The sequence below is a fragment of the Methylobacterium aquaticum genome (genome assembly GCF_016804325.1).
Lineage (GTDB): Bacteria > Pseudomonadota > Alphaproteobacteria > Rhizobiales > Beijerinckiaceae > Methylobacterium > Methylobacterium aquaticum_C.
In genome coordinates this window covers 5,405,404-5,518,816 of the sequence record NZ_CP043627.1, presented here as the reverse complement: position 1 = coordinate 5,518,816, position 113,413 = coordinate 5,405,404, and the positions used below count along the sequence as shown (strand labels likewise).

The 113,413-nt window shown below is 71.5% G+C and carries 101 protein-coding genes, 3 tRNA genes and 4 pseudogenes (2 of these 108 running past the window's edge); 40 read left to right on the top strand and 68 right to left on the bottom strand.

Features of this window, described 5'->3' with window-relative positions:
• On the top strand, positions 1–3,241 hold the 3' portion of the coding sequence (locus F1D61_RS25185) for a Pls/PosA family non-ribosomal peptide synthetase (RefSeq protein ID WP_203154848.1). It extends 839 nt beyond the left edge of the window; the window shows 3,241 of its 4,080 coding nt (coding positions 840–4,080); its start codon lies beyond the left edge, outside the window; its stop codon occupies positions 3,239–3,241.
• A 303-nt stretch (positions 3,242–3,544) separates the two neighbouring features.
• Here F1D61_RS25185 and bchO read toward each other — a convergent pair whose 3' ends face one another.
• From bchO to bchF, 17 genes are all read right to left on the bottom strand, one after another.
• On the bottom strand, positions 3,545–4,444 hold the full coding sequence (bchO, locus tag F1D61_RS25180; RefSeq protein WP_246775529.1) for an alpha/beta fold hydrolase BchO: 900 nt from the start codon (positions 4,442–4,444) through the stop codon (positions 3,545–3,547).
• On the bottom strand, positions 4,438–6,396 hold the full coding sequence (locus F1D61_RS25175) for a VWA domain-containing protein (protein ID WP_246775528.1): 1,959 nt from the start codon (positions 6,394–6,396) through the stop codon (positions 4,438–4,440). The genes bchO and F1D61_RS25175 overlap by 7 nt, the downstream gene beginning before the upstream one ends.
• Positions 6,393–7,367: a magnesium chelatase ATPase subunit I gene (gene bchI / locus F1D61_RS25170; protein WP_246776004.1), complete on the bottom strand. Its 975-nt coding sequence runs from the start codon at positions 7,365–7,367 to the stop codon at positions 6,393–6,395. The genes F1D61_RS25175 and bchI overlap by 4 nt, the downstream gene beginning before the upstream one ends.
• 456 nt (positions 7,368–7,823) lie before the next feature.
• Positions 7,824–9,035, bottom strand: a complete 1,212-nt coding sequence (gene hemA, locus F1D61_RS25165) for a 5-aminolevulinate synthase (RefSeq protein ID WP_203154846.1) — start codon at positions 9,033–9,035, stop codon at positions 7,824–7,826.
• Between the two features lie 47 nt (positions 9,036–9,082).
• Positions 9,083–9,865: a putative photosynthetic complex assembly protein PuhE gene (puhE, locus tag F1D61_RS25160; RefSeq protein ID WP_203154844.1), complete on the bottom strand. Its 783-nt coding sequence runs from the start codon at positions 9,863–9,865 to the stop codon at positions 9,083–9,085.
• Positions 9,866–9,872: 7 nt separating this feature from the next.
• On the bottom strand, positions 9,873–10,934 hold the full coding sequence (gene acsF / locus F1D61_RS25155; RefSeq protein WP_203154842.1) for a magnesium-protoporphyrin IX monomethyl ester (oxidative) cyclase: 1,062 nt from the start codon (positions 10,932–10,934) through the stop codon (positions 9,873–9,875).
• Positions 10,931–11,230 carry a hypothetical protein gene (locus tag F1D61_RS25150; RefSeq protein ID WP_203159271.1) on the bottom strand — a complete coding sequence of 100 codons (300 nt, stop codon included), beginning with the start codon at positions 11,228–11,230 and terminating at the stop codon, positions 10,931–10,933. The genes acsF and F1D61_RS25150 overlap by 4 nt, the downstream gene beginning before the upstream one ends.
• Positions 11,230–11,679, bottom strand: a complete 450-nt coding sequence (gene puhC / locus F1D61_RS25145; RefSeq protein WP_203154840.1) for a photosynthetic complex assembly protein PuhC — start codon at positions 11,677–11,679, stop codon at positions 11,230–11,232. The genes F1D61_RS25150 and puhC overlap by 1 nt, the downstream gene beginning before the upstream one ends.
• Positions 11,680–11,689: 10 nt before the next feature.
• Positions 11,690–12,313: a photosynthetic complex putative assembly protein PuhB gene (gene puhB / locus F1D61_RS25140; RefSeq protein WP_246775527.1), complete on the bottom strand. Its 624-nt coding sequence runs from the start codon at positions 12,311–12,313 to the stop codon at positions 11,690–11,692.
• A 14-nt stretch (positions 12,314–12,327) separates the two neighbouring features.
• Positions 12,328–13,119: a photosynthetic reaction center subunit H gene (gene puhA, locus F1D61_RS25135; protein ID WP_203154836.1), complete on the bottom strand. Its 792-nt coding sequence runs from the start codon at positions 13,117–13,119 to the stop codon at positions 12,328–12,330.
• Between the two features lie 12 nt (positions 13,120–13,131).
• Positions 13,132–14,538, bottom strand: a complete 1,407-nt coding sequence (locus tag F1D61_RS25130; RefSeq protein WP_203154834.1) for a BCD family MFS transporter — start codon at positions 14,536–14,538, stop codon at positions 13,132–13,134.
• Positions 14,535–15,236 carry a magnesium protoporphyrin IX methyltransferase gene (gene bchM / locus F1D61_RS25125; RefSeq protein WP_203154832.1) on the bottom strand — a complete coding sequence of 234 codons (702 nt, stop codon included), beginning with the start codon at positions 15,234–15,236 and terminating at the stop codon, positions 14,535–14,537. Before bchM ends, F1D61_RS25130 begins: the two co-directional genes overlap by 4 nt.
• Positions 15,236–16,129, bottom strand: a complete 894-nt coding sequence (gene bchL / locus F1D61_RS25120; protein WP_048451562.1) for a ferredoxin:protochlorophyllide reductase (ATP-dependent) iron-sulfur ATP-binding protein — start codon at positions 16,127–16,129, stop codon at positions 15,236–15,238. Before bchL ends, bchM begins: the two co-directional genes overlap by 1 nt.
• On the bottom strand, positions 16,126–19,827 hold the full coding sequence (locus F1D61_RS25115) for a magnesium chelatase subunit H (protein WP_203154830.1): 3,702 nt from the start codon (positions 19,825–19,827) through the stop codon (positions 16,126–16,128). Before F1D61_RS25115 ends, bchL begins: the two co-directional genes overlap by 4 nt.
• On the bottom strand, positions 19,802–21,337 hold the full coding sequence (bchB, locus tag F1D61_RS25110; RefSeq protein ID WP_203154829.1) for a ferredoxin:protochlorophyllide reductase (ATP-dependent) subunit B: 1,536 nt from the start codon (positions 21,335–21,337) through the stop codon (positions 19,802–19,804). The genes F1D61_RS25115 and bchB overlap by 26 nt, the downstream gene beginning before the upstream one ends.
• 4 nt (positions 21,338–21,341) lie before the next feature.
• Positions 21,342–22,616, bottom strand: a complete 1,275-nt coding sequence (locus tag F1D61_RS25105; RefSeq protein WP_203154827.1) for a ferredoxin:protochlorophyllide reductase (ATP-dependent) subunit N — start codon at positions 22,614–22,616, stop codon at positions 21,342–21,344.
• Positions 22,613–23,104, bottom strand: a complete 492-nt coding sequence (bchF, locus tag F1D61_RS25100) for a 2-vinyl bacteriochlorophyllide hydratase (protein WP_203154825.1) — start codon at positions 23,102–23,104, stop codon at positions 22,613–22,615. Before bchF ends, F1D61_RS25105 begins: the two co-directional genes overlap by 4 nt.
• 440 nt (positions 23,105–23,544) lie before the next feature.
• Between bchF and F1D61_RS25095 the strand changes: the two genes are divergently transcribed.
• From F1D61_RS25095 to map, 9 genes are all read left to right on the top strand, one after another.
• On the top strand, positions 23,545–24,270 hold the full coding sequence (locus F1D61_RS25095; protein ID WP_203154823.1) for a cobalamin B12-binding domain-containing protein: 726 nt from the start codon (positions 23,545–23,547) through the stop codon (positions 24,268–24,270).
• Positions 24,271–24,348: 78 nt separating this feature from the next.
• Positions 24,349–25,761: a transcriptional regulator PpsR gene (ppsR, locus tag F1D61_RS25090; protein ID WP_246775526.1), complete on the top strand. Its 1,413-nt coding sequence runs from the start codon at positions 24,349–24,351 to the stop codon at positions 25,759–25,761.
• 177 nt (positions 25,762–25,938) lie between these two features.
• Positions 25,939–26,853, top strand: a complete 915-nt coding sequence (chlG, locus tag F1D61_RS25085; RefSeq protein WP_203154821.1) for a chlorophyll synthase ChlG — start codon at positions 25,939–25,941, stop codon at positions 26,851–26,853.
• Complete coding sequence (locus tag F1D61_RS25080) at positions 26,850–28,184, top strand: BCD family MFS transporter (RefSeq protein ID WP_203154819.1); 1,335 nt, start codon at positions 26,850–26,852, stop codon at positions 28,182–28,184. Before chlG ends, F1D61_RS25080 begins: the two co-directional genes overlap by 4 nt.
• 359 nt (positions 28,185–28,543) lie before the next feature.
• Positions 28,544–29,722, top strand: a complete 1,179-nt coding sequence (locus F1D61_RS25075; protein WP_203154817.1) for a geranylgeranyl diphosphate reductase — start codon at positions 28,544–28,546, stop codon at positions 29,720–29,722.
• A 34-nt stretch (positions 29,723–29,756) separates the two neighbouring features.
• On the top strand, positions 29,757–30,206 hold the full coding sequence (locus F1D61_RS25070; protein WP_246775525.1) for a TspO/MBR family protein: 450 nt from the start codon (positions 29,757–29,759) through the stop codon (positions 30,204–30,206).
• A gap of 247 nt (positions 30,207–30,453) precedes the next feature.
• The gene (locus F1D61_RS25065) at positions 30,454–30,723 is read left to right on the top strand and encodes a hypothetical protein (protein ID WP_203154813.1); all 270 of its coding nucleotides are present in this window, start codon (positions 30,454–30,456) and stop codon (positions 30,721–30,723) included.
• Between the two features lie 19 nt (positions 30,724–30,742).
• Positions 30,743–32,305 carry a cytochrome c gene (locus F1D61_RS25060; RefSeq protein WP_203154811.1) on the top strand — a complete coding sequence of 521 codons (1,563 nt, stop codon included), beginning with the start codon at positions 30,743–30,745 and terminating at the stop codon, positions 32,303–32,305.
• A 618-nt stretch (positions 32,306–32,923) separates the two neighbouring features.
• Positions 32,924–33,679: a type I methionyl aminopeptidase gene (gene map / locus F1D61_RS25055; RefSeq protein ID WP_203154809.1), complete on the top strand. Its 756-nt coding sequence runs from the start codon at positions 32,924–32,926 to the stop codon at positions 33,677–33,679.
• 65 nt (positions 33,680–33,744) lie between these two features.
• Here map and F1D61_RS25050 read toward each other — a convergent pair.
• The 4 genes and pseudogenes from F1D61_RS25050 to F1D61_RS25035 form a co-directional block, all read right to left on the bottom strand.
• A pseudogene (locus F1D61_RS25050) lies at positions 33,745–34,658 on the bottom strand (bestrophin family protein).
• 279 nt (positions 34,659–34,937) lie between these two features.
• Positions 34,938–35,510 (bottom strand): YceI family protein, encoded by a 573-nt coding sequence (locus F1D61_RS25045; protein WP_203154807.1) that lies wholly within the window; start codon positions 35,508–35,510, stop codon positions 34,938–34,940.
• A complete protein-coding gene (locus tag F1D61_RS25040; protein ID WP_203154806.1) occupies positions 35,507–36,112 on the bottom strand; it encodes a cytochrome b in 606 nt (201 codons plus the stop codon). Before F1D61_RS25040 ends, F1D61_RS25045 begins: the two co-directional genes overlap by 4 nt.
• A 28-nt stretch (positions 36,113–36,140) precedes the next feature.
• Positions 36,141–36,749, bottom strand: coding sequence for a YceI family protein (locus tag F1D61_RS25035; RefSeq protein ID WP_246775524.1), 609 nt, complete (start codon positions 36,747–36,749; stop codon positions 36,141–36,143).
• Positions 36,750–36,864: 115 nt separating this feature from the next.
• Here F1D61_RS25035 and F1D61_RS35450 point away from each other — a divergent pair.
• A pseudogene (locus tag F1D61_RS35450) lies at positions 36,865–37,805 on the top strand (LysR substrate-binding domain-containing protein).
• Positions 37,806–37,918: 113 nt separating this feature from the next.
• Positions 37,919–38,722, top strand: a complete 804-nt coding sequence (locus F1D61_RS25025) for a trypsin-like peptidase domain-containing protein (RefSeq protein WP_203154802.1) — start codon at positions 37,919–37,921, stop codon at positions 38,720–38,722.
• 18 nt (positions 38,723–38,740) lie between these two features.
• Here the strand turns inward: F1D61_RS25025 and F1D61_RS25020 are convergent, their stop codons facing one another.
• From F1D61_RS25020 to F1D61_RS24950, 15 genes and pseudogenes are all read right to left on the bottom strand, one after another.
• Positions 38,741–39,124: a hypothetical protein gene (locus F1D61_RS25020; protein ID WP_246775521.1), complete on the bottom strand. Its 384-nt coding sequence runs from the start codon at positions 39,122–39,124 to the stop codon at positions 38,741–38,743.
• 53 nt (positions 39,125–39,177) lie between these two features.
• Complete coding sequence (locus F1D61_RS25015) at positions 39,178–39,687, bottom strand: hypothetical protein (protein WP_203154800.1); 510 nt, start codon at positions 39,685–39,687, stop codon at positions 39,178–39,180.
• Complete coding sequence (locus F1D61_RS25010; RefSeq protein WP_203154798.1) at positions 39,684–40,622, bottom strand: Vgb family protein; 939 nt, start codon at positions 40,620–40,622, stop codon at positions 39,684–39,686. The genes F1D61_RS25015 and F1D61_RS25010 overlap by 4 nt, the downstream gene beginning before the upstream one ends.
• Complete coding sequence (locus tag F1D61_RS25005) at positions 40,619–41,170, bottom strand: SRPBCC family protein (RefSeq protein ID WP_203154796.1); 552 nt, start codon at positions 41,168–41,170, stop codon at positions 40,619–40,621. The genes F1D61_RS25010 and F1D61_RS25005 overlap by 4 nt, the downstream gene beginning before the upstream one ends.
• 3 nt (positions 41,171–41,173) lie before the next feature.
• Complete coding sequence (locus F1D61_RS25000) at positions 41,174–42,169, bottom strand: vWA domain-containing protein (RefSeq protein ID WP_203154795.1); 996 nt, start codon at positions 42,167–42,169, stop codon at positions 41,174–41,176.
• The gene (locus F1D61_RS24995) at positions 42,166–42,765 is read right to left on the bottom strand and encodes an MxaK protein (protein ID WP_203154793.1); all 600 of its coding nucleotides are present in this window, start codon (positions 42,763–42,765) and stop codon (positions 42,166–42,168) included. The genes F1D61_RS25000 and F1D61_RS24995 overlap by 4 nt, the downstream gene beginning before the upstream one ends.
• Entirely contained in the window at positions 42,762–43,820 is a 1,059-nt protein-coding gene (locus F1D61_RS24990; RefSeq protein ID WP_203159268.1) for a vWA domain-containing protein, read from the bottom strand. The genes F1D61_RS24995 and F1D61_RS24990 overlap by 4 nt, the downstream gene beginning before the upstream one ends.
• A gap of 8 nt (positions 43,821–43,828) precedes the next feature.
• Positions 43,829–44,815, bottom strand: a complete 987-nt coding sequence (locus tag F1D61_RS24985; protein ID WP_246775520.1) for a nonribosomal peptide synthetase MxaA — start codon at positions 44,813–44,815, stop codon at positions 43,829–43,831.
• A pseudogene (locus F1D61_RS24980) lies at positions 44,812–45,686 on the bottom strand (DUF58 domain-containing protein). The gene F1D61_RS24985 and the pseudogene F1D61_RS24980 overlap by 4 nt, the downstream one beginning before the upstream one ends.
• On the bottom strand, positions 45,650–46,681 hold the full coding sequence (locus tag F1D61_RS24975; RefSeq protein ID WP_203154791.1) for an AAA family ATPase: 1,032 nt from the start codon (positions 46,679–46,681) through the stop codon (positions 45,650–45,652). The pseudogene F1D61_RS24980 and the gene F1D61_RS24975 overlap by 37 nt, the downstream one beginning before the upstream one ends.
• A 75-nt stretch (positions 46,682–46,756) precedes the next feature.
• Positions 46,757–47,047: a methanol dehydrogenase [cytochrome c] subunit gene (locus tag F1D61_RS24970; RefSeq protein WP_203154789.1), complete on the bottom strand. Its 291-nt coding sequence runs from the start codon at positions 47,045–47,047 to the stop codon at positions 46,757–46,759.
• A 110-nt stretch (positions 47,048–47,157) separates the two neighbouring features.
• A complete protein-coding gene (moxG, locus tag F1D61_RS24965; protein WP_203154788.1) occupies positions 47,158–47,754 on the bottom strand; it encodes a cytochrome c(L), periplasmic in 597 nt (198 codons plus the stop codon).
• Positions 47,755–47,843: 89 nt separating this feature from the next.
• The gene (gene moxJ, locus F1D61_RS24960) at positions 47,844–48,743 is read right to left on the bottom strand and encodes a methanol oxidation system protein MoxJ (RefSeq protein WP_246775519.1); all 900 of its coding nucleotides are present in this window, start codon (positions 48,741–48,743) and stop codon (positions 47,844–47,846) included.
• A gap of 71 nt (positions 48,744–48,814) precedes the next feature.
• On the bottom strand, positions 48,815–50,689 hold the full coding sequence (locus F1D61_RS24955; protein WP_203154784.1) for a methanol/ethanol family PQQ-dependent dehydrogenase: 1,875 nt from the start codon (positions 50,687–50,689) through the stop codon (positions 48,815–48,817).
• Positions 50,690–51,786: 1,097 nt separating this feature from the next.
• Positions 51,787–53,067: an alpha/beta hydrolase gene (locus F1D61_RS24950; protein WP_348649388.1), complete on the bottom strand. Its 1,281-nt coding sequence runs from the start codon at positions 53,065–53,067 to the stop codon at positions 51,787–51,789.
• Positions 53,068–53,464: 397 nt separating this feature from the next.
• On the opposite strand from F1D61_RS24950, the gene F1D61_RS24945 reads away from it, so the two are divergent.
• From F1D61_RS24945 to F1D61_RS24930, 4 genes are all read left to right on the top strand, one after another.
• Complete coding sequence (locus F1D61_RS24945) at positions 53,465–54,256, top strand: glycosyltransferase family 2 protein (protein ID WP_203154782.1); 792 nt, start codon at positions 53,465–53,467, stop codon at positions 54,254–54,256.
• A 147-nt stretch (positions 54,257–54,403) separates the two neighbouring features.
• The gene (locus tag F1D61_RS24940; RefSeq protein ID WP_246775518.1) at positions 54,404–58,045 is read left to right on the top strand and encodes a CheR family methyltransferase; all 3,642 of its coding nucleotides are present in this window, start codon (positions 54,404–54,406) and stop codon (positions 58,043–58,045) included.
• Between the two features lie 42 nt (positions 58,046–58,087).
• Positions 58,088–58,780 (top strand): Crp/Fnr family transcriptional regulator, encoded by a 693-nt coding sequence (locus F1D61_RS24935; protein ID WP_203154781.1) that lies wholly within the window; start codon positions 58,088–58,090, stop codon positions 58,778–58,780.
• Positions 58,781–59,141: 361 nt separating this feature from the next.
• Positions 59,142–59,399, top strand: coding sequence for a hypothetical protein (locus F1D61_RS24930; protein WP_203154779.1), 258 nt, complete (start codon positions 59,142–59,144; stop codon positions 59,397–59,399).
• A 48-nt stretch (positions 59,400–59,447) separates the two neighbouring features.
• On the opposite strand, the gene argE is transcribed toward F1D61_RS24930, so the two are convergent.
• From argE to F1D61_RS24915, 3 genes are all read right to left on the bottom strand, one after another.
• The gene (gene argE, locus F1D61_RS24925) at positions 59,448–60,638 is read right to left on the bottom strand and encodes an acetylornithine deacetylase (RefSeq protein ID WP_203154777.1); all 1,191 of its coding nucleotides are present in this window, start codon (positions 60,636–60,638) and stop codon (positions 59,448–59,450) included.
• Between the two features lie 128 nt (positions 60,639–60,766).
• A complete protein-coding gene (locus tag F1D61_RS24920; RefSeq protein ID WP_203154775.1) occupies positions 60,767–61,108 on the bottom strand; it encodes a DUF1491 family protein in 342 nt (113 codons plus the stop codon).
• A 116-nt stretch (positions 61,109–61,224) separates the two neighbouring features.
• A complete protein-coding gene (locus F1D61_RS24915; RefSeq protein WP_203154774.1) occupies positions 61,225–61,425 on the bottom strand; it encodes a hypothetical protein in 201 nt (66 codons plus the stop codon).
• 423 nt (positions 61,426–61,848) lie between these two features.
• On the opposite strand from F1D61_RS24915, the gene F1D61_RS24910 reads away from it, so the two are divergent.
• Together F1D61_RS24910 and F1D61_RS24905 are read left to right on the top strand one after the other, a co-directional pair.
• A complete protein-coding gene (locus tag F1D61_RS24910) occupies positions 61,849–63,015 on the top strand; it encodes an MFS transporter (RefSeq protein WP_203154772.1) in 1,167 nt (388 codons plus the stop codon).
• A gap of 30 nt (positions 63,016–63,045) precedes the next feature.
• Positions 63,046–64,104: a spore photoproduct lyase family protein gene (locus tag F1D61_RS24905; RefSeq protein WP_203159265.1), complete on the top strand. Its 1,059-nt coding sequence runs from the start codon at positions 63,046–63,048 to the stop codon at positions 64,102–64,104.
• Between the two features lie 12 nt (positions 64,105–64,116).
• On the opposite strand, the gene F1D61_RS24900 is transcribed toward F1D61_RS24905, so the two are convergent.
• The 4 genes from F1D61_RS24900 to F1D61_RS24885 form a co-directional block, all read right to left on the bottom strand.
• Positions 64,117–64,425 carry an ETC complex I subunit gene (locus tag F1D61_RS24900; protein WP_203154770.1) on the bottom strand — a complete coding sequence of 103 codons (309 nt, stop codon included), beginning with the start codon at positions 64,423–64,425 and terminating at the stop codon, positions 64,117–64,119.
• 26 nt (positions 64,426–64,451) lie between these two features.
• Positions 64,452–64,528: transfer RNA gene (locus tag F1D61_RS24895), tRNA-Pro, on the bottom strand.
• A gap of 268 nt (positions 64,529–64,796) precedes the next feature.
• Positions 64,797–65,774: a Brp/Blh family beta-carotene 15,15'-dioxygenase gene (locus F1D61_RS24890; RefSeq protein WP_246775517.1), complete on the bottom strand. Its 978-nt coding sequence runs from the start codon at positions 65,772–65,774 to the stop codon at positions 64,797–64,799.
• Positions 65,775–65,779: 5 nt separating this feature from the next.
• Positions 65,780–66,535 (bottom strand): bacteriorhodopsin, encoded by a 756-nt coding sequence (locus F1D61_RS24885; RefSeq protein ID WP_203154768.1) that lies wholly within the window; start codon positions 66,533–66,535, stop codon positions 65,780–65,782.
• 538 nt (positions 66,536–67,073) lie between these two features.
• On the opposite strand from F1D61_RS24885, the gene F1D61_RS24880 reads away from it, so the two are divergent.
• Positions 67,074–67,670 (top strand): PAS domain-containing protein, encoded by a 597-nt coding sequence (locus F1D61_RS24880; protein WP_203154765.1) that lies wholly within the window; start codon positions 67,074–67,076, stop codon positions 67,668–67,670.
• A gap of 122 nt (positions 67,671–67,792) precedes the next feature.
• A complete protein-coding gene (gene ruvA / locus F1D61_RS24875; RefSeq protein WP_203154763.1) occupies positions 67,793–68,419 on the top strand; it encodes a Holliday junction branch migration protein RuvA in 627 nt (208 codons plus the stop codon).
• Positions 68,420–68,480: 61 nt separating this feature from the next.
• Here the strand turns inward: ruvA and F1D61_RS24870 are convergent, their stop codons facing one another.
• Both F1D61_RS24870 and F1D61_RS24865 read right to left on the bottom strand, forming a co-directional pair.
• Positions 68,481–69,857, bottom strand: coding sequence for an ATP-binding protein (locus tag F1D61_RS24870; RefSeq protein WP_203154762.1), 1,377 nt, complete (start codon positions 69,855–69,857; stop codon positions 68,481–68,483).
• Positions 69,854–70,570, bottom strand: a complete 717-nt coding sequence (locus tag F1D61_RS24865; RefSeq protein ID WP_203154760.1) for a response regulator — start codon at positions 70,568–70,570, stop codon at positions 69,854–69,856. The genes F1D61_RS24870 and F1D61_RS24865 overlap by 4 nt, the downstream gene beginning before the upstream one ends.
• A gap of 223 nt (positions 70,571–70,793) precedes the next feature.
• Here F1D61_RS24865 and F1D61_RS24860 point away from each other — a divergent pair, with 223 nt between their 5' ends.
• From F1D61_RS24860 to F1D61_RS24840, 5 genes are all read left to right on the top strand, one after another.
• Positions 70,794–71,069: an accessory factor UbiK family protein gene (locus F1D61_RS24860; protein WP_203154758.1), complete on the top strand. Its 276-nt coding sequence runs from the start codon at positions 70,794–70,796 to the stop codon at positions 71,067–71,069.
• Between the two features lie 279 nt (positions 71,070–71,348).
• Positions 71,349–71,852 (top strand): YbjN domain-containing protein, encoded by a 504-nt coding sequence (locus F1D61_RS24855; RefSeq protein WP_203154757.1) that lies wholly within the window; start codon positions 71,349–71,351, stop codon positions 71,850–71,852.
• Entirely contained in the window at positions 71,849–72,685 is an 837-nt protein-coding gene (proC, locus tag F1D61_RS24850; protein ID WP_281437022.1) for a pyrroline-5-carboxylate reductase, read from the top strand. Before F1D61_RS24855 ends, proC begins: the two co-directional genes overlap by 4 nt.
• Before the next feature lie 148 nt (positions 72,686–72,833).
• Positions 72,834–73,595, top strand: coding sequence for a TetR/AcrR family transcriptional regulator (locus F1D61_RS24845; RefSeq protein ID WP_246775516.1), 762 nt, complete (start codon positions 72,834–72,836; stop codon positions 73,593–73,595).
• A 119-nt stretch (positions 73,596–73,714) separates the two neighbouring features.
• The gene (locus F1D61_RS24840) at positions 73,715–74,293 is read left to right on the top strand and encodes a cytochrome b (protein WP_203154755.1); all 579 of its coding nucleotides are present in this window, start codon (positions 73,715–73,717) and stop codon (positions 74,291–74,293) included.
• A 417-nt stretch (positions 74,294–74,710) separates the two neighbouring features.
• Here F1D61_RS24840 and F1D61_RS24835 read toward each other — a convergent pair whose 3' ends face one another.
• The 11 genes from F1D61_RS24835 to flgB form a co-directional block, all read right to left on the bottom strand.
• Positions 74,711–75,064 (bottom strand): transposase, encoded by a 354-nt coding sequence (locus tag F1D61_RS24835; protein ID WP_203154753.1) that lies wholly within the window; start codon positions 75,062–75,064, stop codon positions 74,711–74,713.
• Positions 75,065–75,228: 164 nt separating this feature from the next.
• Positions 75,229–76,320 carry a recombinase RecA gene (recA, locus tag F1D61_RS24830; RefSeq protein ID WP_048449888.1) on the bottom strand — a complete coding sequence of 364 codons (1,092 nt, stop codon included), beginning with the start codon at positions 76,318–76,320 and terminating at the stop codon, positions 75,229–75,231.
• Between the two features lie 123 nt (positions 76,321–76,443).
• Positions 76,444–76,863, bottom strand: a complete 420-nt coding sequence (locus F1D61_RS24825) for a PIN domain-containing protein (RefSeq protein WP_203154752.1) — start codon at positions 76,861–76,863, stop codon at positions 76,444–76,446.
• Positions 76,864–76,910: 47 nt separating this feature from the next.
• Entirely contained in the window at positions 76,911–77,153 is a 243-nt protein-coding gene (locus tag F1D61_RS24820; protein ID WP_203154750.1) for a hypothetical protein, read from the bottom strand.
• Positions 77,154–77,226: 73 nt separating this feature from the next.
• Positions 77,227–79,833 (bottom strand): cell cycle histidine kinase CckA, encoded by a 2,607-nt coding sequence (gene cckA / locus F1D61_RS24815; RefSeq protein ID WP_203154748.1) that lies wholly within the window; start codon positions 79,831–79,833, stop codon positions 77,227–77,229.
• A gap of 127 nt (positions 79,834–79,960) precedes the next feature.
• Positions 79,961–81,025, bottom strand: coding sequence for a flagellar biosynthesis protein FlhB (gene flhB, locus F1D61_RS24810; RefSeq protein WP_203154746.1), 1,065 nt, complete (start codon positions 81,023–81,025; stop codon positions 79,961–79,963).
• 4 nt (positions 81,026–81,029) lie between these two features.
• The gene (fliR, locus tag F1D61_RS24805) at positions 81,030–81,803 is read right to left on the bottom strand and encodes a flagellar biosynthetic protein FliR (RefSeq protein WP_203154744.1); all 774 of its coding nucleotides are present in this window, start codon (positions 81,801–81,803) and stop codon (positions 81,030–81,032) included.
• 277 nt (positions 81,804–82,080) lie between these two features.
• Entirely contained in the window at positions 82,081–82,347 is a 267-nt protein-coding gene (gene fliQ / locus F1D61_RS24800) for a flagellar biosynthesis protein FliQ (RefSeq protein WP_048465850.1), read from the bottom strand.
• A gap of 17 nt (positions 82,348–82,364) precedes the next feature.
• Positions 82,365–82,676: a flagellar hook-basal body complex protein FliE gene (gene fliE, locus F1D61_RS24795; RefSeq protein ID WP_203154742.1), complete on the bottom strand. Its 312-nt coding sequence runs from the start codon at positions 82,674–82,676 to the stop codon at positions 82,365–82,367.
• A gap of 2 nt (positions 82,677–82,678) precedes the next feature.
• The gene (gene flgC / locus F1D61_RS24790; protein WP_203154740.1) at positions 82,679–83,089 is read right to left on the bottom strand and encodes a flagellar basal body rod protein FlgC; all 411 of its coding nucleotides are present in this window, start codon (positions 83,087–83,089) and stop codon (positions 82,679–82,681) included.
• A gap of 123 nt (positions 83,090–83,212) precedes the next feature.
• Positions 83,213–83,617, bottom strand: a complete 405-nt coding sequence (gene flgB, locus F1D61_RS24785) for a flagellar basal body rod protein FlgB (RefSeq protein WP_203154738.1) — start codon at positions 83,615–83,617, stop codon at positions 83,213–83,215.
• A gap of 256 nt (positions 83,618–83,873) precedes the next feature.
• Here flgB and F1D61_RS24780 point away from each other — a divergent pair, with 256 nt between their 5' ends.
• Complete coding sequence (locus F1D61_RS24780; protein WP_246775515.1) at positions 83,874–85,055, top strand: hypothetical protein; 1,182 nt, start codon at positions 83,874–83,876, stop codon at positions 85,053–85,055.
• 110 nt (positions 85,056–85,165) lie between these two features.
• Positions 85,166–85,951 carry a flagellar type III secretion system pore protein FliP gene (gene fliP / locus F1D61_RS24775; protein ID WP_203154735.1) on the top strand — a complete coding sequence of 262 codons (786 nt, stop codon included), beginning with the start codon at positions 85,166–85,168 and terminating at the stop codon, positions 85,949–85,951.
• A gap of 100 nt (positions 85,952–86,051) precedes the next feature.
• On the opposite strand, the gene F1D61_RS24770 is transcribed toward fliP, so the two are convergent.
• Complete coding sequence (locus F1D61_RS24770; protein ID WP_203154733.1) at positions 86,052–86,447, bottom strand: hypothetical protein; 396 nt, start codon at positions 86,445–86,447, stop codon at positions 86,052–86,054.
• Between the two features lie 506 nt (positions 86,448–86,953).
• The gene (locus tag F1D61_RS24760) at positions 86,954–87,844 is read right to left on the bottom strand and encodes a DMT family transporter (protein ID WP_203154732.1); all 891 of its coding nucleotides are present in this window, start codon (positions 87,842–87,844) and stop codon (positions 86,954–86,956) included.
• 213 nt (positions 87,845–88,057) lie between these two features.
• On the opposite strand from F1D61_RS24760, the gene F1D61_RS24755 reads away from it, so the two are divergent.
• The gene (locus tag F1D61_RS24755) at positions 88,058–88,939 is read left to right on the top strand and encodes a YihY/virulence factor BrkB family protein (RefSeq protein ID WP_203159261.1); all 882 of its coding nucleotides are present in this window, start codon (positions 88,058–88,060) and stop codon (positions 88,937–88,939) included.
• A 35-nt stretch (positions 88,940–88,974) separates the two neighbouring features.
• Here the strand turns inward: F1D61_RS24755 and F1D61_RS24750 are convergent, their stop codons facing one another.
• Positions 88,975–90,231 (bottom strand): SfnB family sulfur acquisition oxidoreductase, encoded by a 1,257-nt coding sequence (locus F1D61_RS24750; protein WP_203154731.1) that lies wholly within the window; start codon positions 90,229–90,231, stop codon positions 88,975–88,977.
• On the opposite strand from F1D61_RS24750, the gene F1D61_RS24745 reads away from it, so the two are divergent.
• Complete coding sequence (locus F1D61_RS24745; protein ID WP_203154730.1) at positions 90,224–90,598, top strand: hypothetical protein; 375 nt, start codon at positions 90,224–90,226, stop codon at positions 90,596–90,598. The two genes, F1D61_RS24750 and F1D61_RS24745, sit on opposite strands and share 8 nt — an antisense overlap.
• 38 nt (positions 90,599–90,636) lie before the next feature.
• On the opposite strand, the gene rsgA is transcribed toward F1D61_RS24745, so the two are convergent.
• Complete coding sequence (rsgA, locus tag F1D61_RS24740) at positions 90,637–91,656, bottom strand: ribosome small subunit-dependent GTPase A (RefSeq protein WP_203154729.1); 1,020 nt, start codon at positions 91,654–91,656, stop codon at positions 90,637–90,639.
• Positions 91,657–91,758: 102 nt separating this feature from the next.
• On the bottom strand, positions 91,759–93,534 hold the full coding sequence (locus F1D61_RS24735) for a glucan ABC transporter ATP-binding protein/ permease (protein WP_203154728.1): 1,776 nt from the start codon (positions 93,532–93,534) through the stop codon (positions 91,759–91,761).
• 277 nt (positions 93,535–93,811) lie between these two features.
• On the opposite strand from F1D61_RS24735, the gene F1D61_RS24730 reads away from it, so the two are divergent.
• Both F1D61_RS24730 and F1D61_RS24725 read left to right on the top strand, forming a co-directional pair.
• Positions 93,812–94,585, top strand: a complete 774-nt coding sequence (locus F1D61_RS24730) for a motility protein A (protein WP_203154727.1) — start codon at positions 93,812–93,814, stop codon at positions 94,583–94,585.
• Positions 94,586–94,655: 70 nt separating this feature from the next.
• The gene (locus F1D61_RS24725; protein WP_203154725.1) at positions 94,656–95,486 is read left to right on the top strand and encodes an OmpA/MotB family protein; all 831 of its coding nucleotides are present in this window, start codon (positions 94,656–94,658) and stop codon (positions 95,484–95,486) included.
• 33 nt (positions 95,487–95,519) lie between these two features.
• Here the strand turns inward: F1D61_RS24725 and F1D61_RS24720 are convergent, their stop codons facing one another.
• Positions 95,520–96,029 (bottom strand): CAP domain-containing protein, encoded by a 510-nt coding sequence (locus F1D61_RS24720; protein WP_432443322.1) that lies wholly within the window; start codon positions 96,027–96,029, stop codon positions 95,520–95,522.
• 2 nt (positions 96,030–96,031) lie between these two features.
• Complete coding sequence (locus F1D61_RS24715; protein ID WP_203154723.1) at positions 96,032–98,710, bottom strand: DUF3772 domain-containing protein; 2,679 nt, start codon at positions 98,708–98,710, stop codon at positions 96,032–96,034.
• Between the two features lie 633 nt (positions 98,711–99,343).
• On the opposite strand from F1D61_RS24715, the gene F1D61_RS24710 reads away from it, so the two are divergent.
• The 4 genes and pseudogenes from F1D61_RS24710 to F1D61_RS24695 all read left to right on the top strand — a co-directional run bounded on the left by F1D61_RS24710 (position 99,344) and on the right by F1D61_RS24695 (position 101,894).
• Positions 99,344–99,892 (top strand): HNH endonuclease, encoded by a 549-nt coding sequence (locus tag F1D61_RS24710; RefSeq protein WP_048431169.1) that lies wholly within the window; start codon positions 99,344–99,346, stop codon positions 99,890–99,892.
• Positions 99,893–99,917: 25 nt separating this feature from the next.
• Positions 99,918–100,589 (top strand): Uma2 family endonuclease, encoded by a 672-nt coding sequence (locus F1D61_RS24705; RefSeq protein WP_203154721.1) that lies wholly within the window; start codon positions 99,918–99,920, stop codon positions 100,587–100,589.
• A 76-nt stretch (positions 100,590–100,665) separates the two neighbouring features.
• On the top strand, positions 100,666–101,055 hold the full coding sequence (locus F1D61_RS24700) for a hypothetical protein (RefSeq protein WP_203154719.1): 390 nt from the start codon (positions 100,666–100,668) through the stop codon (positions 101,053–101,055).
• Between the two features lie 147 nt (positions 101,056–101,202).
• Positions 101,203–101,894, top strand: a pseudogene (locus F1D61_RS24695) (DUF4142 domain-containing protein).
• Positions 101,895–102,007: 113 nt separating this feature from the next.
• Here F1D61_RS24695 and F1D61_RS24690 read toward each other — a convergent pair.
• From F1D61_RS24690 to lipB, 3 genes are all read right to left on the bottom strand, one after another.
• Positions 102,008–102,991 (bottom strand): Tim44 domain-containing protein, encoded by a 984-nt coding sequence (locus tag F1D61_RS24690; protein ID WP_203154717.1) that lies wholly within the window; start codon positions 102,989–102,991, stop codon positions 102,008–102,010.
• A gap of 188 nt (positions 102,992–103,179) precedes the next feature.
• Positions 103,180–104,310: an ATP-binding protein gene (locus F1D61_RS24685; RefSeq protein ID WP_203154715.1), complete on the bottom strand. Its 1,131-nt coding sequence runs from the start codon at positions 104,308–104,310 to the stop codon at positions 103,180–103,182.
• Between the two features lie 149 nt (positions 104,311–104,459).
• Positions 104,460–105,185 carry a lipoyl(octanoyl) transferase LipB gene (lipB, locus tag F1D61_RS24680; protein WP_203154713.1) on the bottom strand — a complete coding sequence of 242 codons (726 nt, stop codon included), beginning with the start codon at positions 105,183–105,185 and terminating at the stop codon, positions 104,460–104,462.
• 60 nt (positions 105,186–105,245) lie between these two features.
• Here lipB and F1D61_RS24675 point away from each other — a divergent pair, with 60 nt between their 5' ends.
• The 3 genes from F1D61_RS24675 (at position 105,246) to F1D61_RS24665 (ending at position 106,030) form a co-directional block, all read left to right on the top strand.
• Entirely contained in the window at positions 105,246–105,551 is a 306-nt protein-coding gene (locus tag F1D61_RS24675; RefSeq protein WP_203154711.1) for a FliM/FliN family flagellar motor switch protein, read from the top strand.
• Between the two features lie 123 nt (positions 105,552–105,674).
• Positions 105,675–105,759: transfer RNA gene (locus F1D61_RS24670), tRNA-Leu, on the top strand.
• A 186-nt stretch (positions 105,760–105,945) separates the two neighbouring features.
• Positions 105,946–106,030: transfer RNA gene (locus F1D61_RS24665), tRNA-Leu, on the top strand.
• A gap of 442 nt (positions 106,031–106,472) precedes the next feature.
• Here the strand turns inward: F1D61_RS24665 and F1D61_RS24660 are convergent.
• Both F1D61_RS24660 and F1D61_RS24655 read right to left on the bottom strand, forming a co-directional pair.
• Positions 106,473–107,252, bottom strand: coding sequence for an ABC transporter permease (locus tag F1D61_RS24660; protein WP_203154709.1), 780 nt, complete (start codon positions 107,250–107,252; stop codon positions 106,473–106,475).
• A 104-nt stretch (positions 107,253–107,356) separates the two neighbouring features.
• Entirely contained in the window at positions 107,357–108,007 is a 651-nt protein-coding gene (locus F1D61_RS24655) for a peroxidase-related enzyme (protein WP_203154708.1), read from the bottom strand.
• 142 nt (positions 108,008–108,149) lie between these two features.
• Here F1D61_RS24655 and F1D61_RS24650 point away from each other — a divergent pair, with 142 nt between their 5' ends.
• Both F1D61_RS24650 and bluB read left to right on the top strand, forming a co-directional pair.
• The gene (locus F1D61_RS24650; RefSeq protein WP_246775513.1) at positions 108,150–113,027 is read left to right on the top strand and encodes an NAD-glutamate dehydrogenase; all 4,878 of its coding nucleotides are present in this window, start codon (positions 108,150–108,152) and stop codon (positions 113,025–113,027) included.
• Positions 113,024–113,413: the 5' portion of a 5,6-dimethylbenzimidazole synthase gene (gene bluB, locus F1D61_RS24645; RefSeq protein ID WP_203154704.1), read on the top strand. Its footprint extends 246 nt past the window's final position; the window shows 390 of its 636 coding nt (coding positions 1–390); it begins with the start codon at positions 113,024–113,026; its stop codon lies beyond the right edge, outside the window. The genes F1D61_RS24650 and bluB overlap by 4 nt, the downstream gene beginning before the upstream one ends.

The window sequence follows — 113,413 nt, the reverse complement described above, 5'->3', positions numbered from 1 at the left end:
CGGCATCACCGTGCTCGACACGGTGCCGACGCTCCTCGGGCTGATGACCAAGGACGTGCCCGCCTTGCGGCTGATCCTGCTCGGCGGCGAGGCGCTGCCCGAGCCGCTCATCGCCCGCTGGGCGACGCCGAACCGCAAGCTCTTCAACACCTACGGGCCGACCGAGGCGACGGTGGTGGCGACCGCCGCCGAGATGAAGCCGGGCGACCCCGTCACCATCGGCGGGCCGATCGCCAACTACACCGCCTACATCGCCGACGAGGCCTTGAACCTCGTCGGGCCCGGCGTGCAGGGCGAGCTGCTGATCGGCGGGCCCGGCATCGCCAGGGGCTACCTCGCCCGGCCGGAGCTGACGGCGGAGAAGTTCGTCGCCAACCCCTATGGCGGCGACGGTTCGGACCCGGTGCTCTACCGTTCCGGCGACGCGGTCTCGCTGGACCATGCCGGCCGCATCGTCTTCCACGGCCGCATCGACGACCAGGTGAAGGTCCGCGGCTTCCGGGTCGAGCTCGGCGAGATCGAATCGCGGATCCGGGTCCAGCCCGGCATCGCCTCCGCCGCGGTGGTTTTGCGCCAGGATGACGGGGTCGACCGGCTCGTCGCCTTCGTGGTGCCCGAGCGGGGGGTGGAGTTCGATCGCGGCCGGCTGCGTTCGGCGCTCGCCGAGACGATGCCGCCCTACATGATCCCGGCGCATTTCGAGGTGGTAGACGGCCTGCCCGTGCTCGCCGCCTCCGGTAAGGTCGACCGCAAGGCCCTGCGGGCGGCTCCCCTCGCCGTGGTCGAGACCTCCGGCGAGCAGGAGGAGCCCCGCGACGAGACGGAAGCCGCGCTGCTCGCCGCCGCCCACACGGTGTTCGGCAACCAGCCGATCCCGTTCGAGGCCGATTTCTTCGGCGATCTCGGCGGGCACTCGCTGCTCGCCGCCCGCTTCGTCTCGGCGGTGCGCACGGTGCCGGCGCTCGCCGCCATCACCCTCCAGGACGTCTATAACGGCCGCACGCTGCGTGCCATGTCCGAGACCCTGATCGCGCGGACCGGCGGCGCCGGCGCAGCGATCGCGACCCACGACCTCTCCTTCGAGCCGCCGCCGCTGATGCGGCGCTTCCTGTGCGGCCTCGCGCAGGCCGCGGTGCTGCCCTTCGTCATCGCGCTCGCCACCGCGCAGTGGCTCGGCATCTTCGTCACCTACCTGCTCATCACCGGCGGCGAGCTCGGCTTCTTCGCCGAGATGGCGGTGCTGCTGCTGGTCTATATCGGCCTCAACGCGGCCACCGCCCTCATCGCCATCGCGGTGAAGTGGCTGGTGCTCGGGCGCACGAAACCGGGGCGCTACCCGCTCTGGGGCACCTATTACTTCCGCTGGTGGCTGACCCAGCGCCTGACGCCGCTGGTCCACGTCAAGTGGCTCCAGGGCTCGCCGATGATCCGCATCTACCTGCGGCTGCTCGGGGCCAAGGTCGGCGAGGACGCGCTGATCTCCGACATCGAGATCGGGGCGCCGGACCTCGTCAGCATCGGGCGCGGCGCCTCGCTCGGCGGCCGGCTGACGCTGGCCAATGCCGAGGTGGTCGGCAACGAACTCGTCATTGGCCGCGTCTCGATCGGCGACGACGTCGCCATCGGAACGTCCTGCGTCGTCGGCTACGACACCCGGATCGAGGACCACGCGGAACTCGCCGACCTCACCACCGTGCCGTCGGGCACCGTGGTCGGCCGCGCCGAGGCCTGGGACGGCTCGCCGGGCCGCAAGGTCGGCATGGTCGATCTCTCGGACGTGCAGCCGGAGCTCGAGGTCTCGCGCGAGCGCCGCGCCGTGTTCTTCGCGATCTACGCCGTGCTGCTGGCGGCGATCCCGGCGGTGGGCCTGCTGCCGATCTTCCCGGCCTTCTACATCTTCGACCAGATCAGCGACACGCTGGCGACGATGACCGACGTGGACTACCACTGGTACCTGCCGTTCCTGACCTGGCCGACGGCGATGCTGATGACCGCCGGCACGGTCGGGCTGATCGCCGGCATCCGCTGGCTCGTGCTGCCGCGGCTCAAGGCCGGCAGCTACTCGATCCACAGCGGCGTCTACCTGCGCAAATGGGCGGTGGCGCTCGCCGCCGAGGTGACGCTGGAAACCCTCTCGTCGCTCTTCGCCACGGTCTACATGCGGGCCTGGTACCGGCTGATGGGCGCCGGGATGGGCCAGGGCGCCGAGATCTCCACCAACCTCGCCGGCCGCTACGACCTCGCGGAAGTGGGCCCGCGCAACTTCATCGCCGACGAGGTCGTCTACGGCGAGGAGGAGGTGCGCCGCGGCGTGATGGAGCTGCATCCGGTGCGCACCGGCGCCCGGGTCTTCGTCGGCAACGACGCGGTGGTGCCGCCCGGAGCCATCATCCCGGACGACGTGCTCATCGGCATCAAGTCGAAGCCGCCGGCCAACGACCGCATGGCGCCCGGCGAGACCTGGTTCGGCTCGCCGCCGATCAAGCTGCCGGTCCGCCAGAAGGTCGATCTCGGCCAGGCCCAGACCTTCGAGCCCGGGATCTGGCCGCGGGTCCGCCGCGGCGTGTTCGAGGCCTTCACCTCCTCGTTCTCGCCGATGCTGTTCATCACCTTCGCCATCCTGGCGATCGATTTCGTGTTCTACCCGGCGATCCTCGCCGGCGACTGGTCGGGCCTCGCCCTCAGCTTCGTCGCCACCAGCGTGGTCATCGCGGTGCTGCAGACGCTCGTGGTCATCGCGGTCAAGTGGCTGCTGATGGGCCGCTACGTGCCCGGCATGCACCCGATGTGGTCGTGGTGGGCGATGCGGACCGAGGCGGTGGCAGTCATGTACTGGGGCTTGGCCGGAAAGGTGCTGCTCGAGCACCTGATGGGCACGCCGTTCCTGCCCTGGGTGCTGCGGCTGTTCGGCACCCGCACTGGCGAGGGCATCTGCATGCTCGCCACCGACATCACCGAGTTCGACTGCGTCACCATCGGCGACTTCGCCTCGATCAACCGGATGTCGGCCCTCCAGACCCACCTCTACGAGGACCGGGTGATGAAGGTCGGCCGGGTCGAGGTCGGCCGCGGCGTCAGCGTCGGCGCCTTCGCGACGGTGCTCTACGACACCAAGGTCGGCGACTACGCCCAGCTGCGCCCCCTCACCATCGTGATGAAGGGCGAGAGCATCCCGGCCAATTCCCGCTGGGAAGGCGCGCCGGCGGTGCCGGTGGTGCATCAGGCGATCGCGGCGGAGTAGGGGGTTTGCAGTCGGCGGTTCGGATGAACCGCCGACTTCGCACTAAAATCCTGATATTATAGAGGCTTGTTGAGTCCGATTTTTGTTTTAAATACTATAAAATAACTGTCAATTCCATTCGACCACCTCATCCTGAGGTGTCAGTCCATCATCGATGGACTGACCTCGAAGGAGGTCTCCAGAAGTCTCGGCGATCCCTGGAGCCCTCCTTCGAGGCTCGCTTCGCTCACACCTCAGGATGAGGTGGGTGGATAGGATACGCTTCCTCGAATTTTCGATGGGGCAACCCGCTCGAACAGCCCCTCAGCCCAAAACCCCTTCCCGCTCCGCCCCGGCCCGGATCAGCTCCGCCGCCACCTCCGGCTTCTCCTCGTGGGCCAGGTGCCCGAGGCCGCGCAGCAATTCGACCCGGGCTCGGACGCCGAGGCGGTCGGCAAGGCCGAACGACACGTCGGGGGCGATGGTGCGGTCCTGGCCGCCGACGATCAGCAGGAGCGGACCCGCGAGGCGGGGCAGGTCGCGGTCGAGGGGAACGAGGTCCCAATGCGCCATCATGCCGAGCGCGCCCGCGACGTGGCCGGGGGTCTGGAACAGGCGCCGGTAGAGGTCGAGGCCGGTCCGGTCGAGGGTCGAGCCGGTGCCGTGGATCAGCCGTTCCACCGCCGCCCGGTCGGCCGACCAGGCGAAGACCCGCGGCGTCACCGGATTGATGAACAGCGCGCGGGCCATCGCCGGGAAGATGAAGCCGGCCATGCCCGGGAAGGGCTTGAGCGCCGCGTTGAGCCCGACCAGGAGGCGCGGCGCCAGCCCGCCGTCGAGGCAGAGCCGCGCCAGGATCGCCGCTCCCGCGGAATGGCCGACCGCGACCTGAGGCTGAACGTCGAGAACGCGCAGCAACTCGGCGAGTGCCCGGGCCATGCGCGGCAGCGAGGGCGTGGGCAGCGGATCGGTGAAGCCGTGGCCCGGCAGGTCGGGGGCGATCACCCGGAAGTCGCGGGCGAGCAGCGGCAGCAGCCCGCGCCAGGAATGGGTCGCTGCCCCCGTGCCGTGGACGAGAAGCAGCACAGGCCCCTCGCCCGCCTCCTGCACGTGCCAGGTCAGGCCGCCGGCGGTGACGAAGCGGCTCGCCTCGCGATTGGGCCAGTCGCGGCCCGTCCGCGCGAAGGCGGGCCTTTGGTCGGTGGACGCCATCGCCGTCAGCATGCGGGGGCGGCCTCGCGCACGGCCCTCGTCAGGCGCGCGGCGTCGGCCTGCGGCATCGCCAGGTAGCGCGCCGCCATCGCGGCGGCGAGCGCCCGGGCGGAATCCTGCGGGCGCGCCGCGGTGTCGATCACGAGCGCCCGCGTGCCCTCGGCCGCGAGGACCCGAGCCGCCGCAAGGGCATCGGCCGCGGCCTGCGCCCGCCCCGGGGCGCCAGAGCGGTCGACATTGGCCCGGCCGTCGGTGAGGAGCAGCACGACCGGGCTTCGGCCGCCGCGGCGCTCGGCGGCGGCGAGCCGGCCCGCCGCCTCGATCCCGGCCGCGAGCGGGGTGCCGCCGCCGCCCGGCAGGGACGCCAGCGCGCGCTTGGCCCGCACCAGCGAGCGGGTCGGGACCAGCAGCAGGTCGGCGCCGCGGCCCCGGAAGGCCACCAGGGCGACCCGGTCGCGCCGGACGTAGCACTCGGCGAGCAGCGATTCGACCGCGCCCTTGGCCTCGGCCAGGCGTTCGAGGGCGGCGGAGCCGGAGGCATCGACCGCAAAGATCGTGGTGGTCTCGCGCTTCTGCACCAGCCGGCGGATGCGCAGGTCGTCGGCCGTGATGCGCAGGCGCGCCTCGCCCGCGCCCCGGCGCAGGCGCTGCCAGGGGGCGGCGGCGCGCAGGGTCTCGATCAGGGCGAGGCGCCCGCGGCGCGGATCGCCGGGACGCGCGCCGACCGGGCGACCCCTCTGCGCCGTGGCGGCGGCGCCCGCCCGGCCGGCGCCCGGGCTGCGGGTGCGGGGATCGGCGCCAGCAAGCAGCCGGGCGAGGAGGCCGGGCGGCAGGCTCGCCGCCGCGGCGGCGAGGATGCGATCCTCGCCGCTTTCCTCGCCGCAGGAGACGGAGGATTCGCCGGCCTCGTCGCTTGTCTCCGGCGGTGGCTCGGCTGGCTGGTCCGGCGTCTCTTGCACCTCCTGCGGCCAGCAACGCGCCCGGGGCGCGAGCACTAGGGCGGCGGCAAGCGCCAGATCGGGATCCTCGACCGCATCCCGTCCGGCCAGGGCCGCGTGCAGCCGCGCCACCCGCAAGGCCAGGAGCGGCGCCCGCAAGGACGCGATCCCAAGGCGCAATGCGAGAGTGCAGAGCGTGTCGGCGGCGTCGGGCTCGGGCGGGACCTCGGTCCGGCCCGCATCAGGGGAGACGCCGCTGACGTCAAGCCAGCGGCGATCTCCACTCCCACCCGGAACCTCATCCTGAGGTGCGAGCGCATGCGAGCCTCGAAGGAGGCCTCCAGACGTCTCTGAGATATCTGGAGCCCTCCTTCGAGGCCGCTGGCGCGGCACCTCAGGATGAGGTTCCGGGTGGGAGAGTCCGGCGGCGCGGATGGACCGCTCCGTCATGTTGCCTGGGTGCGCCCGAGGCGCGGCCGGGTCCGACACCGGCGGCGCAGCCGCGAGGGCGCTCACCGGCACCCCATCGAGGTCGAGGTGAAACGCCACGCGATCGGCAAGGCAGGCCGGCACGGCCTCGTCCTCGCCCTCTCCCTCGTCGAGGAGCACGAGGCCGACCTGCGCCGCGTGCCGGGTCGCGATCCCGTCCCGGGCGACCTCGACGAGGCCGGTATCGAGACTTTGCGCGATCCGCGCCGCGGTGCCGGGGGCCAGCCGCTCGGCCATCGGCACCACGATCACGCCGCCATGGCTGCGGGCAAGCAGGCCCGCTTGCGCCACCGGCCGCCCCTGGGCCAGGGTCGCCGGCAGGTCGAGCCCGCCGAGCAGCGCGTCGTCGGCGATTCCCACCGGCAGGCGCGTCGCGGGAGTCCCTTCGGGGAGGAGGCGGCGCAGGCGGTCGAGCCAGGCCTCGCGCACCGGGCCGGGCCGGGCGCGCAGCACGATGCCCGTTCCGGCCGGATCGCGTGCGACGAGGGACGCCGCCAGGCAGGCCTGGATCCAGATCGCGTCCGGCGCGGCGCTCACCCGAGAACCTCGCCGAGCGCCCGGTCGATCCGGGCCTCGGAGCCCGCCTCGTCGAGGGGGTTGCGGCGCAGGCGGTGGCTCAGGCAGCTCGGGGCGACCGCGCGCAGGTGGTCGAGGGTCACGGTCTCGGCCCCGTCGAGGCTCGCCTGGGCCCGGGCGGTGCGCATCAGGGTGAGCTCGCCGCGCAAACCGTCGGTGCCGAGCGCGAGGCAGAGGCGGGCCGCCGCCTCCAGCACTGCGTCCGGCACGGTCACCTCGGGCAGGCCCGCCCGCGCCGACAGGATCGCCTGTCCCAGCCGCGCCTCTTCCGCCGCCCACTCGGCCGCGAAGCCGGCGGGGTCGCGTTCGTAGGCGTCGCGGCGGCGCACGATCGCGACCCGGGTCGCGAGATCGGTCGGCGTCGTCACCGTGACGGCGAGGCCGAACCGGTCGAGGAGTTGCGGGCGCAATTCACCCTCCTCCGGGTTGCCGCTGCCGACGAGGACGAAGCGGGCCGGGTGGCGCAGGCTCAGGCCCTCGCGCTCGACGGTGTTGACGCCCGAGGCGGCCACGTCGAGGAGCAGGTCGACGAGGTGGTCCTCGAGCAGGTTGACCTCGTCGATGTAGAGAAACCCCCGATTGGCGCGGGCGAGCAGCCCCGGCTCGAACGCCTTCTCGCCGGCCCCGAGCGCCCGGCCGATATCGAGCGCCCCGACGACCCGGTCCTCGGTGGCGCCGAGCGGCAGGTCGACCACCGGCACCGGCACGGTCTTGACCGTCAGCCCCTGGCCCCGCCGCGCCGCGCAGGCCGGGCAGAGGGAGGCGGCATCGACCGGATCGCAGGCATAGGCGCAGCCGGCCACGGCCCGCATCGGCGGCAGCAGGGCGGCGAGCGCCCGGACGGCGGTGGACTTGCCGGTGCCGCGATCGCCGAAGACCAGCACCCCGCCGATCGCCGGATCGACCGCGGCGATCAGCAGCGCGCGCCGCATCGCGTCCTGCCCGACGATGGCTGCGAACGGATAGGGCGGGCGGGGCATCGCCTCGGGGAGCGGGGCGGGATCGACGACGATCGGCTTCGCGAAACCCGGCTTGGGAGCCCGCCGGGACAGGGCCGAGTGGGTGGGGGCCACGGTGGATGTCCTCGCGGGTGAATGAGATGGGCAGGATCGGACGGGGCGGCGGGATTGTCTAATGAAATTGACGGTTGGTTTGGATGACAGTGCCGATCCGATATCCTTCGAAGATCAGGCCGGTCGAGCGCATAGAACCCTCCCCCCTCTGCGGGGGAGGGTGGCCCCCTGCGTCAGCAGGGGCCGGGAGAGGGGCAGCGCGACGCTGATCCAGCTCGCGCCCTTCAGAACGGCTCCGCCATATCCTGAAGCGTCGTCCCCTCTCCCGCCCCACTCCGTGGGGCACCCTCCCCCGCAGAGGGGGAGGGTTTGGAGCTACGCCGCCCGGGCCAGCCCGATCCGGCCCCAGATCGCCCCGAGCGCCGCGGCCAAGTGATCGATATCCGCATCGCTGTGCAGCGGCGACGGGGTGATCCGCAGGCGCTCGGTGCCGCGGTGCACGGTGGGATAGTTGATCGGCTGGACGTAGATCCCGAACTCGTCGAGCAGCGTGTCGCTGATCTGCTTGCACTGCACCGGATCGCCCACCATCACCGGGACGATGTGGCTCGGATTGTCGAGGAGCGGGATGCCGATGGCCGAGAGCCGCCGGCGCACCGCCGCGACGCGGTCCTGATGCCGGGCGCGCTCAACCCCGCTCGCCTTGAGGTGGCGGATGCTCGCCGCCGCACCCGCCGCGATGGCCGGCGGCAGCGAGGTGGTGAAGATGAAGCCCGAGGCGAAGCTGCGCACGAAATCGCACAGCGCAGAAGAGGCCGCGATGTAGCCCCCCGAGACCGCGAAGGCCTTGCCGAGCGTGCCCTCGATCACCGTGAGCCGGTGCATCAGCCCCTCGCGCTCGGCGATGCCGCCGCCGCGGGGTCCGTAGAGGCCGACCGCGTGGACCTCGTCGAGATAGGTCATGGCGCCGTGCGCCTCGGCCACGTCGCAGAGCTCGGCGATCGGCGCGATGTCGCCGTCCATCGAGTAGACGGATTCGAAGGCGACGAGCTTCGGCAGCTTCGGATCGATGAGGCGGAGCTTGCGGTCGAGGTCGTCGGGGTCGTTGTGGCGGAAGATGTGGCGCTCGGCCCGGCTGGAGCGGATGCCCTCGATCATCGAGGCGTGGTTGCCCTCGTCGGAGAAGACCACGCAGCCCGGCAGCTTCGAGGCGAGCGTCCCGAGCCCGGCCCAGTTCGAGACGTAGCCCGAGGTGAAGAGGAGTGCGGCTTCCTTGGCATGCAGGTCGGCGAGTTCCTGCTCCAGGAGCACGTGGTAGTGGTTGGTGCCCGAGATGTTGCGGGTGCCGCCGGCGCCGGCGCCGCAGCGGTCGATCGCCTCGTGCATCGCGCCCGTCACCGCCGGGTGCTGGCCCATGCCGAGATAGTCGTTCGAGCACCACACCGTCACCTCGCGGGTGCCGTGGGCGCCGTGCTGCGTGGCGTAGGGGAACCGGCCGGCCTGGCGCTCGAGGTCGGTGAAGACCCGGTAGCGGCCTTCGCGGTGCAGACCCTGGAGAGCGGCGGAGAAGTGCGCTTCGTAGTCCATCGAACGTCCCCTTGTACGGCGTTTTTCCGGTTGTTTTCTTCTGGGTGTCAGGGTGCGGCGTCGGCTCCCGGGCGGCGGGCGGGCAGCCCCCAGCCCCAGAGCGCGGCCGAGGGCAGCGGCAGCATCAGGAAGCCGTGCTCGAGGATGGCGAGTGCCATCAGGGTCGCCATCATGGTGTGGCCGGAGCGCTTGAAGGCCGACGCGCTCTCGGTGACGGCGGGGTGCAGCAGCACCAGGAGGAAGCCGGTGGCGAGGATCATCGCCACCGGGAACAGAGCGTTCATCGGCGCGCGGCGAAAGAAGCTGCCGAGATAGCGCAGGTGTTCGGGCAGGAACTCGGCGTGGAGGTTGCGCACGCCGAGGAACAGGTTGAGCCGGGCACTGAGGTTCATTCCCCACAGCACCAGGTAGGTCCAGAGCGCCATCCGGTTCGGGCCGCCCGCGGTCAGCCAGGCGATGGCGGCAAAGCCCAGGATGATTGCAGCCTCGTGCCAGAGGTTGGTCGCCGCCGCCGCACCGAACCGGGCGAGGCCCCGGTCGGTGGGTATGCCCGGGGTGCGCCGGGGGCCAGCGACATAGCCCATGTAGAAGGCCATCTCCTGCCAACCCCAGACGATCAGGGCCGCCGTGAAGGCCGCGTAGGCCCCCGCCTCGCTCTCTTGGGTTGCACTCCAGGCGATCACCCAGAGCGCACCGAAGAGCGCCACGGTCGTCGCACCGAAGCTCCAGGCATGGGTGCGGCGCGGCCGGTGGTTCAGCCAGAGGATCGCCCCGGTCAGGAACCACCAGATCACGACGGCATAGAGGATCGGCGCGGCGTAGTCGGACATGCGGGCGCTACCAGGCGGGGCTGAGGCGGATCTGCGCGGGCATCGGGTTGGCTTTCGCCGGCATCACCATCAGCCGCCCGAAGGCGAAAGCGGCCTTCGCCGCGTAGCCGGCATGCTTGAGCTTGCCGACGAGCCCACCCCGCGCCTTCGCCTCCTCGATGCCGCGGGCGCAGGCGAGCAGCCGCTCCAGCCCGGCCCGGAAGCCTGGATGGTCGATGTCGAGGGTGAGCGGGAAGACCTGGCGCGAGATCTCCGAGGTGATGGCGAAGACCTGGAAATCGTATTCCTTCGGATCGACCCCGAGTGCCTTGTGGAAGGCCGGCCGGCACTGGTCGCGCACGTACATCGTGCAGAACACAGCGAGCAGGAAGAACTTGATCCAGTAGTAGTTGATGCCGGTGAGCAGCTTCGGGTTGGCGCGCATCAGGAGCGCGAAGGCCTCGCCGTGGCGGAACTCGTCGTTGCACCACTTCTCGAACCACTTGAAGATCGGGTGGAAGCGCTTGTCCGGATGGCGCTCGAGGTGGCGGAAGATCGTGATGTAGCGGGCGTAACCGATCTTCTCCGACAGGTAGGTGGCGTAGAAGATGAATTTCGGCCGGAAATGGGTGTACTTCTTGGCCTTGGTCAGGAAGCCGAGATCGATGCCGACCCCGAAATCCTTCAGCGTGTCGTTGATGAAGCCGGCGTGACGGGCCTCGTCGCGGCTCATATAGGCGAACAGTTCGCGGATGTCCTTGTTCTTGGCGCGCTTGCGCATCTCGGCATAGAGCACGCAGCCCGAGAACTCGGCGGTGATCGACGAGACCAGGAAGTCGAGGAATTCCTTGCGCAGCTCCGGATCGAGGCCGGACAGGTCGAGGTCGAAGTCGGAATTGCGCACGAAGTGACGCTTGTTCGGGTCGCTGCGCATCTCGGCGAGGAGCACGTCCCACTCGGCCCGCACCGGCTCGACGTTGGTGCGGTCGAGTTCCTCGAAGTTGGTGGTGTAGAAGCGCGGGCTCAGGAACGTGGTTTCCTGGGCCGACTTCGTGCTCTCGTTCGGGGTCTTCAGGGTCGTCGCGCTCATAGCCGCGTCCTTTCCGAGAAGCTGACTTCATAGAGTTCGGTGAGTTCGAAATGGCCCGCGATGCGGGTCCACAGGCGCTCGATGGCGCCGGCGCGCAAAACGGTGGCGGTGCGGCGCACCACGATCCGGTCGCCGTAGGGCACGGAGGTCGGTGCGTCGTGCACCGTCACCTCGTCGCCCGGGGCGATGAGGAGCCCGCCATCCAGCGTGACATGGGCGTGCAGGCTTTCCGCCGTCTGCTCAATCTCGACCGTGCACGGCACCTCGATGCGGCGCTTGCCGCCGAACCACTGCATCACGATGCGCCCCTCCCCTGTTCGAGCAGCCGCGCGAAGGCGACCGCGTTGTCGAGCCCGAAGGCTTCGAGGTTGATCCGCCGGCCCGACGCGACGTCGTCGAGGGTCAGCGTGCCGTTGTCCCAGCGGGTGAGCCGGAACGGCGGGTTGCGGGATGAGCCCTCGCGCAGGCGGGCCTGGGCCATCACCCGCAAGGTCGCCCGCAGGAACCCGTCCTCGCCGGGCTGCACCTCGGCGACGAGGCGGCCGTTCCCGGCATCGCGCAGATCCACGCGGCCGTCCGGCCGGTCCTCGACCGCGAGGTCGAGCACCTGGACAGCATGGGCCGGCGGCATCTGGGTGGTGCCGACATCGCCGAACCGGCCGATCGCCACGGCGGCGAGCGAGAAGGCGACGAGGAGGCCGGCATTGCGCAGGAGCGCGCGGGGGACCGGGATGTCGTGTGCCATCGCCCCCTCCCTAATGGCCCGCCGCCGCGAGGCGGCCGGGCAGGACGGGGCTGGCGACGGGGGCCGACGGCATCGCCTGGACCGGCTGGCCGTTCGCTTCGGCGAGCGCCGCGGCGATGCGCTTGGCGACCCCTTCCGCGTCCGGCACGCAGCGCAACATCGGCTCGGGCCGGGTCAGGCGCCAGGGCCGGGCATGCGGCCAGAGATGCAGGTAGGCGAGCCGCACGCCGGGCTTGAGGAGCAACGGCAAGTCGCCGGTGCCGTCGCTGAGCCGGCGGAAGGCGGCGCCCTCGATCTCGCGCAGCGGGAGATTGATGTCCATCTGCAGCGCGATGCCGATGCGCAGCATCAGCCGCCGGTCGGTCAAGGTGTAGACCGTGGTGCGGCAGGCACCCCAGGCCAGCGCGAACAGGATCACCAGCGCCAGGGCACCGGCGAGCAGGATCGGCCAGGCGGCGGAGACACGCCCCGAGGAATAGGCCTGGAAGGCGGCGAGCCCGCCGAAATACAGCGCGACGAGATCGACGTGGAAGGCGCGGCGCGCGAGGCTGAGGAGAGCCGGGCGGCCCTGCCACAGCAGGCGCTCGCCCTGGGGCAGCGGGCCGGGCAGCCCGTGAGGAAGCAGGTCCGTCACAGCAGCGGCTCCCCTCACAGCAGCGGTTCTTGGCGGCGATCGGTGGCGTAGAGCGTGCCGGCGCCGAAATAGGCGATGACCCGCTCCTCCTCCCGCAGGGTGATGCTGTCGGGGTCGCGCTGCTGCGGCACGCCGGCGAACTGGCGGGCGAGCAGGGCCTCGACGACGATCTTCTTGTGCTGGCTGAAGCGGTTCAGGTCGGCGAAGGTCACCGGGATCAGCACGGTGCGGTCGCGGGCGCCGTCCAGCTCCATCTCGTAGTAGCGCGGCAGCGACTCGCCGCGATCGACCCAGATCTCCGTGACGGTGCCGGCGAGCACGCCGTCGGCGCCGTAGACCGGCATGCCGCGCGGGTCGGGATCGTTCGCCGCCACCGTGAACTCCTCGGCGACGCGCATCGGCACGATGCGGGTCTTGCCCTCCCAGGTCAGGTCCGGCCGCTCGGCGCGGAGCGCATAGGCGCCCGGGCCGACGCCGTCGGCGAGCCGCGAATCGTCGGTCGAGGTCGGGACGATCGGGGCGCCGGGCCAGGGTTCGAGCTTGACCGCCTTGAGCTCGCCGACCGGGCCCTCGTGCGGGCGCGGCGCCAGCACCGCCGAGCCGTCGGCGAGCAGGAAGGTTTTGGGAGCGGGCACGAACAGCCAGTCCCAGCCCTTCAGGCCGCCATGGACCTCGGATTCGAGCGGATAGCCTTCGCGGCGGTCCTCGCGGCGCAGGTAGAAGACCAGGCCGGCAAAGAAGATCCAGAACGCGTAGAGTACCACTTGCGCGACGTCGAGATAACCTGTGAGGGCACCCTTGGGCATGATGGCCTCCTTCTAGGATAGGGCCGGACGGGCGGAGAGCGGGGGATGAGCGGGCCGGCGCACCAGCGGCCCGATCGCCACCAGGGTGGCGAAGAGGAGCCCGATCTCGATGTGGTAGACGACGAGGTAGCCGGTCGAGGCCTCGGACAAGGCCTCGCCGAGGCGGCCCGAGACCGCGAGCGCCGAGCCGGCATCGCGCAGGATGCCGCTCGCCGCGATGGCCAAGCCCGCGGCGCAGGCCTGGACGGCGCCCCAGGCGCCGAGCGCGAGCCCGGTCTGCTCGGGGGCCGCACCGGCCATCGAGGCGGTCAGCGTCCCGTGGGCGAACAGCCCGCCGCCGAGGCCGATCAGCGCGACGCCGCAGGCGAACAGCCCGCCGGAGCCCAACGGAGCGGCGAAGACCACCGCCGAGAAGGCTGCGATGCCCACGACCGCGCCGGCCGCCGCGACCCGGAACGGATCGCCGCCGCGGTTGAGCCAGCGCGCCGCGGTGAGAAGCCCGATCCCGCCCCCGATTGCGAGCACGGCCGTCAGCGCGGTCGTCGCCGCGACCGGCAGGTGCAGGATCTGGCCGCCATAGGGTTCGAGCAGGATGTCCTGCATGCTGAACCCCGCCGTGCCGAGGCCGGTGGCGATGAGGCGGCGGCGCGCCTGCGGCTGGGCCGTATAGGCCTCCCAGGCCTCGCCGAAGCGGCGGGCCGGCGCGGGTTTGCGCGAGGTGTCGCGCGGCTCCTGCTTCCACAGGGCGATGCCGTTGAGGATCAGGGTCGCGAGCGCCGCGCCCTGGATCACCTGGATCAGCCGGATCGCCGAGAAGTTGTGAAGTGCCAATCCGAACACCACGGCGCTCGCCATCATGCCGGCGAGCAGCATGGCGCAGAGGAGGGCCACCACCTTCGGGCGGGCATGCGCCGGCGCGAGATCGGTGGCGAGCGCGAGGCCGACGGTCTGGGTGGTGTGGAGCCCCGCGCCGACGAGCACGAAGGCGAGGGCCGCCGCGGCCTGGCCGATCACGATCGGCCCGGTCGTGTCACCCGACAGGATCAGGAGCGCGAAGGGCATGATGGCAAAGCCGCCGAATTGCAGCAGCGTGCCGAACCACAGGTAGGGGACGCGCTTCCAGCCGAGCACCGAGCGGTGGCTGTCGGAGCGGAAGCCCACCAGGGCGCGAAACGGGGCGGCGAGCAGCGGCAGCGACAGCATCACGGCGACGATCCAGGCCGGCACGTCGAGCTCGACGATCATCACCCGGTTGAGGGTGCCGATCAGCAGCACCGCCGCCATCCCGACCGTGACCTGGAACAGGGACAGGCGCAGGAGGCGACCGAGCGGCAGTTCCTTCGTCGCGGCATCCGCGAAGGGCAGGTAGCGGGGCCCGAGTTCGGCGAGCGCCCGGGCGATGCGGCTGGCCGTGCTCATCGGCGTGCCAGTTCGAGGGCGTTGGAGAGGTAGAAGCCGGAATTGATCCGCCGGCTGCGGGCGACGGCGAAGGGTGCCAGGCCCGGATCGGCGGCGACGCGGCGGCGCAAGGCCCCCTCGCCGACCGGCTCGATCGCTGGCGCCCGGTCGCCGCGGGGGAAGAGGCGGCCGGCGGCGTGCATCACGGTCAGCAGCGGGGTGCGCGGGGCGACCGTGAACAGCACCGAGGCGTCGGTGCGGCGGGCGAGCGCCGAGAGGGCGCGGACGATGTCGGGGGTGCGGTAATGGATCAGCGAATCCATCGCCACGACGTGGTCGAAGCGCCCCAATTCCTCGTCCAGCATGTCGCCGACCCGGAAATCGAGGGAGCCTTCGAGCCGGAGGCTCGCGGTGCGCTCGCGGGCGAGGCCGATGAGCGTGGGCGACACGTCGATCGCCACGACCTCGGCGCCGCGCCGCGCCGCCTCGAGCGCGAGCGCGCCGGTGCCGCAGCCGGCATCGAGCAGACGGCGCCCTGAGAGGTCGGCGGGGAGCCAGGACAGGAGTTCGGCCCGCATCGCGTCGCGGCCGGCCCGCACGGTGGCGCGGATGCGGCTCACCGGCGCGTCCGAGGTCAGCCGCGCCCAGGCCTCGACGGCGGTGCGGTCGAAATAGGTTTCGAGCTGGGCCCGGCGGGTGGCGTAGGTGGAGCTGGTCATCAGTCGAATCCCAGGAATTCGAAGAGGTCCCGATCCTTCATCGGCACCGCCGGAAGCGGGTCGACGCCGGCCCAGAGTTGCTCGGCCAGTTGCAGGTACTCGGCCTGCACCGCGAGCAGTTCGGGCGAGGGATCCATCTCGAACAAGGTCGCCTTCTTCAGGCGCGAGCGGCGCACCACGTCGAGGTCCTGGAAATGTGCCAGGCGCTTCAAGCCCACTGCGTCGTTGAAGCGATCGATCTCGTCGGTCTTGGCCGAGCGGTTGGCGATGACGCCGCCGAGGCGCACGCCGTAATTCTTGGATTTCGCGTGGATCGCCGCGACGATCCGGTTCATCGCGAAGATCGAATCGAAGTCGTTCGCCGTGACGATCAGCGCCCGGTCGGCATGCTGGAGCGGCGACGCGAAGCCGCCGCAGACCACGTCGCCGAGCACGTCGAAGATCACCACGTCGGTGTCTTCGAGCAGGTGATGCTCCTTCAGGAGCTTCACCGTCTGGCCCACGACGTAGCCGCCGCAGCCGGTGCCGGCCGGCGGGCCGCCGGCCTCGACGCAGCGCACGCCGTTATAGCCCTCGACCACGAAATCCTCGACGCGCAGCTCCTCCGAGTGGAACTGCACCGCCTCCAGGGCATCGATGACGGTCGGCGCCAGGCGCTTCGTCAGGGTGAAGGTCGAATCGTGCTTGGGGTCGCAGCCGATCTGCAACACCCGCTTGCCGAGCTTCGAGAAGGCGACGGAGAGATTGGACGAGGTCGTGCTCTTGCCGATGCCGCCCTTGCCGTAGACGGCGAAGACCTTGGCGGTCTCGATGCGGATGTCCGGATCGAGGGCGACCTGGAGGCTCCCCTCTTCCCGCCTTGCGGGAACGGGGTTTCGGATCGCGATGTTCATGCGGCAGCCTCCGCGGTGATGCCTTCGAGCCGGTCCTCCAGGGCCTCCTCGGCCCGGTCGAGGGCGGCCCGGGTCTCGGGGTCGGGGGTCCAGAAGCCGCGCCGATGCGCCTCGATCAGGCGATGGGCGACCTTGGCCGAGGCGGCGGGGTTGAGCGCCGCCATGCGCTCGCGCATCGCCTCGTCGAGGACATAAGTTTCGGTGATGCGCTGGTAGATCCAGGGCGCGACCTGATCGGTCGTGGCCGACCAGCCCACGGTATTGGTGAGGTGCTGGTCGATCTGGCGCACGCCCTCGTAGCCGTGGCCCAGCATCCCCTCGACCCATTTCGGGTTGAGCATGCGGGTGCGGGTCTCGAGCGCCACCTGCTCGGAGAGCGAGCGCACCCGGCCCTCGCCGCGGGTCTGGTCGCTGATATAGACCGGGACCGAGGTGCCCCGGGCCTTCGCCACGGCGCGGGCCATACCGCCGAGCCCGTCGAAGTAATGATCGACGCTGGTCACCCCGACCTCGACCGAATCGAGGTTCTGGTAGGCGAGATCGACGCCGGCCAGCACCGCCTGCATTAGGGCGCGGCGCGGTTCCGGCTTCCCCGTGCGGCCATACGCGAAGCTCTTGCGGCGCGAGAAGGTCTCGCACAGCTCGGTCTCGTCCTCCCAGCGCCCGGAATCGACGAGGTGGTTGAGGTTGGCGCCGTAGGCCCCTTCCGCGTTGCTGAAGACCCGGAGCGCCGCGGTCTCGAGATCGATGCCCTGCGCCGCCTGGTGGGCGAGCGCGTGCTTGCGCACGAAGTTCATCGCTTCCGGCTCGTCGGCGCTCGCCGCGAGGAAGGCGGCCTCGGCCAGCAGCTTGGTCTGGAGCGGCAGGAGATCGCGGAAGATGCCCGACAGGGTCGCGACGACGTCGATGCGGGGGCGGCGCAAGTCTTCGAGCGGGATCAGGGTTGCGCCGCAGAGCCGGCCGTAGCCGTCGAAGCGGGGGACTGCGCCCATCAGCGCCAGGGCTTGTGCCACCGGGGCGCCCTCGCTCTTCAGGTTGTCGCTGCCCCACAGCACCAGCGCGATGCTCTCAGGGTACGCGCCGCCGTCACATGCGTGCCGGGCGAGCAGTTTCTCGACCTGAGCCCGGCCGTCGGCCAGCGCGAAGGCGCTCGGGATCCGGTAGGGGTCGAAGCCGTGCAGGTTGCGCCCGGTCGGGAGGATCGCGGGCGAGCGCAGTACGTCGCCGCCGGCCACCGGGGCGATGAAGCGGCCGTCGAGGGCGCGAAGCAAAGCCGGGATCTCGTGATCCTCGGCGAGCAGCCGGTCGGTCTCGGCCAGCGCCCGGAACGCGGCGAGTGCCGCATCGTCGGCGCCGGCCACTTCCTCCGCCGAGGCGCCGGCCACCAGCCGCGCGATGCCGGCACGGTCCGGCGCGAGGCCGTGGACGGATTCGGCGAGCGCCACGAGCAGGTCGATGCGCTCCTCCGGCGGCGTGCCCTGCCCGACCACGTGCAGCCCGTGCGGGATCAAGGTGTGTTCGAGCTCGATCAGCCGGATCGCGAGATCGGCGATGCGCGCCTCCGCGTCCTCGCCCCATCCGTCGCCCGCGGCGAGGTCGAGGCCGCAGGCCTGGCCGTGGATGAGGATCGCGAGCTTCGCCCGCTCGGCGGCATCCTCCGGCGGCAGGGCGCGGCGGCGCTCCAGGGAGGCCTTGAGGTCGATGAGCCCGCGATAGAGCCCCGCCTGGGCGAGGCTCGGCGTCAGGTAGCTCACCAGCGTCGCGGCGACCCGGCGCTTGGCGAGCGTGCCTTCCGAAGGATTGTTGGCGGCATAGAGGTAGACGTTGGGCAACGCGCCGATCAGCCGCTCGGGCCAGCAGGCGGAAGACAGCCCGGTCTGCTTGCCGGGCATGAATTCGAGCGCCCCGTGGGTGCCGAAATGCAGGACCGCGTCGGCGCAAAAATCCTCGCGCAGGTAGCGATAGAAGGCCGAGAAGGCGTGGGTCGGCGCAAAGCCCTGCTCGAACAGCAGGCGCATCGGGTCGCCCTCGTAGCCGAAGGCCGGCTGCACCCCGACGAAGACGTTTCCCAGGTGGGCACCGAGCACCAGGATCGACGACCCGTCGCTCTGGTGGCGGCCCGGCGCCGGACCCCATTGCGCCTCGATCTCGGCGAGATGGGCCTCGCGCCGCACATGGTCGTCGGCGGAGATGCGGTGGGCGACGTTGGCGGGCGCGCCGTAGCGGGCGGCGTTGCCCTCCAGCACCCGGGCGCGAAGGGCCTCGACGGTTTCAGGGATGTCGACGGAATAGCCGTCGGCCTTCAGGCCCTGGAGCACGCGGTGGAGCGAATCCCACACCGCCAGGAAGGCTGCGGTACCGGTGGCGCCGGCATTGGGCGGGAAGTTGAACAGGACGACGGCGACCTTGCGCTCCGAGCGCGCGCGGGACCGGAGCGAAACGAGGCGGGCGACCCGGTCGGCGAGGCGCGCGGCGCGCTCCGGATGCACCGCCATGTCGCGGGAATCGCCCAGGCCGGCCGCGCGGCCGCCATACACCATCGGGGCGGTGGCGCCGTCGAGTTCGGGGATCGCCACCATCATGGTCGCCTCGACCGGCGACAGGCCGCGGGCGGAGGCCTCCCACTGCTCCAGGCTCTGGAACTCGACGGCTTGGGCGGCGAGGTAGGGCACGTCGAGCCGCGCCAGCATGGCGCTCGCGGCGGCGGCATCGTTGTAGGCTGGCCCGCCCACGAGGGAGAAGCCGGTGAGCGAGACCAGGGCGTCGATCGCCGGCCGGCCGTCGCGCACGAAGAATTTTTCGACCGCCGGACGGTTGTCGAGCCCGCTGGCGAAGGCCGGCACCACGGCGAGCCCGCGGGCCTCCAACGCCGCGATCACCCCGTCGTAATGCGCCGTGTTGCCGGCGAGCACGTAGGAGCGCATCAGCAGGAGCCCGACCCGCCCCGCCTTGCCGGAGGCCGGCAGCCGGTCGAGGCGCTCGGTGACCCGCTCGGTCAGGCGCGGGTGATAGAGGCCGGTCTCGGGGTAGTTCAGGGGCTCGGCGGCGGAGAGGTGCCGGCGCCAGGCGGCGCGCGGGCCGGCGGCGTAGCGTCCGGCGAGGAAGCGCACGAGGTTGACGACGTTCTCGTCCGAACCGGCGAGCCAGTATTGCAGGGTGAGGAAATAGGCCCGCACGTCCTGGGCCGAACCGGGGATGAAGCGCAGGATCCGGGGGATCTGGCGGACCAGCGCCATCTGGCGCGCGCCGCTCCCCTGTGCCCCTCCCGGCCCCGACTTGCCGCGCAGGCGCTTGAGGAAGTCGAGCGCGCCGCGCTGCGACCCGTCCATGGCGAAGCGGTTCATCCGGGTGGTGCGGACGACCTCGGCCGCCGAGAGGCAGCCGACCATCGCATCGCACTCAGTGCGACGGGCCAGCAAAGCGGGGAGCACCGCCCGGACATGCTCGTCCATGAACAGCATCGCCGAGAGCACGATGTCGGCTCGCGCAATATCGGCCCGGCAAGCGTCGAGGGCGGCGGGGTCGGTCTCCCACTCGGCGGCGGCGTGGAAGCCGAGGATCAGACCCGGCGCGGTCGTCGCCAGCACCCGGCGCGCCCGCTCCACCGCCCCGGCGAGGTGGTTGTCGAGGGTGACGATGACGACGCGCAGCTCCGGCAGCGCGCCCGGTCCGTCACCGGCTGAAATGCGCTTTGGCATCGTACAGGGTCTCGACGGTGATGAGCGGGAGCGCCCGCTCGCGGGCGAAGCGTTCGGTGTTGTGGCGGGCCTTGCCCCGGATGAAGAACGGGACCTTCTTCAGCTCGCGCTCGGCCTCGATCGACCAGACCACCGGCGTCGCGGCGGTGGCGGCGGCGGCAACGACGACCGTCTCGGCCTCCTCGCGCGGCCGGCCGCCGAGATGGGATGGGGCGACACCATCGTGGAATTCCGGATCGTCCCGGAACATCGCCAGCAGGTGTTCTTCCAGCCCCATCATCAGCGGGTGGACGAAGGTGTCGAAGAGCACATTGGCGCCCTCGAAGCCCATCTGCGGGGCATGGCGGGCCGGCACGTCCTGCACGTGCATCGGTGCCGAGATCACCGCGCAGGGGATGCCGAGCTTCTTGGCGACGTGGCGCTCCATCTGGGTGCCGAGCACCAGTTCCGGCTGCGCCGCGGCGATCGCCGCCTCGACCGCCAGGTAATCGTCGGTGATCAGCGCCTCGATGCCGTGGCTCGTGGCTTCCGCCCGGACCTCGCGGGCGAATTCGCGCGAATAGGTGCCGAGCCCGACGAGGGCGAAGCCGATCTCGTGGGTCGCCACGCGGGCCGCCGCGACCGCATGGGTGGCATCGCCGAAGACGAAGACCCGCTTGCCCGTGAGATAGGTCGAATCGACCGAGCGCGCGTACCAGGGCAGGCGCGAACCCTCGCCTTCGAGGACCGGCGCGGGATCGACCCCGGCGAGCGCCGCCACCGCCTCGATGAAGGCGGTGGTGCCCTTCACGCCGATCGGCGCGATCTCGACGAAGGGCTGGCCGTGGGCCTTTTCGAGCCATTGCGCCGCGCTGCGGGCGACTTCCGGATAGAGCACGACGTTGAAACCGGCCTGCCCCAGCCGCCCGAGATCGGCCGGCGTCGCGCCGAGCGGCGCCACGACGTTGACGGCGATGCCGAGTTCGCCGAGGAGGCCCCGCACCTCGCGCAGGTCGTCGCGGTGGCGGAATCCGAGCGAGGTCGGCCCGAGGATGTTGCAGCTGGCTCTCAGTCGCTCCGGGGCGGGTGCTGCGGGGGCGAGGGTGCGCACCAGCCGATAGAAGGTCTCCGACGCCCCCCAGTTCTCCTTCTTCTGGTAGGCGGGCAATTCGAGCGGGATCACCGGGATCGGCAGGCCGAGCGCCTTCGACAGCCCGCCCGGATCGTCCTGCAGCAATTCCGCGGTGCAGGAGGCCCCGACGATCATCGCCTGGGGCCGGAAGCGGCCATAGGCGGCGGCGACCGCCTGCTTGAAGATCTCGGCGGTGTCGGCGCCGAGGTCGCGGGCCTGGAACGTCGTGTAGGTCACCGGCGGGCGGGCGCCGTGCCGCTCGATCATGGTGAAGAGCAGGTCGGCGTAGGTATCGCCCTGCGGCGCGTGCAGCACGTAGTGCAGGCCGCGCATCGCGGTGGCGACCCGCATCGCGCCGATATGGGGAGGGCCCTCGTAGGTCCAGAGCGTGAGCTGCATGGCTCTAGCCCTCCAGCCGCGCGCGGCGCGCGAGCGGGCGGGTGAACAGCCCGGCGAGGTCGCCGGCCTGCTCGTAGCCCTGGATCGGGGTGAACAGGAGTTCGATCGACCACTTGGTGGCCAGGTCTTCCGCCTCCAGCGGATTGGCGAGGCCGAGGCCGCAGACTGTCAGGTCGGGCCGGGCCGCCCGGCAGCGGTCGAGCTGGTCGTCGAGGCTCTGGCCTTCCGTCACCAGGGTGCCGTCGGGCAGCAGCGCCAGGTCCTCGGCGAGATGGCCCCGGTGGAGGTAGGGCGTGCCGACCTCGATCAGCGCGGCGCCCATCTCCCGCGACAGGAAGCGGGCGAGCGGCACTTCGAGCTGCGAATCGGGAAAGAAGAACACCCGCCGGCCGGACAGGGCGGCGCGATGGGCCTGGAGTGCCCGCGCGGCCCGGGCCCGTCCGGCCTCGGTCACCGCGACGACGCGGGCGGGCGAGATCCCGAAGGCGCGGGCGGCCGCCGCGAGCCACAGGGTCGTGCCCTCGGCGCCGAGCGGAAACGGGGCCGGGATGCGGGTCGCGCCGCGATCCTCCAGCGCCCGGGCGGTATCGGTGAGGAAGGGTTGCGCCAGGAGATAGCGGGTGTTCGATCCGATCGGTGCCCGGTCCGCCGCCCGACGGCCCGGCAGGAAGCGGACGTTCGCGATGCCGAGATCGGCGAACAGCCGCGAGAACTGGTCCTCGACCACGTCGGCGAGCGCGCCGACGACGAGGAGGGATTCGTCCGCATTCCGGGGCAGGTCCGGCACCAGGGCGGCGAGGCAGGCATCCTCGCCTTGCGTGAAGGTCGTCTCGATGCCGCTGCCGGAATAGCTCAGCACCCGCACGTCCGGCATGAAGCTCTCGGAGAGCCGGGTCGCGGCGCGGCCGAGATCGAGCTTGATCACCTCCGACGGGCAGGAGCCGACGAGGAACAGGAGCTTGATGTCGGGCCGGCGCTCGAGCAGGCGGCGCACCACCCGGTCGAGCTCCTCGTGCGCGTCGGCGAGGCCGGCGAGGTCGCGCTCCTCGATGATCGCGGTAGCGAAGCGCGGCTCGGCGAAGATCATCACGCCGGCGGCCGACTGGATCAGGTGGGCGCAGGTGCGCGAGCCGACCACCAGGAAGAAGGCGTCCTGGATCTTGCGGTGCAGCCAGACGATGCCGGTGAGCCCGCAGAACACCGCCCGCTGGCCGCGCTCGTGACGGATCTCGGGACCGCACGGGACCGCGGACGGGAGGGGAGAGGCCAGCGCACTCATCGCGCCGCCTCCATGGCGTAGGCGGGAGCCTGCAACCGGGCGGCGCGTAGCTTGAGCAGGAACTGGCCGGCATTGACGAGGTAGGTGGCGTAAGCCGAGAGCGCGAGCCACATCAGCCCGGCGGTGCCGAGCGCGCCTGTGGCCAGCGCCGCTAGGTAGGCGGTGTGGAGGGCCAGCACGAGCATGCTGACCATGTCCTCCCAGTAGAAGGCCGGGGCGAACAGGTAGCGCCCGAACACCGCCTTCTCCCACAGGGAGCCGGTGACCATGATGGCGTAGAGGGCGACGGTCTTGGCGACCACCGAGGCGCTGGCGAGGCCCGCGCCCTCTCCCGTCGCCAGGGTGCGCAGCACGAGGGCGAGGCTCACCAGGAAGACCGCGAACTGGAGCGGGGCGAGCACCCCCTGGACCAGGGTCCAGGGCGAGGCATCGCGGCGGCGGCGCTCGGCCTCGCTGTAGAGAAACGGCCGGTCCATGGACGTCGCCATCGCGCCTGCCCTCACCTGCTCCGACCCGCGTTGACCGCGGATGCCGATGGAGGAAGCCTAGGACCGGCGACGGCGAAGTGTCAACCTAAGTTGACAGTCGATCGCGATGACATTCCGGGGAGGCTCTCGCGAAAGCGCCTTGCGGTGGGGCGCCGAGCCTGTATCCTGGAATGAATCCGGATGACGCCGCCCTAGATCGGCGCCCCAAGGTAGAAAACCCGAAACAAGGTCGAGACAACTCGATTTTCCTGAGCATCGGGGAGGTGCCGGTGGGAGATCAAGCGCAGTCCGGTCCATTGCCCGCCGACAGGTCGCCCCCGCGGGACCGCGCGTTTCACGATCGTTCTTCCCTCGACAGGAACTCCGGGGGAGTACAAAGGCGCGTCCTGTGGCGGGACGATCTGGCCCAGGTCGTCGAAGCCGAGATCATCCCGCGGCTGATGCTCGCCCATCGCAACGAACGGCAGCCGCGCCGTCTACCCACCCGCGCAGCCCGCATCAGCGGGACCGACGATATCGGCCGCCTCGGCGCCCTGCTGCTGCTGCCCGAGGACCGGGACGTGCTCACGGACATCCGCGGCCTTCTTGCCGACGGCATGAGCCTCGAGGAGGTGCTGACCGGCCTCCTGGCGCCCACGGCCCGGCATATCGGCCGGCTCTGGGAGGAGGACAGTTGCGACTTCGTCCAGGTGACGACCGCGATGGCGCGGCTGCGCCGCCTCGTCCACGACCTCGAGACCCTCTGCCTCGACCCGCAGCCGGTCGATCCGGCGAGCCGGCGCGTCCTGCTGATGCCGGCGCCGACCGAGACCCATACCTTCGGGCTGACGCTCGTGGCGCATTTCCTGTCCGAGGCCGGCTGGGAGGTGTCGACGAGCGTCGATCCCGATCCGGCGGACGCGCTGGAGCGCCTGCGGGCCGAGTGGTTCGACGTCGTCGGCCTGTCCCTCTCCTGCGACGTCTGCCTCGACCGGCTGGTCGCGGTGATCCCGGTGCTGCGGCGCGCCTCGCGCAACCGCGACCTGCGGGTCATGGTCGGCGGCCCGGCTTTCCAGGACCGGCCCGACCGGATCCGGCTCGTCGGCGCCGATGCGGCTGTCGACGATGCGCGCGATGCGCCCGGAATCGTGCAAAGCTTGCTTGATCTGCGGATTAGAGCCTGCTGAAAGACCTGTTCGATGCGGTCGGTGTGTTGGTGACCCTTGAACAGACCCGTGAGCCCTGCTGCGAAGGAATCGTTCGCGGTGCTGCGAGACGCCGTCTCCCGCCTCGATCCCCGGATGACCGGCAGCCTCGTTGCTGCCGCCAGCGACGTGTCGCTCGTCGTCGACGGTGACGGGATCATCCGTGATGCCGCCTTCGCGGCCGACGGGCTGTCGCAGGAGGCGGGCGAGACGTGGCTCGGGCGGCGCTGGATCGACACCGTCACGGTCGAGAGCCGGCCGAAGGTCCTGAGCCTGATCGAGGATGCCGCACCCGGCACCGTCACCCGCTGGCGCCAGGTCAACCACCCCTCCGCCCAGGGCGGCGCCGACGTGCCGATCCGCTATGCGGCGTTGCGCATTCCCGACGACGACCGCATCATCGTGATCGGCCGGGATCTCCGGGCGCTCTCGGCCCTGCAGCAGCGCCTGGCCGAATCGCAGCAGGCGCTGGAGCGCGACTATGCCCGCCTGCGCAGCGCCGAGACGCGCTACCGGGTGCTGTTCCAGCTCGCCGGCGAGCCGGTCCTGATCGTCGACGCCGCCACCCGCCGCGTCACGGAGATCAACCCGGCCGCCGCACGGCTGCTGGGCCGGGCGGTCAAGCGCATCGTCGGGCGCGACCTCGTCGACCTGTTCGAGCCCGAGGGGGCCCGCGCCGTCCAGGCGCTGCTGGTGGGCCTGCGCCTCACCGGCCAGGCGGAGGACCTCACCGCGCGCCTGGCCCAACGCCGCGGCGAGGCGCGGGTCTCCGCCACCCTGTTTCGCGAGGAGGCCGGGATGAACATCCTGGTGCGCCTCTCCGCCCTCGATCCGGCCCCGGCCCCGGCGGTGGCGCGCTCCGGCGTGCTCGACGTGATCGAGGCGATGCCCGAGGGCTTCGTCGTCACCGACCGCGACCGGCGCATCGTCGGCGCCAATGCCGCCTTCCTCGACCTCGCCCAGCTCGCCACCGAGCACCAGGCCAAGGGCGAATCGCTCGAGCGCTGGCTCGGCCGCGAGGGCACCGAGGTCGCCGCCCTGTTCACCACGCTCTCGGATCACGGCTCGGTGCGCCACTTCGCCACCGTGGTGCGGGGCGAGTTCGGCGCCGTCGACGAGGTCGAGGTCGCGGCGGTCTCGGTGCCGGGCGGCGACCGGCCCTGCTTCGGCTTCACCCTGCGCACCCTGCCCCGCCGGGTCGTCGCGGCGGCGCCGGGCGGGCGCGAGCTGCCGCGCTCGGTCGAGCACATGACCGAGCTCGTCGGCCGGGTCTCGATGAAGGCGCTGGTGCGCGAGACCACCGACATGATCGAGCGCCTGTGCATCGAGGCAGCGTTGCGCATCACGAACGACAACCGCGCCTCGGCGGCCGAGATGCTCGGCCTCAGCCGGCAGGGCTTCTACGCCAAGATGCGCCGCTATGGCCTCGGCGACCTCGACGGGACGGAAGAGGCGGACGACGGCGGGGAATGATGCGCAATCCGGATTGCGTCTCGTTCCCGGCTTTCGCGGGTCGCCTCGGCCGGGCCGGTCTCCGCATCGTGCGTGCAACCTGTCGGTGAGGGAATGAGACTGCACGTCTTCGCGACGGAGCGCTCAGGGGTGTAAAGCACGCTTGACACTTGGTCGGGGCCGTCCCACCCTCGCGGTATGACGACCGAGCCTCTGATCAAGCCCCTGATCACGCCGCCCGCGGTGCCAGAGCCCCGTGCGCTCCTGGAACTGCTGAAGCCGATCACGTGGTTCGCGCCGATGTGGGCCTTCGCCTGCGGGGTGATCTCCTCCGGCGCCGCGCTCCAGGGGCGCTGGCCGGTGGCGATCGCCGGCATCCTGCTCGCCGGCCCCCTCGTCTGCGCCACCAGCCAGGCGGCGAACGACTGGTTCGACCGGCACGTCGACGCCATCAACGAGCCGGACCGGCCGATTCCCTCCGGCCGCATCCCGGGCCGCTGGGGCCTCTACGTCGCGATCGCCTGGACGCTCGTCTCGCTCGCGGTCGCCGCCCTGCTCGGACCCTGGGTGCTGGGCGCGGGCGTGTTCGGGCTCGTGCTCGCCTGGCTCTACAGCGCGCCGCCGGTGCGGCTGAAGCGCGACGGCTGGTGGGGCAACGCGGCTTGCGGCCTCTGCTACGAGGGCCTGCCCTGGTTCACCGGTGCCGCCGTGATGGGAAGCGCCCTGCCGGACGGGCGGATCATCGGGCTCGCCGCCCTCTACAGCCTGGGCGCCCACGGCATCATGACCCTCAACGACTTCAAGTCGATGGAGGGCGACCGGCGCACCGGCATCCGCTCGCTGCCGGTCCGGCTCGGCGCCGACCGCGCCGCCCGCCTCGCCTGCTGGGTGATGGCGGCGCCGCAAGCCGCGGTGGTGGCCCTGCTGCTGGCCTGGAACGCGCCCTGGCACGCCGCCCTCGTCGCCGCCTTGCTCGTCGGCCAGGGGGTGCTGATGCGCCGCTTCCTCGCCGATCCGCACGGTCGAGCGGCCTGGTACAACGGCACCGGCACGCTCCTCTACGTGCTCGGCATGCTGACCGCGGCGCTCGCCTTGCGGGGGGGCCTCGCATGAGCGGCCCGGCGACCTTCGGCTGGGGCACGATCCTGCGCCTCGGCCTCGTCCAGACCGCGCTCGGCGCCATCGTGGTGCTGATCACCTCGACCCTCAACCGGGTGATGGTGGTGGAACTGGCCCTGCCGGCGGCCCTTCCCGGCGGGCTGGTGGCCCTGCACTACGCCGTGCAGGTGCTGCGGCCGCGCTGGGGCTACGGCTCGGATCTGGGACGCCGCCGCACGCCCTGGATCGTCGGCGGCATGGCGCTGCTGGCGCTCGGCGGGGCCGGCGCCGCGCTGGGCACCGCGCTCGTTCCCACCCATCCAGCCTTTGCCTACGGGCTCCTCGTCCTGTCCTTCCTCGGGGTCGGCATCGGGGTCGGGGCGGCCGGCACCTCGCTCCTCGTGCTGCTCTCCACCGGCGTGGCGCCCCACCGCCGGGGCGCGGCCGCGACGATCGTCTGGATCATGATGATCGCCGGCTTCGTCGTCACGGCGCCGACCGCCGGGCACCTCATCGATCCGTTCTCGCCGTCCCGCCTCGTCGCGGTGTCGAGCGGGGTGTCGGCGATCGCCTTCCTGGTCGCGGTGATCGCCCTGTGGCGCGTCGAGCCGGCGCGGGCCCCCGCTCCCGTCGAGGCCCGGCCGGCGCGGCCCTTCGCCCAGGTGCTCGCCGAGGTCTGGGCCGAGCCGGAGGCGCGCCGCTTCACGGTCTTCGTGTTCCTGGCGATGCTGGCCTACAGCGCGCAGGAGCTGATCCTCGAGCCCTTCGCCGGCCTCGTCTTCGCCCTGTCGCCGGGCGCCACCACCAAGCTCTCCGGCCTCCAGAACGGCGGCGTGCTCGCCGGCATGGTGTTCGTGGCGCTGGTCACCGCCAACGGGCGCGGGGCCTTCGCCTCCTTGCGTCTCTGGACCGTCACCGGCTGCCTCGGCTCGGCCGCCGCGCTCGCGGCCATCGCGGCCTGCGGCTTCGCCGGGCCCGGCGCGCCGTTGCGGGCGTGCGTCGTCGGGCTCGGCCTGTTCAACGGCATCTTCGCGGTCGCGGCGATCGGCCAGATGATGGCGCTCGCCGGCACCGGCAACGCCCCCGACGGCGAGAGCCGCCACGGCACCCGGATGGGGGTGTGGGGCGCGGCGCAAGGGATCGCCTTCGGGCTCGGAGGCTTCCTCGGCGCGGCCGGGGTCGATCTCGCCCGCCTCGCCTTCGGCACCGTGGTGCCGGCCTATGCGGCGGTGTTCGTCACGGAGGCCGCGCTGTTTCTCGTCGCCGCCGGACTGGCCGTGCGGATCGGGCAGCCGGGCGTGAGCCGGCGGGCGATCGAGAGCCTGTCGGTGCGGCACGCGGTGTGAGGATCGGCATGGCTTGGAAGCACGATGTCATGATGGGCTCGAATCTCCCACCCACGACCTCATCCTGAGGTGCGACTGAAAGGAGCCTCGAAGGAGGGCTCCAGTCGCCTCGGAGACTTCTGGAGCCCTCCTTCGAGGCGAGCAATGCTCGCACCTCAGGATGAGGTCTTGGGTGGGATGAACTCACGACGGACGCGAACGCATCCTTAAGCAGACTTGCGTTGGCCGACCAACGCTTCGTCCGCTCAAGTTCTTGTTTCGTCGCAGATTTTTCGCGCCGAACCGGTCACCGCTTCGGCGAAGTCCGCTTAGAGGAATCCGGCCGCCGAACCCGGCCCGGACAACCCGGAGGCACGGCCATGGACGAGCCAATCGTCGACGCGGTGGTGGTGGGAGGGGGACCGGCCGGGGCGACGGCGGCGACCGATCTGGCGCGGCTCGGGCGCCGGGTCGTGCTGCTCGACCGGGCCGGGCGGATCAAGCCCTGCGGCGGCGCCATCCCGCCCCGCCTGATCCGCGACTTCGCCATCCCCGACGAGCTCTTGGTGGCCAAGATCCGCTCCGCCCGGATGGTCTCGCCGCGGGATCGCGCGGTGGACATGCCGGTCGGCGAGGGCTTCGTCGGCATGGTCGATCGCGGGCCCTTCGACGAGTGGCTGCGGGTGCGCGCCGCCCTCGCCGGCGCCGAGCGGGTGACCGGCACCTACCTGCGCCTGACCCGCGCGGGCGACGGCCCGGTCACGCTGCATTACCGGGACGCGGCAGGCGACGAGGCGCGGATCCGCACCCGCCTCGTCATCGGGGCCGACGGCGCCAACTCGGCGGTGGGGCGCCAGGAGGTCCCGGCCCATGCCCGGATGCGGCAGGTCTTCGCCTACCACGAGATCGTGCGCGCCCACCCCTCGGCGGCGGTCGAGGCGACGCGCTGCGACGTCTATTACCAGGGCGTGCTATCGCCCGACTTCTACGCCTGGATCTTCCCGCACGGCGACACGCTGAGCATCGGCACCGGCAGCGCCCGAAAGGGGTTCTCGCTGCGCGGCGCGGTGGGGCGGCTTCGCGCCGCGACCGGGCTCGCTCGCGGCGAGACGGTGCGGCGCGAGGGCGCGCCGCTGCCGCTCAAACCCCTCTCGCGCTTCGACAACGGCCGCGACGTGCTGCTCACCGGCGACGCCGCCGGCCTCGTCGCCCCGGCCTCGGGCGAGGGCATCTACTACGCCATGTTCGGCGGACGGCTCGCGGCCGAGGCTGGGCACGCTTTCCTGACCACCGGCAACCCCCGCGCCTTGGGCCAGGCGCGGCGCCGCTTCCTCAAGGCGCATGGTCGGGTGTTCTGGATCCTGCGGCTGATGCAGGGCGTCTGGTACCGCAACGATGCGTTGCGCGAGCGCTTCGTCAGCATCTGCCGCGACCCCGACGTCCAATCGCTCACCTGGGACGCCTACATGAACAAGGAACTGGTGCGGGCCAAGCCCGCGGCGCATGCGCGGATCTTCTTCAAGGACCTCGCCCACCTGTTCCGCTGGGTCTCGCCGTGATCGACGCGCTCGGGGGCGCTGGAGCCCGATCCTGGTGGCGGCGGCCTCGGCCATCGTGGTGGCGGCGGCGGGCGCGTGGCTGACCACGCTCGGGCCGTGGTACCGGAGCCTGGCGGTTCCGTCCTGGAAGCCGCCCGACTGGGCGTTCGGCCCGGTCTGGACCACCATCTTCACGCTCACGGCGATCGCCGGGGTGCTGGCCTGGAACGCGGCGCCGGAGGGGCCGGAGCGGACCTGGCTCCTCGCCGCCTTCGCGGTGAACGGCATCCTCAACATCGCCTGGAGCGGCGTGTTCTTCCGGCTGCAGCGGCCGGACTGGGCGCTGATCGAGGTGGCGGCGCTCTGGCTCTCGGTGGTCGTGCTGATCGTGGTGGTCGGGCGGCATTCCGGCCTCGGGGCCTTGCTCCTGGTGCCGTACCTGGTCTGGGTCGGCACCGCCGCGACGCTCAACTGGTCGATCGTGCGGCTCAACGGGCCGTTCTGATCGATCCGGCGAAGCATCGGCCGGGCGGAGGCAGGTCCGGTCGTTTCCACGACCACGCCAACATCTCGCATCGTGAAAGATCGGATTGCCCGATACGGATCGATGCGGATGCGACATCGTGAACCGCGGCGCGATTTCGGCGAACGACGCCCTATGTCCCGCCTTTATAAGTCTTCGACCCCGATGTTTCCCAAGGTGATACTCCCGGTCGACTGCGCCTCGTCGAGGCCGTCAGGAGGATTGACGCGTGCCGGATCTCCTCGCCAGCGGCCATATCGTCGATGCCGCATTGCTGATCGTGGCGGCGGAGGCCGCCCTGCTCGTCCTGTGGCGTCGCCGGGACGGGCCCGGGCGGGGTGCGCTCCTCGTCAACCTCGCCTCGGGCACCTGCCTGATGCTGGCCCTGCGCGCCGTGCTCGCCGGGGCGCCCGGATACTGGCTCGCCGCGGCGCTTGCCGGGGCGGGTGCCGCCCATGTCGCCGATCTCTGGCTGCGGCTGCGCTCCGCCGCCCCATAACCTCCGGAGGAAGCCCCTTATGCGACGCCCGTCCGTCACCCGCCGCACGCTCGCCACCCTGGTCCTCGGCGCCGGCACGCTCGCCCTCGCGGCGGGCGCCGCGCAGGCGCAACCGGCCTCCTCCGATCTCGTGGAAAAGGGCCGCTACCTGGCGACGGCCGGCGATTGCGTCGCCTGCCACACCGCGCCGGGCGGCAAGCCCTATGCGGGCGGGCTCACCATCAATTTCCCGGGCGGCATCGGCAAGCTCGCGACGCCGAACATCACGCCCGACAAGGAGACCGGCATCGGCAGCTGGAGCGACGACGACTTCAAGCGCGCCATGCACCAGGGCATCACCAAGAACGGCAGCTACCTCTACCCCGCCTTCCCGTTCCCCTGGTACACCCGCCTCACCGACGAGGACGTGACGGCGATCAAGGCCTACCTGTTCTCCCTCGAGCCGGTGAACGCCCCGCGCAAACCCGCCGACATCGCGTTCCCGTTCAGCATCCGCGACGGGCTGCTCGCCTGGCGCCTCGCCTTCTTCACGGAAGGACGCTTCAAGCCCGATCCGAAGGCGAGCGACGCGGTCAATCGCGGCGCCTACCTGGTCGAGGGCCCGGGCCATTGCGGCGCCTGCCACAACGGCAGCAAGCTCGTCGGCGCCTCGCAATGGAGCGGCTACCTCGAGGGCGGCACGATCGACGGCTGGTACGCCCCGAACCTGTCGGGCGACGACAAGGAGGGCTTGGGGCTCTGGAGCGAGGACCAGCTCTTCACCTACCTCAAGACCGGCGCCGCCCCGGGCCGCGCCGGCGTGGTCGCCGGGCCGATGCGGCAGGTGATCGAGGAGAGCCTGAGCAAGATGAGCGACGGCGACGTGCGCGCCATCGCCGCCTATCTCAAGACGCTGGCGCCGAAGCCCACCTACACGCCCGACGTGAAGTCCGACTTCCGCCAAGCCTCCGCGGCGCCGGGCGCCGACACCTACCTCAACCGCTGCGTCGCCTGCCACCGGCCGGACGGCCAGGGCATGCCGGGGGCCATCCCCGCCCTCGCCGGCAACGGCGCCGTGCTGGCCAAGGGGCCCGAGACGATGATCCGGGTGATCCTCGGCGGCCTCGACGCCAAGGGCGAGTACGCGTCGATGCCGGCGGTGGGCGTCGGGATGACCGATGCGGAGATCGCCAACGTCACGAACTACGTCCGCCAGACCTTCGGCAACCAGGCCCCGCCGACCGCCGAGCCCGGCCAGGTGGCGACCCTGCGCGCCGACACCAAGACGATGCTCGCCGGCAACGCCCCCTGCGAGACCGTCTCGAACCCGACGCTGGCCGAGGCGCTGAAGACTGCGGATGCGGCGGGCCAGCTCAAAGACGTGAAGGCCGAGCAGATGCTGCCTCGGATCGCCACCCTGCTGCCGGCCGTGCGCCAGGCCGCCCCGCAGGTGAGCACCGCCGACCTGGTGAACGGGCTGACCGCCACCTACTGCCAGGCGGCCGACCGCAACGCCACCGGCCTCGACTGGCCGACGACGCTGGGCGCCTTCGCGGGCGTGGTCTACGGACAGATCAAGACGCCGAACCGGGCGGAGAAGTAGAGTCGATCACCCGCTCGATTGGTCCATACCCCAAGCCTCACCCGCAACCTCATCCTGAGAGCCTGTTTGAGCGGGATTTCTACCCAATATTTGAGGCAGAAGGGATCATCCTACCCGCTAACCTCATCCTGAGGTGCGAACGAAGTGAGCCTCGAAGGAGGGCTCCAGGGATCGCAGAGACTTCTGGAGCCCTCCTTCGAGGTCAGTCGATCTGCGGTCGACTAACACCTCAGGATGAGGTGGAATGGTAGGATATCTCCTGATTTTTCTCGATTTTTGTCAAATCATGCTGCTCAAACAGGCTCTGAGGTGTCGGTCGATCGACGATCGACCAACCTCGAAGGAGGGCTCCAGGATTCGCGGTGAATTCTGGAGCCCTCCTTCGAGGCTCCCTTCGATCGCCAGCATCTCAGGACGAGGTCGCGATTGGGATGGAAGAATTCACTGCGATGCGTCCCTCGCACGTGAAACAGATCCCGACATCGTCCGCCTGACATCGAAGGCGGCCCATCCCCGGAATCCCGCTCCCGCACCAGAGCGGGGCTTTGCCGGCCTCCGCCGCGGCGGCTACAAGCGGGCCCGTCCGGGTCCGTTCTCCGGCCGCGCGGGGGATGACGCATGACGGTGTCGAGCGACGACGACCTGGAGAGCCTGCGGCGGATCGGCCGCATCGTCGCCGACGCGCTGGAGATCATGGGCCGGGCGATCGAGCCCGGCATCACCACCCGCGAGCTCGATGCGATCGGGCGGGACTTCCTGGAGCGGGAGGGCGCCCGGTCGGCGCCCGAAACGGTCTACGGCTTTCCCGGCGCGACCTGCATCAGCGTCAACGAGGAGATCGCCCACGGCATCCCGGGCGAGCGCCCCATCGCGGCCGGCGACCTCGTCAACATCGACGTCTCGGCCGAGAAGGACGGCTGGTTCTCCGATACCGGTGCCTCCTTCGCGGTACCGCCGGTGACGCGGGCGGTCGAGCGGCTGTGCCGGGACGGGCGCCGGGCGATGTGGACCGGCCTGCGCCAGGTCGGGGCCGGCAAGCCGCTCGCCGGCATCGGCCAGGCGGTCGGCGCCTTCGCGAAGAAGAACGGTTACACGCTCGTGCGCAACCTCGCGAGCCACGGCATCGGCGCCTCCCTGCACGAGGAACCGACCGAGATCGCGACCTGGCCCGACGCCTCCGAACGCCGGATCATGACCGAGGGGCTGGTCTTCACCGTCGAGCCGTTCCTGTCCCTCGGCGCCGATTTCGCCGAGAACCGGGACGACGATCCCTGGACGCTCTACAGCCGCCCGAAGGCCCTCACGGTCCAGTACGAGCACACGGTGGTGGCGACCCGCAACGGACCGCTCGTCCTCACCATGCCGAGCCAGTAGGCGGATGGCGCAGACGTGGTCGCCGGCTTTGCGAAAAAATCCGCGAAAAACGAAAGCGTCGGCGCTCAGCGGAGCCAGTAGCGGTCGGGCTTGAGCGGCGGCGGCACCGGCTCGCCCAGCGCGTCCTGCACCACGCCGTCGACGACCTGCAGCAGCGCGTCGAGGGGCAGGTCGTTGGCGGCGGTGCCGAACGGCTCCTCCAGTTCGTCGCCCAGCGTGTCGAGGCCGAAGAAGGTGTAGGCGACGAGCGCGGTGGCCACCGGCGTGCCCCAGCCCAGGGATTCGGACAGCCCGAAGGGCAGCAGCAGGCAGTAGAGCCAGGCGGTGCGGTAGAGGAGCAGCGTGTAGGCGAAGGGGAGCGGCGTGCCCTGGATCCGCTCGCAGGCCGCCTGCACCCCGACAGCCCGGCGAGCTTCTGCTCGATCAGCCCGAACGACACGTCGCTCAACCGACCCTGACGCAGCGCATCACCGAGATCGGCGGCGAGGTTCGTCAAGGCCGCGTCGGCCGGGCTGGCGCAGGACGGGAGGCGCGTGCGCTCGGCCTCCGGCAGGTGGGGCGCGGCCGCCGCGGCGGCGTCCTGTCCGCGCAGGCGGGCATGGAGCGCGTGGGTGAAGCCGGCCAGCCGCATGAGGCAGCGTCTGCGCCGTGCCTCGTCCTCCGGCAACAGGGCCGCGAGCAGGCGGGCGAGGCCGCGCACCTCGACGATCAGGCTGCCCCAGACCTTCCGGGCCTCCCACCAGCGGTCGTAGCAGGCGTTGTTGCGGAAGCTGAGGAAGATCGACAGGGCGAGCCCGATCAGGGTGAACGGCCCGATCCCGGCATGGAGCGGGAGCGTCCGCGCCCAGCCCTGCTCCGTCGCCACCACCAGGCAGGCGATCGCCGTGATGGCGATCACCCGCGGGGCGATCTGCGGCAGGATCGACCCGCGCAGCGCGAACAGGATCGCGAGGGCGCCGGGGCGGGGACGGACGATCATCGAGGGTGCAATCCGGCAGCGGACGGGTGCGCGGTCATCCGCTCGCGGGCGGCCGGGGTCAAGCGGATCGACGCATGATCAATCCGATCCCCGCGGCCCCTGGACACCTTGGACGCTATCCCAATCCGCGACCTCATCCTGAGGTGCCCACGAAGTGGGCCTCGAAGGAGGGCTCCAGATAGACCTGAGACGTCTGGAGGCCTCCTTCGAGGCTCGCTTCGCTCACACCTCAGGATGAGGTCGCGAATGGGATGGACGTTCGAAGGCTCGAAACGTCGCTCAGCCGCCGGACTTGGCCGTCGCCGTCACGTCGATATCCACCCCCACCTTCAGGGCGACCATCGAGTCGTTGGACCAGGGGCCCTGGCCGACGCCGTAATCGGTGCGCACGAGGTCGAGATGCCCGACCGCGTGGGCGGTGCCGCCCGAAACGGTGAGGGTGAACGGCAGGGTCACGTCCTTGCGCAGGCCGCGGATCGTCAGGGTGCCGACCGCGTCGTAGGCGTCGCCGCCCTTGGCGACGAAGCGGGTCGCCTCGAAGCGGGCCTGCTTGTCCTTGCTGGCGTTGAACCAGTCGGCCTGGGGCAGGGCCTCGTCGCGCTGCTTGTCGCCGGTCTCGGCGCTGGTGAGATCGATGAGCACCACGGCCTTGCCGGCCTCGGGCTTCTGCGGATCGAAGCTGATCTGCGCGTCGTAGCGGGTGAAGCGGCCCTTGAACGGGGCGCCGACCTGGGTGCCCGAGAAGCCGATGCGGCTCTTCGCCGGATCGACGGTCCAGTCGGCGGCAAGGGCGGCCTGAGTACCGGCGGCGAGAGCGGCGGTCAGGCCGAGGGCGAGGCGGAGGGACTTCATCGCGAGGGAACCTCGGGTTTCGCGCTTCGCCGCGGCACCAGCGGGAGCATCCGCCACAGGGTGTCGTCGCGCAGCGTGAGGTGGTGGCGCAGGGCCGCGCCGACATGCAGGAGGAGGAGGGCCATCAGCAGCCAGGCGCCGTAGCTGTGGACGAGCTTCAGCACGCCCTCGACCGCCGCCTTGTTCGGCAATTCGGGCAGGACCGGCAGGTGCGGCCACGGGATCACGCCGTAGAGCACCGTCGGGATGTTGTAGGGCGAGGCCGAGACCATCGCCCAGCCGACGAGCGGCATGGCCAGCAGCAGGCCGTAGAGCGCGAGATGCGCCGCTCCGGCGGCCCGACGCTCGGCCTTCGGCATCGCCGCGGGCAGCGGCGGGGGGCTGTGGAACAGGCGCCAGACGACGCGAACGACCATCAGCACCAGCACGGTGAGGCCGATGGACTTGTGCCACTGATAGAACGCGAAGCGATCCATCGGCGGCAGGGAGCCCCGCGTCATCGCGAGGCCGAGGCCCAGGAGGGCCAGGATACCGAGGGCGATCAGCCAGTGCAGCACGATCGCGACGAGGGTGTAGCGACGGGGCGTCGCGACCGTGTGCATGGTGATCCGCCCTTCGGCTCCGACGCGATCAGTCCTTGCGCTCGAAGGCGCCGTTGAGGACGAGGTGGACCTCGTCGCTGATCGCCGGCACGAAGGTCTTCACGCCGAAATCCGAGCGCTTGATCGTGCCCTTGGCCTCGAAGCCGACGGTGACCTTCTTGTTCATCGGGTTGGCGCCGGCGCCGACCAGGGTCACCTCGAGGGTCACGGGCTTGGTCACGCCGTGCAGGGTCAGGTCGCCGGCGACCTTGGCCTTGTCCTTGCCCTCGGGCGTCACCTTGGTCGAGGTGAAGGTCATCTCCGGGAACTGGGCGGCGTCGAGCCACTTGTCGCTCTTCAGCGAGTCGACGAGGTGCTGGCTCGGCGCGTAGAGCGACTTCACCGGGATGGAGACCTTCAGCTTGCTCTCGGCGGGCTTGGCCGGCTGCAGGTCGAGGGTGCCCGACACGTCCGAGAAGATGCCCGTATAGGGCGAGAAGCCGAAATGGTTGACCGTGAACAGCGCCTGGGTGTGGTTGGGGTCGACCACGTAGGTGCCCGCCTGGATCTGGGCGGGGTCGCGGGTCGCCTGGGCGCTGGCCGGAGCGGCGAAGGCGAGGCCGGCGGCGAGGCCGAGGGCGAGAACGGACAGCTTCACGAGAACACTCCGTGTGTCGGGGGCGGCGGGCAGGTCTCCCGCATGGGCCCCCGTCTTTGCGGCGCCCGGCTTAAGCCGGTTCCGTCGCGGGCGTAAGACAGCTAAACCGGGACACATGGTTGCTGGTTCGGAAACCTTCCGCGGTGCGCTCTCCGACGTGAGGGCCTTTTGTGCCGTCGTCGATCACGGAACCGTGACCCAGGCGGCGGAAATTCTCGGCGAGACCAAGGGCAGCATCAGCCGCCGCATCTCGCGGCTGGAGCAGGAACTCGGCGTCACCTTGCTCGCCCGCACGCCGCGGGCGGTCTCGCCGACGGTGGAGGGTCTGGCCTTCCACGCCAAGGCGCAGGAGAGCCTCGCCCTCCTCGACGAGGCGCGGGAGACGGCGCGGGACGCCCGCACCCTGCCCCGCGGCCACCTGCGGGTCACCACCTCGATCGATTTCGGCATCGAGGTGATGCCCGACCTCGTCGCCGGGTTCCGGGCGCTCTACCCGCAGATCTCGATCGACCTCCTCATCACCGACACCCGGCTCGACCTGGCCGCCAACCGCATCGACCTGGCCCTGCGGCTGGGCAGCGGCGAGGGCCAGGACGGCGGCTACCGCGCGCCGGTGCTGGCGAGCCTGGTGATCGGCCTCTACGCCGCGCCGTCCTACCTCGCCGCCCGCGGCGCCCCGGCCACCTCGACGACCTCGCCCGGCACGACCTGATCCTGTCGCGCGAGCGCTTGGGCTCGGCCCCGGTGCGGCTCTCCGACGCCCAGGGCCGCGAGGGCCACATCACCGCCCAGCCGGCGATCCGCGCCACCGACTACGCCACGGTGCTGCGCCTGACCCGGACCGGCGCTGGCATCGGCCACATCCCGAGCCTGGTGGCGGCCCGGGCGCTCCAGGACGGGGCGCTCGTGCCGGTGCTGCCGGACTGGGCAAGCCGGGGCGGCGTGCTGCGCGCCGTCAGCCTCGCCGGCCGCGAGCTGCCGGCCCGGGTGCGGCTGTTTCGCGACCACGTCCGCCTCGGGCTCGCGGCGATGCGGGAGGAGGCGGGGCCGGGGTGAGGCGTGCGGCCCGCGTCGCCGGGCCAGGTTGACGCGCCGGCAGCTTGCGGTCTTCATCGGGGATCACCGTCCCGGGACCGAGATGTCCCGGAGCAAGCTGTCGAGGCGGTCGCATGACCCATTCGGGACGACGCATCCTGGCGGCAGCGGCCGTCCTGGCCCTGTCGGGCGCCGCGGCGGCCGGCGAGGGACGGCTCGCCGCACTCTATCCGCAGGATGGCCGCCGGGCGATGACCGGCGGGGATTTCGCCCGGTTTCCCGGTGCGGGGATCCTGTTCTGCCGCGATGCCGCGGGGGTGCCGAAGCGGGCCGCTGCCGCCTGGCTGATCGCCGGGCCGCGGATCGTGATGCTCAACGCCCACAATTTCCGCAACAAGCGGCTGGAGGTCACCCGCGCGGTGGCGGATTGCTTCTTCCAGATCGCCGGGCGCAACTACGATTTCGAGCCGGAGAGCCTGCATCTCGGCACCAGGCCCGGCGCGGAGGCCCTCCACATCACCGACGACTGGGCCCTGCTCCAGCTCAGGGAGCCGGTCACGGCGGCGACCGCGCAGCCGGTCCCGGACGACTCGGCCGGCCCGCCGACCGGGAGCGAGCCCCTGCCGGTGACGATGGTCTCGCCGGCCGGGCACGAGAATTTCGGCAGCGCGACCAGCCTCGAATCCTGCACCGTCCGGCAGATCGATCCGCCGGGCGAGGACGGCATCCGGCAGGTCCGGCACGATTGCAACAACGGCTATGGCGGGTCCGGCTCCGGGCTGTTCGACGCCGAGGGCCGCCTGATCGCGATGCACAGCGCGTCGCTGTCGATGAATTCCCGCCGCTCCTACGACGGCGAGTTCCATTACGGCGCGGCCCTGCTGCTCGAAGGCACCCTGGTCGAGGCCCTGCGCGAGGCGGTCCGCCGCACCCGGTGACCGGTCGGCCGGGGGCGATCAACCGGGCCCGATCAGGCCCGGCACCACCGTGCCGTTCGGGCCGAAACTCTCCTGCGCCCGGCGGCAGCTCGCCTCCGGGTCCTTCTGGTAGGCCTGGGTGTAGGTGGCCGAGCGGATCAGCGGCTCGCCGTGGGAGAGCGCCGCGAGATCGGTGCCGAGCCGTTCCACCACCTCGCGGAACCGGGCGTAGTCCGGTTTCGTGCCGGGGCAGGACTCGGCCACGAACCGGACGAGGCCGGCGAGCTTGACCGCGTCGTTGCTGACCACGGCCTTGTCGGCGGGAGCCGGGCCCTCGGCGGCCGCGGCCGTCCCGAGCCCGAGGGTCAGGAGCGCAGGGACCAAGAGCGGAAGGGCGAAGGACGGAAGAGCGTGGAGGATCAAGGCCGTCTCCTGACGAGGCTGTGGCGGTCGATGGTGCACGGGGGAGCGGCCGGTCACCGCGGCGGCCCGCCCGGCCCTTGGGTCCCGTAGCTGTCGCGCAGGCGGGCGAGGGCCGCGTCGTGACCGGCCCCGCCGGCGCGCAGGGTCACGTAGTGCTGGCACAGGCTGCCATAGAGCTGCCGGCGCCCGGTCGGGACCGCGACGGCGGTCAGCCCGGCGATCAGCGCCCCGGGGGCGGGAGGATCCGGCATCATGCCGGCCACCTGCGCCGTGCGGTTGGCGATCATGCGCGGATCCTCGATGAAATGCGGCCGGGCCCGCGCCAGGGCCGCCTGCAAGGCCTTCACCGCCGCATCGTCCGCCGGCAGCGCCCACCCGGCGGCGCGGGCGGCGAGCCAGCGGGCGGGATCGGTGCGGTCGTCCGGCGCCAGCCAGCCGGACCGGGCGCCGTCGTCGCGGCGGGCGACGACGGCGGCGTCCTGGTTCGCGTCCTCCCCGCCGGAGGGCGCGTCGCCGCAGGCGGCGAGCAGCGCGAGGACGGGGAAGGCGGCGGCCGGCCTCACCGGAGGGCGACCGCGAGGCCGCGGGGGCCGTCCGCGAGCGGCAGCCGCGCCAGTTCCCGGGCCGCCCGGGGATCGACGAGGGAGAGATCGCCCGAGAACCAGTTGGCGACGGCGACGCGGCCATCCTCCAGCGCCACGACGCCTTCCGGATAGCGGCCGACCGCGACCTCGCCGGCGAGCGCAAGGCGATCGGCCGGGACCAGGGCGACGCTGCCGGCATGCTGGCGGCTCACCACGACGGTGCGCCCGTCCGCCGTGACCGCGACGCCGTAGGGCATCGCCCCGACCGGCACGGTGGCGAGCGGGGCGAGCGTCCCCGTGTCGATCACCGTGAGGTCGTTGCTGCGCACGTTCGCGACGTAGAGCCGGGCCCCGTCCGGAGCGAGCGCCAGCGCGAACGGGCCCTCGCCGGCGGGCGCCGTGCCCCTCACCCGCATCCCGTCGGTGTCGATCGCGACGACCCGGCGGTGCTCGCGGTCGGCGACGTAGAGGCGGGCGCCGGCGCGGTCGAGGACGAGGCCGGCGGGGTCGGGGACCGGCACGGCCGGGCCCATCGCCTCGCCGGTGCGGGGATCGCGCCGCACCACCTCGCCCCGGCGCCAGTCGCCGACATAGAGCGCCGAGCCGTCGGGGGCGGCGGCGATGCCGAAGGGCGAACCGGGATGGTCCAGGCGGGCGACCACCCGGCCGGCGGGCCCGTCGATCACCGAGATCGCCCGGTGGTCGGGATGGGTGACGTAGAGGCGCCCTCCCGGCCCGGTCGCGAGGCCCGCCGGTCCGGGCCCGACCGGGATCGTGGCGGTCACCCGGGCCGAATCGGGATCGACGCGCGACACCACCCCGCCATCCTGGCTCGCGACGTAGATCTCGGCCGCGCGGGCGGCCGGCGCCAAGACCGAAGCAGAGAGCAGGATGGCAAGGAGGCGCGCCTTCACCGCCCGCCCTCGACCCTGGCCTTCAGGCCGGCGAGGCCGGTCTCGAAATACGTCTTCATGGCCGCCCGGCCGGCCGCGTCGCTCAGCTCCTCCGGCGGCTCGTTGCCGGTATCGCCGCGGTAGAAGCGGCCGAACCAGGCCACCTTGCTGCCGGTCCCCTCCGGCGTCACCGTGAGGGTCGCCGAGTAGGACGAGACCGGCAGGGCCTTCAGGTCGGGATCGTCGAGGCGGTAGGAGTAGCTGCGCTGGGCGCCGTCGTACTCGTCGAGGCTCTCGTGCAGGACGCCGCCGTTCTTGAGCGTCAGCGTCCGGGTGTCGCCGTTCTTCGTGCCGTCGCCCTTGCTCGTGCCGCTCGCAATCAGCGGGTTCCAGCCGGCGATTCCCGCGAACGGGCCCGCCACCGCCCACACCTTGTCGGGCGCCGCCGCGATGGTGACCGTGGCCTCGATCTTCTGCGGGGTCGGCCCGTGGGCGAGCGCCGCCGTCGCGACGCCGAGGGCCCCCGCGAGGACGAGGCCGCCGAACCGGAAATCGTGGAACCGACGCATGCTTTACGCTCCGTGACGAAGGCGGGAGACGGTCTCGCGCAGGCGCGCGCGCCAGGGCAGGAGACCGAACAGGACGAGGAGGGCGGCGAGGGCCGCGGCGCCGAGGACCGGGCGCAGGTCGAGCCGGACCGGCCGGGCCCGCGGCGTCGCCGCCGCCGTCAGGGCCGCCGCGAGGCCCCCCTGCGCGTCGAGGGGCGCGTAGGCGAGGCCGGTCTCGGCCGCGAGCCCGCGCAGGTAGGATTCGCGGACCGCGGACAGGTGCTCCTGGCCGGGGGCACTGGTGGCGCCGAAGGGGGCGTTGCGCGGGTTGTAGCCCTCGCGCTTGTCGGCATCCGGCGGCGGCGGGCCGAAGCGGTTCTCGTGCGGCACGTCCTCCGCCCCGTAGAAGCCGATCTCGCGGCCGCGATCGTCGTAGCGGGGGATCGGCGACGGGGTATGGCCGCCCGCCCCGACGATCAGCCCGCGCACGGCCCCGGGCTTGCCCTCGAAGGCCGGACCGCCGCGGGCCGGAAGCGGGGGCGCCTCGTGGCCGTCGGTGACGAAGACGAGGTCGCCGCCGAGATCGCCGGCCAGCCCGATCGCCCGGAACAGGCCGGCGGCGACCCGGCTGTCGCCCTCCCAGCCCATGCGCCAGTCGAGGCCGGCAATGGCGCCGTCGAGGGCGGCGAAATCGGCGCAGGTGTCGATCGGCTCGAACAGCAGGAAGGCGCGGCGCTCGGCGAACAGCCCGAGGCCGAGGCGCGAGCCGCAGGGGAGCGACGCCGCGAGGTCGCGCAAGCTCGCCTTGGCCTTGTCGAGCCGGCTCACCGGCTTGCCGTTCAGGCGCTCGTCGCGGGTGTTCATGCTGCCGGTGATGTCGATCACCACCACCGCCTCGACGCGCCGCCCGGTGACGGTGAGGTGCGGCGCGAGCGCCGTGAGCGCCGTCAGGGCGAGCGCCCCGGCGAGCCACCGGCCGCGGGTGTCGGCGACGAGCCGCGCGAGGGGCGCCGGGATCACGGCAGCCCCCGCGGCTGGCCCGGGATGTCGGTCCAGATCTTCTTCGGGTCGGCTTGCATCTCCTCGCCCTGCTCGCGGCCCCGCTCGGGGAAGTCGCGCACGAGGCGCGAGGCGACGTCGAGGTTGAACTTGGCGTCCCAGGCCTCGGGGCGCAGCGTCAGCCCGCGGCGATAGGCCTGCCGGGCGAGCCCGACGAGCGGCGTCGCCGGCTCCAGCTCGCCCGCCTCCAGCTTGGCGAAGGCCTGCCGCAGCCGCGCATTGCCGAGCGCGATCTGCGCCAGGGCACGCAAGGACGGCGCACCGTCGCGATCGAGGGCGGCGACCAGCGGCTCGGCCTCGTCGAGGCGCTCGCGGGCGGCCAAGAAACGGATGCGAGCCAGCAGCACTTCCGGGACCGCATCGGCGCCGACGGGGCGGTCCTGGCCCGCCTCAAGCGCCGCGATGGTCTGGTTGGCGCGCGTGTCGCGCCAGACGAGGCCGGTGCAGGCGAGCGCCCCGGCGAGGCCGGCGAGCGGCAGGGCGGCGATGACGACCGGGCGAAAAAGCCCCCAGGCCCGCCGCAGGAGGTGCGGGAGCGACGAACGGAGCGGGGTCATGCGGCGCGCCTGGTCTCGGGGGAGGCCGTCGGCCGGGAGACCGACCCGGTCGCGGCCTTGCCGGCCGCGAGATCGGTCTCGGCGAGCTTGGCCGCGAGAAGCAGGCCCAGGGCCAGGGCGGCGAGGCCGTAGGCGAGCCCGGCGAGATCGCGCTGCGGGCGCCTCTCCAGGTAGGAGATCGGCTTGCGCTCCTGGCGGTCGATCTCGCGGATCGCCTCCTCCACGGCCTGGGCGTTCTCGGCCTCGAAGGCGCGGTAGGGCACGCCGAGGCTCTTGAAGAACAGGTCGAGATGGCGCTCGGGCGCGGCTTGCGGCGAATCCTCGCCCGCCGGCCGGTCGCCGAGTCCCGGGGAGCCGGCGGTGCGCAGGAAGAGCCAGTACAGGGTCGGGCGGATCTTCGTGAATTCCTCGCGCAACAGGGGCTGGATGCGCCGGTCGATGACCGCAGCGCCATCCGAGACGAGGAGCAGCACGCGCGAGGCCTGCGGCGCGCCCGCGCCGAACTGCGCCAGCGCCAGGCCGAGGCCGCGGGCGACGTTGGTCGCCTCCAGGCCGGGCCGGTCGATCGCCCGGATCGCCGCCCGCACCGCGTCGTGGCGGTCGGTCATCGGCAGCACCGCCATCGGCGAGGTCGAGAAGGCCGAGACCGCGACGAGGTCGTGGGCCCGGCGCCCGACGAACCCTTCGAGGATCCGCCGCGAGGCGGCGGCCTTCGATTCCTCCGCACCCGAGGGCTGCCGGCCGGCGAAGGTCTCGTTCATGCTGCCGCTGCGGTCGATGAGGAGCGAGACCTGCGCCCCCTCCCCCGTCCGCACCAGGCTCTCGCCGGACAGGTGCGGTCCGGCCAGCGCCAGGATCAGGAACCCGATCCCCGCCATGCCGGCCAGCGTCAGCACCGCATCGACGAGGCGCGACAGCCCGTCGGCCGGGACGGGGGCGAGGGAGGGCACCGGGATGCGCCTCTGGGCCGACGCGGCGAGCGGCAGGAGCGCCAGCGGCAGCAGCCATAGCCAGCCCGGCGCCGTCACCCCGAAGCGGGCGATGAGAGGGGTCAGGAAGGCGATCACGGCCGTCCCTCCGCCCGTCCGGTTCCGCTCGCCGTCCGCTCCAGGGCGGCGAGGCGGCGGGCGGTCGCCACGAGGTCGGGGAAGGGGTAGCCGCGCGCCGCCGCCGAGGGGTCGCGCCCGAAGAAGGCGTCGCCCGAGGCCCGGAAGAAGAGTTCCAGGGGCTGGGCGAGGGCGCCGTAGGCGGGATGCCGGGCCAGGAAGTCGCCCAAATCCTCGCCCATCACCCGGCGTCCGTGCGTGCGGTCGAGGCCGCGATGGAGCGCCAGCAGCGCCTCGCGATAGGCGGACTCGGCGTCGCGGCGGGCGGCGAGGCGGCGGACCTGCCGGAACGCCGCCGCGAAGGCCCGGGCCGGCCGGCGCCGGAACGGCCACCACGCCCGGTCGCGGGCGAGAGCGACGAGACCCGTGAGGCCGAGAGCCGCGAAGCCCCAGGCGAGGGTGCGGGACAGGGCCGGATCGCGGCGCGGCGCCGGGCTCTCGGGCCGCAGGTACTCGACCGGATCGGCGACCGGCGGCGGCTGGACCTCGCGCAGGGGCGATACGCCGATCGGCCAGGCCGGGACCTCGGCGGTCGCGCTGGTCGTCGCGCGGGGCCCCTCGCTGGCGAAGGTCACGGCGAAGGCCGGAACGTCGAGGCGACGCACGTCGAGGGCGGCGTAGAAGGTCTGGTAGGTGAGCGACAGGCGCCAGAGCCGGTATCCGTCCCGCACCGGCCCAGGCGCGACCGCGACGCGGGTGAGGTCGAGCCAGTAGGTCAGCGGCCCCGGCTTCGGCAGCGAGGCGGCTTGCGGCGCGAAGCCCTCCGCGGCCTCGATCTCGACCGTGGCGTCGAACCGGTCGCCGATGAACAGCCCGAACGGCCGCGGGCTGCGCACCGTCACCGCCCCGATCTGGGCCTCGGCCGGGGACGGCAGACAAGCGGCCAGGAGCCCGGCCACCATCCAGGCCCGGATCGTCCGCGCCGCGTTCGCAAGCCCCCTCATGCGGCGGTCCCGAGCAGGTGGCGGGAGAGATCGTCCCGGTCGAGGCGGCCGGCGAGGCGATAGGGCGGCCGGCCGTGGCGGAGCGCGAGGCGGCGCAAGGACTCCCGCCGCTCGGCCTCGCGGGCGAGCCAGCGCGCCCGCAAGGACGGCCGCATCAGCACCCGCCGCCGCCCGCCGCCCTCCAGGTCCTCCAGCTCGATCAGGCCGAAGGCCGGCAGGCCCGCGTCGAGGGCGCCGTCCTCGATCGCGACCGGCACCACGTCGTGGCCCTGGAGCCGCTCGAACAGGGCGGTCACCAGCGCCTCGGGCAGGCGGAAATCCGAGACCACCAGCACGAGCTTGCGCCGGCCCGCCAGGGACGAGGCCGCCGCCAGGAGCCCGTCGGCACTGCCCCCCGGGGCCGGATCGCGGATAGCGTCCGTGCCACCGCATCGGCGGTGCCGCGGCGGCGCGAGGCCGGCAGCACCCGGTCGGGCCCGGCGCCGCAGCCGATCAGCCCGAAGGCGTCGCCGATCCGGGTGGCGGAGGCCGCGAGCGCGATGCACAGCTCGGTCGCCAGAGCCCAGGCATCGCCCTCGCCCCGGAAACGCATCGAGGCCGAGAGATCGAGCAGCGCCCAGACCTCCAGCGCCCGGCGCTCCTCGAACCGGCGCACCACGACGCCCTCGAACGGGTCGCGCAGGGTCGCCCTGAGATCGATGCGGCGGGCATCGGGGTGGCGCCAGAACGGCACCTGATCGCGGAAGACGCCGAGGCCGCCGGTGTCGCGCGAGCGGTGGGCGCCGGGGCCCGGACCGGCGGCGGGCCCGCGCAGACGGTAGAGGATATCCCCGGTCACGGTGCCGGCACCGTGTCCAGAACCGCCCGGCACAGGGCCGGCACGATGCTCTCGCGGCGCATCTCGTAGACCGGCTCCAGGAAGATCCGGTGCGCCATCGTCTCGGGGAAGACGGCGCGCAGATCCTCGGGCAGCAGCCGGTCGCGGCCTTCGAGCCAGGCCCGGACCCGGGCGGCGCGGATCAGGAAGGCGATGCCGCGCGGGCTCGCCCCGCCCTGGACGAGGGCATCCATGGCGACGTCCGGCAGGGCGATCCCGGCCCGGTCCGGCTCGCGGATCGCCGACCACAGCCGGACGACGTACTCCTCGAGCGCCGGGCTCGCATGGATGCCGTGCTGGAGCGCCGCCGCGATGCCGGCGACCGAGGCCTGGTCGATCACGTCCGGGGCGATCCCGGCGACCAGCGCGTCGGTGTCGTGGAACAGCGGATCGAAGGCGAGGCGCCGGCGCAAGGCCGGGTCGGCCGGCGCCTCCATGCCGATCTCCATCAGGAACCGGTCGCGGGCCGCCGCCGGCAATTCGAAGGTCTCCTCGCGCTCGACCCGGTTGCGGTCGGCGAAGACCTGGAGATGCGGGAACCGGTACTCGCGGTTGAAGGCCTGGACGCTGCGCTCGGCCATCAGGCGCAGGAGCAGGGAATGGACCTGGGGCCGCGCCCGGTTGATCTCGTTGAAGAAGAACACCGAGAGGTCGTCGGATCGGCGCAGCACCGGGCCGGGCTCGATCCGCGGCCGGCCGTCCTCGGCGAGGTAGGTGTGGGTGATGAGGTCGGCCGGCATCATGTCGACCGTGCCCTCGACGCGCTCGTAGGCGCCGCCCAGCGCCCGCGCCACCGCCCGCAAGAGGGTGGTCTTGCCCACCCCGACATCGCCTTCGAGCAGCACGTGGCCGCGGGCGAAGATCGCGATGGTGACGAGCCGGATCGCCCTGTCCTGGCCGATCACCGCCTTGGCGATCTCCGCCTCGAAACGCAGGGCGGCCCGGCGCCAGTCGGTCAGGGCCGTATCGGACGGACGGATGGAATTCATACGGATCTGCGATCCCGGGACGTGTCGCGAGGCGTGGGGGAGCGCGGCGCCCGACGACGCCGCGCAAGAAACGATCTACTGCGCCGCGATCTTGGCGACGTCGTATTCCCACTTGCCCGTCTTCTTGAAATTCTCGACGCGCTTCTTGTTGCGCTCCTCCATCGCCTGGATCGAGGCGGACTGCTTGTTCAGCTCCTTGGGATCGTGCTTGGGATCGTACTTCGTCCCGGCGATCTTGGCGGGGAAGCCGGGCTTGGGCTCCCAGCAATCGCCCGGCGCCTTGCACTTGGTGCCGTCATAGGCGAGCGCGGGCGCGGCGGCGCCGGCCAAGAGCGCGACGGTCGCGGCGGCGAGAATCAGGCGCATCGTGTTCCTCCTGTCGGATTATGGTTGGTGGCGGGCGGATCGGAACCGGAGCGGCGAGCATCTCCGGCCATGGCATCCCGGGCCGGCTGGCAGCCCGGGATCGGGGACCGTCAGGACTTGCCGCTCTTGGCGCACAGTCCGGGCGGATTGTCGGGGAAGGTCTCGCCGAGCTTGTAGGGGGTGTACGTCTTCTTCTGCTCGTCGTTCAGCCACTCGGCGTCGCCGACCGGCCCCGTATAGAGGTGGCGGACCCAGGCGGTGACCTGGAGCATCTCGTCGAGGGTCAGGCTCTCGTTGTGCGGCCCCATCTGGCCGTTGGCGCCGCCGAACACCGTCGAGAACAGGCCGACATCTGTCGTGTTCTGCGGGTAGGTCCAGTAATTGTCGGCGAGACCGGGACCGATCTTGCCCTCGCCGACATGGCCGTGGCAGCCGGAACAGGCGGCGAGGAAGGTCTGCTCGCCCTTCTTCAGGCAGCTCGCATCGGTGATGTAGGGGTTGTGGCCGGTGGACAGGAACTGCTTGACGCCGGGCGTGTCCTTCCCCTCCGGCAGCACGTCGCTCAGGTCGAGCTTCTCGCCGGTGACGACGTTGCGCAGGTCGGCGGCGCTGCTCTGCGCCGTGGTGGCGCGCGGCAGGGCGCCGAGGCCGGCGATGAGGATGACGAGCCCGAGGCTGGCGCCGAGGGCGGTCCTACGCTGGATCATGAACGCTCGCTCTAGAGTCGCAGAACCGCGTCCGGCGGTCCGCGGAAGGCAGGGGTCGGGGGAAGGATCGGTGAGGAATCGGAAAGGGATCAGGAACCGGTCGGCACCGTCGGCACGCCCTCGTCCTTCAGGATCGCCTCGATCGCCGGGCGGGCCTTGACGAGGGCCTCGTCGAGGGCGGCGAGCAGCGCGTCGTCGCCGCGGCGCACCCCCATCGACTGGTCGAAGCGCATGGCGACCTTCTGGCCGTCGCCGCGGGTCGCGTCGTCCGCCACCAGGGTCATGCGCAGGGGCACGCTGGATTCCTTGACGAAGCGGGCGACGTCCGGGGCGAAGGGGGCCGCGACCTCGGCCTTGCCGCTCGCGACCTCGCCGACGAGGCGGGCCGGGTCGATCTGGGTGTACTGGTTGCGCGGCGAGCGGAAGTTCACCAGCGAATAGAGGTAGGCCATGTCCTCCTCGTAGCGGCCGATGGTCTTCAGCATCGCCTCGCTCGGCGAGCCGAACGGCACCGCGACGTGGTTGACCTGTTTGAGGCGCGGGTCGGACCAGGAGGAGAGGTCGAGCCCCTCCTGGGCCCGGGTCACGAAGACGTAGCCGCTGCGGTAATAGGGCTTCGTCGTCAGCACCCGCGGGTCGCCGGTATCGAGCCCGGCGACGACGTCGCAGAGCTTCTTGTCGAGGAAGTCGCGCACCAGGTAGATCGCGGGCTTGTCCGACCACACGAACTGCACCTTGCGCCCCATCGCCTCGGCGACGGCACCGGCGATGCGGTTCTCGAGGCCGGTCCCGTCCTTGAGCGAGAGCGGCGGCTGCGCGGCCGAGGCGCAGACCCGCAAGGCGCCCTCGTCGGGCTGTGCCTGTGCGGCAGGCGCTTGGGCCGGCGGCGTTTGCGTGATCGTCTGGGCGAGGGCCGGGGCGGTCAGGCCGGCGGCGGCGAGCGTCGCGCCCAGGCAATACCGGCGCAGATGTCCGAGCGATCTCAACATGATCGGATCCGTTGTCATGGGAGGCAGCGGGTCGCTCCTCCCCCGCGGGGGAGGAGCGCGGTGTCGGCGGATCAGTTCGCCGCGTACTCGCCGACGTTCGGGTCGTCGTAGGGACCCTTGCCGTCGAGGGAGAACACCGTCACGCCGCCGCCCATCTGGGTGTAGTTGGCGAGCTTCTTGAAGGCGCCGACGGCGCCGAGGCCGGCGGTCGGGTCCTGGAGGTCGAAGACGAGGCCGACGCCCGGCCAGCCGCCGACGCCGTAGTAGATCGCCACGTATTGCGTGCCCTTGTGGGTGTAGGTGATCGGGTAGCCGATCGCGCCCGACGGCAGCTTCGACTTCCAGAGCAGCTCACCCGTGTCGGCGTGGCGCGCCTTGATGTAGCCATCGAGCGTTCCGTAGAAGACCAGGTTGCCGGCCGTCGCCGTGGTGCCGCCCCAGACCGCGAAGCGCTCCATCTTCTCCCATTTGAACTTGCCGGTGATGGCGTCGTAGGCCTTGATCTGGCCCAGGCCCTCGGCATTCTGACGGTCGCCCTTCGGACCCGGATACATGTTCAGCGTCGCACCGACGAAGAACTGGCCGGCCCGGTAGGGCAGCATGAAGGGCTCCCAATCCATGCAGATGTGGTTGATGCCCATGAAGAAGAGCTTGCGCTCCGGATCGTAGGAATCGTGGCCCTGGTTGTGGTAGCCCATCGCCGAGGGACAGATGTCCTTGGCGAGGTGGTCCATCCGGGTGCCGTATTCCGGATCGCGCACCGGCAGGCCGGACTTCAGGTCGACGGTCTTGAAGACGTTGACGGTGTCGTCGATCTTGTGCGCCGAGACGAGGTCGCCGTTGGTGCGGTCGAGGGTGTAGACGATGCCGTTGCGGTCCGGGTGGGTCAGGAGCTTGCGCTCCTTGCCGGCCAGGTCCTTCTGGGTCGACAGCATCATCACGTTGACGCCGGCGTAATCCCACTCGTCGTGCGGGGTCTTCTGGTAGCCGAACTTGGCCTCACCGGTATCGGCGTCGCGGCCGAAGATCGTCATCGTCCACTTGTTGTCGCCCGGCCGCATCGTCTCGTTCCACGGCGCCGGGTTGCCGGTGCCGAAGTAGATCAGGTTGGTGCCGGGATCGTAGGCGTACCAGCCCCAGTTGGTGCCGCCGCCGATCTTCCAGGCGTCGCCCTCCCAGGTCGAGGTGCCCAGGCCCTTCTGGCCGTAATGGGCGTTGTGGATGTTGAAGTCCTTGGCCAGCAGCAGGTCCGCATCCGGGCCGGTGGCGTAGGCGCGCCACTTCTGCTCGCCGGTCTTCACGTCGTAGGCGGTGAGATAGCCGCGCACGCCGAGCTCGGCGCCCGACGAGCCGATGATCACCTTGTCCTTGACGACGTAGGGGGCGATCGTGAGCGTCGACCCCATCTTGATGTCGGAATTCTCGATCTTCCACACCGTCTCGCCGGTCTGGGCATTGAGCGCCGCGACGTGGCCGTCGAGCAGGGTCTTGAGGATCAAGGCCGGGGTCTTGCCGTCGCCCGGCCAGTAGGCGAGGCCGCGATTGACGAGGTCGCAGCAGGCCACCGAGCGCGCGGCCGGGTTCTGCTTCGGCTTGTCCTGCCACAGGATCTTGCCCGGATCGTCGAGACCGAGCGCGAAGGTGTTGTTCGGGAACGAGGTGTGGACGTACATCTTGCCGTCGACGACCAGCGGCGCGCCCTCGTGGCCGTTGAGCAGACCGGTCGAGAACTGCCAGGACACCTTCAGGTTCTTGACGTTCTTGTCGTTGATCTGCGTCAGCTTGCTGTAATTGTCGGAGTCGTAGTTCTTCCCCGGCATCACCCAGTTTTCGTCGCTCTTCGACAGCTCGTCGAGCTTGTCGTTCGCGAATGCGGCATGCGGGACCGCGAGCGGCGCCAGCGCCAGCAGCGCGGCCACCGAGACGGAGTTCACGAACTTGCCCATGCCTAGCTTATCCATGCCAAAGTTGCCCATGCTCTGCGTCTCCGGTCAGCGTTTCACGTCTCCGCGGCGATTGCGCCGCGAGGCCGAACGTGTTCGCGCGATGAGAAAGGCCAAGCCGGCGAGGCGACGATCGAACTCTCTTATTTCGATCTTAGATCTTCCCGCCATACTTTCTTATAATGAACTTATTACCTTCGCTCATCACAGTGACAATAGCATTCGACAGCCTTGGTGTCTTCTGCCGATATTTTCGTAAACTCGGGATGATGCGGCAAATTCGTTGACTGATTGTCTCGCGGGATTGCACAATAAGTTTTCTTATTAAAATGATAATGTATATTTATTATTTTGACAAGTTGTTGTTGTCTTGCGGCATACGCGCCGGCGGCCGCCATCGCTGCATCGCAGCAATGGCAGCCACGGAAACGTCTCGTCGGCGATGCTTCACGAGCCCGTGACGGAGCAGACTTGATGGCTATTGACTTACGCAGCGGATGCCGTTCGCATCGTCCGCTTGGATGCCCCTCGAGGTGCGATGCCTGGACGGCTCTGGCCGGGCCCTGCGCGGGCGGGGAATCCTGAAGCCCTGCCCGCCCGCGACGTCAGGAAGACGTTCGGGAGGGCTCGGCGGGCGGGGAAAATCGCACCGAGCTTCTCTCCCGGTCGCGACCGTAGCTTGAGAGCCTGCCTGATGTGGTCGACCGACGTGGCACCCTCGATGGCATCGAGGGGCCGCGCACGGAACCCGAGATCCACGACCGCCGACAATGCAGGACGACGATGCAGGACGACGGCGAGGATCGTCCGCCTCGCTCAGCGCTGGCGGCGGTCCTGGGTCCTCGTCCTCGACGAGCCATGGGATGACGTCGAGAGATGTCGGCGCATCGGCCGCTCGAACAGGCTCTCGTCCGTTGTCCGGCTGATCCGCTTCGCGATGCGGAGATCGGCTCCGCTCAGGCGCCGCACGGGCTTCCGGCATGAAATCCGGATGTGATCTTCCGGATTTCCTATCGTCTCGAAGCTCGTCGGCGACGACCTCCGGTATCGCCGGGACTGCGTCCGGTCCGGCGCGCGGATCCGCGGCGGGAGCCGGACCGTCAGCGCCCGCCCAGCGCCCGGGCCGGCGCGGTGGCGAGATCGACCGCGCCCTCGGCGGTGTCGCCGATGCCCTGGCCGAGGTTGCGCAGGTGCTCGCCGTAGGTCTCGCGGCTCTGGGGATCGATCACCGCGACCGGGGCCGAGACCGCGAGGCCGGCGGCGGTGCCGACCGTGGCGGCGGCGCCCGCGGTCATCTGGACGATGCGGTCGCTCAAGCCGACGCGGGAATCGGTGATGGTCTGCCCCTGCGCCAGGCGGTTGCCGAGAAGCGCCACGAGCTGCGGGCTGCCGGCGAACTTGCCGTGGTTGAGGGCATCGCTCCCCTTCAAGGCGGTCAGGTTGAGGACCGCGATGTTCTCGCGGGCGAGCTCGGTCCGGTAGGGCTCGGTCGAGGGGTCGATGGCGCCCAACCGCGCGCCGGCACCGCCCCAGACCAGGCGCGAGACCGCGAGCGCGTTGTCGTCCTGCGACACGAACAGGCTGAGCCGGGGCCTGCCCGGGCCCATGTCGCGGAACGCCTCGCGGGCGAGGTCGACATCGACGTCGGGGGCGGCCAGCACCACGTCGCGGATCTTCGGCGCGACGCGCCCGTCGCGGATCGCCATCTGGCGCAAGGATTCGAGCACCAGCCAGTTGCCCATCGAGTGGGCGAGCACCGTGATCTCGGCCACCTCCGGGTTCTGCGCGAGGCGGCGCAGCACGCCCTCGAGCGCGTTGCGCGAGTAGTTGGTGCTCTCGCGGTCGTAGCCGTAGGCGAGCACGCTGCCCCGCGACGGCCAGGTGAACAGCACCGGCACCACCTCGGCCCGGGTGTCGTGGACGATCTGGGCGAAGCGGTAGACCGCGTCCTCGAATCGGTTGTTGAAGCCGTGGACGAAGACCAGCACGTGGCGCTTGCCCGCACGCACGGTGTGGCGCAGGCGGGCGGCCGCCTCCGGCCGGTCCAGGGTCTCGGCCTTGAGGGTGACGAAGTCGGTGGCGGGGTTGCCGGGCAGTTCCTTGGGCCACTGCACCGTGCCGGGCTGGCGCACGGAATCCGGCGGGATCGACACCGTGATGTCGGCGTAGGACAGGGCCGGGCCGCGATCGCCCGAATACATCTCGCCCGGATTGGCGGCGGTCTTGCGGGTGGTCGCCACCAGCATGTCGACGCGCGAGGCTCCCGGAACCGTGGCGGCCACCGGCGCCAGCACGCCCTTCGGCGCGCCCGCGCAGGCGCCGAGCATGGTCGCCGCGAGCAGGAGCCCCAGCCACCGTTTCCGCACGAGAGCCCCGTTCACCACAACCCGCTCCCCACCCGCGCCCCGGCCGGCGAACCCTGCGGCAGCCGGCGATGATTCCTCGTGCCCGATTCTCCCGGGCACTCGTTAAGGATGAGCCAAATCGGTGCGGCGCCAATGGGGCGGCGGGGCCGGATCGCGTTTCTCCCGGCGGCCGTTGCCGCGGGGGCACGCTCGCGCCCTGCCACGGGCATCCCGGCCGGAGCCGGTTCCCCGGACCCCGAACAATGCCCTAAGCAGATTTCGCCGAAGTGGTGACCGGTTCGGCGCGAAAAATCTGCGACAAAACGAAAACCTAAGCGGGCGAAGCGTTGGCCTGCCAACGCAAGTCTGCTTAGAGGCTGGAGCATGACGGTCCGGCGCCCGGTCGAGCCGACCCTCTTTGTCGCCTGCATCCATGGTCGCCCCCCTCCCCCTCTCGATCTTCCTCATCGCCCACAACGAGGCCGACCGGATCGGCGCCACGCTCGCCGCCGTGCGCGACCTCACCGACGACCTGATCGTGGTCGATTCCGGCTCCACCGACGGCACACAGGCGCTCGCCGCCTCCCTCGGCGCGCGGGTGATCGCGCGGGGCTGGCCCGGCTACGGGCCGCAGAAGCGCTTCGCCGAGGAGCAGTGTCGGCACGTCTGGATGCTGAACCTCGATGCCGACGAGGTGGTGCCACCGGAGCTCTCCGCCGAGATCCGCCGGCTGTTCGCGGCCGGCGAGCCGCCGCACCCGGCCTACGAACTGGGCATCGCGGAGGTGTTCCCCGGCGAGGCGCGGCCGCACCGCCTCGCCTACACCTTGTGGCCGGTGCGGCTCTACCGGCGCGACCGCGGCCGCTACTCGCCCTCGCCGGTCCACGACCGGGTCGACCTCGAGGCGGGCGTCACGGTCGGGCGGCTCAAGGGCGTGATCCACCATTTCTCGGTCCGCTCGCTCGGCGACCAGCTCGACAAGCTCAACCGCTATTCCGACCAGCAGGCCGCCGACCTCGAGGCGCGCGGCGTCACGATCCCGACCTGGCGCCTGTTCGTCGAATTGCCGGGCAACTTCCTCAAGGCCTATCTCGGCCGGCGCCATTGCGTGCGCGGCGCCTACGGCTTCCTCACGGCGATGAACTACGCGATCTCGCGCCACCTGCGGGTCGCCAAGCACTACGAGCGCCGGACCGGCGGGCGGCAAGGGACGCGCGGACGATAAGAGGGCAAGAGGCCGGACGAGGCCCTCCGTCCAGGATTGAAGCCGTCGGTTTGCCACCGCTCGGCCTGACAGCGCGCCGCCGGGCGCGTATGGTGGGGGACAGTAGACGGCCACCTCAGATACGACACGCACCGGAGGCGACGACCCTTGGCGAGACAGACCCGTGGGGAACCGGGCACCGCCGGCGGGGACGAGCGGCCGGTGGTGGTCGGCGTCGGCGCCTCGGGAACGGCGATCGACTCCCTGGAACGCCTCCTCGCGCACGCGCCGGAGATGCCGGGCGTCGCCGTCGTGGTCTCGCTCCAGCAGCGCGAGGCGATCGACGCGGCGCGCTGGCGCACGGTGCTGGCGCGGGCGCTCGCCCTGCCGCAATCACCGGTCGAGGAGGGCGCCGCGATCGAGGCCGGGCGCCTCTACCTTCTCCCCGAGGGTGCCACCGTCGCCCTGGCCGAGGGGCGGTTCCGCCTCGATGCGGCGGGTGATCCGGGCGGGCGGGGCAACCTCGACACCTTCCTGGTCGCCCTGGGCGAGGACCAGGGCGCGAACGCCGTCGCGGTGGTGCTCGCCGGCACCGGCAGCGACGGGACGCTCGGCGTCACCGCCGTCAAGGCGGCGGGCGGGCTGACCCTGGCCGAGCCGCACGGCGAGGACGGGCTGTCGGGCAGCACCGCCGCGTCGCTCGCCGACCACGTCGTGGCCCCCGAGCAGATGGCGGACCGGATCCTCGCCTATGTCCGCCACCTGCGCCGCGGCATCGAGACCCGGCCGGCGGAGGCCGCGAGCGATTCCCTGATCCGCATCGCCACCATCCTGCGCAACAAGACCGGGCACGATTTCCACGGCTACAAGCAGAACACCTTCCTGCGCCGCGTCCACCGCCGGATGCAGGTGGTGCAGCTCGAGACGATCGAGGCCTACGTCGATCACCTGCGCGGCGATCCGGACGAGGTCCAGAACCTGTTCAACGACCTCCTGATCGGTGTGACGCAGTTCTTCCGCGATCACCGCGAGTTCGAACTGCTGGAAAACGAGGTCATCCCGCGGCTGTTCTCGGCCAAGGGCTCGGGCGACCAGGTCCGGGTCTGGGTGCTCGGCTGCGCCACCGGCGAGGAGGCCTACTCGATCGGCATCCTGCTGCGCGAGCACATGGCCAAGCTCGACACGGTGCCGCAGATCCAGATCTTCGCCACCGACATCGACGGGCGGGCGCTCGCGACCGCCCGGGTCGGCCGCTACACCGAGGCGGTCGCCCGCCAGATCCGGCCCGACCGGCTCGCGCGCTGGTTCGTCAAGGAGGGCTCGACCTACTGCATCGTCAAGGAACTGCGGGAGATGTGCATCTTCTCGCAGCACAACGTGATCAAGGACGCCCCGTTCTCGCGCCTCGACCTCATCTCCTGCCGCAACCTCCTGATCTACCTCAACGGCGATCTGCAGAACCGGGTGATCCCGCTGTTCCACTCCGCCCTGCGGCCGGGCGGGTTCCTGTTCCTGGGCAATTCCGAGAACGTCACCCGGCACGCCAAGCTGTTCTCAGCCATCGACCGGCGCTACCGCATCTTCCGCCGCCTCGAGAGCGCCACCCGGGTCCTGCCCGAATTCCCCCTCACGGTCACGGCCGACCGGCGCCAAGCGGAGGGCGGCGGGGCCTTCCGGCCGCGGACGATCGAGGGCGGCCTCGCCCGCCGGGCCGAGCGGGTGGCGGAGCGCTACGCCCCGGCCTACGTGGTGGTCGACGAGGCCTACGACGTGCTGCACTTCTCCGGCCGCACCGGGCGCTACATCGACCCGGCGACGGGGGCGGCGAGCCTCAACCTGCTCAACCTCGTCCACCGCGACCTGCGCCTCGACCTGCGCGCCGCGCTCCTGAAGGCGGGGGCCGAGCACCGCACCATCAAGGCCGAGCGCACCGCCATGGGCTCGGACGGGGAGCGGCGCCTCGTGACGCTCGTGGTCGAGCCGGTGCCGGGCACCGACGGTCCGCCGAGCTTCGTCATCCTGTTCCAGGAGGGCGAGGCCCTGGAGGGCGACGGCACCGAGGAGCCGACCCCGTCCTTCCTGCGCGACGAGCACGTCCAGCGCCTCGAGAGCGAGCTGCGGCTGACCCGCGAGCGGCTCCAGGCGACGATCGAGGAGCTGGAGAGCACCAACGAGGAGCTGAAATCCTCCAACGAGGAATACCAGTCGATCAACGAGGAGCTGCAATCCGCCAACGAGGAGCTCGAGACCTCGAAGGAGGAGCTGCAATCGGTCAACGAGGAATTGCAGACCGTCAACGGCGAGCTGGCGCATCGGGTCAACGACCTGGGCAGGGCCAACAGCGACCTGAAGAACCTGCTTGAGAGCACCCAGATCGCCACGGTGTTCCTCGACAACGAGTTCCGGGTGAAGAACTTCACCCCGGCGGTGACCGACATCTTCCACCTGATCGAGTCCGATCTCGGCCGGCCGATCACCCATATCGCCGCGCGGATCCAGTATCCGGAGCTGCCCGAGGACGTGCGCAAGGTGCTGCGCACGCTCGGCACCATCGAGCGCGAGGTCGGCAGCCCGGAGAGCGGGGCGCGCTACCTCGCCCGGGTGCTGCCCTACCGGTCGATCGACAACTTCATCGCCGGCGTGGTCATCACCTTCCTGGACGTCACCGCCACCGCCCGGGCCGAGCGGGCCCTGCGCGCGAGCCAGGAGCGGTTCCGCCGGATGGAGCGCATCGTCCCGGCCTTCCTGTTCACCGCCGATGCCGGGCTGAACTGGATCTACGTCAACCCGCGCTTCTACGAGCATACCGGCCTGGAGGACGGCAAGGCGCTCGGCCTCGGCTGGCTCACCGTGATGCATCCCGACGACGTCGAGGAGAACCAGCGCCGCTGGCAGCGGGCGGTGGCCAACAGCGAGGCCTTCGAGCACGAATTCCGCATCCGCGCCGCCTCCGGCACCTATCGCTGGTTCACCGTGCGGGCCGAGCCGATGGCCGATCCCGACGGCGGCGCCGTCACCTGGTTCGGCTCCTGCACCGACAGCCACGAGCGGCGGATGGCCGAGGACCGCCAGCGGCTGCTCCTCACCGAGTTGCAGCACCGGGTGAAGAACATCCTGGCGGTGGTGCGCTCGGTGGCCAACCGCACCGCGGAGGGCCAGACCTCGCTCGACGACTTCGTGATGCATTTCGACGGGCGGCTCGGGGCGCTCGCCCGCACCCAGAACATCCTGACCCGCAGCCCCGACGCCGCCACCGACCTCGCCGAGCTGATCGGCGAGGAGGTCCTGTCGCATGCGGTGCGGGACGGCGGCCAGGTCGCCCTCACCGGCCCGGAGGTGCGCCTGCCGCAGAAGACCGCCGAGACCCTGGGCCTGGTGCTGCACGAACTCGCCACCAACGCGATCAAGTACGGGGCGCTCGCCCGGCCGGAGGGACGGATCGCCATCACCTGGCGGGTCTACGGCGAGGGGCCGGAGGGGCGCCTGCGCCTCGAATGGCAGGAGAGCGGCGTCACCCTGGTGCCGACCGCGCCGACCCGGCGCGGCTTCGGGCGCGAGCTGATCGAGCAGGGGCTGGTCTACGAGTTCGGCGCCACGACGGCCCTGGAATACCGCCCGGGCGGCGTGCGCTGCATCATCGAGCTGCCGGTCCAGGCGCCGCAGGCATCGAAGCAAGCGCCGCAGGCATCGAAGCAAGCGCCGCAGGCATCGAAGCAAGTGCCGCAGGCATCGAAGCGAGCGCCGCAGGCGGAAGCCGGCGGGCCGCAGGCGCCCGGCGCCGCGCCCGCGGAGGCCGACGATGCCGGCTGAGGTCCTCGCCCGCTCCGTCCCCCGGACGCGGTCCTGCGCCAGATGTCCGGCTACGCCCGCCTGACGCCCGACGAGGAGGCGCTGCTGCGCCAGGTCACCGCCCGTCCGGTGGCGGTGCCGGCCCGCGCCGAGCTGGTGCGCGACGGCGAGGCCGCGCCGCGGCCGCAGGTGCTGGTGGAGGGCTGGGCCTGCCGCCAGCGGCTCCTCGCCGACGGGCGGCGCCAGATCGTCGTCGTCCTCCTGCCCGGCGACCCGATCGGCTTCGACCTGCGCCGTCGCTCCCTGTCCTTCGGCTCCGTCACCACCCTGACCCCGGCCCTCGTCTGCGAGGCGGGCGCCCTGCGCGAGCGCGCCGCCTCGCGCGGCACCCCGCCGGACCGCGAGACCGGGCTCGCGGCGGCCCTGCGGCAGGCGCGGGAGATGGAGGAGATCTGGCTCGTCAACCAGGTGGTGCGCCTCGGGCGCCAGACCGCCTACGAGCGCGTCGCCCATTTCCTCCTGGAGCTGCGCGAGCGGCTGGCGGCGGTGGACCGGGTGCAGGAGAACCGCTTCTCGTTCCCGATCACCCAGGAAGTCCTGGCCGACGCGCTGGGCTTGAGCGTGGTGCACATGAACCGCACGATGCAGCAGCTGCGCCGGGACGGGCTGGTCGAGCAGCGTGCCACCGCCATCACGCTGCGCGACGTGCCGGCCCTCGCCTCGATCGCGGATTATGCCGGCGCCCACGGCCCCTGACGGATGAGCGGCCCTGCACAGGCCCACCGAATCTTCACATAGGTGATGGAACGGCCCGACAAAGACCAGCAACATCGCGAGTGTTGCGGCAACTCTTGCCGGACCGTCCCTGCTGGCCCGGTCTCGACCGGGTGGACGACCATCGGGGATGTTGCTGAGGCCCCCAAGTCGACTTCACCGCCCTGCTCGCTCCCGCCGGCAGGGCTTCTTTTTGGGCCGTCCTCTACGCCTTTTGCAGGCGGGCGACGATGCCGCGTTGCCACCGCCGGCGAACCTTCCCATCCTGTCGAGGCCGGCACCGAGCACGGCGTCTCCCTCGGACGGATGAGCGAGGGGGGCGGATGAGCGAGGGGGAACACGCGTGGAGGATTACCGGGCCGAATTGCAGCGCCAGGTCCGCCTCGGCGACATCGCCACCGGCGAGGCGGCGGGCGCCTGCCTGCCGGGCCTGCTGCGGCGCCTCACCCACCACGAGGCCCGGTCCGGCACCGCCCCCTACCCTTTGCGCCTGTACCATCTCTGGCGCCGCAACAGCCTGCGCCGGCAGGTGGCCGATGCCCGCTGGCACGTCGAGCAGGGCCGCGCCGCCCGGATGGGCGAGCTGGCCCCGCGGCGCTGAGCCGTCGTCGAAGCCTGTTCAATCCGGTCGGCTCACTCGGACACGCTCTCAGGCGCAGCTCTCGGCAATCAGCCGACGCACGAACCCCGCGCATTCGGCGAGCTCCGCCGTCTCGACGTATTCGTCGGCCTTGTGGGCGCGGGCGATGTCGCCGGGGCCGATCACCACCGAGGGGATGTCGCCGAGGCTCTGGAACAGGCCGGCCTCGGTGCCGTACGACACCTTGGCGTGGGCGTTGCGGCCGGCGAGGCGCTTGGCCAGGGTGACGAGGGGGGCATCGGGGGCGATGTCGAGGCCCGGATAATCGATCACCGGCTCGACCGTGAGGCCGGATGCCGGATCGCGCGCCTGCATCTCCGGCACCAGCACGTCGCGGGCGTAGGCCAGCACCGTCTCGGCCAGGCTACGCGGATCGTCGGCGGCGATGGCCCGGAACTCGAACCCGACGGTGCAGCGGTCCGGCACGATGTTCGACGCCGTGCCGCCCTGGACGAGGGCGGTGAGGCCGGTCGTGTGGGGCACGTCGTAGAGGTCGTCGCGGGCACCGTCCCGGGCCAGGCCCTCGGCGGTGAGCCGCACCTTGTCGATGAAGCGCGCGGCGTATTCGATGGCGTTGACCCCCGTCGGCGCCAGGGCCGAGTGGCAGGCCCGGCCGCGGAAGGTCACCTTCGCGCCGTACTTGCCCTTGTGGCCGGTCACCACCGCCATGCCGGTCGGCTCGCCGACGAAGCAGCCCAGCGGCGCGATCCCGCGCGCACGGATATGGGCGATGAGCGGCCGTACGCCGAGGCAGCCGATCTCCTCGTCGTAGGAGATCGCGAGGTGCAGCGGCCGGGTGAGCGGGGCCGCCGCCATCTCGGGCAGGAGCGCCAGGCAGACGGCGAGGAAGCCCTTCATGTCCGAGGTGCCGCGGCCGTAGAGCCGGCCGTCGATCTCGGTCAGCCGGAACGGATCGGAGGTCCAGTCCTGGCCCTCCACCGGCACCACGTCGCTGTGGCCCGACAGCACGTAGCCCGGCCGGTCCGCCGGTCCGACCGTGACCCACAGAGCCGCCTTCCGGCCGGTCTCGTCCGTCACCCGCTCGACCGCGGCGCCGTGGCGGCGGCAATAATCCTCGACGTGATCGACGAGAGGGAGGTTCGTCGCCGAGCTGACCGTCTCGAACGCCACCAGGGTGGCGAGGAGGTCCGTGATGGCGGAAACGGTGGTGTCGGAGACCTTGAAGTCGGAGGTCGTCATGGGGAGCGTGCGGGCCTGACGGGGTGACGGACGAATGCGACCCCGCTTGCAGGGCCGATGCCACCGCGTGGCGGGCAGCGCCCCCTTATGCCGCGTTCCGCGGCGTGCGGACAGCGGGCCGCCCGACCCTACTCGGCAAGCTCCAGGAAATGCCGCCCCTCCCGGTCGTCGATCTCGACGATCCAGAGGTCGGAATCGAACCGGATTTCCCGTGCGAGCCGCGCCTCGACGTCGGGCGGCAGGGCCTCGTGCATCAGGGTCTCGAAGCGGCGGCCGGCGGTCTCGTCGCCCTCGAACAGGGCCTGGGGCGCCGGGCCGTAGAGGTCGGCGCGGCCGTCGAGGCGGTCGACCTTGACGAAGATCGCGCCGGCCTCCGGCGCGCCGCGGCGCCGCTGCACCGCGCTCACCCCCTCGACCGCGCAGCGGCGCAGATGGGCGGCGACCCAGAAATCGGAGCGCAGGCGGGCCATCGGGCGGGCATCCTCGGAGTCTGGGTGTCGCCGGCCCCTCATAGGACAGCGCCCGATCGCGGGGCAATCGGGCGCTGCATCGAACCGTGGCCGTCGGATGGGTCAGGGCACAGGGATCAGGGGCTCGCGGCGGCGCCGTCGACCTCCGCCACGTCGGCGCGCTCGCGCCAATCCTCGACGCCGTGCTGGCGGGCAAACCGCAGGGCGGCGGCACGGACGGCCCGTTCCGGATCGCGCGCGCGGGTGATCTCCACGGTCCCGACGGTGAACGGGACCCCGAGGATCTGCTTGGCGAACAGTACGCGGTACGGCGACATCATCCGTCTCCTCCAGCGATGGGACCGCGTCGATGGCGGATTGGGTTACCGCCCCTGGCTCCCGGGGGGACCGCGCCGCGACCATCGGTCGGGATCCGGGACGAAGCGCGGCTGCGCCTCGTCCGGGTGTCGCGTCTCGCCCGTCGGGGAACCGATCGACCACGATCGGGAAAAAGTATCGGCGCATTCGGCGCCAGAGCAAGGCGGTCTTTCGGGCCCGCTCGATCCATCATGTGGCGACGATCTCCGCTAACGGAAGGTGCCTCACGGGCGTGTGATCGACGGTTCGACCGTGTTCGACTGCGCGGACACGCGACATGCCCGCAGGGCGGACCTCCCGTGCGGGCGGGCCCCGTGCCGCACCGCGAAAACCCGCTATGTCGGGCGCATCCCCGACAAGACGTGCTTACGCAGGACGCGACCATGCCGCCCCTCTCCGCCGCGACCCGCCTGAGCCTCAGCCTGATCGCCGGCGGGGCGGTCGCGAACATCTACTACAACCAGCCGCTGCTCGGGCTCCTGGTCCAGGTCTTCGGCCACGATGCCTCGGTGCTGGTGCCGACCGCGACGCTCGCCGGCTACGGCCTCGGCATCCTCGGCCTGGTGCCGCTCGGCGACGCCCTGCCCCGGCGCAGCCTGATCGTCGGCCAGTTGCTGCTGCTCGCCGCCGTGCTGGTCCTGGCCGCCGCCAGCACTTCCTTGAGCCTCCTGGTGCTGGCGAGCTTCCTGATCGGCGTGCTGTCGACGGCCGCCCAGCAGGCGGTGCCCTTCGCGGCGGAACTCGCACCGGACGCGACGCGGGGCCGGATGGTCGGCCAGGTGATGACCGGCCTGCTGCTCGGTATCCTGCTCGCCCGGACGCTCAGCGGCTTCGTCGGGGCTTGGGCGGGCTGGCGGGCGGTGTTCGTCGGGGCGGCCGGGCTCGCGGTGGCCTTCGCCGGCCTCGCCTGGTTCGGCCTGCCGAGGACGCCGCCCGCCGCGCGGATCGGCTACGGCGCCCTGATGGGCTCGATCCTCGATTTGGTGCGCGAGCAGCCGGTGCTCCGCCGGGCGGCCCTGGCCCAGGCGCTGCTGTTTGCCGCCTTCAACGCGTTCTGGACCACGCTGGCGCTCCTCGTCGAGGCGCCGCCCTTCGGGCTCGACCCGGCCGGGGCCGGCCTGTTCGGGCTGATCGGCGCCGCGGGCGCGCTCTGCGCTCCGGTCGCCGGGCGCTTCGCCGATACGCGCAGCCCCCGGCCGGTGCTGGTCGGCGGCGCCGTGCTGACGCTCGCCGCCTTCGTGGTGTTCGGCCTCTTCGGCGGCCACTCGCTGGTGGCGCTCGCGGTCGGGGTCCTGCTCGTCGATATCGGCATCAACACCGCGCTGATCGCCAACCAGACCCGGGTCTACGCGCTCGCCCCCGGGGCGCGGGGGCGGATCAACACGGTGTTCTTCACCGCGATCTTCGCCGGCGGGGCGCTCGGCGCCTCGGCCGGCACCCGGGCCTTCGCGGCCGGCGGCTGGCCGGCGCTCTGCGCCGTCGGCGGCGCCTTCGCGGCGGCCTCCCTGCTGGTGCCCCTGCTGGAGCCGCGCGACCGCCCTAGATCGTAGGGCTCGTATCCTCGGCCCGAGCCCGCTCCCCTGTCCCGCCTGCTGACCATCGACACGATCTACCACGAGCCCACGGTCGGCACCTTCGCCCGCGGCCGGGAGATCCTGGACCGTTTCCCCGAGGCACGGCGGATCGAAGTGCCGTCGCACTGGAACATCCCGGAGTTGCACGGCAATGCCGGCTCGGTCGAGGATTGGGTGCGGATCAAGCGCTCGACTCTGGTCCTCGGGGTCAAGAAGGGCCTGACCTCGCGGCCGAACGGGCGCAGCGCGCATTTCATCGCGCCGTCGAGCTCCAACGGCTGCGCCATGGCCTGTGCCTATTGCTACGTGCCGCGCCGCAAGGGCTACGCCAACCCGATCACGCTGTTCGTCAACACGGAGGCCGTCGGCCGGGCGATCCAGCGCCACGCCGCCGCGCAAGGTCCCCTCCCCGCCCCCGACCAGATCGACGATCGCGTCTGGGTCTACGACATCGGCGAGAACGGCGATCTGTCGGTCGATGCGCTGGCCTGCGACAGCGTGCGCGACCTCGTCGGGCTGTTCCGGGCGATCCCGAACGCCAAGGCCTCGTTCGCCACCAAGTTCGTCAACCGCGACCTGCTGGCCTACGCCCCGGAGGGCAAGACCCGGATCCGCTTCTCGCTGATGCCAGAGCGCATCGCCCGGGTGGTGGACGTCCGCACCTCACCCATGCCGGAACGGATCGCCGCGATCGACGCGTTCGTGGCCGCCGGCTACGAGGTCCACGTCAATTTCTCGCCGGTGATCCTGTACGAGGGCTGGGAGGAGGATTGGCGGGCCCTGTTCCGGGCGCTCGATGCCGGGATCGGCCCGGCTGCCAGGGCGCAGCTCAAGGCCGAGATCATCTTCCTCACCCACAACGCCGCCCTGCACGCGGTGAACCTGCGCTGGCATCCGAAGGCCGAGGCGCTGCTCTGGCGCCCCGACATCCAGGAAACCAAGCGCTCCGAGGGCGGGATGGAGAACCTGCGCTACCGCACCGGCTGGAAGGGCCGGTGGCTCACCCGCTTCAAGGCGCTCCTCGCCGAGGAGCTGCCTGACTGCACCGTGCGCTACGCGTTCTGAGACGCCGCCCGGTCAGTGGGTCCAGGGCGCGGTACGGTTGTACTTGAAGTTGTCGGAATAGGAGAGGCCGCGGCGCAGGGCCTCCTGCGGCTCCTCAACCCGGTAGGCGATGCCCTCGCGGGTGGCGTAGGCGATCGCCTCGTCCTTGGTGTCGAATTCGAGCCGCACCTGCTGCAGCATGTCCGACGACGAAGTCCAGCCCATCAGCGGCTCGGTCTCCCGCGGGCTCGTCTGCTCGAACTCCAGCGTCCACAGCTTGGTCCGGGCGAGGCCGGACTGGGTCGGGTCCTTGGCAGGGCGGAAGATGCGGGCGGTCGACATCGCGGGCTCTGAATCCCTGGGGTGAATGGTCGGGGCGGCCGGATTCGAACCAGCGACCCTCTGGTCCCAAACCAGATGCGCTACCAGACTGCGCTACGCCCCGATGCCCCGTTTCCTAGTGAAATTCCCTCTGGGGTGCAAGCTGCGTGGTGGGTTGGACGGGGCGCGGAAAGACCGCTTCGGCGGGCAGAGTCCCGAAGCAGTCCCGACCATCGTCCCCTGCTTGTTCTGAGCGAAATCAGGAAGATTTCCCCCGCCATGGCTGCGGCCAGGCAATCGCGACGCTGCGCCCGCGGAAACCGAGGCGCTGTGCGCGCAGGCGCCCGCCCGACGGATGCGAGGCACGACGGCCCTGCGGACGGTGTGGCCGATCATCGCGACGGGGCAGGCGCCGTCCCTCGATCGTCTCCAGCCCGCAGCCTTCCCTCCACCCACCGGTCCAGCAGCCAATGCGGCACGGTCAGCGCGGCGAGGCCCTGAAGCGTCAGGGCGAGCAGGCGCTCGACGCCGTTCGCCTGCGGGTAGGTCGGCCACAGGAGCAGGCCGATCAGCAGCGTCAGCCCGAAGATCGGAAGCGCGAGCACGACCGCCCGTCCCATGCCGTCGACCGCCGGCGCCCGGGCCGGGTCGTCGGCGAGCGACCGCATGTGCCGCGGCGCATGCAGGCAGACGAAGTAGAGCCCGAAGGCGCTGAGCGGCGGCAGGACCAGGAAGGCCAGGCTCAAGCCCGCGAGTTCGGCGAGGGTTTCGAACGGGGGACGGCGCAGGCAGAGCCAGGCCGAGGCGAGGACGAGCCAGGCCCAGGCCGGCAGGGTCCACCAGTCCGGCAGGACCGGCATCGCGGTATGCGTCACCACCGCGAAGATCCGCGCGGTCTCGTCCGGTCGCACCAGGGCCGGCAGGGCGATCGGAAGGCCGCCGCGCACCAGGGCCTCGGCCGGCCGGCCGGGCCCGGCATCCTCGCTGCCGAAATGCAGCACCGAGAGGGCGAGGAAGCCCGCCAGGGTGAGGTCCGGCGCCCACCGCCAGGCCATCAGGACCGCCGCCGTCAGCGCGAGATAGGGAGCGGCGAAGACCGGAAACCAGGCCCGGCCGAAGCGCGGCGCCAGGAAAGGCTTCGCCACCTCGCCGTCGAGGGCGCCATGCGGCACCCCGAGGCCGATCACCAGGGCGAGAACCGCCGCCCATCCGGCCTCCCGCGGCAGCAGGGCCGTCGCGGCGACGAGAAGGGCGGCGGCGGGAATCAGGCAGGAGCCAAGGTGCCGGCCCAGGCCCGGCAGCACGGCCTCCGGACCGGGCGGCAGCGGCGCGCCAGCCGGCGCCGCGATCGGGGCGGGCCGGCGCGCCACGGCGCCTACTCCGCCGCCGCGAGGTGGGGGCGCACCGCCACCTTGCCCTCGGCGAGGTCGCGGTCGACGCGCCTGGCGGTCTGCACCGTCGCCATCAGGCCGTAGGCGACCTTCGCGGTGAGATCGAGCACCGCGATGATGCCGAGGCCGAGCGCCGGCCCGAGCAGGCCGAGGCCGTCGTCTCCGAGGAGGAGCACGACCGGGTAGGCGAGCCAGACCACCGACAGGAACAGGGCGTTGCGCAGGAAGGTGGCGCGGACGTCATCGCGCTCGCGGGCGTTCTCCTCGCGCAGCTGCACGAAGATCCCGTAATAGACCGCCAGGAAGGCGCCGCAGGAGATCGCGAACCAGGTCCATTTCAGCCATGCCACCTGGGTCAGGCCGAACACGAAGGCGGTGACGATCATGATCAGGTCGGAGCCGATCATGCCCCAGACGATCGCGGGGCGGCGCATGCCGCTATGCATCGCGGTGTTCGCGAGCCCGAGCAGCAGCAGCGGGGTGGTGAACGACCAGTCGATGTAGCGGGCGAAGTAGAAGGCCCGGGTCGCCGTTCCGGCATCCGGCCCGGCCGGCAGCATCACGCTGCCCTGGCCCGAGGCCATCGCCAGGTACGAGCAGGCGGCGATGATCGGCACGAGGCCGTGGATGATGGTGTCGGCCTCCTCGGCATGGGTGCGGCGCTTGCCGATGAACAGGATGAGGGCGGCGCCCACGCTCATGCCGGCAAAGCCGAGCCAGAGCCAGAACTGAGGGGTCATCGGAGGATCCGTTGTCGCAGCGGGATTATCGCGACGGCCCGAACGTGCAGCCGCGAGGCGCCGGACAACCGGATACTCGGCGGGAGGTTCCGCAGGGGTAGTCGCCTTGCTGCCGCTCGCCTTCCGGTGCACCGCCGATGGACGGCGCGCCCTGCGTGAACCGGGAGCCGTCGAAGGCCGGGTTTCACGGTTCGCGGCCGGGGCGGAGGTCCGTGCCGCCCGGAGAGCGCCCGGGTCGACCCGATGACCGGGGACGGCATCCCGGCGCGGACCGCGTCCGCCCTCGAGCCGGCCTCGACCGTCCCGTTGCCGCAGGCACCGGGCTCGGGCCTCTCGGCTCAGATGCCGACCTCGTTGAGCCGCATCTCCACCCTCGCCCGCCCCCGCGCCCGGCTACCGAACCTCGCGCTCACCCCGCCGCAACCGCCCCGACCACCGCAAAATACCTGCATTGACCGGCCTCTCCGGGAGAGCGCACAAGGCCGGACACGCATCCGATCCCCGGGGCGTCGGGCGAGGCTGAGGACCGCGGAGATTCATGATCAGGGACGCCGAGAGAACGCGCATCGCCGGTGCGGCGCTGCCGGCGATGGCGGACATGGTCGGCACCTGGTCGTGGGACATCGCCGCCGACCGGATGCATGCCGACGACGTCGCCGGCAGCCTGTTCGGGGCCGATCTCGACCGGCTGGCGAAGGGCGCGCCGTTGCGGGTCTTCGCCGCCTGCATCCACCCCGACGACCGCGACGCGGTCATCGCCCGGATGCAGCAGGGCGCGGCGCAGGGCGGCTCCTTCGTGGCCGAGTTCCGGGTGCGGGACGCCGACGGCCGGACGCTGTGGGTGCTCTCCCGCGCCCGCTACGAGCGCGACCGCCACGGCCGCCCGGCGCGGGCGCACGGCATCCTGGTCGACATGACCGGCAGCGCGCTCAGCGACACCGCCTACGGCCACTGCGTCGACGCGCAGCCGGATTGCCCGCTGGAACAGGCGGCCGAGGCCTGCATCGCCGCCCGCGAGGCCCTGGCGGCGGCCGACCGGCCGTTCCTGCTGCGGATCGTCGACATGCTGCTCCTCGAGCTCGGCCGCGAGATCGGCAAGGGCCTGCGCCGGGCCTATTTGCGCCGCCTGAGCTGAACCGACACGGTCCGGGGGCGCCGGCGGGGCGACGCGCCGCATCGATGCGCCTTGTGGGCGGGGCCTGCGCTGGATAAGGCCGGGACCCGGGCGCTTCTCGCCCGCCAGAGATCCGGCAGGCGATGATCGGCAAGCTGAAGGGCGTGGTGGATTCCTACGGCGAGGATTTCGTGATTCTCGACGTCCACGGCGTCGGCTACGTGGTGCATTGCTCGGCCCGCACGCTCCAGCGCCTGCCCTCCACCGGCGAGGCGGCGGAGCTGGCGATCGAGACCCATGTGCGCGAGGATATGATCCGCCTCTACGGCTTCCGGGCCGATGCGGAGCGCGAGTGGTTCCGCCTGCTCCAGACCGTGCAGGGCGTCGGCACCCGGGTGGCGCTCGGCGTGCTCTCGGTGATGGAGCCGGGCGACCTCGCCACCGCGATCGCCACCGGCGACAAGGGCGCTGTCGCCCGCGCCCCCGGCGTCGGTCCGCGGCTCGCCGCCCGTCTCGTGGCCGAGCTGAAGGATAAGGCGCCCGCCTTCTCGCCCGTCGATCCGGCCCTGATCCAGCTCAGCGGGGCGGTGGAGGACAACACCGCGCCCCAGCCGGTCGCCGACGCGATCTCGGCCCTGGTCAATCTCGGCTACGCGCAGGTCCAGGCCTCGGCGGCGGTGGCCGCGGCGCTCAAGGGCGCCGGCGAGGGCGCGGCGGCGATGGAGGCCAAGACCCTGATCCGCCTAGGCTTGCGCGAACTGGCGCGGTGACGCGCCGTCGCCCGGGCCGGCGCAGCCTTGCGCGGCTCGGGCGCCAACGGCCTTCCGGGTTCTACGCGGCCTGCGCCGCGTTCTGGCGCGGCACCGTGCCGACGGCCCGCGGCAGTTCGAGGCGCACGCACAGGCCGCGCGGCTCGCGGTTCGTCAGGGTGAACGTCCCGCCATGCGACTGGGCGATGGCGGTCGCGATCGACAGGCCGAGGCCGAAGCCGCCGGCCTCGTTGAGGGTGCGGGCGCGGTCGCCGCGCACGAAGGGCTGGAGCATCAGGGCGCGCTCCTCCTCCGGGATGCCCGGCCCCTCGTCCAGGATCTCGACCGCGACGCGGCCTGGCTCGGCCTCGACGAGGCGAACGGTGGCGCCGCCGGCATATTTCACCGCGTTGTCGATCAGGTTGGTCAGCGCCCGCTGCAACTCGCCGGACGAGCCGCGCACCAGGGCCGGCCGACGGTCCTGATCCCGCACTTCCTCCTCCCGCACCGCCTCGCCGATATCGGCGAATCCGTCGCAGACCGTCTGCACCACCGAGGCGAGATCGACGAGATTCTGGCCCGCGCGCGACTGGCCGTCGCGGACGAAGGACAGGGCCGCCTCCACCAGCGCGTTCATCTGGTCGAGGTCGCGCAGGAACTGCCGGCGCAGGGTCTCGTCCTCCAGGAACTCCGCCCGGAGGCGCAGGCGGGTGATCGGGGTGCGCAGGTCGTGGCTGATCGCCGCCAGCATGTGGGTGCGGTCGTCGATCAGGCGCAGGACCCGGTCGCGCATCCGGCCGAGCGCGCGAGACACCGCCAGCACCTCCTCGGGGCCGCGCTCCGGCAGCGGCCGCGCCTCGGTGGCGGTGCCGAAGGCCTCCGCGGCTTCCGCGAGCCGCGCCAGCGGCGCGGTGAGCGCCCGCGTCGCCCAGATCGACAGCAGGGTGAGCGAGAGCGCGAGGAAGACCAGGGTGATCAGCACCGCGCTGGTCAGCGGCGGGTGCGGCAGCGGCAGGGGCGGCAGGTCGGCGGTGAGCTGGAGCCCGCCCGGCCCGGCGATGCGCAGGTGCAGGGCGCCCGCCGGCAGATGATCCGCCGCAAGGCCGTAGCCGGGTCCGAGGGCCGCCCGCAGGCCGGTGATCTCCGGCACGTCGGCGCCCGACGGGGGCGGGGCATTCGGCGCGTTGGCGGGCAGCAGGGTCAGGTGCAGCGCCGACGCGCTGTGGCGGGCCGCCGCCACCACGTCGGCCCGGTCCTCGGGCGGGGCCGCCGCCACCATGTGGACGACGGTGACGAGGCGGTTGGCCAGCGCGCTCGGCCGTTCCTCGGAACGGCGCAGCTCCGGGCGCAGGAGCAGGAAGGCCACCGTCACGACCACGTGGGTGACGACGATCGCGGCGACCACCAGCAGGGCGAGCTGCCCGGCGATGCGGCCGGTGAGCGGCCCCCGCCCGGTCATGTCGAGACCACCTCCGGCGTGAACAGGTAGCCGCCGGAGCGGATGGTCTTGATCATCTCCGGGTTGCGCGGATCGCGCTCGATCTTCTGGCGGATGCGGCTCACCAGCACGTCGATGCTGCGCTCGAACGGCCCCGGCGCGCGGCCCTGCGTCAGGTCGAGGAGCTGGTCGCGGGAGAGCACCCGGCCCGGCCGCAGGCACATCGCGTGCAGGAGGTCGAACTCGGCGCCCGTCAGCGCCACCTGGGCGCCCTCCGGGTTGAGGAGCTGGCGCAGGCCGGCATCGAGCACGAAGCCCGCGAAGGCGTGGCGGCGCACGCCCTCGTCGTCGCGCCCCTGCGCGGCGGAGCCGCGGCGCAGGATCGCCCGGATGCGGGCGAGCAGTTCGCGCGGGTTGAAGGGCTTGGCGAGGTAGTCGTCGGCCCCGATCTCGAGCCCGACGATGCGGTCGATCTCCTCGCTCTTGGCCGTCAGCATCAGGATCGGGATGCCGGAGCCGGCGCGCAGGCGCCGGCAGATCGACAGCCCGTCCTCGCCCGGCAGCATCAGGTCGAGGACGACCAGGTCGACGCGGGAATCGGCCATCAGCCGGTCCATCTCGCGGCCGTCGCCGGCGATCGAGACCCGGCAATCGTTGCCACGGAGATAGCGGGCGACCAGCGTGCTGATCTCGCGATCGTCCTCGACGATCAGGATATGCGGTGTCGTGCTCACGGGTTCGCCTTATGCCCGAGATGGGGTTTTGCTTGAAGCCGTCTTTGTGCATCCGTCTGTTGCTGGACACCGCCCGCGACACCGTCGCGCAACCGATGCCGCCCCGGGCGGACATTCGTGATCGTGCCGCATTGTCGCGCCAGGGGGAGCCCGGACCGGGGCCCATTCCCCCTGGAAATGCAGTAGGGCTGTGCGTCACGGACCAGCCCCGGAGGATTCTTCCATGCAGCAGAACCGCCTGTTCGACGATTTCGCCCGCCTGATGACCGATGCCGCCGGCGCGGCCCAAGGGGTGCGCCGCGAGGCCGAGACGATGGTCAAGGCGCAGGCCGAGCGCCTGCTGCGCGACATGGACGTCGCCACCCGCGAGGAGGTGGAGGTGCTGCGCGACCTCGTCGCGTCCCTGCGCGCCCAGAACGACGCCCTGACCGCCCGCGTCGCCGCGCTCGAGGCCAAGGGTACGGTCCCGGGTGCCGCGTCCGGCACGGCGACGGCCTGACGCCGCCTCCCGGCGCACGCCCCTTGTGCACAGGAAGCTTCGGTGGATAGCCGGCGGTGCGCCGCCGCCGCCGCGGCTTTCCGCTTTGAGTCCCTCGACTCGCCCGGGCTATAGTGGGTCACGCACTGATTCGCAGCCGCTCAGGGGGACAAGTCGGAACTTAAGCTTTTCGCCTGCACGGCCTGACCGTGCCCGGGTCGCGATCTGCCTTGAAGACGACACTCGCCGCGTTCGCTGACGCAGCTGTTTCCCGCTCGGACGAGCCAAACTTGGATCGCCATGACCCAGCTCAACATCGACGACCTGAACCGCGCCGAGCACCCGCTCGATGTCGTCGAACGCCTCGCCTCCCTCCGGGACTGGATCTTCGATCGTGCCGAGACCGACGAGATGTCGGTGGCGGTGGCCGGCCGCTGGGCCGAGTACCACGTCGCCTTCACGTGGATCGAGGACGTGGAGGCCCTGCACGTCGCCTCCGCCTTCGACCTGAAGGTGCCGGACCGGCGCCGCAACGAGGTGCTGCGGCTCGTCTCCCTCGTCAACGAGCAGCTCTGGGTCGGCCATTTCGACCTCTGGAACAGCGAGCACGTGGTGATGTTCCGCCACGCGCTGCTGCTCACCGGCGGCGCCGAGCCGACGCACGGCCAGTGCGAGACCATGCTGAAGACCGCGGTCGAGGCCTGCGAGCGCTACTTCCAGGCGTTCCAGTTCGTGATCTGGGCCGGCAAGACCGCCCGCGAGGCCCTGGACGCGGTCCTGTTCGAGACCGAGGGCGAGGCGTGAGCGGGGAGAGGCACGAAGCCCCGGCGCACCTGCCGGCCTCGCTGATCCTCGTCGGCGCCGGCAAGATGGGCGGGGCGATGCTCGAAGGCTGGCTCGCCGACGGGCTGCCGGGTGCCTCCGTCACCGTCATCGATCCCCAGCCAGCCCCCGCCATGGCCGCGCTGTGCGCGACCCACGGCATCGCCCTCAACCCGGCGGATCCGGGCGAGCCCGAGGCCCTGGTCCTGGCGATCAAGCCGCAGGGCCTGGAGGCGGCGGGTCCCGCCCTGGCGTCGCTCGCCGGGCCCGGCACCCTCGTGGTCTCGGTTCTGGCCGGCAAGACCATCGCCAACCTGAAGGACCGCCTGCCCCGCGCCCGCGCGGTGGTGCGGGCGATGCCGAACCTCCCCGCGAGCATCCGCCGGGGCGCCACGGGAGCCGCGGCCTCACCCGAGACCGGGGAGGACCAGCGCCGCACGGCGCACGCACTCCTCGCCGGCATCGGCCTCGTCGAGTGGCTGGACAGCGAGGAGCTGATCGACGCCGTGACGGCCGTGTCGGGCTCCGGCCCGGCCTACGTCTTCCTGATGGCCGAGGCGCTCGCCGCGGCCGGTGTCTCCGCCGGGCTGCCGCCGGATGTGGCGGCGCGCCTCGCCCGCCAGACCGTGGCCGGGGCGGGCGAGCTTCTGGGCCAGAGTCCCGAGGAACCGGCAACCTTGCGCCGGAACGTGACGTCCCCCGGCGGCACCACCGCGGCGGCACTCGAGGTGCTGATGGCCGAGGAGGGCTTGAACCCCCTGATGCGCGAGGCGGTGGCGGCGGCCAGGCGCCGGGCCGGCGAGCTCGCGGGCTGAACCTCCGGCTCGCCGCATCACCCGCTCTTCAGGCGGGCGCGACGCCGCGGCCCCTGCCCGGCGGGCGGAACGATCCCTAGATAGGCGTTTCGGGGAGTGGGCCCGAGCCCCTCCCCTTTCGCTTTCAACGGTATCGGAGCGTCCATCCATGGCCCGCACTCCCAAGGCGTCCGACGTCACGACGTCCGGCGAGCAGCCGGAGCCCGCCCGCCTGCCGCCGCGGGAGGCGATCGTCGAGGCGCTGATGCGGCTGGCCGCCGAGCAGCCCTGGAACGACATCGAGATCGCCGACATCGCCCGCGAGGCCGGGGTGACCCTGGCCGAGTTCCGGGACGCCTACCCCTCGAAGGGGGCGGTGCTCGGGGGCTTCGCCCGCATGATCGACAAGCAGGTGCTGGACGGTGCCAGCGACGACCTCGACGACGAGCCGACCCGCGAGCGGCTGTTCGACGTGCTGATGCGCCGCCTCGACGCGATGGATCCCTACAAGCCGGCCCTGCGCCGCATCGCCTTCGCCCTGCGCGGCGATCTGCTGTCGCTGGCCGCCCTCAACCAGGTGGCGCTCAACTCGCAGCGCTTCATGCTGGCCTCCGCCGGCATCAGCACCGAGGGGCCGCTCGGCCGGGTCAAGCTCCAGGGTGTGGCGATCGCCTTCGCCCGCGTGATGGAGGTCTGGCTCGAGGACGACGACCCGGCGCTGGCCCGCACCATGGCGGCCCTCGACCGCGAGATCCGCAACGGCGAGCGCTTCATGGAGCGCGCCGAGGACGTGCGCCGCCTGACCGCGCCGTTCCGGGCGCTCGCCCAGTCCCTGGCCGAGGGCGGACGCCGCCGGCGCCGGCGCGATCGGGACGACCGCAACGAGGACGAGGGCAATCCGCTCGGGGGCGATCCGGCGGCGGCGATCTGACGCCGCGGCGATTCCCGACAATTCGAGCGATTCCAGGGTGACCGTGCGTCGCGCATTGTCTAGCCTGACGGGGTGATGGCCGCCGAAGAGGGCGGTCGCCCTCGTGAGGACCCTCCCGGATGCTCGACCTGTCCACCCGCGCGCCGGTGACGATCGCCCGCGTCGAGCAGCCGCGCTACACGGCCACGGCGCAGGCCCTGCACTGGCTCACCGCCGCCCTGGTGCTGGCGGTGCTGCCGCTGGCCTGGATCGCCACCAGCCTGCCGGCGAGCCCGGCCAAGGGCGTCTACTTCCAGCTCCACAAGTCGGTCGGCATCACGATCTTCGCCATCGTGGCGATCCGCATCCTGTGGCGGGTCTGGCACCCGGCCCCGCCGGAGGTCTACGTGCCCCGCGGCCTCGCGATCCTCGGCCGGGTCAACCACTGGCTGCTCTATCTCGTCTTCCTGCTGATGCCGGCGAGCGGCTTCGTGATGTCGGCCGCCGCCGGCAACACCACGCAGTACTTCTTCCTGTTCCCGATCCCGCCCTTCATGGCGAAGAACGAGGCCGTGTCGAAGCTCGCCGATCAGATCCATCTCGCGGGACAATACGCGGTCTATGCCCTGGTGACCCTCCACGTGCTCGCCACCGCCTGGCACCTGATCGCCCGCCGCGACGGCCTGCTCGACCGGATGCTGCCGCGCCAGGACGTGTGAGAGACTGTTCGACGGTACCGGCAATCTCGACCCCCTCCGCGTCATGTGTGGACGGCCCCCGTTTCGCACGGGTTTATGAGCATCGGCTTGAGCCAGTCGGTTCAGGAGCAGTCATGTCTCCGGCCTCTGATGCCATCGTGTCGCCTCCGTGAAGGGACGAGGACGATGGCGGGCCACCAAGGGGTGCGCACACGCGTTCCTTGCGAGGATCCGGCTCCCAACATTCCGACACGCTGCTGCACGCAACGACGTGGCGGAGTGTCCCGGTCCCGGGGGTCCCTCATCCTGCCCTGGCCTCGGCCGTACTTTGCAGCTCCTTGCTCGCAAAAAGGCTTCGTCCCGCCGCTCCTCAAGCGGCGGGACGCAGCCGACCGGCCTGACCGCGCTGGCGCGTCGCGTCGGACGCCTCGCCGGTGGTCAGGATCGCCCAGACGGTGCGCGCCAGCTTGGCCGCCAGCGCCACCGCCGCCCCAGCACGTAGAGCCGGCGCAGCCGCTGGTCGCCCGCCTTGCTGATCCGCCTCGTGCGTCGCGTCTGCCCGCTGGCGGAGGTGCGTCGCGTCAGTCCCAGCCACGCCGCATAGTCGCGCGCGCTGCCGAACTGCTGGCCCTCGCCGATCGCCGCCACGGTCGCGTGCGCGATCATCGGCCCGACGAACGGGATCGTCATCAGCCGTTGCGCCACCGCGTCCGCCCTGGCCTCGGCCTTGATCCGCGCTTCGGTGTCAGACGACCTCACCCTGGCACTGATGATGCCGTCGGGGGCGTCCACCCCAACGTTCCGGGGCCGCGACAGCGGAGCCCGGACTGACCCGGAGGGTTCTGCTTCCGCTTGCCAGAGCCATTCGTCGGCAGGGGCCAGGCTCCACAACTGAAAAAGGGACCACCGCGCTCGTCGCGCGGCAGCCCCTTCATCTCTCGAACCGATCGGTCGGATCAGGCCGACCCCTCGTCGAGGTCGTCCGCCGTCGGGGTGGCGTTCTCCAGGATCTTGTCGGCGACCAGCCCCGAATTCTGCCGGATCGACGCCTCGATCTTGTTGGCGATGTCGGGGTTGTCGCGCAGGAAGCCCTTCGAGTTCTCGCGGCCCTGGCCGAGGCGCTGGCTGTCGTAGGAGAACCAGGCGCCCGACTTCTCGACGATGCCGGCCTTGACGCCGAGGTCGATCAGCTCGCCGACCTTCGACACGCCCTCGCCGAACATGATGTCGAACTCGACCTGCTTGAACGGCGGCGCCACCTTGTTCTTGACCACCTTGACCCGGACGCTGTTGCCGATCGGCTGGTCGCGGTCCTTGAGGGTCGAGATGCGGCGGATGTCGAGGCGGACCGAGGCGTAGAACTTCAGCGCGTTGCCGCCCGTCGTGGTCTCGGGGCTGCCGTACATCACGCCGATCTTCATCCGGATCTGGTTGATGAAGATGACCATGCAGTTCGAGCGCGAGATCGAGCCGGTGAGCTTGCGCAGGGCCTGGCTCATCAGGCGGGCCTGGAGGCCCGGCTGCTGGTCGCCCATCTCGCCCTCGATCTCGGCCCGCGGGGTCAGCGCGGCCACCGAATCGACCACCAGCACGTCGATGGCGCCAGAGCGCACCAGGGTGTCGGTGATCTCGAGCGCCTGCTCGCCGGTATCGGGCTGCGAGATCAGCAGGTCGTCGAGGTTGACGCCGAGCTTGCGGGCATAGACCGGATCGAGGGCGTGCTCGGCATCCACGAAGGCGCAGACGCCGCCCTTCTTCTGGGCCTCGGCGATGGTGTGGAGCGCGAGCGTGGTCTTGCCGGAAGATTCAGGCCCGTAGATCTCGATCACCCGGCCGCGCGGCAGGCCGCCGACGCCGAGCGCGATGTCGAGGCCGAGCGACCCGGTCGAGACGACCTCGACCTCCTGCACCTTGTCGCCCTTGCCGAGCCGCATGATCGAGCCCTTGCCGAAGGCGCGCTCGATCTGGGCGAGGGCGGCATCGATCGCCTTCGACTTGTCTTTGTCCATGGTCGGGTTTTCCACCAGTCGCATCTGGGGCTGAGCCATCTCGGCGGGTCCTTATGACAGGAGGGGCGCTAAGTCTCAATCGCGCGGCTGGGCTCTACGTACTTGTTTTGTTCTCATTCGGCAAGGGCGGGAGGGCCATTCGCCGAGGGATTTTCGGGGAGATCAGGGGCCGTCGAGGGCCCGGAGCAGATTGGCGTTCGACCAGGACGGCCAGCCGGTCCCGGCAAAGTCGCGGTCGTGGCTCCAGATGTCGGCATCCAGCAGCCAGGCGCAGGCGAGGACGTGCGCGTCGCTCGTCGAGCCGTTGCGGGAGGCGACGGCGTCGGAGAGGACGCAGGCAGCACTCTCGAGGCGGTCGGAATAATACGAAGCGTCGATGATATCGATGCCGGCCAGGATCACCTCGGCGCGCACAGGTGCTCCCGGCGGGAGATCAGGAACGCTGACCAGGACCCGCCGGACCTCCTCCGCAACGCGGGCGGATGTCGCCACGAGCCGTCGATCGGCAAGCGCATCGAAGATCGATATGGAACGACGCCCCAAGGCAGCGCTCAGGACGATGTTGGTATCGACGACCAACATGCTGGAAGGCCGTCGCCGAGGATTGCTCGCGGCGGCCAGAGTCTCCGTCACTCGGCGCCGCGCTCGGCGAGCAGCCGATCGATGGCGGCGTTCTCTTCCGGCGTATACTTTTCCGCATCCGCCCGGATATCGGCTATCACCTTGCGCATATACTCCGGTGACGCTTGGTGGATCGGCAGCAGAATGCCGACGGTCGCCGTGCCGTTCTTGATCGGCATTGCGTGCGGCAGCGCCTGAATCGCGCCGGCCGACATCTTCTGGAGTTCGCGCATGCTGATCGCGCTCTTCATGGCCGCCTCCTGGTTACATACATGGATGTAAGTCCGGCGGGCGGCGGCCACAAGCACGACGATCCGCGCGCCCTCACCCCGCCATCGTGGTCTTCACCGTCTCGACGAGCTGCTTCAGGCTGAAGGGCTTGGGCAGGAAGTTGAATTCCTCGCCGTCGGGCAGGTTCTTGCGGAACGCGTCCTCGGCATAGCCGGAGACGAAGATCACCTTGAGGCCCGGATGGGCCTTGCGGAGTTCGCGCAAGAGGGTCGGGCCGTCCATCTCGGGCATCACCACGTCGGAGACGACGAGATCGACCGGCACCTCGCGCTCCTGCATGATCTGCAGGGCTTCCAGGCCCGAGGCGGCCTCGAGCACGGTGTAGCCGCGGGCGGTGAGCGCCCGGCCGTTGACGGCCCGGACCGGGTCCTCGTCCTCGACCAGCAGGATCGTGCCCCGCCCGGTGAGATCGCGGGCCGGGGGCTTGGGCGGCTCCGCCGCAGCCGCGGCGGGTGCGGGAAGGGCCGGGGCCCCGCCCGACGCCGGCGGGGCGATCTCGGGCACGGCCTCCGGGGTTTCGGCCTCCGGCACCGGCACGTGGCGCGGCAGGTAGATGGCGAAGACCGTGCCCTGGCCGACGGTCGAGCGCACGTCGATGTAGCCGCCGGACTGCTTGACGATGCCGAACACCGTCGAGAGGCCGAGGCCCGTGCCCTTGTTGACCTCCTTGGTGGTGAAGAACGGCTCGAAGATCTTCTCCATCACCTCCGGCGTCATGCCGGTGCCGGTGTCGCTGACCTCGATCAGGACATGGTCGGCGCCGGGCAGGCCGTTGAGGCGGAGCGCGCCCACGGCCTCCGCATTCATGTTGGCGGTGCGGATCAGGAGGCGCCCGCCCTCCGGCATCGCGTCGCGGGCATTGACCGCGAGGTTCACGATCACCTGCTCGAACTGGTTGACGTCGGCCTTGACCGGCCAGAGGTCGCGGCCGTGCTTGAGGTCGAGCTCGACCCGCTCGCCGAGCAGGCGCTTCAGGAGCAGGGTGAGGTCGGACAAAGCCTCGCCGAGATGGATCACCTCCGGCCGCAGGGTCTGGCGGCGCGAGAAGGCCAGCAGTTGCCGCACCAGGCTCGCGGCCCGGTTGGCGTTCTGCTTGATCTGCATGATGTCCTGGAAGGCCGGGTCGGTCGGCCGGTGGCTCGCGAGCAGGAGGTCCGAGTAGCCGATGATCGCCTGGAGCACGTTGTTGAAGTCGTGCGCGATGCCGCCGGCGAGCTGGCCGACCATCTCCATCTTCTGGGCCTGGTTGACCTGCTGCTGGAGCTGGTGCTGGGCCGTGGTGTCGAGCGCGTAGAGGATCACCGCGCCCTCCGCGCCGCCGGCGGTGCCGGCGGGGCTGAGCCAGATCCGGGCCGAGCGGTTGACCGGCGCCGAGACCCCGATCTCGACCGGCGGCACGTCGCCCCGGCCCTCCGCGGCGGCGCGCGCCGCCGCCTCGATCACGTGGCGGTCGCGCTCGACCACGAAGTCGCGCACCGGCGGTCCTACCTCGCTGCCGTCGCCGGTGCGCGGCAGGGTGCCGAACAGCCGCGCGAAGGAGGCGTTGGCACGAACGAGCCGTCCGTCGGCGGCGAGCGTCGCCACCGCGACCGGGCTGGTGTTGAAGAAGCGGTCGAAGCGGAGCTCCGCCGCCTGCTGCGGATCGTCGGTCTCGCCGCCGGCGGAGCGGTTGAGCACGAGGGTGCGCGAATCGCCCGGCCTTCCGTCCTGGCCGTAGGCGACCCGGTGGTAGAGCCGGGCCGAGAGCGGGTGGCCGTTGCGCCGGCGGAGATCCAGGTCGAACCGGTCGGTGCGGACCTCGCCGGGCTCGCCCTTGCCGCCGACGAGCACCGGCCCGAGATCGTCGGGCAGGATCTCGGAGAGGCGCAAGCCGCCCGAGCCGACTTGCGCCAGGTCGTGGCCGAGCCAGGCCGCGAGCGTGGCGTTCATGTAGACGACCGAGCCCTTGGGATCGACCGCCATGAAGCCCGCCGGGGCGTGGTCGAGGTAGTCGATCGCGTGCTGGAGCTCCTGGAAGACGTTCTCCTGGCGCTCGCGCTCGTGGGTGATGTCGGCGACGCTCCACAGGGAGACCGGCCGGCGCGGCAGCGGCAGCGGCCGCACGCCGATGCGGAACCAGGCGAAGTCGCGCTCCGCGGTGCCGCCGGGCGGCGGCGCCATGCGGATCTCCTCCGACAGGGAGCGGCCCTCGCGCGCGGCCTGGGCGAGGCGGTAGACCGCCTCCGACACCTCCGGCGAGCCGACGAAGACCCGCTCCACGGGCCGCAGGTTGGTGAAGGTGTCGCTGCCGGCGAGCTTCAGGTAGGCGGCGTTGGCGTAGATCGGCCGGCCGCCCTCCTCCATGGCGATCATGCCGTCGGGCGCGGCATCGACCACCGCCTTGGTGACGTCGTTGCGGGTGCCCTGGCCGGTGAGCTGGATCGCCCCGATGGCGAAGGCGAACAGGCAGAACACCCCCGCCATGGCGAGCAGCGCCAGGAGGCCGAGGATGATCGGCTGCGCCTGCTCGTTGGCGACGAAGCTCAGGCCCACCGCCGCCCCGACGAGGAGGCCGGCCAGCAGCAGGAGCAGGCTGACCCGGCCGGGCCGCTCGGAGCGGTCGAGAGCGGCCTCCGCCGCGGATGAACTCAACTCCGGCATGTCGCCTCGACACTCCCCAGGGACCGGCCGGTCCCGACCATGCGGCCCGTGAAAGGCCCGTCTCGTCCGTTCCCTAGCAGGCGCGGCGTTTCCGTGGAATGAATTCCCGGTTCGTTCCCGACACCGTCTAGTGCCGCCGCCGCAGGCGCATCACGTAGCCGATCACCTCGGCCACGGCGCGGTAATGCTCGGGCGGCACCGCCTCGTCGATGTCGACGGTGGCGTGGAGGGCGCGCGCCAGCGGCGGGTTCTCGACCACCGGCACGCCGGCCTCGCGCGCCACCTCGCGGATGCGGAAGGCGAGCGCGTCGACGCCCTTGGCGACGCAGACGGGCGCCGCCATCCCGGCCTCGTAGCGGAGCGCCACCGCGTAGTGGGTCGGGTTGGTGACGATCACGCTGGCCCCCGGCACCGCCGCCATCATGCGCTTCTTCACCCGCTGCATGCGGATCTGGCGCAGGCGCCCCTTCACCTCCGGGTTGCCGTCCTGCTCCTTCATCTCCTCCTTCATCTCCTGCTTCGACATGCGAAGCTTGGCCCGCCAGCGGAAGCGCTGGTAGAGGGCGTCGCCCAGGGTGACGACGACATACGATGCCAGCACCGCGCCCATCAGCCGCAGGCAGAGCGCGAGGGTGCCCTGGAGCACGCCCTGCGGCTCCATCCGGGCGAAGGCCTCGAGCCGGTCGCGGTCGCCCCACAGGACCATGCCGGCGGCGATGCCGACGAGCAGGATCTTGACCACGCCCTTGCCGAACTGGAACCACGCCTCCGGGCCGAGCAGCCGCTTGAGGCCGGCCATCGGCGAGATGCGCGAGAATTTCGGCGCGAGCGTCTCGGCGGTCCAGACCAGGGGATGCTGGAACAGGCCGCCGACGAGGCCCGCCGCCGCCACCGCCCCCATCGGCACCGCCAGCGCGAGGAGCCCGGCGAGGATCGCCCTCCGGCCGAAGGCGAGGTAGCCGGCGGGGTCCGAGGGCACCTCGTGCAGGTGGGCCAAGAGGCCGCGCAGGTCGGCGAGCAGGCCGCGGGCCAGGGGGGCGGCGGCGATCATCAGCACCAGGGTGAAGGCGCCGAGCATCAGGAAGGTGTTGACCTCCTGGCTCGTCGCGACGTCGCCCCGCTTGATCGCGTCGTCGAGGCGTCGCTGGGTCGGGTCTTCGGTGCGGTCTTCCTGGTCGGCCTGCTCCGACATCCGCTCACGCCCTCCCGAGATCGGCCAGGAAACGGCCGAGATCGTCGACGAACACCCCCATGATCACCCCGATCGTCGCCAGGAAGACCAGCATGCCGATCAGGATCGCCGCCGGGGTGGCGACGAAGAACACCTGCATCTGCGGCATCAGGCGCGAGAGCACGCCGAGGCCGAGGTTGAACAGGATGCCGAAGGCGATGAACGGCGCCGAGATCTGCACCGCCAGGGTGAAGCCGCGGGTCACCGCCTGCACCGCGAAGGCGGCGGCGTCGCCGGTGGCCGGCATGCCGACCGGCGGCATCAGGACGTAGGAATCGCGGATGCCGGCGAGCGCCAGGTGGTGCAGGTCGGAGGTGAGCACCAGGGTGAGGCCGAGGAGGCTCAGGAAGCTGCCGAGCGTCGCCTGCTGGTTGCCGAGGGACGGGTCGACCGTCATCGCGAAGGAGAGGCCGAGCTGCTGGGCGATGATCGTCCCGGCGCTCTGGAGCGCGGCGATGACCGCCCGCACGCTCAGGCCCAGAACCAGGCCGACCGCGATCTCGCCGAACAGCACGCCGACGAGCGCCGTCGCCGCGCCGCCGGGCTCCGGCCCCGTGCCCCCGGGGAGCAGCGGGCGGGCGACCGGAAACAGCACGAGGGAGAGCAGCAGCGCGAAGGCGAGGCGCAGGCGCGGGCTGACCATCGCCTCGCCGACGCCCGGCATCAGCATCACCAGCGTGCCGACCCGCGCGAAGGTCAGGAGGAAGGCCGAGGCGAGGCCGGGCAGGAGGAGGTTCACGTCCGGGGAAATCCGCGGCGTTGGAGATTCGAGGCTTATCCGATTTGCTCGACGGAATAGCCAGCCGCTGCGTCATTCCGGGGCCGCGACAGCGGAGCCCGGAATCCAGACGCTCAGGTGGTTCCGGAACAGGCCGGCAGCGTCCCGCCTCATCCTGAACGAACCGCGGTTCTGGATTCCGGGCTCCGCTACGCGGCCCCGGAATGACGCGGTGGAGGTCCCTCCCGTCGAGGCGAAGGCCAAACGCCCGTCGTCACCCGCCGAACCGCCCCGCATGTCATCCCCCCGCGGCGATCCGGGCGGCGATGCGGGTCATGTAGCCGGCGAGCGCATCGCCCATGAAGGGCAGCATCAGCAGCATCGCGGCGAAGACCGCGACGATCTTGGGCACGTAGATCAGGGTCTGTTCCTGGATCTGGGTGAGCGCCTGGAACAGCGACACGACGAGGCCCACGACGAGGGCGACGACCATCAGGGGGCCAGCGACCTTGAGGAAGGTGAGGATGCCGTCGCGGGCGACGTCGAGGATGGCGAGACCGGTCATCGGGCGCCGACGCTTCCCTAGATCTGCATCCGCATGATGTCCTCGTAGGCCGAGATCACCCGGTCGCGCACCGCCACCAGGGTCTGGAGCGCGGTCTCGCTCTCGGCCACCGCGGTCACCACGTCGACGACGTTGGCCTTGCCGGCGGCGACCGCCATGGCCTGGCCGTCGGCGCGCTTGCCGGCTTCCGACACCCCGTCGAGGGCCGACGACAGGAGCTGGGTGAAGCCGCCCTCCCCCGCGCCGGCCCCGGTGAGGCCGGAGGTGGGCGCGCGGCCCATGTTCTGGATGGCGGCGTAGGCGCCGGCCGCGAAAGCGTTGGTGGTCATGGTCAGGCCTTGAGGATGTCGATGGTGCGGGACACCATGCGGTTGGTGAGCGTGACCATGTTGAGGTTCGCTTCGTAGGAGCGCTGGGCCTCGCGCATGTCGACGGTCTCGACGAGGACGTTGACGTTGGGCATCCGCACCGTGCCGTTGGCGTCGGCGGCGGGGTTGCCGGGATCCTGCTTGGAGCGGAACGGGCTCTGGTCCTTGCGCACGCGGCCCAGATCCACCACCGACGCGTCGAGCTCGCGGTCGATGTGATTGGTGAAGGTCGGGATCTTGCGCCGGTAGGGCTCGGCGGCGGCGCTGGTCGGCGCCGAATCCGCGTTGGCGATGTTCTCCGAGATCACCCGCATCCGGCCCGACTGGACCTTGAGCCCGGAGGCCGCGATGCCGATCGCCTTGTTGAAATCCATGGAACCCACCTCGGGACGGTGTGACGAAGAATCAGGGGGACGACCGTCGCGGAGATACGCAGGCGCGGCGGGGCGGGTTCAGGGGGAACGACTTTGCCGACGGGGAGACTTTGCCGACGGACCTTACTTGCCGACCGCGATGCGCAGGGTCTGCAGGCTCTTGCGGTAGAGGAGGCTGGCGAGCTGGTAGTCGCCCTGGTTGTCGGCGGCCTTCAGCATCTCGTCCTCGAGGCTCACGGCGTTGCCGCTCGGCATCATCTCGAAGCGCGTGCCCGCCCGCTCCTCCGGCGGCGAGGCCTGGCCGGTCCCGGCGAGGTGGACGAGGCTGGTGCGCTCCAGGCCGACCCCCGGCAGGCCGGCGGCGGCCAGCGCGCCGTCCGGGCGGAAGCGCGGCGCCTTGAGGTCGTGGGCCTTGAAGCCCGGCGTGTCGGCATTGGCGACGTTCTCGGCCAGGACCTTCTGGCGGGTCTGCTGCCACTGCATCCGGTTGCGCAACATCGCGACGAGGGGGAGATCGGTGACCGACACGGGCGGGCCTTCCGGTTTTGACCGGCACAATCTGCCTAGCGCATGGTTAAAACCTGGTTAAGACGGCACCTGTCGCCGCGTCCCCCGCGGCTTATCCGCAACGCCCCCCAAAGCTGTTAACGATATGTAAACGTCCCCTGCGCAGGCCCGGCACAGCCGTGCTAGAAGGCTCCTCAATCGTCGGCGTGCCCCGCGTGCGCCTCATCAGTGAGACCACGCTTTGCTCTCCTCGATCCTCGGGACGGACGGTTCGCCCTTGCTCTCCTACCTGATCGTCTTCCTGATCATGGTCGTGCTCCTCAGCCTGTTCGCCCTCGGGGCGAAACGGTTCGCACGGGGCCGGCTTACCCTGGGGGGCAACGGCGGCACCGGCCGCAGCCGGCAGCCGCGGCTCGGCATCGTCGACATCTACGAGCTGGACCGGCAGCGCCAGCTGATCCTGTTGCGGCGCGACAACACCGAGCACCTTCTGCTGGTCGGCGGTCCGAACGACGTGGTGGTCGAGCGCAACATCGTGCGGACCGGCACCGCCCGGGTCTCGGCGGAGATCGCCGACCGGTCGGAGCCCGAGAGCGAGGCGCCGCTCCCCCTGCCGGCGGGCACCGAGCCGGCGCCCTTGCCGCCGCCCTTCCCCGAGCCGGAGCTGCCGCGCCCGCCCGCGCCGGAGCCCGAGCGGGTCGCGGCCGCCTTCGCGCCGGTCCCGCGCCAGGAGGTCCCGCGCCAGGAACCCACGCGCCACGAGGCCCCGGACCTGGCCGCCGAGCCGGCGCGATCGTCCTCGCGCTTCAACGCCTCGCGCCGGGTCGAGCCGCCGAGCCTGCGTGCCGCCCGCCAGACGCCGCCGCCCCTGGAGGTGCCGCCGGCCGCCGAGGCCGCCCTCTTCGCCGCGCCGGCCTTCACCGCGCCCGTGCCGCCGGTGGTGCCGGTTCCCCCGCCGATGCCGGAGCCGGTCGTCCATCCCGAGCCGGTGCCCGCGCCGGCCGGGACCCGCGGGGCCGAGCCGCGCACCGTCGATGCGGCGATCCTCAACGACATGGCCCGCCAGCTCGAGGAGGCCTTGCGGCGGCCCTCCTCGGCGGTGGCGCCGGCCCGCCCGACCGCTCCGGCGATGCCGGCCCCGGTGATGCCCGAGCCGCCGCCGGAGCCCGAGCCGGCCCCGCCCGAGCCGGCGCCTCCTCCGCCGCCGCCGGAACCCGAGCCGGCCCCGCCGCCGGAGCCGGAACCGATCCCCGAGCCGCCGCCCCCGCCGCCGGAGCCCGAGCCGGTCCCGCCGCCTCCGCCAGAACCCGTCCCCGAGCCGCCTCCGGCTCCTCCCGCCCCGCCGCCGGAGGAACCGGCCCCGGCCCCGAAGCCGTCCTCGGTCCAGAATCCGTTCTCGGTCGAGGAGATCGAGGCCGAGTTCGCCCGGCTCCTCGGCCGGCCGCTCGACAAGCGCTGACGTTAAGGCATCCCCGGCTGTTGCAGCGGAACCGCGCCCGCCCACCCTCGACGGGGTGCGGCGGGCGCGGCGCTTGCGGGCCGCCCCCGCGACGGCCAGGGTGCGCCGCCATGGTGCCCCCGACTCCCCGCTCCCTCCCCCCGATCCTTCGCCTGCCGGTTCGGCGCCTGCCGCTTCTCTGCCGCGCGGTGGTGGCCCTGCTGTTCCTGTCGGGCGGAACGGCCCTGGCGCAGAGCCTGACGGTCGATCTCGGCCCCAGCGGCGGCGTCACCGAACGGGCCCTGCAGCTCGTCGCCCTCATCACCATCCTGGCGCTCGCGCCCTCGGTCCTGGTGATGGCGACCTCGTTCACCCGCATCGTGGTGGTCCTGTCGATCCTGCGCTCGGCGCTCGGCACCCAGACGGCGCCGCCGAACGCCGTGATCGTCAGCCTGTCGCTGTTCCTCACCGCCTTCGTGATGGCGCCGACGGCGCGGGAGGCCTACCGCACCGGCATCGAGCCGCTGCTCGCCGGGCAGATCCAGCAGAACCAGGCCTTCGAGCGGGCGAGCCAGCCGTTCAAGGCGTTCATGCTGCGCAGCGTGCGCGAGAAGGACCTGAAGCTCTTCCTCGACCTCGCCCGGGCCCCGACGCCGGCCGGCCCCGAGGCGGTCGGCCTCGAGATCCTGACCCCCGCCTTCATGATCTCGGAACTGCGCCGCGCCTTCGAGATCGGCTTCCTGCTGTTCATCCCGTTCCTGATCATCGACCTCGTGGTCGCGTCGATCCTGATGTCGGTCGGCATGATGATGCTGCCGCCCGCCACCGTGGCGCTGCCGTTCAAGCTGATCTTCTTCGTGCTGGTCGACGGCTGGACCCTGGTGGCCGGCTCCCTGGTGCAGAGCTACGGGAACTGATCCGCGACCGTGCCGCCTCCCCGGGGCCGGGCCCCGCGCGGCACGCGGCGCAGGGACGTCCCGGCGCGGTGGGACGGCACGAGGGCGGCGGCCCGTGCGCTCACCGGAGCGCGATCTCCGCCAGGGCGCCGTCCAGCCCCGGCCTGACGGCCCCGATCACGTGCGGAGCCGGAACGGCATCCGGCGATATCGGAGGCACGGCATCGGCAGGGGAGGCCCCGCGCGTCAGGGTGTCGGCCGGCGAGGTTTCGGCGGCATTGTACGGCCGGTTGTAGCAGCGGCAGATCGCGCGCCAGAAATCCTCGCGCTCCTCGGGGGTGAAGCGGCGCAGGCAATCATCGAGGGCCTCCCGCCCGGCACGGGCGAGATGGGCGCGCGTCTCGTCGTCGAGGCGGTCGGGCGAACCCGGCGCCGCGAGGTCGATCGGGCGCAAGTCCTGATCCGGCAGGCTCGGGGACGGCACGTGATCGTTGGCTGATGCGGTCGGATCGGGCACGGCTCGGCTCCCTTACGGGTTTCCACGCCAGGCCTAACGCCCCGGTGCCCCGCTTCGATCCAGGCCGAGGGTCGGTGGTTCGAGACGACCCCGTCAGGGCTCCGGGAAGAACGGCGGCGGGACGTTGTAGATCGGCAGGTTGGCGTTGCGCGGCAGCCAGGCGTGGTAGGCCGCGCCGTCGGTCTCGCCGTAGGAGACCGGCCGCACCGGCGAGCCGTAGAACTGTACGGGTCCGGCCCGGTGATGCCGGCGGACGGATCGGGGGCCGGCGCCTGTCCCGGGCGACCCCATCCGGACCCGGTGGGCGCCTGATGCATCGTATGGGGATCGCCGCCCGCCATCGCGGGCGCGGCCAGCGCCAGGCCCGCGGCCAGCGACAAGCCCGCGGCGAGCGCCAAGCTCGCGGCGAGAACCGAGGTCGTCAGGCCGGCGGTCAGGGCGGGGCGCAGCATGCGGGTTGGTCTCCGAGGCGCCGTCAGCTTAAGTCCGCGAATCCCACCAGGGGCTTAACCGCGGCTCGCGATCGCCACCCCGGCCACCGCCACCACCATGCCGAGGAGCTGGACCGGCGCGAGGGTCTCGCCGAACAGCCCGAAGGCCATCGCGGCCGAGACCGGCGGCACGAGGTAAAACAGGGCCGCCACCCCCGCCACCGCGCCGCGGCGGATCAGCCCGAGCAGGATCAGGATGCCGCCGACCGACAGGCCCAGCACCGCCCAGGCGAGGCCGAGGAGCAGCGGCACCGAGACATCGAACTCTCCCCGCTCGGTCAGGAGCGCCAGCGGCAGGGTGAGCAGCAGGGCGCCGACGAACTGCGCGGCGGCGTTGGTGCGCAGGTCGACGGCGGCGGCCGTGCGCTTCTGCCACAGGGTGCCGAGGGTGATGGCGATGGTGCCGCAGAAGCACACGGCGAGCGCCGCCGGCGGGATGCCGCCGGCCGCCCCCAGCTTCGGCGCCAGCACCAGCCCGGCGCCGATCAGGCCGACCCCGATGCCGAGCCAGCGCAAGCCCGAGACCCGCTCGCCCAGCAGCGGCCCGGCCACCGCGGCGGTCAGCAGCGGCTGGAGGCTCGCCACCAGGGCGGCGATGCCCGCGGGCAGCCCGCGATGCACCGCCCAGAACACCGCATCGAGGTAGAGGCCGTGGATCAGGATCCCGGCCACCATCGCGTCGCGCCAGCCGCGCCAGCCCCGGGGCCAGGTGGCGCCGACCGCCAGCGCGATCCCCGTGAGCACGATGGCGGTGAGGCCGAAACGGACGGTCAGGAAGGTCAGCGGATCGGCATGCGGCGCGATGAGCCGCGCCACGACGAAGCCCGTGGCCCAGATGAGCACGAACAGGCCGGGCGCCAGACGCGTGGGCCAGGACACATCGGACAGGGGCAGGAGGCGGGTCATGATGCCTGCGGAACGAGAATCCTGCGCAACGAGCACGAGCGCGGCCGTTCCGCAACCGCCTCCGCGAGAATACCCCCTGCCCGTCCCCTTGCCGTGCCCGGAAGGACGCGCACGCCCGATTTCTGCCCGCCCGCCTTCCCAGGACCGGCGCCCGCGCTCTACCTGAGACGACGATTTCTCCGGAACGACCACCCCGAGAGCCCGCGCGCCGTGATCCGTCCCCGCACCGCCCTGGAGATCGCCGCCATCGCGGCCCAGCGCTTCGTCGCCCATGACGGCTGGGCGATCGCCAGCCACATCGCGCTCTCGCTCCTGACCTCGCTGTTCCCGTTCCTGATCCTGCTCACGGCGCTCGCCGGCGTGTTCGGCACCAAGTCGCTCGCCGACGAGGCCGGCAACCTCCTGTTCGAGATCTGGCCGAGCGAGGTGGCGGGCCCGATCGCCAACGAGGTCCACCGGGTGCTGACCGAGCAGCGCGGCGGCCTCCTCACCCTCGGCGCGGTGCTGGCGCTCTACTTCTCGTCGAGCGGGGTCGAGAGCCTGCGGGTCGGGCTCAACCGGGCCTACGGGTTGCGCGAGATGCGGCCGTGGTGGCTCACGCGGCTGGAATCGATCGGCTACGTGATCTGCGCCGCCTTCGCGATGCTGGCCTTCACCTTCCTGGTGGTGCTGGGGCCGCTGGTCTGGCGCGGGCTCCTGCTGGTGGCGCCGGGGCTGGAGCCGCTCGGCCTCACCGTCGCGGTCGGCCGGATCGGCGTGACGGTGCTGCTCGTCGCGAGCGTGCTGGTGATCGCCCACAAGTTCATCGCCGCCGGGCGCCGGCCCGTCACCCTGGTGCTGCCCGGCATCGCCGTGACCCTGTGCCTGTGGGTGCTCGCCGGCCTCGGCTTCGGCATGTATCTCGACCGGTTCTCGAGCGCCTACGTCTCGACCTACGGGGGTCTGGCCACCGCGATGGTGTTCCTGGTCTTCGTCTACTGGCTCGCCGCGATGTTCCTGTTCGGCGGCGAGATCAACGGCACGGTGATCGCCGCCCGCCGCCGGCGCCTCCAGGCCCGGGCCCAGAGCCGGCGGGACACGATCAAGATGCTGTAGAGCCGGGCGCCTCGCGAGAGCGCCCGGTCCAGTCGTCAGCTCCAGGCGTGGAAGGGCGGGTTGACCCCGTTGAGCGCGTGGTTGCCGACGATCGCCACCTTCCAGCGCACCGGGTCGTGCAGGGTATGGGTGCGGGCGTTGCGCCAGTGCCGGTCGAGGTTGTGCTCGGCCAAGGTCGAGCGGGTGCCGGACAATTCGAACAGGGTGTTGGAGGCGGCGAGCGCGACCTCGGTGGTGAGCACCTTCGATTCGGCCACCGCGAGCTGGGCCGCCGCCACGGTCTCGGGCGTCGGGTCGGCGACCGCCGCGTCGATGGCGAGGCCTGCCCGGTCGAGCAGGGCTTCCGCCGCGTGCTGGCGGATCGTCAGGTCCCCGACCGCGCGGATCGTGTAGGGATCGTCGGAGGCCCGCTCCTGGCCGCTGTCGATCCAGGGCCGCGCCTTCTCGCGCACGAAGGCGATGGTGTCGTCGAGGGCGGCGCGACCGATTCCGGCATCGATCGCCGCCTGGATGATCTGGAAGATCGCCCCGTCGACCCGCGGCGCGGTGTAGCCGCGCCAGGCCGGCACCAGGCGGCTCTTCTCGACCCGCACGTCGTCGATGATCACGGTGCCGCTGGCGGTGCCGCGCTGGCCGAAGCTCGACCAGTCGTCGATCACCGTCAGCCCCGGCGCGTCGCGGTCGGCGATGGCGTACCAGGGCCGGCCCTCGTCATCGACCGCGACGATCGGCACGAGATGGGCCAGCAGCGCCCCCGTCGCGTAGAATTTTCGGCCCCGCACGACGACGTGGTCGCCGTGATCGGTGAAGCGGGTCTCGAACTCGGCGGCGCGCTTCGTGCCCTTCTCCGAGAAGGCGTTGCCGAAGCGGGTGCCGGCGAGCACCGCGGCGAAGAGGTCCGCCTGCTGCTCCGGATCGGACACGGTGCGGATCGCCGCGACGATGCCGAGATGGTTCTGGGCGATCTGCGCGATCGACGGATCGGCCGCCGCCACGATGGCGACGACCTGGGCGAGCGTCCGGTACGACACCTCCGGCCCGCCGTGTGAGCGCGGCACGTTGATCGACCACAGCCCGCTCTGCGAGAAGGCATCGAGCTCCGCCAGCGGGCGGGCGCCGGTCCGATCGCGCTCCGAGGCGCCGTCCCGGAACCGGGCGGCGAGGGCGTGGGCCACCCGGATCGCCTCCGCGTCGTCGCGGATCACGTGGGCCGGCTCGGCCGGGCGGGCGGGTCCGGGCGCGCCCTGCGATGCGAGGTCGGCGATGTGGCTCGGATTGACGGCGATGTTCATGGGCATGGCTCCGCAATCTGTGGACGGGATTGACGGTGGGCGGGTGCATTCCCCGCCCCGGCGCGCAGGGGACAGGATCCGGCTCTCGCGCGAGCGGGATCGCCGGCTCGCCGGGGTGATGAAGACAACGTCGATGATTGCCGATCAGTGGCTTCGACTTGATCGCGCCATGGAATACTTGCCGACGGATGCCGCTTCGTCAAACGAAGCATTCCGTTCAATTTCTCTGGTTTTTAAAAATTCATTCTCGCCGATCGGCGATCGGGCAAAAGCATTTTTCGGCCGGGGACCGTCGGCTGCGCCCGGCGGCCTCGGGTCGAAGCCCGATCGGCCTGCCCGAGACCACATCGATGCGCCGGCATCGTGAGGCGGCCGGCCGAACCTCTGGCCGCCGGTCCGGGAGGTCTACCCGCCACCCCGTCGGCCGCGGGGGCCGGCGGGGGCCGGCGTGTTGTCGTGGTTCTCGTCGAGGAGCTTGCGCCAGCGGGTCAGGCGCTCGGGCGTGATCGTGCCGTCGGCGATGGCGGCCTGTACGGCACAGCCGGGTTCGTGCGCGTGGGTGCAGTCGCGGAACCGGCACGAGGGGGCGAGTTCGGTGATCTCGGAAAACAGCCTGGCGATCCCGTCCTCGGCGCCGCCGACATGCAGCGTCCGCATCCCCGGCGTGTCGATCACCCAGCCGCCCCCCGCGATGGCGTGCAAAGACCGCGCGGTCGTGGTGTGGCGTCCCTTGGCATCGTGTTCGCGGATCGCCCCGGTTTCCTGGGGACGCGCCTGCCCGGGACCCGCGAGCGTGTTCACCAGGGTCGACTTGCCGACCCCGGACGAGCCGACCAGCGCCACCGTCCGCCCCACGCCGCACCACGGGGCCAGGATGCGGGCCGCCTCCGGGAGCCGGGGATTGACGGTCACGACGTCGAGCCCGCGCTGCAACTCCGCCGCCTGACGGCGGTAGATGTCGCCATCGGCCGCCATGTCGGCCTTGGTGAGCAGGATCACCGGATTCGTGCCGCCCTGGTTGGCCAGAGCCAGGTAGCGCTCGAGCCGGGCCTGGTTGAAATCGGCGTTGCAGGACGTGACGACGAACAGCGTATCGACGTTGGCGGCGGCGGGCTGAAGGGTTCGGCTGCCCTCGACGCGCCGCTCCAGGACCGTCCTTCGGTCCAGGCGGCGGTGGAGCATCCGGGTCCGAGGATCGACCAGGACCCAATCGCCGACGGCGAAGTCACCGGTATTCGTATGGACGGGAAGCGCCAGCGCGACCGGTCCCGCCTCCGACAGGGCGCTCAGGCGGGAGCGGTGGACCAGGGCGATCCGCATGGGAGCGAGATCCGCCTCGTGCGGCTCGCGCTGCTCCTCGAAGAACGGGAGCCAGCCGAGGCTCGCGGGCGGCGTGAGGGGGAGGGGGTGGGAAGGATCGGTCACCGGCCTGCCATGGCATGGCCCCGGTCTCGTGACCAGCACTTCGCACGCTCGGCTCGAGAGGCGGGACGGGGCGGGCTCTCGCCCACCCCGAGGCTCCTGCCGTCACGCCGCCAGGGCGTAGTCGTCCGGCTCCGGCGCGGCCGCCATGAACTGCGCCCGGGCGAGGTCGGCGAAGCGGCCGCCCTCGGCCACCAGTTCCTCGAAGGTGCCGCTCTCGACGATCCGGCCCTCGTGGAAGACCAGGATGCGGTCGGCGTCGCGGATCGTCGACAGGCGGTGGGCGATCACGAAGGTGGTGCGTCCCTCCATCACCGCTTCCAGCGCGCCCTGGAGCTTGCGCTCGGTGGCGGCGTCGAGCGCGCTCGTCGCCTCGTCGAGGATCAGGACCGGCGGGTTCTTCAGGAGCGCCCGGGCGATCGAGAGGCGCTGGCGCTCGCCGCCCGACAGCGAGCGGCCGCGCTCGCCGATCACCGTGTCGAGCCCGTCGGGCTGGCGCGCCATGAATTCCGAGGCCTGGGCCCGCTCCAGCGCGTCGAGCATCTCGGCGTCGGTGGCGTCGGGCCGGCCGACCTGGAGGTTCTCGCGGATCGAGCGGGCAAACAGCATCGGCTCCTGGAACACCACGCCGATGTTGTGGCGCAGGGACGAGAGGCCGATGTCGCGAAGGTCCTCGCCGTCGATGCGGATCGTGCCGGCATCCGGGTCGAAGGCGCGATGCAGGAGCCCGAGCGTCGTCGACTTGCCCGAGCCGGTGGTGCCGACGAGGGCCACGGTCTCGCCGGCGCGCGCGGTGAACGACACCCCGTCCAGCGCCGGGCGGCGGCCGTCATAGGAGAAGCGCACGTCCTCGAACGACACGTCGCCGTCGAGCCGCGCCACCGACCTGGCGCCGGGCCGGTCGTGGACGGCCGGCACGGTGTCGAGGATGTCGAAGAATTCCTGCATCTTCGGCGCCTGCAGGAAGAGGCTGTTGACGAAGGCGACGACCTGCTCCAGCCGGGCGACCAGCATGGTGGCGAGGCTCATGAACGAGACCACGTCGCCGACGGTGGCCAGGCCGTGGCCGTGCAGGACGATGCCGGTGACGAAGATCGCCGTCATGGTCAGCGTCGCCGAGGCGCGGGTGGCGACCGAGGCCAGCGCCCACCAGGACAGGACCGGGATCTGCGCGGCGAGCAGGTTGCGGATGATGCCGTGCATCGCCTCCTTCTCGGCCTTGGCGCGGGTGAAGGACTGGATCACCGCGACGTTGCCGAGCGCGTCCGAGGCATGGGCCGCGAGGCCCGAATGAAAGGCCTCGACCTCGCCTTGCAGCGTCTCGGTGCGGCGCAGGACGAAGGTGGTGAGCGCGGTGAACACCACCATCAGGGCGACGAGGATCGAGCCGAGCTGCCAGTTGAGGAACAGCGTCATCGGCAGGAGCACGACGAGGGAGACGAGCGCCGCGCAATGATCGCGGAAGAAGCCGAGCCAGGTCGCCGCCATGCCGCTCGTGCCCTCCAGCATCGCCTTCAGCACCCGGCCGGAATGGTTGGCGGAGTGGAAGGCGAGCGGCAGGTCGAGGACGTGCTCGAAGTAGTTCGCCATGGCCGACAGCCGGCTGCGATGGGTGAGCCGGTCGGCGTGCAGCGCGATCAGCACGCCGGCGCCGATCGAGAACAGGCCGAAGCCGACCCAGGCGCCGACGAGGAGGAGCAGGCTCGACGTGCCGCCGCCGGCCGGCAGATGGGTGAGGCGGTCGATGATGCGGCCGAACAGCACCGGCTCGGCGAAGGCCGCCACCGCCAGCGCGACGTTGGCGGCGGTCAGCAGCGCGCCGAGGCGCAGATCGGACCCGAGCTGGCCCATGACCCGAACGTAGAGCCTGATCAACCGCATGGACGGTGAACCCTGATGAAATGACCCTGTCCGCGGCTCTGGCCCTCGCCCGCCGCCTGCCCCGCGCGCGGCCTGTTGAGGCGGCCGTTCGATCGCATGGGTCCTTTCTTAACGGGTTCTCGCTGAACGGCGCATGACGGCAAAGGCGCGCGGGGGCGGGCGCCTTTACGCTTCGTTGAGCCTGTCGAGCGTAATTTGACGGCCAGGACACACGCGGCGTCCGGCCCATGCCCTGCGACCGGGGACGTGTGGCGGCGCATGAAGAGGCCGACCCCAGATGGATATCGCAACCGGCGCCGGCCTCGTCGGCGGCATCGCGGTCGTGTTCGTGCTCATCATGATCGATGGCGGCAACTTCGCCGCCTATTTCGACAAGCACGCGGTGATCGTGATCTTCGGCGGCGCCACCGCCGCGACCATGCTGCGCTTCCCGTTCTCGGTCATCGTCCACGGCGTGCCGATGGGCCTGCGCTACGCCTTCAACATGCGGGCGATCCGGCCGCGCGAACTGATCGACGAGATCACCAAGATCGCCGACGTGGTGAAGCGCTCGGGCCCGATGGCGATCGAGAACCTGGAGATCTCGGACCCGTTCCTGGCGCAGGGCATGCGCTACATCGCCGACGGCTACGACCGCGAGTTCATCCGCGACACGATGGAACGCGACCGCGACAACTTCCTGATGCATCTCGACGAGGGTTCGAAGGTCTACCGCGCCTTCGGCGACTGCGCCCCGGCCTGGGGCATGATCGGGACGATCCTCGGCATGGTGACGATGTTCGCCAACATGTCCGACCCCTCGAAGCTCGGCCCCGCCATGGCGACCGCCCTGCTCGCCACCCTGTACGGCGCGCTGATTGCCAACATGATCACCCTGCCGATCGCCGACAAGCTGCACGTCAAGCTCGAGGAGGAGGACGTGTCGCGCACCCTCATCATCGACGGGGTGCTGCTGATCCGCGACGCCAAGAGCGCCTCGCTGGTGCGCGAGATGCTGGTCGCCTACCTGCCGCACAACCATCGTGAAGACATGGCCGCCGAAGCGGCCTGATGCACCGCGCCGAGATGGCCGCCTGAGGCGGCCCGACGCGACGCGCGCGCCCTTCGAGGAGACCTGAGCGGTGGCTAGAAAGAAGCGCGGGGCCCATGGCGGCCACGGCTGGTTCGTGACCTTCGCGGACCTGATGGCGCTCTTGATGAGCTTCTTCGTCATGATCGCCGCCTATTCGACGCAGGACCAGAAGAAGCTCCAGGCGGTGGCGGGCTCGATGCGCGACGCCTTCGGCAACAACCGCGAGTCGCGCTTCAACGGCATCATCGAGAAGGCCGGCATACCGGGCGCGACCCGGCCGCGGGACACCCGCGACATCGCCCCCGAGCGGGCGACCGACCGGCCCGAGCCGCCCAGCCCGGACGAGGTGCTGCCCGACGGGACCCAGCGCAACTCCTACAAGGACGGGTTCGGCCTCGCCATGACCTCCCTGCGGCAGGCGCTGCAGGACCTGCCGGAGATCGCCGAACTGTCGAAGAGCATCGTGATCGAGGTGACGGCGCGGGGCCTCGACATCTCGCTCGTCGACCAGGACAACCGCTCGATGTTTCCGGAGGGCTCGACCCGGCCGAACGACCGTACGCGCCAGGTGCTGGAGCGGATCGTCCCGACCTTGCGCCGTCTGCCCAACCGCATCGCGGTGACCGGCTACACCGCCGCCGACCGCCCGGGCCGCCGCCCCGCCGCCCCGCCCTGGGAGCTGTCGGCCGGCCGCGCCGTCAGCGTGCGCGAGATCCTGGCCGGCAACGGCCTGCCCGGCGACCGCTTCGCCTCCGTGTCGGGCAAGGCCGACACCGAGCCGCTGTTTCCCGACAACCCGTACCTGCCGGCCAACCGCCGGGTGACGGTGACGCTGCTGAACGAGGCGCCGCCGACGCCGCGGGGGATCGGGTTTCCGTAGGACCCGACCTCGTGGCATGAGGGGGGAGCGCCGCTACTTCGCCACCAGCAAAGCCCAATACACCTTGTACTTCGACCCCGGCGCATAGGCCGTCGCGATCCCCATCCGGGTCGCGGAGGGGTCGAGCATCACCGCGTTGTGCGCCGGGCTCTCGCGCCAGCCCGAGAACGCCTCGGCCAGGGTGTGGTAGCCGGCCGAGAGGTTGGCGGCCGGCTCCGGGTAGCCCATCCGGGCCGCCACGGTCTTGACGATGTCGGCCTGGCTCGGGCGGCCGGCGGCGGCCATGGCGGCGGTCTCGGTCTCGGCGAGGCGCTGGAGGCCGGGATCGAGGGCGAGCGGCGGCAGGCCCTTGTTGCTGCGGTAGGCGGCGATCATCGCCTGGGCCGCCCCGGCATCGATCTGCGCGCCGGTCGCGGCCATCGGCCAGTACAGGCTCGGTCCCGCCGCCCCGGTCGAGACCCGCGTCGCCTCGCTCGCCGCGCAGGCGGCGAGGGCGAGCGGCAGGGCCAGCACGGCGATACGCTTCAGCGCGGCGGGAAGGATGGTCACGGCACGGTCTCGGGGGTTCTGCGACGCTCGGCCTCGGGCTCGGGGCGGGCCTCGCTCCGGGTCTCGGGGCGCAAGGAGGCAGGATTCGCCATGCGGGCGATCTGCCCCATGGCGTCCTGCATCGCGTCCAGCCCCTGAACCGTGACGATGCTCGATCCGGGTCCGAGATTGGGGATGAGACCGCCCTCGGACAAGGTCTTGAACACCGCGAAGTTGAGGTCGCTCTGCACTTTCGCCTGCGAGCCGACATCGGTGATCATCGCGATCAGCTCGAATTCGAGGAACGGATCGCCGATCTTGCGGAACACCACCCGGGGCGGCGGCTCCTTCAGCACGTCCGGATGGGCCTTGGCGCAACCGGCGATCAGCTCGGCGGCGTGGACCGGGTCCTGGTTGCGCAGGACGCTGACCGTGATGGTGACCCGGCCGGTGCGGTCGCCGCGCACCCGGTTCTTCACCACGCCGGAGATCAGGTTCGAGTTCGGCACGATCACCGCCGAGCGGTCGAAGGTCTGGATCTCGGTCGAGCGCACGCTGATGCGGCGGACATAGCCCTCGTTGTCGCCGATCACCACGAGGTCGCCGACCCGGATCGGCCGCTCCCAGAGCAGCAGCAGGCCGGAGACGAAGTTGTTGACGATCGATTGCAGGCCGAAACCGATACCGACCGACAGGGCGCCGGCGACGATGGTGAGCTTTTCGAGACTCAGGCCCAGATACGAGAAGGCGAGTGCCAGGGTCAGCAGGAAGCCGACATAGCCGCTCACCGTCGAGATCGAGTTGCGCAGGCCCGGATCGAGGTCGGTGGCCGGCAGGTAGGTGTTCTCGAGCCAGCGCTGGATCGCCTTGGTGATGACGAGGCCGAGCGTGAACAGCCCGATGGCGAGCGCGATCGTCGAGAGCGAGATCGTCACCCCGCCGACGGTGAAGCCGAAGAAGGCGGCCTGGGCCCAGGCGAAGATGTCGGTCGAATCGACGCCCCAGGAGGCGAGCAGCAGCACGCCGGCGGCGGTGAGCAGCAGCACCCGGACGAAGCCCGAGATCAGCACCGCGATCTGGTTGAGCGAGCGCTTGCGCAGGCCGGTATTGGCCTGGAGCGCCGTGGCGATGCGGGAATCGTCCTGGAGGGCGGAGCTCACCACCGCGTCGACGCTCGCGATCGCCAGGTAGAGGATCGCCGCGGCGATCGCGGTCCACATCAGCTGGTCGATCAGGAACGACGACAGGGCGATGTAGCCGACCAGCGCCGAGACGCCGATCGCCGCCACCACGATCCAGCCGAGGATGCGCAAGGGGCCGCCGATGCCGGTAGTCGACTCGGCCGCGATATAGGGGCCGAGGCAGGCCTCGTCGGTCTCGGCGCGGGCCGCGAAGCGGCGCAGGCCCTCGGCCAGCACCACGGCGACGACCGCCGCGAAGACGCCCTTGGTGACGATGGTGATCGGCAGGCTGAGCGAGATGCCCTCGTTCAGGCCCTCGATGGTGCGGCCGACGGCGATCACCGAGGCGATGGCGATGATGAGGCGGTTCAGCCGCTCGGCGGTGGCGTCGGTCATCGCGACGAGGCGCCAGGCCGGGCGGTCGGGCGAGAGCAGCGCGTCGGCCATCGCCTCGACCACCGCCACGAAGGCGAGCGAGGCGACGATCCGGTGGGCCGCCGGCAGCAGGCGCAGAGGCAGCAGCTCGGTGACGTCGAGGGTGTAGCCGACGAGGAAGCTGCCGAGCACCGCCGGCACCGCGCCGACGAGGAAGACCCGCCAGGCCGCCATCACCTTTGCGTAACGGGTCGGCTGCGCGTCCTTGGACGAGCGGTGCCCGACCCGCGGGGCGATGTGACGGCGCCCGACATAGAGCGCCACCGAGACGCCGATCGCGAGCGCGAGCAGGAACAGGTTGAGCGCCGTGCCCCGGCGCTGGACCTGGACGACGGCGTCGTCGAGGGAGGATTTCAGCGCCCGGAAGTCGCGGGCGTAGTCGCTCGTGGCCCGCATCCACAGGCTCGGGCTCACCAGGCCGTCGGTGCGCTCGAACAGGGCGCGGGTGAACGCGGCGCGGCGCCGGTTGCTGATCTGGTCGGTGATCTGCTCGCTCTGCACCAGGAGCGAGCGGGCGAGCCTCAGCGTATCGTCGATCTCGGCGACGCCGGCCTCGCGCTGGGCCCGCTCCTGCGCCACGTCGGCGCCCTCGGGCTCCTTGGGCTTGGGCCCGAGCTGGGTCAGCCGCTCCTTGGCCGCGTCGAGCCGGGGCCCGAGCTGGTCGATGACCTGGCGCAGGCGATCGGCCACCGCCGGGATGCCGTCGCGCAGGAGGGCGAGGTCGTCCTTGTTCAGCTCGCGGTGGGTCAGGGCCTGCTCGCGCTGGTCGAGGTCGGCCTTCTCGGCATCGAGCTGGGCGCGGATCTGCTTGATCTGCTCGGAGATCGGGGTCTGCGGCGGGGGCTTGGGGGCTTCCTTAGGCGCTTCCTTGGGGGCTTCAGCGGGCGCCGCGGCGGGCTGGCCGGCTGCCGGCTTGGCCTCCTTCGCGTCCGGCTTGCCGGCGGGTGCCGGTGCCTGCGCGACTACGGCCCGCTCTAGCTTCGCCGCATCGGGCTTCGCCACGTGTCCCTGCGCTGCCGCGAGCCCGGGGCTCAGCAGCACGGCCGCGAGGGCGATCGTCCATCGGCGAAGCTGTCTCATGCGCAATCCTTCTCACCCGCGTGTCGGGCTCGTCTCCCGGCGGCCCGGCCTGGTCGCTCATCCGGTCGGCCATGGCGGGACGCCCGGCGCAGACGGCCGGCGATCCTCGCGATGGGGTCGGTTCGAGCCGTCTACCTAGGTCATCCGTCCGGGCGAGGAAACCGGACGCAGGGAAACGAGGCGGGCGGCGGCATCGCCGACCAATGGGGCGAAAATCCGTGTCGGGCGGCTCCTCCTGCCGCGGGCGGCCTGCGCCGGATGCCTGTGCGCGGCGAATTCGTGTGAGGCGTGACGAGACGCCCCGCCGCGAAACCTTCACAACCCTGTCATGCTGCTATTAGACTAAGCCTCAATGGACACGGCCTTTTCGTCTCGCTGCGGGAGGATGTCGGTGATCGCCCCTCATCAGCAGCCCGGACGGCGCCCGGATCGCATTCCGGCCGCGCCCCCCGGCGTCCGCTCGCCGAGCGGCCGCGGCGGGCATCCGTCGTGTCCTCCGACTCTTCCCCCCACTCTCCCCGACCGGCTCGGAGGATAGGCGATGGTCCCCATCTCCTCTCCTGGCGAGCGACGCGAGGACCGGCACCGTGCCGGCCCCCCTCGCTGCGGTCGGCCCGTCGCCAGGGCAGGATGATGCTGGACCTTCAAACCCTCGTGCTCAACGCGGATTACCGGCCGCTCTCGTACAACCCGCTCTCGCTGTGGTCGTGGAAGGACGCGTTCACCGCCCTGTTCCTCGATCGCGTCACCCTGGTGGCGAGCTACGACGTCGAGGCGCGCTCGCCCAGCCGCTCCTTGCGGGTGCCGAGCGTGGTGGCGCTCAAGAGCTACGTCGCCATGGCGCGCAGCCCCGCCTTCACGCGCTACAACATCTACCTGCGCGACACGTTCTCGTGCCAGTATTGCGGCCTGCGCCTGCCGTCGGGCGGCCTGACCTTCGACCACGTGGTGCCGCGCTCCCGCGGCGGCCTCTCGAGCTGGGAGAACGTGGTCGCCGCCTGCAGCCCGTGCAACCTGCGCAAGGCCAACCGCACCCCCGAGGAGGCCGAGATGCCGCTTCTCAACGAGCCGCGCCGGCCGAGCCGCCACGAACTGCACCGCCGCCAGCCGGAATTCGACCACCGCCAGTACCACCACACCTGGATCGACTACCTGTACTGGGACAGCGAGCTGGAGACCTGAGCGGGTCGTCGGGAGGAGCGGAACCATGCCTGTCGCGGCGCTCGCGCGCGCATCCCGGATGTCGGGCCAGGAGTTCCGCGCCTTCCAGGTGGAACGGCCGGACGACGAGCGCTGGGAACTGATCGAGGGGATTCCCGTCATGATGACGCCGCCCCTCATGGAGCACAACGTCATCGCGACGAACCTCCAGACCCTGCTCAACGCGGCCTTGCAGGACCACGACGACAGCCTCTATGCCGTCCAGCGGCCGGGCATCGAGTTCCCATGGCCCCGCGCCATCCTGGCGGAGATGGAGCGGAACGGCGCCACCAAGCCGGAGCCCGACGTCGCCGTGGTCGATTACGATGACGTGGTTGGTGGCAAGCGCTTCACCGACGCGGCGACCCTGCTGGCAGAAGTGGTGTCCAGTACCGACGAGGATCTGACGCCGGTCAGCGGCGCGCGCTGGATCGACGTGAAGGTCCGGCTCTACCGCGAGCACGGCCCCTGCCAAAACATCCTCGTGGTGGAGCAGGAGCGCGTGCACGTGACGCTGCATGCCCGCGAAGCAGGCGGCTGGACTTGCCGGGTGCTGACCGGTCTCGACGACGACCTCGCGCTTCCCGCGACGGGGCTCACCTGCAAGGTTGGGGACCTCTACCGGGACACGCGCTGGCAGCCGCGCCGGGTCAAGACAGCACCGGACCGGACCGGCTGACCGCGCGACACCCTGGAGCGAAGGGCGCGGTTTGCGCTACACGCTGGACGCTTGTCCCGTCAGCGCCGAAAGCCGCATGCCGCACACGACCGTGACCGACGCCCCCGCGCCTACCGCGCCGACCCGCCGCCGCCGGGACTGGCCCGGGCTGTTCCTGCGCGCCGTGCTCTCGCTGTTCCTGGGCCTGCCCCTCGGCGGCGTGCTCTTCGCCCTGACCGGGCTCGGGATCGCCGTCGCCAACGGCGACCCGATCCTCCAGCATCCGTGGCTCCTCACCTTCCGCACCCTGGCGGCGGCCGTGTCCTACGTGTTCCTGGGCGGCTTCGCCTGGACGCCGGAGGGCGGCTACGAGAGCATGCACGCCTGGTACGCCGCCGGCGTGGTGCTGGCCTTCGTCCTGATGAGCCGGCCGTGGCGGCGCTGGACCCGGCGCCGGCAGCCGGAGCCCTGGCCGCGGCGGGCCTGAAAGGGCACGATCCAAGCCTGCGCGATATCGCCGCGGGCGAGGACCGGGAGACGGCGCGACGGAACACCGGTCAGGCGGGAAAATTACTCCCCCCGAGCATCCGGGCCGGCGAGTGCCGGGATGCGCGCCTCCTCAGGAGCCACATCCATGCACCGTCGCGACGTCCTGGTCAGCATGCTCTCCGCCACGGCAGCCCTCGCGGTCACCCGCACCGCCGTGGCGCAACCTATACCGGCCGGCGCCATGCCGACGCCGGTCTACCTGGCGATGGCCAGCAAGGGCGGCCTGTTCCTCGAGAACACCGCGCGCGACGCCTTCGCCAAGTCCGGCAATCCGCGGATCAAGACCTTCGCGCGGGCGGAGGTGACCGAGCAGGTCACGCTTGCCGACAAGATCGACCGGGTGACCGGCGGCACCGTCGCGGTGCCGGTCGGCGGCGGCCAGCCGGGTGGACTGCCCGGCCCGGGTGGGCTCGTCGGCGGCCTGGTGGCGGCGCCGCTCGCGGTCGCGGGCGGGGTGGCCGGCGCGGCGGCCGGCACCGTCGGCGGGGTGCTGGGGATTCCCGGGGTGCATCCGCCGGCGGCATGACCTCGGACGAGCAGAAGGCGCAGATCCAGGCGCAGCTCTCCGGGATGCAGGGTGGTCCGCGCTACGACGCGGCCTTCGTCGACGCCTCGCTCCAGGGCCACCGGGAGGCGATGACGATCCACGGCTCCTATGCCGAGAGCGGCGAGGACCCGGCCCTGCGCCGCATCGCTCGAGGCGCCCTGCCGCTGATCCAGCTGCACATCTCGCAGCTCTCCCGGATGCAGCGGATGACGGGTGGCGGCGAGGGCTGAGCGGCCGCGCGCCGTCCCGCAGGTCGCGACAAGGAAAAGCCCTCGGTCCCGGGTGGGATCCGAGGGCTTCGCCGGGATCCGCGGGGAGGGAGGCGCTCCCCGCGACCTAACCGTTACCGGGTCTGCTGGATGGCCGAGACCACCCACTGGCCGCCGCGCTGGCGCATGAAGGTCCAGACCTCCGTCGCCTCGGGCGGGTTGGTCTCGACGACCTTGCCGGTGGCGCGCTCGATCACCGCGTCGCGCAGGGTGTAGCGCATGGCCACGGTGGCGTAGTCGACCGGACCCTCGCGCCAGGCCTCGGCGAGGTCGCCCTGCTGGAGCTTCACGTCGGCGATCTTGTTGACCACGCCGCGGGCGGTGTTGGCGCGGATCTCCTCGCCGAAATAGCCGAACATCTCCGGCGTGGTGAGGCGGCGCAGGGTAGCGGCATCCTCGGCGCCGTAGGCGAGCTGGACCTCGGTCAGCGTGCGCTCGAAGGCGTCGAAATCCTGCGGACCGATGCCGACCTCGTCGCGCTGGGGCGGCCGGGCCTGCGCGGCGGCGGCACCGCCGCCGAGACCGGCACCGAGACCGCCTAAGCCCCCGCCAAGGCCGCCGCCCAGACCACCGCCGAGCGGACCGCCACCGGAGGCCGGGCCGCTGCGGTTATAGGCGCCCGCCATTGCCGGCTCCTCCTTGCGGCGGCGCAGGAAGCGCACCACGAGGAGCACCACGCCGACCAGCAGGCCGACCTGGAGCAGCAGGCCGAGGAACGAGGCGATGCCGCCGAGGCCGCCGAAGAAGCCGCCGCCGATCAGCGCACCGAGCAGGCCGGCACCGAGCAGGCCGGCGAAGAAGCCGCCGCCGAAGCGCCGCTGCGGCGCGGCGGGGGCACCCATCGACGAACCGGGCTGGGTCATCGAGCGCTGCATCGGCGCCGGGGCACCGGGAGCGGTCGTCGTGGAGGGCGGCGCCGAATAGGTCTTGCTGCCGCGCGAGCCCATGGAGCCGCCGCCGCCGGGACGCGCCTCGCCGGCGGTCGCCGCCACGGCCATCAGGGCCGCCAGGCCGAAGGCCACCGCCGTCCGGCGGCCGCGGGAGAAGGGGGTCATCATCGGTTCGTGTCGCCTCGTGCCATCACCAGTGAGGGGCGGCCCGCCCCTTGGACCGTATATGGGGGTGCGGGTGGCGCAGTAGAAGGGAGGCATCGCACCGAACGCCTTCCCGATTCTAACTACACCCGATGAAGAGTCGCCGATCGGCGCCAGTCCTGCCAAGCGATAAATTTTTGAGACGACAGGGATTATCGTGCGGCGGCACTTCGTTGCGACCGCGGTCGCGGCACCTCGGCGGCCGGAAAGGTGATCCGCACGGAGGTGCCCTCGCCGGGGCTGCTGCGCAGGGCGACGGCGCCGTTCTGGCGCTTGACCAGGGCGTTGAGGATGGCGAGCCCCGTGCCGCGGCCGGGCTCGCGGGTGGTGAAGAACGGCTCCAGCGCCCGGGCCAGCACCTCCGGCGGCATGCCGTCGCCGGTATCCGCCAGGGTGAGGGCGACGTGGCGCCCCGCCGCCCCGTCGGCGGCCACGCCCTCGCCGCCGTGGTTGCATGTGTGAACCGCGACGCGCCCGCCCGCCGGCATCGCCTCGGCGGCGTTGCGCAGCAGGATTTTCAGGATCAGCTCGATCTGGACCGGATCGATGCAGGCGATCCACAGATCCCCGGCGAGATCGAGGTCGAGGGCGATCCCCTCCCCCAGCACGTCGAGGGCCCGCTCCCGGTAGTCGCGCAGCAGGCCGTTGAGATCGACCGGCCGCGGCTCGGGCCGGTGCCTCCGCGAGAAGGCGAGCAGGTGGCGGGTGAGCGAGGAGGCGCGCTCGGCGGCGTCGGTCGAACGGCTGAGCGCCCGCTGGACGAAGGCGTCGGGATGCTCGCCGAGGCGCCGGCGCAGGCCGTCGACGTAGCCGACCAGGATCTGCAGCAGGTTGTTGAACTCGTGCGCGACGCCGTTGGTGAGCTGGCCCAGCGCCTCGCGCCTCTCCGCGAGGCCGAGCGCCACCTCGAGGTCGCGGCGGCGCGAGGTCTCGACGACCTGGACCAGGCTGCCGGGCGCCTCGCCCGCCACCGGAGACAGATGGACGAGCGCCCACAACGTCGCGCCGTCGTGCCGGCGCAGCAGCACCTCGGCGCTGGCCGGCCCATCGGCGAGGAGCGCGCGCAACGCCGCCTCGGCCTCCGGCTCGGCGCCGAGGGCGGCGAGGGCGGCGGGCGCCTCCCCGAACAGGGCGAGGGCGGCCGGGTTGGCGAATCGCACCTCGCCCGGGGGGCCGGGTGCGACCAGCAGGGACGGCAGGGGGGCGGCCGAGAGGACGGCGCGCAGGGTCCCGGCCTCTCCCGGCGCCTCAGCGGCCGGCACTGGCGCGGGGACATCCGGCACGGGCGGGCCTCCGTGATGCGCGGGACAGGGCCGCCGGTCTCGGCGGCCGGGACATCGCCGCGGGCGTGCGGGATGACGCCGCGGGCTCGGACGATACTCTAGAGCAAGTCCGGGCCGCGGGGAAACCGTCACGCCCGGCGCCGGCCGGCCTAAGCCCGCTCATCGGTCTCGACCAGAACCGTGGGACCGAAGATCGCCTCGAAGCGGCCCCGCAGCACCGCATCGACCTCCGGCATCGTCACCGGCCGGCCGAGATCGACCAGGCTGGTGACGCCGTGCTCGCGCACGCCGCACGGGACGATGCCGGAGAAATGCGACAGGTCAGGCTCGACGTTGAGGCTGACGCCGTGGAAGGTCGCCCAGCGCCGCACCCGGATGCCGATCGCCGCGATCTTGTCCTCGACGCCCGGCCCCTTCTCCGGCCGGCGCACCCAGACCCCGACCCGGTCCTCCCGGCGCTCGCCCCGCACGGTGAAGGCGTCCAGCGTCGCGATCAGCCAGGCCTCCAGGGCGGCCACGTAGGCGCGCAGGTCCGGCCGCCGCCGGTTGAGGTCGAGCATCACGTAGGCCACCCGCTGCCCGGGGCCGTGATAGGTGTACTGCCCTCCCCTCCCCGTGCGGTGCACCGGGAAGCGCTCCGGCGCCACGAGGTCGGCCTCCCGGGCGGAGGTCCCGGCGGTGTAGAGCGGCGGGTGCTCGACGAGCCAGACGCGCTCCGGCGCGCGGCCCTCCGCGATGTCCGCCGCCCGCGCCTCCATCGCGCGTTCCGCCTCGCGGTAATCGAGGAGCGCATCGCGCACGACCCATTCGACGGGGGGGCTGCCGGGGGCGGGCAGGAGGCTGCCGGGGGCGATTCCGAGCCGGTCGTTTACCAAGGCTTCACCATAAGAGCAGATTGTTGGCGCATCGTCTCGTGGTCAGGGTGGGTGCGTCCGTTGGCGGTACTCGACATTCTCAAGGTGGACCTCGCGGTCGTGCTCGGGCAGACCCGGATGCCGATCCACATGCTGCTGCGCATGGGCCGCGGCGCGGTCATCGAACTCGACTCGACCGACTCCGATATGGTCGAGATCCTCGCCAACAACCACCCGATCGCCCGCGGGCAGATCGTGGTCACGGGCAACCGCATCTCCGTGGAGGTCACGGAGCTGATCCGCAAGGCCGAGGTGGTGCAGGAGCCCGGCATCCGCATCGGCGACGGCAGCGCCGGCCTGCTCGGCGCCCTGTCGGACGCCCTCTAGGCGAGAATGTTCGCCGGATCCGTATCGGGGCGCTTGCGTCCCCGGGAGGGGACTGGTATTCGCAGCCTCGCTTCGGACGGGTTTCACCCCCGCCCCGCCGGTTCCGGCGAGAACGAGCACTCCGCGGCCATGGCGGAATTGGTAGACGCGCTAGCTTGAGGTGCTAGTTGGGCAACCAGTGGAGGTTCGAGTCCTCTTGGCCGCACCATTCATCCCGCAGGTCCTGGACCGTGGCGTGATGAGATGGAGACCGGATTCGGTACGTCCCTCGACCCTCATCGAGAAGACGCGCCGAGCGAGGTTGCCGATGACCGGGATCGTTTTAGGATTTCGGTGACTGTTAATCTAAGATGTTTCAGATCGGCTGGACGATGTTTTGTGTCCGGCACACTCCGCGGCCATGGCGGAATTGGTAGACGCGCTAGCTTGAGGTGCTAGTTGGGCAACCAGTGGAGGTTCGAGTCCTCTTGGCCGCACCATCCTGCCGATGAGCAGGATCAGCGGACCCGCTGTCGATGCAGGGTTCGTTCCCAGGGCGTTTTACGCGCCGGAACGTGATGACCAGGATCCCCTATCGTGATCGATCGGTGAACGGCGCGGTTCGAGCGTTCGGCATGAGTCGGTCGAGCTGGCCCTCGTGAAGACGGGCGCCGCGCCTCCTCGCACCTTCACCTTCCGCCCGGACGATCCCGAACGCCGTAGCCGGCACTTCCTCTCGCTGCTTGAAGCACCGGTCTAGAAAGCAGGCGCCGCGGATGCATCGCCCCCTGCTTCCCTCGGGGAAAGACGGCATCTCGCGCGTCGCCTCCCCGGACAAGCCCTGCCCCTCGCGGGGCGATCCCCCCAGCCTGGGGTGCCGACGCATCGCTGCCGATCTCGGGCAAGCCCGTGACCGACGAGGCGCGAAAGCACGGGTTCGCCTCAGTTGTAGAAGCGCGGCACGATGAAGCGGATTCCCAGAAGCCCGATCATCGCCAATGCCCCGCTGACCATGAGCACGTACAGGATCGATGCGTCCGTCCCGTAACCCGGGTAGAAGGACGACCGGCAAATCTTGACGACGTGCATTAATGGATTCCACTGCACGTACTCGTAGATGACGGCAGGCATCGACTCCGTCATGAAGAAGGCGCCGCTGGTGAAATACATGATAAGCGTCGGAACTATTGCGCCGATCATCCACGGCGGGAACATCTGCGAGATAAAAACATTCAAGAATCCAATCGACAATGCAAGGCCTAGCGCGAGCAGCATCGACTCACAGAATGCGAATGCATCATATGGCACAATCTGAGCGCCGCAGCATGCCGCAATAAAGAAAACCAAGAAAATGCTCAAACTACTTGTGCAGATTTCGACGATCGCTCGCGACATGACAACATCGAAAAACTTTACCTGAGGAAAGTAGATAAGCTGCTTGTTTTGAAGCGGCCCCTCCATCATCTTTCGCGACGTGTAATTCATGATGATATACGGCGACAACCCGGAGACGGCGAACAGCACGATGCTGTCCCCGAGGGGCGTCGGCATGTGCCGGAGCGCGTAAAATCCGGTGATGACCAGGACGTGGGCGCAGGGCCACCCGACGGCGATGCCGTAGCCCCACATCGTCCCGCCGAAGCGGGTGCGGATGTCGCGCAGCATGAGTGCGCCGAGCACGTCCAGCTGGATCTCGAGCGCCGACTTCGCCTGGTACGCCATCCACCGCTCCCGCTCGGTCGACGGCGCCGCACTCAAGGCGCCCCCGATCCGGTTCATGCATCGGGCAGCGCCATAAGCCGACAATGCGGCGACCGGGTGACCGGTCAGGCCTCGTCCAGGTCGGGCAGGCCCCTGGCCTCGCCGTGGTAGGAGCGGTTCGGGCGCATGTCGACGGCCGAGGCCATGCGGTTCGACATGTTGAAGAAGCTCGCCACCGCGGAGATGTCCCACAGGTCGCGCTCGGAGAATCCGGCATCGCGCAGGGCCTCGCGGTCCTCCTCCTCGATGGTCCAGGGCGCCTCGGTCAGCGCCACCGCGAAGTCGAGCATGGCGCGGTGGCGCGGGGAGAGATCGGCGGCGCGATAGTTCATCGCCAGCATCTCGCCCAGCACCGGATCGCCCGAGAGGCTGCGCACGGCGGCACCGTGGGCGGTGAGGCAGTAATAGCAGCGGTTCACGCTCGACACCGCCACGGCGATCATCTCGCGCTCCAGCTTCGACAGGCCGGACGGGGCCAGCATCAGGTCGTTGTAGAGGGCGGCGAACGCCTCGAGCTTGGCGCTGTCATGGGCATAGGCCAGCAGCACGTTCGGCACGAAGCCGATCTTCTCGCGGCATTTGTCGAAGTAGGCCTGCATCTCCGGCGACAGGTCCGGCGACGGGGCGAGTTCCAGGGCCATCACGGCGCCCTCGGTCTCCTGCGGCGCCGGCCGCTCGCCGACCTCCGGCCTCGCGGTCTTCTTGCCTGCGCTCATGCCCTGCCCTCCCGATGATCGTGCCTCAGCTATAGGCAGTTTGCCCAAGCCAGGCGAGGCCGGGCTTGCGGGGGTCCCGACGCTGTGCCACCGCTCCGCTCACCACCCTCGGCAGAGGACGGGCAGAAGAGGAAGGCCAGACGTGGAACCCTCGACCGCGACCGCGACCCCCGAAGCGAAGGCCAGCCGCACAGACCTGATCGCCGCCGCGGCGGCCCTGGCCGAGGACCGGGGAGGACCCGGCGGCTTCGTCCGCGATCTCTTCGGGCGCGTCGCGCCGGAGGACCTCACCGCCTATCCGCCCGAGGCCCTGGCCGACCTGGCGCTCGCCGCCCGCGCCCATCTCGCCGCGGCGCGGCCCGCCCGCACGATCAGCGCGGTGCGCTTATCCGACATCGAGGTGGAGCGGGACGGGCGCCGGCGCGACCTCACGGTGCTGGAGGCGGTCAACGCCAACCGGCCGTTCCTGCTCGATTCGACGCTGGCCGAGCTCGTCGCCCGCGGCTATCAGCCCCGCCTCGTCGCCCACCCGATCCTCGGGGTCGAGCGCGACGCGGACGGCGCCCTGGTGCGGGTCGTCGGCGAGACCACCGCGCAGGATGCGGGGCCCGATGCCGAGGGCCTGGCCCGCGAGAGCTTCATCCACATCCACCTCGACCGCATCGACGACGAGGCGGCCCGCGCGACGCTGGCCGCCAGCCTCGCCCGGATCTACGTCGACGTCGCCGTGACGGCGGCCGACCATACGGCCATGATCGAGCGGCTGGCCGAGGCGGCGGCCGGCTTGGCCGAGGCGCCGGCACCGCTGGCGCGCGAGGAGGTGTCGGAGGCCCGCGCCTTCCTCGACTGGCTGCGCGACGGGCATTTCGTGCTGCTGGGCCTGCGCGAATACCGTGACCGGGACGGGGCCGACCATGCCGGCGTGCCGGGCAGCGGGCTCGGCCTCCTGCGCGATCCCGCCATCGAGGTCCTGCGCCGCGGCGACGCCATGGTGGCGGTGACGCCAGAGATCCGCGCCTTCCTGGAGGGGCCGGAGGCGTTGATGGTCACCAAGGCGAGCCTGCGCTCGCGGGTGCGCCGGCAGGCCCATCTCGACATGGTGGCGATCAAGCTGTTTTCCGGCGACGGACACCCGTCGGGCGAGCTGCGCCTCGTCGGCCTGTTCACCGGCAGCGCCTATGCGAGCCGGGCCGAGGAGGTGCCGTATCTCCGCCGCAAGGTCGCGCAGGTCGTCGCCAAGGCCGGCCTCGACCCGACGAGCCATGCCGGGCGCTCCCTCCTCCACGTCCTCGAGACCTATCCGCGCGACGACCTGTTCCAGATCGAGCCCGGCCTGCTGCTGCGCTTCGCGCTCGCCATCGTGTCGCTTGCCGACCGGCCGCGGGTGCGGGTGCTGGCGCGGCCCGACAAGTTCGGCCGCTTCGTCTCGCTGATCGCCTACCTGCCGAAGGACCGCACCGACGCCCGGCTCCAGGCCCGGATCGGCGCCTACCTCGCCGAGGCCTTAGGCGGCCGCCTCTCGACCATCGCGCCGGATTATCCGGAAGGCCCCCTCGCCCGCCTCCACGTCATCGTGGCGACCCCCGGCGCGGTGCCGGAGGAGATCGATGCAGGCGCGCTGGAGGCCGGCATCGCGGAGCTTGCCCGCACCTGGGCCGATTCCTTGCGCGAGTCCTTGAGCCGGAGCCGCGGTGGCGATGCCCGCGGCTTGGCTGCCGTCTATGCCGACGCCTTCCCGGCCGGCTACCGCGAGATGTATTCCGGCGCCCAGGCGCTGCCCGACATCGCGATCCTGGAGCGGATCTCGGAAGCCCAGCCCCGGGCGGTCGACCTCTTCCGCCGCCCCGGCGACCCCGACACCCGCATCGGCCTGAAGGTCTTTTCCCGCGGCACCGCGCTGCCGCTCTCCGAGCGGGTGCCGGTGCTGGAGAATCTCGGCTTCCGGGTCATCGACGAGCGCTCCTACCGCCTCAAGCCCGAGGGGGCCGGCGCCCGGGTCTTCCTGCACGACATGGTGCTGGAGCGCGCCGGCGGCGGCCCGGTCGACGTGGCCGCGGTCGAGGGTCCGGTCGAGGCGGCGCTCCTGGCGCTCGCCCGGGATCTCGCCGAATCCGACGCCTACAATCGCCTGGTGCTGGAGGCCGGGCTCGGCTGGCGCGACGTCGCGCTGCTGCGGGCGCTCGGGCGCTACCTGCGCCAGTTGCGCATCCGCTACGGCCAGGATTACCTGGCGGCAACGCTCGCGCGCCATCCGGCCCTCGCCCGCCGGCTGGTAGCGCTGCTCTACGCCCGCTTCGACCCCCGCCTCGACGGCGACCGCGCCGCGCAGCAGGATGCCGTGCGGGCCGAGATCGAGGCGGATCTCGCCGACGTCACCAGCCTCGACGAGGACCGCATCCTGCGCCGCTTCGTCAACCTGGTGGAGGCGGCGCAGCGCACGAACTTCTTCCAGATCGGCCGCAACGGCCTGCCGCCCGAGACCATCGCGTTCAAGTTCCGCTGCGCGAAGGTCGACGGGATGCCGCTGCCCCGGCCGCTCTTCGAGATCTTCGTCTACAGCCCCCGCGTCGAGGGCGTGCATCTGCGCTTCGGCTACATCGCCCGGGGGGGCCTGCGCTGGTCGGACCGGCCGGAGGATTTCCGCACCGAGGTGCTGGGCCTCGTCAAGGCGCAGCAGGTCAAGAACGCCGTGATCGTGCCGGTCGGCGCCAAGGGCGGCTTCTTCCCCAAGCGCCTGCCGCCGCCCTCCGACCGCCAGGCCTGGATGCAGGAGGGCACCGAGAGCTACCGGATCTTCATTCGCACCCTGCTCTCGCTCACCGACAACATCGTCGACGGCACGATCGTGCCCCCGCCCGCCACCGTGCGGCACGACGAGGACGACGCCTACCTGGTGGTCGCCGCCGACAAGGGCACCGCCACCTTCTCGGACGTCGCCAACGCCCTCTCGCTCGAGGCGCATCACTGGCTCGGCGACGCCTTCGCGTCCGGCGGCAGCCAGGGCTACGACCACAAGCAGATGGGCATCACCGCCCGCGGCGCCTGGGAGGCGGTGAAGCGCCACTTCCGCGAGGTCGACATCGACATCCAGGCCGAGCCGGTCACGGTGGCGGGTGTCGGCGACATGTCGGGCGACGTGTTCGGCAACGGCATGCTGCTCTCGCGCTGCCTGAAGCTGGTGGCCGCCTTCGACCACCGCGACATTTTCCTCGATCCCGATCCCGACCCAGCCGTCGCTTTCGCCGAGCGCAAGCGCCTGTTCGATCTGCCCCGCTCGTCCTGGGCCGATTACGACCGGCAAAAGATCTCGGCCGGCGGCGGGGTGTTCTCGCGCCAGGCCAAGACCGTGCCGCTCTCGGCCCAGATCCGCGCCCGCCTGGGGATCGATAGGCCCGAGGCGACGCCGGCGGAAGTGATGCAGGCGATCCTGCGCGCGCCGGTCGACCTCCTGTGGTTCGGCGGCATCGGCACCTATGTCCGCGCGGCCTCCGAGAGCGACGACGAGGCCGGCGACCGGGCGAACGACGCGATCCGCATCACCGGCTCCGAGCTGCGCGCCCGGGTCGTCGGCGAGGGCGCCAATCTCGGCCTGACCCAGCGCGGCCGGATCGAGGCGGCGCGGCGCGGGGTGCGCCTCAACACCGACGCGATCGACAACTCGGCCGGGGTCAACACCTCGGACGTCGAGGTCAACATCAAGATCGCGCTGGCCACGCCCGAGCGCGACGGCCGCCTGAGCATGGAAAGCCGCAACGCGCTCCTCTCCGGCATGACCGAGGCGGTGGCCGACCTGGTGCTGAGGAACAACCAGCTCCAGACGCTCGCCCTGTCGCTGGCCCAGCGCTCCGCCACGGCCGAGACGGGCTTCGCCGCCCGGCTGATGCAGGGTCTCGAGGCCGACGGGCGCCTCGACCGCACCGTCGAGTTCCTGCCCTCGGATGCGGCGCTGGCCGAGCGGGCGCAGGGCGGCGAAGGCTTGACCCGGCCGGAACTGGCGGTGCTGCTCGCCTACGCCAAGCTCTCGCTCAAGGACGCGCTCCTCGGCTCCGCCGTGCCGGACGATCCCTCCCTCGCCCGGGAACTGGAGCGCTCCTTCCCGCCGGTGCTGGTCGCCCGCTATCCCGACGCGGTCGAGAGCCATCGCCTGCGCCGGGAGATCATCGCCACGAGTCTCGCCAACGCCATCGTCAACCGCGGCGGGCCGACCCTGGTCAGCCGGCTCGCCGACGAGACCGGCGCCGAGGCCGCCGCCATCGCCGCCGCCTACGCGGTGACCCGCGACGCCTTCGGGCTGATGGACCTCAACAAGGCGGTGGACGGGCTCGACGGCGCGATTTCCGGCGACCAGCAGCTCGCCCTCTACGCCGAATTGCAGGACCTGCTGCGCCAGCGCATGGTCTGGTTCATCCGCAACGGCGAGGCGGCGCCGGGCGGCATCGAGGCGGCGGTCGCGCGCTACCGCGACGGCATCGCGGCGGTGTCGAGCGCCCTGCCGGGCGTCCTGCCGCCAGCCGCCGCCGAGGCCCTGGCCCGGCGGATCCGGACCCTCGTCGATCACGGCGTGCCGGAAGCCCTCGCCTCCCGCCTCGCCGCATTGAGCGAGCTGGGTGCCGCGCCGGACATCGTCCAGGTCGCCGAGGCGACCGGCCGCCCGCCGGCCGCGATCGCCGCGACGCATTTCGCGCTGGCCGACCTCTTCCGCCTCAACGCCCTCGCGACCGCCGCCCGGGCGGTGCCGGTGGCCGACACCTTCGACCGGATCGCCCTGGAGCGGGCGATCTCCGGCATCGCCGGGGCGCACCGGGCGCTGACCGCCGAGGCCGCTGCCTTCGAGGCGCAAGGAGCGGCCGCGGTCGAGGCCTGGAGCCAGGCCCGCGGGGCCTCGCTCGCCCGCATCCGCACCGCCATCTCGGCCATCGCGGCCTCGGGCCTCACGGTCTCGAAGGTCTCGGTGGCGGCGAGCCTGCTCGGGGACTTGGTGCAGAAGGACTCGGTGCAGAAGGAATCGGCGCCGCGATGAGCCCGCCGGAATTCGGGGCGGACTTCCGGGCCCGCTTCGCGGAGCTGATCGCCTGGCGCCGCGACGTGCGGCGCTTCCGTCCCGATCCGGTGCCGGAGGCGGCGTTGCGCGAGAGCCTGGCGCTCGCCTGCCTCAGCCCCTCGGTCGGCAACAGCCAGCCCTGGCGCTTCGTGCGGGTGTCGAACCCTGAGCGGCGCGCCGCCGTGACGGCGAGCTTCACCCGCTGCAACGACGCGGCGGCTTCCTCCTACGATGACGCGCGCGCCAGCGCCTATCGCAGCCTCAAGCTCGCGGGCCTGCGGGAGGCGCCGGTGCATCTCGCGGTGTTCTGCGACGAGGCCACGGCGGCCGGCCACGGCCTCGGCCGCGCCACCATGCCGGAGATG

Coding starts and splice junctions, on each gene's coding strand:
- bchO (WP_246775529.1), bottom strand. CDS start 4,444: ATGCTGACGGCGATGGCGTCCACCGACCAAAGGCCCGCCTTCGCGCGG.
- bchI (WP_246776004.1), bottom strand. CDS start 7,367: ATGCGGCGCGCGCTGCTGATCGCCGCGGTCGATCCGGCGATCGGCGGG.
- hemA (WP_203154846.1), bottom strand. CDS start 9,035: ATGGACTACGAAGCGCACTTCTCCGCCGCTCTCCAGGGTCTGCACCGC.
- puhE (WP_203154844.1), bottom strand. CDS start 9,865: ATGTCCGACTACGCCGCGCCGATCCTCTATGCCGTCGTGATCTGGTGG.
- acsF (WP_203154842.1), bottom strand. CDS start 10,934: ATGAGCGCGACGACCCTGAAGACCCCGAACGAGAGCACGAAGTCGGCC.
- F1D61_RS25150 (WP_203159271.1), bottom strand. CDS start 11,230: ATGCAGTGGTTCGGCGGCAAGCGCCGCATCGAGGTGCCGTGCACGGTC.
- puhC (WP_203154840.1), bottom strand. CDS start 11,679: ATGGCACACGACATCCCGGTCCCCCGCGCGCTCCTGCGCAATGCCGGC.
- puhA (WP_203154836.1), bottom strand. CDS start 13,119: ATGCCCAAGGGTGCCCTCACAGGTTATCTCGACGTCGCGCAAGTGGTA.
- F1D61_RS25130 (WP_203154834.1), bottom strand. CDS start 14,538: ATGAGCACGGCCAGCCGCATCGCCCGGGCGCTCGCCGAACTCGGGCCC.
- bchM (WP_203154832.1), bottom strand. CDS start 15,236: ATGACCAGCTCCACCTACGCCACCCGCCGGGCCCAGCTCGAAACCTAT.
- bchL (WP_048451562.1), bottom strand. CDS start 16,129: ATGAACATCGCGATCCGAAACCCCGTTCCCGCAAGGCGGGAAGAGGGG.
- F1D61_RS25115 (WP_203154830.1), bottom strand. CDS start 19,827: ATGCCAAAGCGCATTTCAGCCGGTGACGGACCGGGCGCGCTGCCGGAG.
- bchB (WP_203154829.1), bottom strand. CDS start 21,337: ATGCAGCTCACGCTCTGGACCTACGAGGGCCCTCCCCATATCGGCGCG.
- F1D61_RS25105 (WP_203154827.1), bottom strand. CDS start 22,616: ATGAGTGCGCTGGCCTCTCCCCTCCCGTCCGCGGTCCCGTGCGGTCCC.
- bchF (WP_203154825.1), bottom strand. CDS start 23,104: ATGGCGACGTCCATGGACCGGCCGTTTCTCTACAGCGAGGCCGAGCGC.
- F1D61_RS25095 (WP_203154823.1), top strand. CDS start 23,545: ATGCTCGCCCATCGCAACGAACGGCAGCCGCGCCGTCTACCCACCCGC.
- chlG (WP_203154821.1), top strand. CDS start 25,939: ATGACGACCGAGCCTCTGATCAAGCCCCTGATCACGCCGCCCGCGGTG.
- F1D61_RS25080 (WP_203154819.1), top strand. CDS start 26,850: ATGAGCGGCCCGGCGACCTTCGGCTGGGGCACGATCCTGCGCCTCGGC.
- F1D61_RS25075 (WP_203154817.1), top strand. CDS start 28,544: ATGGACGAGCCAATCGTCGACGCGGTGGTGGTGGGAGGGGGACCGGCC.
- F1D61_RS25060 (WP_203154811.1), top strand. CDS start 30,743: ATGCGACGCCCGTCCGTCACCCGCCGCACGCTCGCCACCCTGGTCCTC.
- map (WP_203154809.1), top strand. CDS start 32,924: ATGACGGTGTCGAGCGACGACGACCTGGAGAGCCTGCGGCGGATCGGC.
- F1D61_RS25045 (WP_203154807.1), bottom strand. CDS start 35,510: ATGAAGTCCCTCCGCCTCGCCCTCGGCCTGACCGCCGCTCTCGCCGCC.
- F1D61_RS25040 (WP_203154806.1), bottom strand. CDS start 36,112: ATGCACACGGTCGCGACGCCCCGTCGCTACACCCTCGTCGCGATCGTG.
- F1D61_RS25025 (WP_203154802.1), top strand. CDS start 37,919: ATGACCCATTCGGGACGACGCATCCTGGCGGCAGCGGCCGTCCTGGCC.
- F1D61_RS25005 (WP_203154796.1), bottom strand. CDS start 41,170: ATGCGTCGGTTCCACGATTTCCGGTTCGGCGGCCTCGTCCTCGCGGGG.
- F1D61_RS24995 (WP_203154793.1), bottom strand. CDS start 42,765: ATGACCCCGCTCCGTTCGTCGCTCCCGCACCTCCTGCGGCGGGCCTGG.
- F1D61_RS24985 (WP_246775520.1), bottom strand. CDS start 44,815: ATGAGGGGGCTTGCGAACGCGGCGCGGACGATCCGGGCCTGGATGGTG.
- F1D61_RS24975 (WP_203154791.1), bottom strand. CDS start 46,681: ATGAATTCCATCCGTCCGTCCGATACGGCCCTGACCGACTGGCGCCGG.
- F1D61_RS24970 (WP_203154789.1), bottom strand. CDS start 47,047: ATGCGCCTGATTCTCGCCGCCGCGACCGTCGCGCTCTTGGCCGGCGCC.
- moxG (WP_203154788.1), bottom strand. CDS start 47,754: ATGATCCAGCGTAGGACCGCCCTCGGCGCCAGCCTCGGGCTCGTCATC.
- moxJ (WP_246775519.1), bottom strand. CDS start 48,743: ATGTTGAGATCGCTCGGACATCTGCGCCGGTATTGCCTGGGCGCGACG.
- F1D61_RS24955 (WP_203154784.1), bottom strand. CDS start 50,689: ATGGGCAAGTTCGTGAACTCCGTCTCGGTGGCCGCGCTGCTGGCGCTG.
- F1D61_RS24945 (WP_203154782.1), top strand. CDS start 53,465: ATGGTCGCCCCCCTCCCCCTCTCGATCTTCCTCATCGCCCACAACGAG.
- F1D61_RS24935 (WP_203154781.1), top strand. CDS start 58,088: ATGTCCGGCTACGCCCGCCTGACGCCCGACGAGGAGGCGCTGCTGCGC.
- argE (WP_203154777.1), bottom strand. CDS start 60,638: ATGACGACCTCCGACTTCAAGGTCTCCGACACCACCGTTTCCGCCATC.
- F1D61_RS24920 (WP_203154775.1), bottom strand. CDS start 61,108: ATGGCCCGCCTGCGCTCCGATTTCTGGGTCGCCGCCCATCTGCGCCGC.
- F1D61_RS24915 (WP_203154774.1), bottom strand. CDS start 61,425: ATGTCGCCGTACCGCGTACTGTTCGCCAAGCAGATCCTCGGGGTCCCG.
- F1D61_RS24910 (WP_203154772.1), top strand. CDS start 61,849: ATGCCGCCCCTCTCCGCCGCGACCCGCCTGAGCCTCAGCCTGATCGCC.
- F1D61_RS24900 (WP_203154770.1), bottom strand. CDS start 64,425: ATGTCGACCGCCCGCATCTTCCGCCCTGCCAAGGACCCGACCCAGTCC.
- F1D61_RS24885 (WP_203154768.1), bottom strand. CDS start 66,535: ATGACCCCTCAGTTCTGGCTCTGGCTCGGCTTTGCCGGCATGAGCGTG.
- F1D61_RS24880 (WP_203154765.1), top strand. CDS start 67,074: ATGATCAGGGACGCCGAGAGAACGCGCATCGCCGGTGCGGCGCTGCCG.
- ruvA (WP_203154763.1), top strand. CDS start 67,793: ATGATCGGCAAGCTGAAGGGCGTGGTGGATTCCTACGGCGAGGATTTC.
- F1D61_RS24870 (WP_203154762.1), bottom strand. CDS start 69,857: ATGACCGGGCGGGGGCCGCTCACCGGCCGCATCGCCGGGCAGCTCGCC.
- F1D61_RS24860 (WP_203154758.1), top strand. CDS start 70,794: ATGCAGCAGAACCGCCTGTTCGACGATTTCGCCCGCCTGATGACCGAT.
- F1D61_RS24855 (WP_203154757.1), top strand. CDS start 71,349: ATGACCCAGCTCAACATCGACGACCTGAACCGCGCCGAGCACCCGCTC.
- F1D61_RS24845 (WP_246775516.1), top strand. CDS start 72,834: ATGGCCCGCACTCCCAAGGCGTCCGACGTCACGACGTCCGGCGAGCAG.
- F1D61_RS24840 (WP_203154755.1), top strand. CDS start 73,715: ATGCTCGACCTGTCCACCCGCGCGCCGGTGACGATCGCCCGCGTCGAG.
- recA (WP_048449888.1), bottom strand. CDS start 76,320: ATGGCTCAGCCCCAGATGCGACTGGTGGAAAACCCGACCATGGACAAA.
- F1D61_RS24825 (WP_203154752.1), bottom strand. CDS start 76,863: ATGTTGGTCGTCGATACCAACATCGTCCTGAGCGCTGCCTTGGGGCGT.
- F1D61_RS24820 (WP_203154750.1), bottom strand. CDS start 77,153: ATGAAGAGCGCGATCAGCATGCGCGAACTCCAGAAGATGTCGGCCGGC.
- cckA (WP_203154748.1), bottom strand. CDS start 79,833: ATGCCGGAGTTGAGTTCATCCGCGGCGGAGGCCGCTCTCGACCGCTCC.
- flhB (WP_203154746.1), bottom strand. CDS start 81,025: ATGTCGGAGCAGGCCGACCAGGAAGACCGCACCGAAGACCCGACCCAG.
- fliQ (WP_048465850.1), bottom strand. CDS start 82,347: ATGACCGGTCTCGCCATCCTCGACGTCGCCCGCGACGGCATCCTCACC.
- fliE (WP_203154742.1), bottom strand. CDS start 82,676: ATGACCACCAACGCTTTCGCGGCCGGCGCCTACGCCGCCATCCAGAAC.
- flgC (WP_203154740.1), bottom strand. CDS start 83,089: ATGGATTTCAACAAGGCGATCGGCATCGCGGCCTCCGGGCTCAAGGTC.
- fliP (WP_203154735.1), top strand. CDS start 85,166: ATGGTGCCCCCGACTCCCCGCTCCCTCCCCCCGATCCTTCGCCTGCCG.
- F1D61_RS24760 (WP_203154732.1), bottom strand. CDS start 87,844: ATGACCCGCCTCCTGCCCCTGTCCGATGTGTCCTGGCCCACGCGTCTG.
- F1D61_RS24745 (WP_203154730.1), top strand. CDS start 90,224: ATGTTCATGGGCATGGCTCCGCAATCTGTGGACGGGATTGACGGTGGG.
- F1D61_RS24750 (WP_203154731.1), bottom strand. CDS start 90,231: ATGAACATCGCCGTCAATCCGAGCCACATCGCCGACCTCGCATCGCAG.
- F1D61_RS24735 (WP_203154728.1), bottom strand. CDS start 93,534: ATGCGGTTGATCAGGCTCTACGTTCGGGTCATGGGCCAGCTCGGGTCC.
- F1D61_RS24730 (WP_203154727.1), top strand. CDS start 93,812: ATGGATATCGCAACCGGCGCCGGCCTCGTCGGCGGCATCGCGGTCGTG.
- F1D61_RS24715 (WP_203154723.1), bottom strand. CDS start 98,710: ATGAGACAGCTTCGCCGATGGACGATCGCCCTCGCGGCCGTGCTGCTG.
- F1D61_RS24710 (WP_048431169.1), top strand. CDS start 99,344: ATGCTGGACCTTCAAACCCTCGTGCTCAACGCGGATTACCGGCCGCTC.
- F1D61_RS24705 (WP_203154721.1), top strand. CDS start 99,918: ATGCCTGTCGCGGCGCTCGCGCGCGCATCCCGGATGTCGGGCCAGGAG.
- F1D61_RS24700 (WP_203154719.1), top strand. CDS start 100,666: ATGCCGCACACGACCGTGACCGACGCCCCCGCGCCTACCGCGCCGACC.
- F1D61_RS24690 (WP_203154717.1), bottom strand. CDS start 102,991: ATGATGACCCCCTTCTCCCGCGGCCGCCGGACGGCGGTGGCCTTCGGC.
- F1D61_RS24660 (WP_203154709.1), bottom strand. CDS start 107,252: ATGGCGTACCAGGCGAAGTCGGCGCTCGAGATCCAGCTGGACGTGCTC.
- F1D61_RS24655 (WP_203154708.1), bottom strand. CDS start 108,007: ATGAGCGCAGGCAAGAAGACCGCGAGGCCGGAGGTCGGCGAGCGGCCG.